The 83,681-nt window shown below is 64.2% G+C and carries 75 protein-coding genes and 1 tRNA gene; 47 read left to right on the top strand and 29 right to left on the bottom strand.

Annotation, left to right across the window (positions count from 1 at the left end; translation table 11 throughout):
• Positions 1-254: hypothetical protein (locus tag HMPREF3227_RS13290; protein ID WP_197429505.1), on the bottom strand; the 254-nt coding region annotated here is incomplete at its 3' end.
• An 11-nt stretch (positions 255-265) separates the two neighbouring features.
• On the bottom strand, positions 266-1,414 hold the full coding sequence (locus tag HMPREF3227_RS06815; RefSeq protein ID WP_066511567.1) for an AAA family ATPase: 1,149 nt from the start codon (positions 1,412-1,414) through the stop codon (positions 266-268).
• Positions 1,415-1,856: 442 nt separating this feature from the next.
• Between HMPREF3227_RS06815 and HMPREF3227_RS06820 the strand changes: the two genes are divergently transcribed.
• Positions 1,857-3,452 carry a sodium-dependent transporter gene (locus HMPREF3227_RS06820; protein ID WP_196131501.1) on the top strand — a complete coding sequence of 532 codons (1,596 nt, stop codon included), beginning with the start codon at positions 1,857-1,859 and terminating at the stop codon, positions 3,450-3,452.
• Between the two features lie 18 nt (positions 3,453-3,470).
• Positions 3,471-3,647 (top strand): methionine/alanine import NSS transporter subunit MetS, encoded by a 177-nt coding sequence (gene metS / locus HMPREF3227_RS12870; protein WP_068801485.1) that lies wholly within the window; start codon positions 3,471-3,473, stop codon positions 3,645-3,647.
• A gap of 60 nt (positions 3,648-3,707) precedes the next feature.
• On the opposite strand, the gene HMPREF3227_RS06825 is transcribed toward metS, so the two are convergent.
• The 4 genes from HMPREF3227_RS06825 to HMPREF3227_RS06840 all read right to left on the bottom strand — a co-directional run bounded on the left by HMPREF3227_RS06825 (position 3,708) and on the right by HMPREF3227_RS06840 (position 7,994).
• The gene (locus HMPREF3227_RS06825) at positions 3,708-4,847 is read right to left on the bottom strand and encodes an ATP-binding protein (protein WP_066511587.1); all 1,140 of its coding nucleotides are present in this window, start codon (positions 4,845-4,847) and stop codon (positions 3,708-3,710) included.
• Between the two features lie 151 nt (positions 4,848-4,998).
• Positions 4,999-5,736, bottom strand: coding sequence for a DsbA family oxidoreductase (locus HMPREF3227_RS06830; RefSeq protein ID WP_066511596.1), 738 nt, complete (start codon positions 5,734-5,736; stop codon positions 4,999-5,001).
• Positions 5,737-5,812: 76 nt separating this feature from the next.
• Entirely contained in the window at positions 5,813-7,291 is a 1,479-nt protein-coding gene (locus HMPREF3227_RS13875) for a 3-oxoacid CoA-transferase (protein ID WP_066511598.1), read from the bottom strand.
• A 127-nt stretch (positions 7,292-7,418) separates the two neighbouring features.
• Positions 7,419-7,994 (bottom strand): TetR/AcrR family transcriptional regulator, encoded by a 576-nt coding sequence (locus HMPREF3227_RS06840; RefSeq protein WP_066485294.1) that lies wholly within the window; start codon positions 7,992-7,994, stop codon positions 7,419-7,421.
• Between the two features lie 114 nt (positions 7,995-8,108).
• Here HMPREF3227_RS06840 and HMPREF3227_RS06845 point away from each other — a divergent pair, with 114 nt between their 5' ends.
• Complete coding sequence (locus HMPREF3227_RS06845; protein WP_066511608.1) at positions 8,109-9,284, top strand: acyl-CoA dehydrogenase family protein; 1,176 nt, start codon at positions 8,109-8,111, stop codon at positions 9,282-9,284.
• On the opposite strand, the gene HMPREF3227_RS06850 is transcribed toward HMPREF3227_RS06845, so the two are convergent.
• The 6 genes from HMPREF3227_RS06850 to HMPREF3227_RS06875 all read right to left on the bottom strand — a co-directional run bounded on the left by HMPREF3227_RS06850 (position 9,285) and on the right by HMPREF3227_RS06875 (position 17,233).
• Complete coding sequence (locus tag HMPREF3227_RS06850) at positions 9,285-9,902, bottom strand: cation efflux transmembrane domain-containing protein (protein ID WP_066511611.1); 618 nt, start codon at positions 9,900-9,902, stop codon at positions 9,285-9,287.
• 130 nt (positions 9,903-10,032) lie between these two features.
• The gene (locus tag HMPREF3227_RS06855) at positions 10,033-12,288 is read right to left on the bottom strand and encodes a 3-hydroxyacyl-CoA dehydrogenase/enoyl-CoA hydratase family protein (protein WP_066511614.1); all 2,256 of its coding nucleotides are present in this window, start codon (positions 12,286-12,288) and stop codon (positions 10,033-10,035) included.
• Positions 12,289-13,461: an acetyl-CoA C-acyltransferase gene (locus tag HMPREF3227_RS06860; protein WP_066511622.1), complete on the bottom strand. Its 1,173-nt coding sequence runs from the start codon at positions 13,459-13,461 to the stop codon at positions 12,289-12,291. It abuts the gene before it with no gap.
• 161 nt (positions 13,462-13,622) lie between these two features.
• Positions 13,623-15,017 (bottom strand): short-chain fatty acid transporter, encoded by a 1,395-nt coding sequence (locus tag HMPREF3227_RS06865; RefSeq protein WP_066485317.1) that lies wholly within the window; start codon positions 15,015-15,017, stop codon positions 13,623-13,625.
• A 217-nt stretch (positions 15,018-15,234) separates the two neighbouring features.
• Positions 15,235-16,188: an ornithine cyclodeaminase family protein gene (locus HMPREF3227_RS06870; RefSeq protein ID WP_066485319.1), complete on the bottom strand. Its 954-nt coding sequence runs from the start codon at positions 16,186-16,188 to the stop codon at positions 15,235-15,237.
• Positions 16,189-16,291: 103 nt separating this feature from the next.
• A complete protein-coding gene (locus HMPREF3227_RS06875; RefSeq protein ID WP_066511715.1) occupies positions 16,292-17,233 on the bottom strand; it encodes a ribokinase in 942 nt (313 codons plus the stop codon).
• Between the two features lie 55 nt (positions 17,234-17,288).
• Here HMPREF3227_RS06875 and HMPREF3227_RS06880 point away from each other — a divergent pair, with 55 nt between their 5' ends.
• Positions 17,289-17,936 (top strand): TIGR03089 family protein, encoded by a 648-nt coding sequence (locus HMPREF3227_RS06880; protein ID WP_066485322.1) that lies wholly within the window; start codon positions 17,289-17,291, stop codon positions 17,934-17,936.
• 600 nt (positions 17,937-18,536) lie between these two features.
• On the opposite strand, the gene HMPREF3227_RS06885 is transcribed toward HMPREF3227_RS06880, so the two are convergent.
• Positions 18,537-20,168: an LCP family protein gene (locus HMPREF3227_RS06885; RefSeq protein ID WP_369814869.1), complete on the bottom strand. Its 1,632-nt coding sequence runs from the start codon at positions 20,166-20,168 to the stop codon at positions 18,537-18,539.
• A gap of 137 nt (positions 20,169-20,305) precedes the next feature.
• On the opposite strand from HMPREF3227_RS06885, the gene HMPREF3227_RS06890 reads away from it, so the two are divergent.
• The 3 genes from HMPREF3227_RS06890 (at position 20,306) to HMPREF3227_RS06900 (ending at position 23,110) form a co-directional block, all read left to right on the top strand.
• Positions 20,306-21,205: a glycosyltransferase family 2 protein gene (locus HMPREF3227_RS06890; protein WP_369799407.1), complete on the top strand. Its 900-nt coding sequence runs from the start codon at positions 20,306-20,308 to the stop codon at positions 21,203-21,205.
• 45 nt (positions 21,206-21,250) lie between these two features.
• Entirely contained in the window at positions 21,251-22,327 is a 1,077-nt protein-coding gene (locus HMPREF3227_RS06895; RefSeq protein WP_066485325.1) for a mannose-1-phosphate guanylyltransferase, read from the top strand.
• Between the two features lie 483 nt (positions 22,328-22,810).
• Positions 22,811-23,110 carry a WhiB family transcriptional regulator gene (locus HMPREF3227_RS06900; RefSeq protein WP_066485327.1) on the top strand — a complete coding sequence of 100 codons (300 nt, stop codon included), beginning with the start codon at positions 22,811-22,813 and terminating at the stop codon, positions 23,108-23,110.
• 105 nt (positions 23,111-23,215) lie between these two features.
• On the opposite strand, the gene HMPREF3227_RS06905 is transcribed toward HMPREF3227_RS06900, so the two are convergent.
• A complete protein-coding gene (locus HMPREF3227_RS06905) occupies positions 23,216-23,686 on the bottom strand; it encodes a metallopeptidase family protein (protein WP_066485330.1) in 471 nt (156 codons plus the stop codon).
• 98 nt (positions 23,687-23,784) lie between these two features.
• Between HMPREF3227_RS06905 and HMPREF3227_RS06910 the strand changes: the two genes are divergently transcribed.
• Together HMPREF3227_RS06910 and HMPREF3227_RS06915 are read left to right on the top strand one after the other, a co-directional pair.
• Positions 23,785-24,273, top strand: a complete 489-nt coding sequence (locus HMPREF3227_RS06910; protein WP_066485336.1) for a DUF3499 domain-containing protein — start codon at positions 23,785-23,787, stop codon at positions 24,271-24,273.
• Between the two features lie 90 nt (positions 24,274-24,363).
• Complete coding sequence (locus HMPREF3227_RS06915; RefSeq protein ID WP_066511628.1) at positions 24,364-25,731, top strand: phosphomannomutase/phosphoglucomutase; 1,368 nt, start codon at positions 24,364-24,366, stop codon at positions 25,729-25,731.
• Positions 25,732-25,943: 212 nt separating this feature from the next.
• Here HMPREF3227_RS06915 and HMPREF3227_RS06920 read toward each other — a convergent pair whose 3' ends face one another.
• The gene (locus HMPREF3227_RS06920; protein ID WP_066485343.1) at positions 25,944-27,299 is read right to left on the bottom strand and encodes an FAD-dependent oxidoreductase; all 1,356 of its coding nucleotides are present in this window, start codon (positions 27,297-27,299) and stop codon (positions 25,944-25,946) included.
• Positions 27,300-27,678: 379 nt separating this feature from the next.
• On the opposite strand from HMPREF3227_RS06920, the gene HMPREF3227_RS06925 reads away from it, so the two are divergent.
• Genes HMPREF3227_RS06925 through HMPREF3227_RS06940 form a run of 4 tightly spaced genes read left to right on the top strand, consistent with a single transcriptional unit; the run spans position 27,679 to position 31,399 of the window.
• Positions 27,679-29,361: a nitrite/sulfite reductase gene (locus tag HMPREF3227_RS06925; protein ID WP_066511631.1), complete on the top strand. Its 1,683-nt coding sequence runs from the start codon at positions 27,679-27,681 to the stop codon at positions 29,359-29,361.
• Entirely contained in the window at positions 29,361-29,612 is a 252-nt protein-coding gene (locus HMPREF3227_RS06930) for a hypothetical protein (RefSeq protein WP_066485354.1), read from the top strand. Before HMPREF3227_RS06925 ends, HMPREF3227_RS06930 begins: the two co-directional genes overlap by 1 nt.
• Positions 29,613-29,625: 13 nt before the next feature.
• Positions 29,626-30,411 (top strand): sirohydrochlorin chelatase, encoded by a 786-nt coding sequence (locus tag HMPREF3227_RS06935; protein WP_066511646.1) that lies wholly within the window; start codon positions 29,626-29,628, stop codon positions 30,409-30,411.
• Between the two features lies 1 nt (position 30,412).
• On the top strand, positions 30,413-31,399 hold the full coding sequence (locus HMPREF3227_RS06940) for a sulfite exporter TauE/SafE family protein (RefSeq protein ID WP_082750294.1): 987 nt from the start codon (positions 30,413-30,415) through the stop codon (positions 31,397-31,399).
• Here HMPREF3227_RS06940 and cobA read toward each other — a convergent pair.
• On the bottom strand, positions 31,369-32,094 hold the full coding sequence (gene cobA, locus HMPREF3227_RS06945; protein WP_082750295.1) for a uroporphyrinogen-III C-methyltransferase: 726 nt from the start codon (positions 32,092-32,094) through the stop codon (positions 31,369-31,371). The genes HMPREF3227_RS06940 and cobA overlap by 31 nt on opposite strands.
• Positions 32,095-32,120: 26 nt before the next feature.
• Here cobA and HMPREF3227_RS06950 point away from each other — a divergent pair, with 26 nt between their 5' ends.
• Both HMPREF3227_RS06950 and manA read left to right on the top strand, forming a co-directional pair.
• Entirely contained in the window at positions 32,121-33,254 is a 1,134-nt protein-coding gene (locus HMPREF3227_RS06950) for a hypothetical protein (RefSeq protein WP_066511649.1), read from the top strand.
• 21 nt (positions 33,255-33,275) lie between these two features.
• On the top strand, positions 33,276-34,475 hold the full coding sequence (gene manA, locus HMPREF3227_RS06955; protein WP_066511652.1) for a mannose-6-phosphate isomerase, class I: 1,200 nt from the start codon (positions 33,276-33,278) through the stop codon (positions 34,473-34,475).
• 110 nt (positions 34,476-34,585) lie between these two features.
• On the opposite strand, the gene HMPREF3227_RS06960 is transcribed toward manA, so the two are convergent.
• Entirely contained in the window at positions 34,586-35,479 is an 894-nt protein-coding gene (locus tag HMPREF3227_RS06960) for a hypothetical protein (protein WP_066511655.1), read from the bottom strand.
• Between the two features lie 96 nt (positions 35,480-35,575).
• On the opposite strand from HMPREF3227_RS06960, the gene HMPREF3227_RS06965 reads away from it, so the two are divergent.
• The 8 genes from HMPREF3227_RS06965 to secA all read left to right on the top strand — a co-directional run bounded on the left by HMPREF3227_RS06965 (position 35,576) and on the right by secA (position 45,686).
• Complete coding sequence (locus HMPREF3227_RS06965) at positions 35,576-35,926, top strand: DUF4259 domain-containing protein (RefSeq protein ID WP_066511657.1); 351 nt, start codon at positions 35,576-35,578, stop codon at positions 35,924-35,926.
• A gap of 276 nt (positions 35,927-36,202) precedes the next feature.
• On the top strand, positions 36,203-36,841 hold the full coding sequence (locus HMPREF3227_RS06970) for a dTMP kinase (RefSeq protein ID WP_066485393.1): 639 nt from the start codon (positions 36,203-36,205) through the stop codon (positions 36,839-36,841).
• A 209-nt stretch (positions 36,842-37,050) separates the two neighbouring features.
• Positions 37,051-37,752: an MtrAB system response regulator MtrA gene (gene mtrA / locus HMPREF3227_RS06975; protein WP_066485394.1), complete on the top strand. Its 702-nt coding sequence runs from the start codon at positions 37,051-37,053 to the stop codon at positions 37,750-37,752.
• 81 nt (positions 37,753-37,833) lie between these two features.
• Positions 37,834-39,483: an MtrAB system histidine kinase MtrB gene (mtrB, locus tag HMPREF3227_RS06980; protein ID WP_082750297.1), complete on the top strand. Its 1,650-nt coding sequence runs from the start codon at positions 37,834-37,836 to the stop codon at positions 39,481-39,483.
• Positions 39,480-41,228, top strand: coding sequence for an MtrAB system accessory lipoprotein LpqB (gene lpqB, locus HMPREF3227_RS06985; protein ID WP_066511660.1), 1,749 nt, complete (start codon positions 39,480-39,482; stop codon positions 41,226-41,228). The genes mtrB and lpqB overlap by 4 nt, the downstream gene beginning before the upstream one ends.
• 288 nt (positions 41,229-41,516) lie before the next feature.
• On the top strand, positions 41,517-42,047 hold the full coding sequence (locus tag HMPREF3227_RS06990) for a ComF family protein (RefSeq protein ID WP_230384196.1): 531 nt from the start codon (positions 41,517-41,519) through the stop codon (positions 42,045-42,047).
• 205 nt (positions 42,048-42,252) lie between these two features.
• Positions 42,253-42,918: a ribosome hibernation-promoting factor, HPF/YfiA family gene (gene hpf, locus HMPREF3227_RS06995; RefSeq protein WP_066485415.1), complete on the top strand. Its 666-nt coding sequence runs from the start codon at positions 42,253-42,255 to the stop codon at positions 42,916-42,918.
• Between the two features lie 206 nt (positions 42,919-43,124).
• Entirely contained in the window at positions 43,125-45,686 is a 2,562-nt protein-coding gene (gene secA, locus HMPREF3227_RS07000) for a preprotein translocase subunit SecA (RefSeq protein ID WP_066511670.1), read from the top strand.
• 275 nt (positions 45,687-45,961) lie between these two features.
• Here the strand turns inward: secA and HMPREF3227_RS07005 are convergent, their stop codons facing one another.
• Positions 45,962-46,339 (bottom strand): hypothetical protein, encoded by a 378-nt coding sequence (locus tag HMPREF3227_RS07005; protein WP_066485427.1) that lies wholly within the window; start codon positions 46,337-46,339, stop codon positions 45,962-45,964.
• Between the two features lie 282 nt (positions 46,340-46,621).
• On the opposite strand from HMPREF3227_RS07005, the gene HMPREF3227_RS07010 reads away from it, so the two are divergent.
• The 4 genes from HMPREF3227_RS07010 (at position 46,622) to HMPREF3227_RS07025 (ending at position 48,937) form a co-directional block, all read left to right on the top strand.
• A complete protein-coding gene (locus tag HMPREF3227_RS07010; protein ID WP_066485435.1) occupies positions 46,622-47,032 on the top strand; it encodes an HAD family hydrolase in 411 nt (136 codons plus the stop codon).
• A gap of 44 nt (positions 47,033-47,076) precedes the next feature.
• Positions 47,077-47,553 carry a DUF6912 family protein gene (locus HMPREF3227_RS07015; RefSeq protein WP_066511723.1) on the top strand — a complete coding sequence of 159 codons (477 nt, stop codon included), beginning with the start codon at positions 47,077-47,079 and terminating at the stop codon, positions 47,551-47,553.
• 146 nt (positions 47,554-47,699) lie between these two features.
• A complete protein-coding gene (locus tag HMPREF3227_RS07020) occupies positions 47,700-48,176 on the top strand; it encodes a hypothetical protein (protein ID WP_066485444.1) in 477 nt (158 codons plus the stop codon).
• Between the two features lie 131 nt (positions 48,177-48,307).
• Entirely contained in the window at positions 48,308-48,937 is a 630-nt protein-coding gene (locus tag HMPREF3227_RS07025; RefSeq protein WP_066485448.1) for a hypothetical protein, read from the top strand.
• Between the two features lie 93 nt (positions 48,938-49,030).
• On the opposite strand, the gene rsgA is transcribed toward HMPREF3227_RS07025, so the two are convergent.
• Both rsgA and aroA read right to left on the bottom strand, forming a co-directional pair.
• Positions 49,031-50,068, bottom strand: coding sequence for a ribosome small subunit-dependent GTPase A (gene rsgA, locus HMPREF3227_RS07030; RefSeq protein WP_066485452.1), 1,038 nt, complete (start codon positions 50,066-50,068; stop codon positions 49,031-49,033).
• The gene (gene aroA, locus HMPREF3227_RS07035; RefSeq protein ID WP_066511671.1) at positions 50,061-51,368 is read right to left on the bottom strand and encodes a 3-phosphoshikimate 1-carboxyvinyltransferase; all 1,308 of its coding nucleotides are present in this window, start codon (positions 51,366-51,368) and stop codon (positions 50,061-50,063) included. The genes rsgA and aroA overlap by 8 nt, the downstream gene beginning before the upstream one ends.
• On the opposite strand from aroA, the gene HMPREF3227_RS07040 reads away from it, so the two are divergent.
• Positions 51,367-52,035: an SOS response-associated peptidase gene (locus tag HMPREF3227_RS07040; protein WP_066511673.1), complete on the top strand. Its 669-nt coding sequence runs from the start codon at positions 51,367-51,369 to the stop codon at positions 52,033-52,035. The two genes, aroA and HMPREF3227_RS07040, sit on opposite strands and share 2 nt — an antisense overlap.
• Before the next feature lie 35 nt (positions 52,036-52,070).
• Here HMPREF3227_RS07040 and ybaK read toward each other — a convergent pair whose 3' ends face one another.
• Positions 52,071-52,574, bottom strand: a complete 504-nt coding sequence (ybaK, locus tag HMPREF3227_RS07045) for a Cys-tRNA(Pro) deacylase (RefSeq protein ID WP_066511676.1) — start codon at positions 52,572-52,574, stop codon at positions 52,071-52,073.
• A gap of 54 nt (positions 52,575-52,628) precedes the next feature.
• On the opposite strand from ybaK, the gene HMPREF3227_RS07050 reads away from it, so the two are divergent.
• Genes HMPREF3227_RS07050 through HMPREF3227_RS07060 form a run of 3 tightly spaced genes read left to right on the top strand, consistent with a single transcriptional unit; the run spans position 52,629 to position 54,144 of the window.
• On the top strand, positions 52,629-53,216 hold the full coding sequence (locus HMPREF3227_RS07050) for a sigma-70 family RNA polymerase sigma factor (RefSeq protein WP_077210037.1): 588 nt from the start codon (positions 52,629-52,631) through the stop codon (positions 53,214-53,216).
• Entirely contained in the window at positions 53,216-53,491 is a 276-nt protein-coding gene (rsrA, locus tag HMPREF3227_RS07055) for a mycothiol system anti-sigma-R factor (RefSeq protein WP_066511679.1), read from the top strand. The genes HMPREF3227_RS07050 and rsrA overlap by 1 nt, the downstream gene beginning before the upstream one ends.
• Positions 53,479-54,144: a DNA alkylation repair protein gene (locus HMPREF3227_RS07060; RefSeq protein ID WP_068801499.1), complete on the top strand. Its 666-nt coding sequence runs from the start codon at positions 53,479-53,481 to the stop codon at positions 54,142-54,144. The genes rsrA and HMPREF3227_RS07060 overlap by 13 nt, the downstream gene beginning before the upstream one ends.
• A gap of 88 nt (positions 54,145-54,232) precedes the next feature.
• Here the strand turns inward: HMPREF3227_RS07060 and HMPREF3227_RS14000 are convergent, their stop codons facing one another.
• Both HMPREF3227_RS14000 and HMPREF3227_RS07065 read right to left on the bottom strand, forming a co-directional pair.
• Positions 54,233-54,307 (bottom strand): 50S ribosomal protein bL37, encoded by a 75-nt coding sequence (locus HMPREF3227_RS14000; protein ID WP_096030696.1) that lies wholly within the window; start codon positions 54,305-54,307, stop codon positions 54,233-54,235.
• 100 nt (positions 54,308-54,407) lie between these two features.
• Positions 54,408-54,668, bottom strand: coding sequence for a WhiB family transcriptional regulator (locus tag HMPREF3227_RS07065; protein ID WP_066485471.1), 261 nt, complete (start codon positions 54,666-54,668; stop codon positions 54,408-54,410).
• A 715-nt stretch (positions 54,669-55,383) separates the two neighbouring features.
• On the opposite strand from HMPREF3227_RS07065, the gene HMPREF3227_RS07070 reads away from it, so the two are divergent.
• A complete protein-coding gene (locus tag HMPREF3227_RS07070; RefSeq protein ID WP_066485472.1) occupies positions 55,384-55,839 on the top strand; it encodes a YbjO family protein in 456 nt (151 codons plus the stop codon).
• Between the two features lie 154 nt (positions 55,840-55,993).
• Here the strand turns inward: HMPREF3227_RS07070 and HMPREF3227_RS07075 are convergent, their stop codons facing one another.
• Together HMPREF3227_RS07075 and HMPREF3227_RS07080 are read right to left on the bottom strand one after the other, a co-directional pair.
• The gene (locus HMPREF3227_RS07075) at positions 55,994-57,229 is read right to left on the bottom strand and encodes an Rv3212 family protein (protein WP_066511682.1); all 1,236 of its coding nucleotides are present in this window, start codon (positions 57,227-57,229) and stop codon (positions 55,994-55,996) included.
• On the bottom strand, positions 57,226-58,602 hold the full coding sequence (locus tag HMPREF3227_RS07080) for a DEAD/DEAH box helicase (RefSeq protein ID WP_066511685.1): 1,377 nt from the start codon (positions 58,600-58,602) through the stop codon (positions 57,226-57,228). Before HMPREF3227_RS07080 ends, HMPREF3227_RS07075 begins: the two co-directional genes overlap by 4 nt.
• Positions 58,603-58,673: 71 nt before the next feature.
• Between HMPREF3227_RS07080 and HMPREF3227_RS07085 the strand changes: the two genes are divergently transcribed.
• The 10 genes from HMPREF3227_RS07085 to HMPREF3227_RS07130 all read left to right on the top strand — a co-directional run bounded on the left by HMPREF3227_RS07085 (position 58,674) and on the right by HMPREF3227_RS07130 (position 73,822).
• Positions 58,674-58,898 carry a DUF3107 domain-containing protein gene (locus HMPREF3227_RS07085; RefSeq protein ID WP_066485487.1) on the top strand — a complete coding sequence of 75 codons (225 nt, stop codon included), beginning with the start codon at positions 58,674-58,676 and terminating at the stop codon, positions 58,896-58,898.
• A 21-nt stretch (positions 58,899-58,919) separates the two neighbouring features.
• The gene (locus tag HMPREF3227_RS07090; RefSeq protein ID WP_066511692.1) at positions 58,920-59,858 is read left to right on the top strand and encodes a DUF3152 domain-containing protein; all 939 of its coding nucleotides are present in this window, start codon (positions 58,920-58,922) and stop codon (positions 59,856-59,858) included.
• Positions 59,859-59,889: 31 nt separating this feature from the next.
• On the top strand, positions 59,890-60,687 hold the full coding sequence (locus tag HMPREF3227_RS07095) for a hypothetical protein (protein ID WP_066511693.1): 798 nt from the start codon (positions 59,890-59,892) through the stop codon (positions 60,685-60,687).
• A gap of 57 nt (positions 60,688-60,744) precedes the next feature.
• Positions 60,745-63,957, top strand: coding sequence for an ATP-dependent helicase (locus tag HMPREF3227_RS07100; RefSeq protein ID WP_082750296.1), 3,213 nt, complete (start codon positions 60,745-60,747; stop codon positions 63,955-63,957).
• Complete coding sequence (locus HMPREF3227_RS07105) at positions 63,947-67,171, top strand: ATP-dependent helicase (RefSeq protein WP_066511694.1); 3,225 nt, start codon at positions 63,947-63,949, stop codon at positions 67,169-67,171. Before HMPREF3227_RS07100 ends, HMPREF3227_RS07105 begins: the two co-directional genes overlap by 11 nt.
• Before the next feature lie 144 nt (positions 67,172-67,315).
• Positions 67,316-68,425 (top strand): potassium channel family protein, encoded by a 1,110-nt coding sequence (locus HMPREF3227_RS07110; protein WP_066485499.1) that lies wholly within the window; start codon positions 67,316-67,318, stop codon positions 68,423-68,425.
• A 5-nt stretch (positions 68,426-68,430) separates the two neighbouring features.
• Positions 68,431-69,198, top strand: coding sequence for an NAD(+) diphosphatase (locus tag HMPREF3227_RS07115; protein ID WP_230384195.1), 768 nt, complete (start codon positions 68,431-68,433; stop codon positions 69,196-69,198).
• Positions 69,188-71,236, top strand: coding sequence for an ATP-dependent DNA helicase UvrD2 (locus HMPREF3227_RS07120; RefSeq protein WP_066485503.1), 2,049 nt, complete (start codon positions 69,188-69,190; stop codon positions 71,234-71,236). Before HMPREF3227_RS07115 ends, HMPREF3227_RS07120 begins: the two co-directional genes overlap by 11 nt.
• Positions 71,237-71,303: 67 nt before the next feature.
• Positions 71,304-72,176 (top strand): endonuclease domain-containing protein, encoded by an 873-nt coding sequence (locus HMPREF3227_RS13295; RefSeq protein ID WP_196131487.1) that lies wholly within the window; start codon positions 71,304-71,306, stop codon positions 72,174-72,176.
• Between the two features lie 245 nt (positions 72,177-72,421).
• Complete coding sequence (locus HMPREF3227_RS07130; protein ID WP_066511702.1) at positions 72,422-73,822, top strand: dicarboxylate/amino acid:cation symporter; 1,401 nt, start codon at positions 72,422-72,424, stop codon at positions 73,820-73,822.
• A gap of 47 nt (positions 73,823-73,869) precedes the next feature.
• Here the strand turns inward: HMPREF3227_RS07130 and HMPREF3227_RS07135 are convergent, their stop codons facing one another.
• The gene (locus HMPREF3227_RS07135; protein WP_066485519.1) at positions 73,870-74,703 is read right to left on the bottom strand and encodes a hypothetical protein; all 834 of its coding nucleotides are present in this window, start codon (positions 74,701-74,703) and stop codon (positions 73,870-73,872) included.
• 68 nt (positions 74,704-74,771) lie between these two features.
• Here HMPREF3227_RS07135 and HMPREF3227_RS07140 point away from each other — a divergent pair, with 68 nt between their 5' ends.
• Complete coding sequence (locus HMPREF3227_RS07140) at positions 74,772-75,290, top strand: M48 metallopeptidase family protein (RefSeq protein ID WP_066511705.1); 519 nt, start codon at positions 74,772-74,774, stop codon at positions 75,288-75,290.
• A gap of 36 nt (positions 75,291-75,326) precedes the next feature.
• Here HMPREF3227_RS07140 and HMPREF3227_RS07145 read toward each other — a convergent pair whose 3' ends face one another.
• The gene (locus HMPREF3227_RS07145; protein WP_066485531.1) at positions 75,327-76,703 is read right to left on the bottom strand and encodes a zinc-dependent metalloprotease; all 1,377 of its coding nucleotides are present in this window, start codon (positions 76,701-76,703) and stop codon (positions 75,327-75,329) included.
• A gap of 93 nt (positions 76,704-76,796) precedes the next feature.
• Between HMPREF3227_RS07145 and HMPREF3227_RS07150 the strand changes: the two genes are divergently transcribed.
• Positions 76,797-77,924 carry a YlbL family protein gene (locus HMPREF3227_RS07150; RefSeq protein WP_066485533.1) on the top strand — a complete coding sequence of 376 codons (1,128 nt, stop codon included), beginning with the start codon at positions 76,797-76,799 and terminating at the stop codon, positions 77,922-77,924.
• A 26-nt stretch (positions 77,925-77,950) separates the two neighbouring features.
• Here the strand turns inward: HMPREF3227_RS07150 and HMPREF3227_RS07155 are convergent, their stop codons facing one another.
• Positions 77,951-78,628 (bottom strand): hypothetical protein, encoded by a 678-nt coding sequence (locus tag HMPREF3227_RS07155; RefSeq protein ID WP_068801503.1) that lies wholly within the window; start codon positions 78,626-78,628, stop codon positions 77,951-77,953.
• Positions 78,629-78,689: 61 nt separating this feature from the next.
• Positions 78,690-79,247, bottom strand: coding sequence for a PPA1309 family protein (locus HMPREF3227_RS07160; RefSeq protein WP_066485535.1), 558 nt, complete (start codon positions 79,245-79,247; stop codon positions 78,690-78,692).
• A 124-nt stretch (positions 79,248-79,371) separates the two neighbouring features.
• Here HMPREF3227_RS07160 and HMPREF3227_RS07165 point away from each other — a divergent pair, with 124 nt between their 5' ends.
• The 3 genes from HMPREF3227_RS07165 to HMPREF3227_RS07175 all read left to right on the top strand — a co-directional run.
• The gene (locus HMPREF3227_RS07165) at positions 79,372-82,341 is read left to right on the top strand and encodes a UPF0182 family protein (protein ID WP_066511712.1); all 2,970 of its coding nucleotides are present in this window, start codon (positions 79,372-79,374) and stop codon (positions 82,339-82,341) included.
• A 152-nt stretch (positions 82,342-82,493) separates the two neighbouring features.
• Positions 82,494-82,570, top strand: a tRNA-Met gene (locus HMPREF3227_RS07170).
• A 492-nt stretch (positions 82,571-83,062) separates the two neighbouring features.
• A partial coding sequence (locus HMPREF3227_RS07175; RefSeq protein ID WP_197429506.1) for a site-specific DNA-methyltransferase occupies positions 83,063-83,681 on the top strand: 619 nt, incomplete at its 3' end.

Genomic DNA, 83,681 nt, shown 5'->3' on the forward strand with positions numbered 1-83,681 from the left:
CTACTCAAACGGAACAAAACCTGGGGCACTTCAGCTCGTAGCTCAACGGGACAAGCTCCATCGCTGTCGCGCAGCACTAACCAGCCTGTTGAGGGATCGAGCTCAGCTGCACGGGCATACCCCGGTGTATGTTTATCAAGCTGCGCGTATCCACGTTTGACGAAAGAGTATGCCGGTTGATGTCCTGTTGCTTTGAGAAGTGCTAGGACAGCGCCTTTATCGGAATTACCTTCAACGACATAGTTGATGAGCATGGTTGTCCATTTCAACTGGCGACGCTGATGAGCCCATCGAGGCCATGGGGATTGATGAGAGCGTCAACGACATCAGAGAGCGGAAGGCCAGCCGCCAGCTCGGCATGGACCGACTCGATTTCGGAGAGGAGGGTGCCTGTTGTTCCCTCGCGTCCGACACGCAGAGCGAGAACTTCTGCGGGGTCGACGCCTTCGTCATCGAGCAGATCAGGGGAGTGCGTCGACATTGCTATCTGCATCGACTTTCCGCGCTGGGCGCGCGCGAAGAGTGTGGGAAGCACACGCACGATTCCAGAGTTGAGCCACAGCTCAGGTTCCTCAAGCAAGAGCAAGCCGGACGACGAGGATTTAGAAATCACCGCCCACAGTAAACCGATGAGCCTGAGCGTTCCGTCCGAAAACTCCGTTTCTTGTTGATGCGCGGCCTCTTTGCGCCAGTGCCGGTACCCGGCTACGAGGTGCGGATTGCCGGATCTATCGACCTGTAGCTTGAGTGATTCGAATTCAGGAACGGCCGCAGTGAGCGCGGCCTGAATGCGGCCAAGCCACGCGTTTCGTGTTTGTTCCGGAACGGAATTGATCTCAGCCAAGAACCCGCGTCCAAAGGCGTCGCTGGTTGAAGCACCGTGAGCGGTCTCGCGCAAGGCTTGGGGAGAAAGATGAAAGTACTCGATTGAAGAAAAGAAGTCTGCCAGCTGTCTGAAAGACTTATTGGCGGCAATCTGTTCTAGGTGAGTCTGGGTGAGCAGCTCTGGATCGTCCATGTCGTCGGAATTAGGGCGAAGGAGAAGTTCGTTCTTATCTTTGTATACAGCCTCCTCAGCGACGAGTGGTCGGTGTAAACCGTTCTTTTCCTGGTGCAGGCTGAGTCGGTATATCCAGTCATGCGAGTCGTCTTGAAGGTGTAGCTCGAAGGTGACTTGGCCACGGTTGAAATTCCGTGCGTTGAGGTTGCGCACGTTTTTCATACCGCCTCGCGTGTCGAGGGCAGATGTCATGCCGCCGCCGCGGCGCGCGATTTCTCCAATAAAACGCAGCGCATCGAGAAAATTAGATTTTCCCGAGGCATTCGCGCCCACGACGAAAAGGCGGTTGTGAATGTCGACGTTGAGCTCTCGGAAATTCCGCCAATTCTTGAGGGAAACGCGTGTCAATTTCATGCTGGTAAGTCTATCGGAGACACATGGGCTGCACAGCGCAGCGAAGCAATAGGGTTCGTGCGGCTTCTGGCTTCGCAAAGGTGCAGAGTATTCCGTCATGGTGGTGTTGCCTGTGCGGACTCGACGGAGGCGCATGAGGATGGGTATTCGGCGAGCGTGTGCAGCGTGATCCTGTGCAAAGTTTGTTGCGTGACGTCTAGCTCTTCGCAGTACTGGGAACTAGCAGCTCATCCGTGGGCAAACATATGAAAACAAATTTCGCCGATCTTCTACCTATCGATCGCTAGGTAGATTATGATTCCTGTTCATACACGTTGCGCACTGCTTTCCCGCGGTTTGGGAGAGAAATGTTCATTGTGGGGTGCCGGGTGGGACTTGCTCAGCATCGTCTTTCTATCGGGTTTCCGGGGCATGACCCCCGGACAAAGACAAGGTGGCTTCTATGTCGGATGAAGTGAGGACTCGCTCTGAGCGAGACACATTTAATACGCGCCTGGTGTTCCTCATGGCCGCGATTGGTTCTGCCGTCGGCCTGGGTAATATCTGGCGCTTCCCCTACGTCGCATACGAAAACGGCGGTGGCGCGTTCCTTGTGCCGTACATCGTGGCGCTGCTGACCGCGGGTATCCCCATTCTGTGGTTTGACCTCGCCCTTGGTCACCGCTTCCGCGGTTCGACGCCGCTGGCCTTTCGCCGCATCTCGTCCAAGGCGGAGTGGATTGGCTGGTTCAAGGTGGGTGTGAACTTCTTCATTGCCATCTACTACGCTGCCATCGTCGCGTGGGCGGCCATCTACACTGTCAAGTCCTTCAACCAGGGCTGGGGCGATAAGCCGGATGAGTACTTCATGGGTGACTTCCTCCAGGCAGACACCTCGGTGAATTACTCGGCGCACTTCGTCTGGCCGATTCTGCTCGTTATGGCCCTCGTCTGGATCATCTGCATCGCGGCTCTTGCGACGGATATCAACAAGGGCATCGGCAAGCTCACGTCCATCTTCCTGCCGGTCCTGGCCGTCATGTTCATCGTGCTCGTGGTCCGCGCACTCTTCCTCGATGGGGCCGTGGACGGTCTCAATGCTTTCTTCACGCCGAACTGGTCGGTGCTCACTGACCCGTCCGTCTGGATTGCTGCTTACGGCCAGATTTTCTTCTCGCTGTCCATCGGTTTCGGCATCATGGTGACCTACGCGTCCTACCTCAAGCCGCGTACCAACATCACGAACACGGGCCTGGTCACGGCTTTCGCGAACTCCTCCTTCGAGGTCCTCGCTGGCATCGGCGTCTTCGCGACACTGGGCTTTATGGCCGCACAACAGGGCGTGGGCGTCGACGAGGTTGTCTCCTCCGGTATTGGCCTAGCGTTCATCGCCTTCCCGACGATTATCAACTCCATGCCGCTTGGTTGGCTTTTCGGCTTCCTCTTCTTCGGCTCGCTTTTCTTGGCTGGTGTCACCTCGATGATCTCGATCATGGAGGTCGTCTTCGCTGGCGTCGCTGATAAGTTCAGCATCTCGCGAAAGAAGGCTGCTCTCTACGCTGGCACCGTCATGGCCATCGTGTCGTGCCTGCTCTTCTCCACGCAGTCGGGCCTCGTCACCCTCGACGTCATGGATAAGTTCACCAACAATCTGGGCATTGTCTTCGGCTGCGTCTGCGCGCTCATCATGGTGGGCTGGGTACTCGGTCGCCGCAACGAGATTGCGCAGCACATTAACGCCGTGTCCGCGCTGCGCGTCGGGCTGGTGTGGGAGTTCCTTACCTTCGTGGCTACTCCGCTGCTGCTCGTCTACTTCCTCGTCACTGAGATCATGAGCCTCATCAAGGAGCCGTACGGCGATTATATGCAGTCCCAGATTGGTCTCTACGGCTGGGCGGTTATGGCGACCATCTTCGCGATCGCCATCGTGGGTCCGCTGCTCACGTTCCGCGGTTCCCAGCACCTCGACGGTCTCGAGACCTCGGATTACGGCGTTCCTGCCAAGGGTCGACCGAAGGGCACTCCCAATCCGCTGGCCAACCCGACCACCCAGAACTAATAGAAAGGACGCACCATCATGAACACGAGCGCCATCATCTTGATGATTCTCTTCATCGTCGTCATCTGGGGCGGGTTGCTGCTCTCTATCGTGTGGCTTAACCGCACGAAAGACGAGGAGACTGGCGAACTCGGCACTGCGCCGGGCACTGATGACGAGACGCTGTCGCACCGCACGCACGAGATTGCGGCTTAAACGCCGTCTCGCAGAGTGACAAGGGGGAAGTCCTGTGTGGGCTTCCCCTCCTTGAGCGTTTTAGCGATGCGTCTGCATGAGCAGATAGTCCTGGAAGTAGGGGAGTACAAAACGGAGCGCGCCATAGCGAGCGGGCGTGATGAGTTCTTTGTCGATGAGCCCGCGACGCACCATGGAGAGCGCCTTCGTGGTCTTTCCCAGTCGCTGAGCGATGGCGGCGATGGGGATTGCTCCGAGTTGGTCAGTGTCGCACTGGGCCATCGCGGAGAGGAACTCGTGCTCGCGGTCGGTAGTGGTTTTCAGCGCAATGGCGTGGACCTGATTGCCCATGTGCTGGACGATTTCAGGAGCGAGCTCGGTGACATGCTTGTCAGTCATGACCGTGGTGCCGGCGATGGATGCCTTGGTCCACGCTAGGGCGCCGACGAGCTGGATGAGGTAAGGGTACCCATGTACGAGCTCAACGGCGCGGGAAAGCGCTGATTCGGTGAAGCGCCTGCCTCCTGATTCTGCTGTTTCGGTGAGGACACGGGCGACTACCTCGTCGGTCAGTGGGGCCAGCTCGAGACGATGTGCGCGGCGCATGAACGTCGTGCCGGGGTGTTTCAATAAAGCATCGATACCAAAGGTGAGTCCGGCAGAGGCAAAGGCGATATCGGCATCATCGCGGACAAGATCCTGGACTGCCGTTGCGAGCTCGCTGAGCTGGTTAACATCGACAGCCTGAATCTCGTCGAGAGTCAGGAGGATACCGGCCTCATGCGCGTGTGCCGCACGTGCCAGGGCACGAAGGCGTGAGATGAGCGTGGGGAGCGGGGTATCCGCAGGCGGAGGTGCATCGACCTTGATGGAGCCGATGCCAGCGACCGAGACGCCGGAGATACGGCGACCGTCGCGCGGCGCGTAATCGAGTGCCGCGAGCGCTTCGGGGATAGCGGAGTCGCGGAGGTGCTCCACCATGTGGGCATCGGGATAGGCACGGAGGACTATCCATCCCATGGAACGGGCTGTGTCTTCGAACTCGTTGAGCAGAACAGTTTTCCCAATGCCGCGCGCGCCGCTGATGAGGACAACACGTTGCATGCTGCCTACGCCGCCATAGAGTCCATAGAGGAAGGAATTAACTTCGAAATCACGACCACCGAGCTTGAGGGGTGACGCCCCAAAGCTCGGTCGGAAGGGGTTGCTATCGGGGATCATCGCGGCGTGTTCTTTCTCGGTGGTAGAGGACGAGGTTCTTCATAGATTTTAGAACTTTTAGAAATTGGTCGCGCCTTTAGAATTTTTAGAACTCGCGATTCTCTTTAGAACTCACCGATCCTGTAGAGACAACTGTGATCCGGGGTGGCAGCTAGCAGCCGTCCGGGCCGCAGGCCGCTCCGGAGTCGATGCCGCCGATGACGTTGAGCGCCGCGGGCTGCTTGTGGGTCTCATCCCAGACCTGGTTGAGGGCCTGGACGAAGAGCTCGACCGGCTGGGCACCGCTGAATGCCCACTTGTTTTCAATAAGGAAGAAAGGCACGCCGGTGATGCTCAGCTGGTGGGCGTGGTCCTCGTCGGCGCGCACGGCGTCGGCGTAGGCGTCGGAGTCGAGGACCTCAGTGACGCGTTGCGCGGGCAGGCCGAGTTCCGTGGCGATGGCGTGGAGCACCTCCGGGTCGGAGATATCCAATCCGTCCGTGAAGTAGGCGGTGATGAAGGCCTCTTCGACGGCGGCGGGCGAGGGGGCGGGGGCATCGGCAGGCTGGGCAGCGAAGTAGTCCCACGCGGCGTGCATGAGGCGGTGTGCGGCGAAGGTATTGCCGGGCTTGGCGACCTCCCAGTTGAAGGTGAGGCCGACGGCCTCGGCGCGGCGAGCGATGTCGAGCTGGGCGGCCTCGGCCTGCTCGCGGGTGGAGCCGTATTTACTCGCCACCATGTCCACGACGTTGCAGCCGGAATATGGGGCGGCGTTCGGATCGAGCTCGAAGCTATGCCAATGGATGTCGACCTCGTCCGCGTGTTCAAAGCGCTCGAGTGCTAGCTCAAGGTGGCGCTTGCCAATGATGCAAAACGGGCAGATGATGTCGGACCAGATGTCGATGCGCATGAAGTTACTCTTTAATTTCGGTATTAAATGACACCTAGTCAGACGCCCCGGGCCCCGCGAGTATTTCCGCAGCAGGTTAGCTCACAGCGACGGGCAGCTGCGAGGTGTAATCCGCCTCGGTCGCTGCGGCGACGTCGGCCTCAGTGACGCCGGGGGCGAGCTCCGTGAGCACGAGGCCATCTGGAGTCACCTCGAAGACGCAGAGGTTGGTGACAATCTTGGTGAGCACGCCCTTGGCAGTGAGCGGCAGTTCGCAGACCTTGCGGATGCGGGACTCGCCGCCGGGCGCGGTGTGGTCCATAATCGCGATGACCTGCTGGGCGCCCTTGACCAAGTCCATGGCGCCGCCCATGCCCTTCATCTTCTTGCCTGGGATGCCCCAGTTTGCGATGTCGCCGGTCTGGGAGACCTCGAAGGCGCCGAGGACTGCGGTGTTTACATGGCCGCCGCGAATCATGGCGAAGCTGGTCGAGGAGTCGAAGACGGAGCCGCCCGGCAGGATGGTGACGCACTCCTTGCCGGCGTTGATGAGGTCCGCGTCAATGTCTTCTTCATACGGGTACGGACCAGTGTTGAGGATGCCGTTCTCGGACTGGAGAGTGACCTTGATGCCCTCCGGAATGTAATTGGAGACCGCCGTGGGCATGCCAATACCAAGGTTGACGTACTCACCATCGCTAAGCTCCTGCGCCGCGCGCTCCGCGATCTGGAGACGGGACCAGCCCTTCTCCGGGGTGTGTGGGTCCTCGGGGCGGCCGCCGCCCTCGCCACGCGTGCGGAAAGTCGGGCGCTCGATGTATTTGTCCTCGGCCTGCTGCGGGGTGAGTTCTAGAATGCGGTCGACGAAGATGCCGGGCACGTCGATCTCGTTGGGGTCGAGCTCCCCCGCCTCGACGAGGTTTTCCACCTCGACGACGGTGACGCGGCCGCACATCGCGGCGTCCGCATTGAAGTTGCCCGCCGTCTTACGAAAGACGAGGTTGCCCTCTGTGTCCGCCTTCCACGCGCGCAGGAGCGAGAAATCCGTGACGAGGGATTCCTCGAGCACGTAGGTCTTCGTGACGCCATTGCGGGTGAACTCGCGCGTTTCCATGGGCTCTGATTCCTTCACGAGCGTGCCGTCCGGCGCGTAGCGCACCGGCAGGCCGCCGTCCGCACGCGCCGTGTCGACACCCGTCGCGGTGTAAAACGCCGGAATTCCCGCGCCGCCCGCGCGCATCTTCTCCGCGAGGGTCCCCTGGGGGATGAGGTCGACCTCGAGCTCGCCAGCGAAGAACTGACGCTCGAATTCCTTGTTGAAGCCGATGAAGGAGCCACCAAACTTAGCTACCTGTTTGGCGTTAAAGAGCAGCGCCAGGCCCAGGTGCTTGTCGTCGATCTGCGTACCCGGGTTATTGGAGTAGACCTCGAGGTCGGTGACGCCGGTGTCGACGATGCCCTCCAAGAGGACAAGGGGGTTGCCGCAGATGCCGAAGCCTCCCACGGCCATGCTCATGCCGGATTCCAGGCCGTCGAGTGCCGAAGAGAGGTCGGATACAACTTTGTTGGTGGACATGGGGGATGCTCCTTGTGCTCTGAATTCAACCGCGAAATGCGAATGACTATTCGCGTGTTGCATGCCAAGGGTAGTGGTAGTCCGGTGTGGCGTCAAGCACAATTTTTTGAGAAAATGTGACCTGAATCTAGGGGGTTTCCAGCTGGCGCAGGGCAAACTGGGCGTACATCTCGCCCAGCTGCTCTGGTGAATACGCGCCTTCTGGCGAGTACCAATTGGCTACGCCGAGACCCATGTCGATGAGCGCCCAGCAAGCAATTTTTACGTCGGGTGCGCTGAAGATTCCCTCCGTCACGCCCTCGTTGACCACGGTCATCCAGCGCGCGACATAATCGCGCCGGGCTTGGAGAACGATGGAATGGCTCGGTTCTTCGAGGGATGAAATGTGCGCAGTGAGCACGCGCACGCGCATGGCCTGCGTGGTGTGATAAACGATGTGCGTGCGCATGGTTTCCGCGAGTCGCTCGCGCGGCCCCGTGATGCCGGCGAGGGCTGCGGCGTTGGCGCGCAGCATGTCTTCCATTGCGGTGATTGAGATGTCCGCGAGGACTTCCTGTTTGGAGTGGAAGTGGTTATACAGGCTCGAGGCGCGCATGCCCACCGCCTTCGCGATGTCTTCCATGCCGGTGGCGTGGTAGCCGCGCTCATCGAAGAGGGCGAGAGCTGCGGCGGAGATCTGGTCGCGGCGTTTCTGATTGGCCATGGCGCGGGCTGCCTTTCTGGATGGGGAAATGGGTCGAGTGCTTGACGGGACGTGTTATGCTCGTCACAATAGCAAACTAATAATCATTCGTACGCGAGCGTGCCGGGAGGCGTCATGTCACACAACCTGTTTGAGTCTACAACCGATTTCCTGGGCGTCTTCGACGGCATCACTGCTGCCGATGCCGCCACATGGTCCCGCGCCGCCTCCTTCCGCGACGCCTGCCTCCCCGTCATCAACGAGCACTGGCAGAAGGCGGAGTACCCGCTTGACCTCGTGCGCCTGCTGGGTGAGAAGGACGTCATGACGGACGGTCTCGAGGTCGACGGTCATGCGCATATGTCCTCGTTAGGAGCAGGTTTGGCGCTTATGGAAGTCACGCGCATCGACGCGTCGATGGGCACCGTCATCGCCGTCCAGGCGGGCCTGGCCATGCGCTCGATTGCGATGCTCGGCTCTGACGAGCAGAAGAAAAAGTACCTATCTGACATGGCTGACTGCTCGCTGCTCGGCTCCTTTGCGCTCACAGAACCGAATCACGGCTCGGATTCCATCGCCTTGGAGACGACCGCCGTACGCGACGGTGATGAGTTCATCCTCAACGGCGAGAAGAAGTGGATCGGCAACGGCGCCTCCGGCGGCATCACCATCGTCTACGCTCGCCTCGAGTCCGGCGACGTCTCCGGCTTCATCGTTCCGCAGGACACCTCGGGTTATTCCGCGACCGTCATCGAGAACAAGCTCTCGCTGCGCGCCATCCACCAGGCGCACATCACGCTCACGGACTGCCGCGTGCCGGCGGCGAATCAGCTGCCCAACGCAAAGAGCTTCAAAGACACCGCACGCGTGCTCATGGCGACGCGCATTGGCGTGGCATGGATGGCTCTGGGGTCGGCCGTCGCCTGCTACGAAATTGCACGCGAGTACGTTCTCGAGCGCCAGCAATTCGGCCGCGAGCTCGCCAAGGCACAGATTATCCAGCAGCGCCTGGCGAACATGGCGCTTGATCTCAGCCAGATGATGCTCATGTGCCGCGAGGCCTCCACTCGCGAGGAGGAGGGCACGCTCGCGCCGGAGCAGGCGTCCATGGCCAAGCTCCACAACACCCGCGCCGCGCGCCGCATTGCTGCCGATGCCCGCGACATGCTCGGCGGCGTGGGCATCCTGCTCGATAATCACATTGCTCGCCACTTCGCCGATATCGAGGCGATGCACACCTATGAGGGCACGGACACCGTCCAGTCGCTCATCATGGGCAAGAAGATCACGGGCTTCTCGGCGTACAAGTAGTTAGTCTTCTTCCAACTCGGGGTCTTCGGCGCGAGCCTGCTCGAAGACCTCATTCGCTGCGCGCAGGTTGATGATGCCGATGACAAGTCCCACCACGATGTCCGGCCACGCGCTGAACCAGAACATCGTGACGACGCCGGCGGCCAGAATGAGCAGGTTGGCCGCCACGTCATTGCGTGCGGCGAGCCACGCGCCGCGGGTGAGCGCGTTGCCCGCGTTACGCAGCTGCGCGAGCAGCAGCGCGCAGACAAGATTGATGATCATGGCGCCCACGGCCGTCGCCGACAGGGTGAGGGCTTCCGGCGGCTCGTGCGTCACCATCTTCCAGATGGCCATGCCGATCGCCGAGCATGCCGGAATAAGAATGAGTCCGGCCAGCACGTAGCTGGCCTTGCGGCGGCTCGCGAGCGACCATCCCAGCGCCGTGACGACGAGAATATTGATGAGGAAATCCTCGAGGAAGTCCGCCGCGTCCGCGAACAGCGAGGCCGAGCCAATGGCCGCGGCGATGCCCGCCTCGACGAGACAGCCCGCGAGGTTGAGCAGCGCCACCGTGAGGACGATGGTCCGGGCGCGTGATGAGAGCGTGGACGCAGAGATTTCGGGAGAGTCAGACACGCCGATAGTCTAACGAGTCGGCCCCACCGAAAATAGCCACAACGTCCGAATAAGACCGTGGATCTCAAAATTTTGAGGCCTTATTCGGGCGTTGTGGCTATCGGTGCCGCCGAGCAGGCGGACCCCGCCCTTAGTTGCGCAGCGGTGTGCGCGTGCGCGCCATGTGCGCGGAGCGTTCCACGTTGGCGGGCCAGAGCAGGACGGGGACATCGAGCTCGACCTCACGGTCGCTGGATTCTGAGTAGGAGAGCGCGGCCGCGCCGTTCGCGTCGCCGGCGGCCTCCTGCTCGTCGAGCGAGCCCGCGGTGTAGACCTTCGCGAGCTGGGCCACGATGGCGTGGTCATTGTCCGTCGTGTCCTCGAGTGGCCAGGCGGCGTCGAGCGGCGGCTGGCCGGAGTAGAGCGGTAGCGAGACGTCCGTGCGGGGCGTGTACCCCTCAGCCAATGCGGCGGCTTCCTCGATGGCGCGGGCAAGAACGTGGTCAGGGGACATGAGGATGACGTCGCTCTCGCGCACGGCGTCCACGTCACGGGCGAAATAGGCGTTCGGCGCGGGAGTCGCGGAGGCAATGAAGTCGAAGGCGCGCTGGTGCGCATCGGCGTGGCCAGCCTCCAGGTTGTGCTCGAGCATGGCGATGGAGCCGCCCCAGCCGGGGTAGAGACCCACGTTGCGTTCCGGGAAGCCAACCTTGGTATCGGCATGAATGACGAGGCGGTCGCAGGCCAGCGCCAGCTCGCAGCCGCCGCCCAAGGCCACGCCACGCACCGCGCCCACGATGGGCACGGGCGCGAAACGCAGGGCGCGCATGGTCTCGGAGCCGTCGCGGATGAGACCTCGTACGCGTTCGGCATCCCCGGATGCCGCGGCCTCGGCGATGGTAGGCAGATCAGCGCCGGCGCTGAACGCACGCGCCTCGTCGTTGCCGATCACGAGTGCGTCGATATCCTCTGCCTCGGCCGCGTGCTCCACGCAGGCGCGGAGGAATGCAAGCCCTGCCGTGGGCAGGGAGTTGAGTGGCGTGTGGAGGTCGATGATGCCGATCCCGCGTCCCTCGGCATCGACGTGGTGCAAGGTCCCGGCCTCGTGCTCGAGCACTGCCGTGGCGCCTGCCGCGCGGAGCCCCGCGAGCGTCACCACGCCGGGGCGCTCCGGCAGCTCGACGGGATTGCCCGTCGAGGAGAGCACCTGGCCTGCAGCTGGGTAGAAGCCTTCCGATGCCGCCTCCACCAGCGCGGGCACTCCGCCTTCCGACGCGGCGAGAGCCGCGACGAGCCACTCGTGACCGACGGCATCGGCCAGTTCGAAGATGCCCTTCTTCCAACCGAAGCCGAGCTTGAGGCCGTCGTCGATAAGCCCCACGTGGTCCGCGATATCCGGGGCAACCTCGCAGCAGTAGCGCAGCGTCGCGAGGAAGAGATCGCGCGCGAACCGGCCGCCGGGGGAGTCGGTGTCCATGACCTCGCGCGGGTCTTTGAGACCCACGACAGGATCGTCCGGCTGCAGGCGCGGGCCATATGAGTAGTCTTCGCGCACCGACTCGTCGCGACCGCGGTAGAAACCGCCCTCGCCGGTGCGTCCGGTGAGCCCGCGCTCGACGAGGCCTGCGATGAATTCGTCGCGGCCCAGCGGCACGTCGAAGATGCGGTCGCCCTGGGGGAGCGCAGCTTCGAGGCTGCCCCAGATGGGAGCGACGAGCTGGAGGCCGATGTAGTCGAGCAAGCCAAAGACTCCGGTGCGGGGGATGCCGAACGCGCGGCCAAAGGCGGCATCGGCAAGCTCGTAGCTCACGCCGTGCTCGCGGGCAGTGAACACGCCGGCGGCCAGCCAGTAGCAGCCCACGCGGTTGGCGATAAAGCCCGGGGTGTCGCGGCAGTCGAGGGCAACCTTGCCCAGCTGCTGCTCGATGGCCAGGCGCAGCGTCGCGGCCGTGTCGTCGTTATTGGCGACGAGCTCGACCAGCCGCATGATCTTGGGCGGATTAAAAAAGTGCGTGATCGCGAACGTGTTTTTCCGCGTGATGCCTTCGAGAAGTCGTGCCAGCGGCAGCGTCGAGGTATTTGACGTGAGCAGGGCGCCGTCTTTGAGGTGCGGCTCGACCTGCGCGTAGAGGTCGTGCTTGGCGTCTAAGTCTTCAAAGATGGCCTCGATGACCCAGTCCCGGTCCTCGAGGAGCTGGAGGTCCTCGCCCGTGACGGCTGGGCGAATATTCTCCACGTGCGACGGGTGATAAAAGCCCTTGCGTTTTACCTGGATGTCAATGCCCTTCTGTGCGCCCTCGCGCGTGATGTCGAAGAGTAGGACGTCGATTCCGGCGGAGGCCAACAGTGCGGCAATGCCTGCACCCATGGAGCCTGCGCCAAAGACGGCGGCTTTCTGGATAGTCATTTAGTTGACCTCCTTATTCTCGATGATGATGGCGATGCCCTGGCCGCCGCCGATGCACATGGTGACCAGGCCGTAGCGCTTGCCCTCGCGGCGCAGCGCGTAGAGCATCTTCGTGGTGAGGATGGCGCCCGTGGCGCCGACGGGGTGGCCGTGGGCGATGGCGCCGCCGTAGATATTCGTTTTGGCGGGGTCAAAACCCAGCTGGTCTTGGACCGCGAGCGCCTGGGCGGCAAAGGCCTCGTTGGACTCGATGAGATCAATGTCGTCGAGGCTGAGCCCTGCCTTCTCCAGGGCCTTCGGCACGGCCGCGACAGGGCCCAGCCCCATGCGCGTGGGATCGACGCCGCCGATGCCCCAGCTTACGAGCTTGCCCAAGGAGGTCAGGCCGCGCTTCTCGAGCTCCTCGCCCGTGGTGAGCACGACCGCGGCGGCGCCGTCGTTGATGCCCGAGGCGTTGCCGGCGGTGACGGTGCCGTCCTTTTGGAAGGCGGGTTTGAGCCCAGCGAGCGCCTCCGGGGTGGTCTCACGGATGTGCTCGTCGTGGTCGAAGGTGCCTTTCTTTGTCTCGATGGGCACGATTTCCTCGGTATGAAGTCCCGCGTCGCGCGCGGCGGCCGCACGGCGCTGCGACTCGGCCGCGAACTCGTCCTGGCGCTCGCGGGTGACGCCATGGTCAGAGGCGACGTTTTCGGCCGTGACGCCCATGTGTCCGGTGCCGAACGGGCAGCTGAGTGCTCCCGTGAGCCAGTCATAGAGCTTGCCTTCGCCCATGCGTTTGCCAAAGCGGGCGCCCTCGACGGAGTAGGGCGCGTTCGACATGGACTCGACGCCGCCCGCGAGTGCGACCGTGGCGTCCCCGTCGCGCAGCTGCTGCGCCGCGGAGATGATGGCTTGGACGCCGGAACCGCAGAGTCGATTGACGTTCATCGCAATCGAGGAGTCCTCCATGCCCGCGCCGAGCGCAATCTTGCGGGAGATGTACAAGTCGCGGGGGATGATGGGCAGGACGTTGGCGATGACGGAGGAATCGATTTCTGTGGCGGCAATCCCCGAACGCTCAATCGCAGCCTTTGCTGCCGTCACGCCGAGCTCTTCCAAGCTGAAACGCGCCAGCGAGCCGCCGAATTTGCCAATGGGTAAGCGTGCGGCGGAGACGAAATGGATGTCGGTCATGGTGGTCAATCCTCCCGTTTAGCGAATGGCTATTAGTTTTGTGGGGTAGCCTACGTCACAATGCGTGCGTGTGCAATGATTCGGCGGTGTAGGGCTGAAAATCCCGTTGGCTCCAACAGAAAAGCCCGTCCGGAGCCGGGCTGCGTGCTGTTGCGAGGAGATTATCCGACGAAGCCAACGAGGAGCATGGTGGCCGCGAGTGGGATACCTGCGGCGATGAGTGTGGCTGTGGTGTATCCGAGAATGTCGCGGATCTTCAGGCCGGCTACCGCAAGGATGGGCAGCGCCCAGAACGGTTGGATCATATTTGTCCATTGGTCGCCGTATGCGATGGCCATGATGACGACGGCGGGGTCGGCGCCCATGGACTGGGCGGCGTCGAGGAGGATGGGGCCTTGGACGGCGAGTTGGCCACCACCTGAGGGGACGAAGAAGTTGACAATGCCAGCGGAGAGGAAGCCGAGAACACCGATGGTCTCTGGATTTGCGACGGCGACAATGGAATCGGACAGCAGCGTGGCCAGGCCGGTGCCGGTCATAATGCCCATGATGCCGGCGTAGAGCGGAAACTGGATGAGGATTTCGCCAACATTCGAGGCGGCGTCAGCGGTGAGTTCTATGAGCTCGTGGACATTGCGCACGAATAGGAAGATGAGCGCTAGGAAGAGCCAGTTGACGATGTCGAGCGTTGTGCTGCCGCCGTGAGCGAAATGTACGACGAGGTATGCGACGAGGGCGAGTCCGGTGAGGAGGGTGGGGATGCGGCTGCTGTCGATGCGGTCCGCGAAGGTACGCCCGGGTGCTGCATGTCGATCGGCTTCGGCGAGGGCTTCGACGTGCGATTCATCAATGACGTGGGAAGGATCGATGCGGCGGGGCGCAATGATGAAGAGCATGGTAGCGACGCAGGCGACCGTTAATGCAATGCCGAGAAGATTCCACCATGAAAAGAGGGTCTCGCCGAGGGAGATCGTATGGTCGAGTTGCTGAGCGATGAAGGAGTCCTCCGTAGCGGCGGTAAGTTGCGCGGAGCCGGAGTAGCCCATATGCCAAATGACCATCGCCGAGTACGCGGAGGCGATGAGCATGGGGAAGCTGATGGCTGTTCCACGTCGATGAAATTCAACAGCAATGCGCTTGGCGAGGAGGGCTCCGAGGATGAGGCCCAGACCCCAGGAAAAGAGCATGGCGGCGACGCCAATAAAGAATACGAAGAGATACGCCTGCAGCGCGGTTTTGGGCACGGATGCGAGGCGTTTGAGTACTCGGCTCACGGCGTGTGTGCCTGCGAGAATTGACCCGAGGAGAAGGACGAGCGCCATTTGGGTCATGAAGGAGAGCAGCCCTGAGAGACCGTCGCCCCATGACTGGACGACGGTGGTCGGCCCAGAATCGGTGAAGATGAGAGCGAGGAGCGCGACGACGCCGGTGAGAATGATGGCAAACGTCAGGGACGACGGCGTGAATTCTTCAACGACGCGATTGATGGGTTTCATTGCCCGAGCGAAAGGGGCCTCTCGCTTCTCTGCTGCGTCGGGAGCTGTGATGGTAGCCATGGTCGTGACCTTTCATGCGAAGGGATAGTTAAGCGAATCGCAATTAGTTTGGCACGTAGTCTAGGTCACAATTGGGGATATGGCTAAGGAAGGGGAAACAAAAGTCTTTCGTGTGAAGTGTGTAAATGGCCGGCGCGGCACGAAGGAAGCGGCATCAGCGCGGTGTTGTGCGTGGATGAGCGGCGGGGCAGGCCTGCCGATGCAAAAGTTGTGAAAATTAGGCGGAGGGTGCGGGAATGGCGGCGGCGATGGTCTCGGCGACGGCGAGGTCTTCCCACGGCATGCCGGTGAACTTAAAAACGATGGGGGAGTCGCGGTGGAGCTCGACGTCGCCGCGGACGACCTCGGCGAAGGTATGGAACGCGGATGCGTCGGCGGCACCGTCTGCGATGGCGAGGATGACGTCGCCGCCCTCGCGCAGCGTGGCCTCGTGGTCTTCGACGATGACCTGTGCAGCGGCGATGAGTTCGCTGGGCAGCTCGCGGGCGTCCGGGGTATGAGAGCCGACGGCGACGATGAGGGCATCGGTGCGGACGTCGGCGGCATCGAGGATGGGCTCGGACGCGGTGGTCGTCGTGATGATGAGTTCAGCGCCGGCGGTGGCGGACTGGGCCTCGGCGGACCCGGCAGCGTGCCAGGTGCGTCCGTCACCGGGATCGGTGCGGCTGATAAAAGTCGTGCGGACGGGACGTACGCCCGCGAGGGTGTCACGCAGCGTGGCCGCATGAGCGTCGGCCTGCACGCCGGCGCCGAAAATGACGGCGTCAAGAGGCTGCGAGGAGGCGGTGAGCAGATCAAGAATGCAGGCGACAGACACGGCGGGCGTGCGCAAATTGGTGAGCGTAATCCCGTCGATGAACGCGGAGGGGCTCAACGTCTCGCCGTCGAAGAGCGCGTACGTGCCCTGAATGCGTGGCAGGTCGGGGTTGTAGCCTGCGGGGGCGACGGAAATGAGCTTGATGCCGAATGCCGTGGACGAGGTAGACGGCATGAGGAGAAACTCGCCGTTGGCCGTGGGCAACGCTGAGCGCGCGTGGTCGTTGGCCGGGTCGAATCCCTCGCGCAGGACACGGCGCAGCGTGTCGACGGCGTCGCGTGGGCGGACGTGGGCCGCGATGGTCTCGGCGTCGATGATGCGCGGCGTGGTTGGGGGCGTTGTCTGGGGAGTCACGGTCTCTCCTCTGATTGTGATGGGCGGTCGCGGAAATGTGGCCGCCACTGTACCTAAGGGCGCGTGTGTAGGAGGTGCGGTGGAGGGCGAGACTGGTGTGGGATTAGACGTGGGGCAGCTCCGCGTCGCGGTCCGGGTAGGAGGGCTGCGCGCCGTGCGTGAGCGTGGCCTGGGCGCCGACGCGGGAGGCATGGCGGGCGGCATCGGCAAGCTCGGCTCCGGTGAGGAGCTGGGCGCAGAGCGCGCCGGCGAAGGCATCGCCCGCGCCGGTCGTGTCGACGGGCGTAACGTGCGGCGTCGCGATGTCCGTGAGGCCCTCGGCGTCGGCGACGAGGGCGCCGCGGGCACCGAGAGTGAGCACGACGGAAGCAAAGCCAGCGTCGAGGAGAGCCTGCGCGAGGTCGTGGGGATCGTCGCTGGTGGCGGGGCTGCCGAGTTGCTCGAGGATAAGTCCTGCCTCGTGTTCGTTGGCGATGATGGGGTCGGCTTTGAGCAGCGCGTCGCGGTCGACCTCGACGACGGGGGCGAGGTTGACGATGACGCGGGCGTTGCTGACGGCGTCAATGGCGGCCTGGAAGCCGTCTGCGGGGATTTCGCCTTGAAGCAGCACGATATCGGCCTCGGTGATGGCCGCGGTGTGCTCGGCGACGTAAGTGGCGTCGACGTGAGCATTCGCGCCGGGAATGACGATGATGGTGTTTTCGCCGTCATCGGAGACGGTGCACACCGCTAGGCCGGTCGTCGTGTCCTTGAGCCGAACGACGTGGGTGAGATCGACGCCTGCGGATTCGAGGTAGCGCAGCGCGGGCTGCGTGTAGGCGTCGTCGCCTACCGCGCCGACGAACGTGACGTGCGCACCCTGGAGCGCAGCCGCGACGGCCTGATTGGCACCCTTGCCGCCGGCGAGAACCTCGCCGCCGGAGCCCAGGAGTGTCTCGCCCGGGTGCGGGTGGCGCGCGGTGTGGACGAAAAGATCGGCGTTGATAGAACCGACGACGGTGAGCGAACCTGTGCGGTGAGAAGCGGGGCTGGTCTGGGATATCATGACGCCGATTATGCCGGACAACTCGGCGCGCGACGGGCGGGTAGGATGGGCGGCCATGAAACTGCTGCACACTCTGTTGGAACGCGATCCATCTTCGCCGCGTCTTACGGTCTACAACGAGGCCACAGGCGCACGCATGGACTTCTCGGCCCAGACCCTCGACAACTGGGCGTGCAAGATCGCCAACATGCTCGAAGAGGAGCTCGAGCTGGCGCCCGGAGACACGATTGTCATCGATGTGCCGGTGAGCTGGCAGGCAGCCGTCATTGCGTTGGGAGCGGTTGCGGCGCGCGTGAACTACGAATTTACAGATGACACGGAGCTCAGCCCGGAGGTCACGTTTGCGTCGCTGGAGCGTGCGTCGGAGCATAGCGGTGACGTGGTAGTGGTCAACGATGATCCCTTTGGCCGTGGCGTCACGGAGACTGGCGGGGAGCTGCCCGCCGGCGCGCTCGACTTTGGGCCGACGGTGCGTTTCTACGGGGACCAGTACATGGGCGACGCCCCGGCGTTGGAAGAGGTCGTGCCGATCCCGCAGGAGCATCGTCTGCTGTCCACGGGGTGGGTGGATAACGCGACGTTTAGCGACGCTGTCCTCGCGCCGTTGGCAGGCGGCGGATCTGCCGTTGTCGTGGCGGGGCTGACCGAGGCCGAGCGGCTCGATGTCATTGCGGACAATGAGAAGGTGACCTCACGCCTGTAATGGGGGTGTAGCGCTCGGTGTGCGTGCTGTGCGAAGCGTGCGAAATCCCAGCTCAGCGTGCCAATGTCGCACTTTTGTGAGTGGTACGTTATTCTGTGTGTGCAAGGCAGTGCGGCGCCGGGCATTCCCCCCCCCCCGAGTTGCTCGGAAGCCCCACCTTGCATTTCGGTCCCCGTTGCCGCCCTCCCCCCGAGGCAGGCGACGGGGACCCTTTACTTTTCGTAGTGCCCTAACTGGGGCTTTCCGGGGACTTGAATATCGGCCGCGTTGCGGGGGAACTTCATGAAAATTGAGGCCCAGCAGCGCTGTGCCGGGTCCGCGGCTAGCTTCTGCAGAATGTTGACTGTTCTATCAGCGAATCGGAGACGAACATGAAGCCGCAGATCAGCTCGCGTCCAGAATCGAGAGTCATACTCTGCGGTATGCGTTCGCCTTTGCGGCGAGCGTATGACCCCAGTCCCGGGGTACGCGGCGTGAGACACCGCGCGGGTGGCGTTTGTCGTCGCCCGGAGGGGACACCTTGAGAGAGATAGAGACACCGAAGGCGCCGACCCCGTAAGGAGTTCGGCGCCTTCGGCGTTTTCTTTGTGCGCGATGCGGTTAGTTCACGCAGCGCGGGGAATCCCCGCCAGCGCTGATCTCCGGGGAGACCTCAGCGGTACCGAAGTCGGCGCCCGGGGTGCCAACCGGCTCCTCGGAGGTGCTGTCCTCCGCGGCGGAGGCATCCGTCTGTGCCTGGTCGGACGGACCGGTGTAGTCATTGCCGGTGACGACGATGAGCGTGTTCTCGTCGAGGTTGGCGTTGGCCGTGATGGGCAGGCCGCCGAGCTGCTCAGCGAACTTCTTTGCGGTCTCAGACTCGGGGTCAGCGGCGACAACCTGGGACTCGGAGTAGATACCCGGGTCGGCGTTGGCGGTGCGGGCGACGGTGTAGCCGACTTTTTCCAGCCAGGAACCCACGCCACCGGCCAGGCCACTGACGTCGCCTGCGTTGAGGACGTGGATCTCGAGGTTATCCGCGACGGGTTTTTCGCCCGTGTCGGTGGCCGAGGGGGTGGCGGATTCGCTTGTTTCTTCCGCAGTCTTTGCAAGATCGCTGAAGAAGCGGTGCACCTCGGCGACGTCGACGGTGACGATGGATTCGCCGTAGTCGCCTTGGCCGTCGATGGAGGTCACGGGGATGGTGTTGAACGTGACGTTGCCGCCGGCCAGGCCGGAGAGCTGGCTCGCTAGACTCATGATGTCCCAGTTGGAGTCGAAGCTCACGGATCGTTCGACGGCGGTGGAGAGCTTGGAGAGCTTGGACGGATTCGTGAGCGTGTCGGAGGACAGGAGCTTGGATACGAGGGAGGCGGTGAAGGCCTGCTGGCGGGCGATACGGTCGAGGTCGCCGCGGGGGAGCTCGTGGCGCTGGCGCACGAAGGCCAGGCCCTGGGCGCCGTTCAAGGTCTGCTGCCCGGCGGGGAAGTCCGCGCCGGAGAGCTCCTCCTTAACTGGTGCGTTGAGGCACACGTCGACGCCGCCCACGGCCTCGGTGAGCAGCACGAAGCCCACGAGGCCGATTTCGGCGTAGTGGTCGATCTCAATGCCGGTAAGGTCGCGGACCTGCTCGAGGAGCGCCGCGCGGCCGGCAGCCGTGCCCTCGGCGGCGATGTCCTTGTCGGTGTACTTGGGCTTCTCGCCGGCTTGCTCGGCTTCGAGGTTTTTGGCAGCCAGTTCATCCTTGCGTGCAGACTCGTGGGCGGAGAAGACGCCGTTGATCTTCATGTTGCCGTACTCCGGCCCGTTGTTGATGTAGGTGTCGCGCGGGATGGAGATGGCGCTGGCACGGGAACCATCGTTGGGGATACGGATGACCATGATGGTGTCCGTGTTGTGCTCGCCATCATCGACGCCCGCGTGCAGAGCATCGAGCTCGGACTGGCTGAGCGTATTGCCTTGGGCGTCAACGCGAGAGTCGGAGCCGACGAGGAGGATGTCCATGGCGCCGTCAGCGTTGTTGCCGTCCTTGAAGCCCTTGTCACCGTTGCCCAGCGACAGGTTGTCGATGGAGCCGAGTTCACCACCGAGGCGTCCCACGAGGGCATAGCCGGTGCCGGAGACGAGCATGACGAGCACGGCGACGACGGCCAGGACCACTTTGAGGGAGGTGGAACCGGCTTGGGTGAGGCTGCGAGCCCGAGTCGGCGCGGGTTTAATATCGCGCACGGGGCGTGGCATGTCAGGGCTCACGGAGGATCGCTTTCTATAGAAAAGGTAGACAAGGTGAACTGTGAAGCAGTGTAGGCGAGTGAGACCCGATCTTTTTAACGGACATGGCGATTGTCACGTATTAGATCGGTGCAGTGCAGTGTAGAGTTGTCCGCATTGTGAAACATGCACACGCGGGGTCGCAGCGGCCATTAGGAGTAGTCACGGTGACATTCTCACCGGGGGACTACCTTGCCGCATGCCTGGATTCACTGCCCGCTGCCACGGCTGCCGATGCCGTCGTGGTCCTCGCCGATAATGGCTCCACCGATGGCGTGCCTCAGGCCGCCGCGGCCCAGCGCCCCAACGTTGAGCTCCTCGACACGGGCGGAAACATCGGTTACGGCGGCGGCATGAACGCGGGCGCCGCGCGCCTGCGCGAGCTCGCTGCCGAGGGCGTTATTCGCGATGACTTCTTCCTCATTACCAACCCTGACGTCACCTTCGGGGACGGGGCGCTCGACGCGCTCATCGCCTGCGCGGAGGCCTGGCCGCGCGCGGCGGCGGTGGGGCCGCGCATCGTGGAGCCGGATGGCACGAATTACCCGTCCGCCCGCGCCATTCCTACGCTGGCCACCGGTATCGGCCATGCGCTCTTTGGTACCGTGTGGCCGTCCAATCCGTGGTCGAAGGCCTACCGCAATGACGCGGACATGACGCGCCAACGCATCACCGGCTGGCTGTCGGGTTCGTGCGTGCTCGTGCGCTGGGATGCGTTTGAGGCCATCGGCGGCTTCGACGAGCGCTACTTCATGTACCTCGAAGACGTTGACTTGGGCGACCGCTTTACGCGGGCGGGCTGGGAAAACGTCTTTTGTCCCGAGGCCATCATCACGCACGCCAAAGGGCACTCGACGCAGGCGCATGCGGGCGCCATGCTGCGTGCTCATCACGACTCGGCCTATCGCTTCCAGGCGGACCGTCATCCGGCATGGTGGCAGGCACCTGTGCGCTGGGCTCTCAAAATAGGGCTGCGTCTGCGGGCGTGCTACGCCGTTGCTACGGCGCGAAAGGGCTAAACTCTTTCGCGATAGACATCCCTGAAGACAAGGATTATTTATTTCATGGTTGCTCCTGCAGTAGACGCAGTCATCCTCGTGGGTGGCCGCGGTACGCGTCTGCGCCCCTTGACAATCAGTACGCCGAAGCCGATGTTGCCCACGGCGAACTACCCTTTCCTCCGGCACTTGCTGGCGCGCATCAAGTCCGCGGGCATCGAGCACGTCGTACTGTCCACGTCGTTTAAGGCAGAGGTCTTCGAGGAATACTTCGGCGACGGTTCGGAGCTCGGGCTCGACATTGAGTACGTCGTCGAGGAGACCGCTCTGGGCACCGGCGGCGGCATTCGCAACGTCTACGATAAGCTGCGCCATGACACCGTCATGGTCTTCAACGGCGATGTGCTCTCTGGCATGGACTTGAATGGCATCCTCGCTGCGCACGAGGAGAAGGATGCAGACCTCACCATGCACCTTCTTAATGTGTCCGATCCGCGCGCCTTTGGTTGCGTGCCCACGGATTCCAACGGCCAGGTCACGGCATTCCTGGAAAAGACCGAGGATCCGCCCACGAACCAGATCAACGCGGGCTGCTACGTGTTCAAGAAGGAACTCATCGAGTCCATCCCGGCCGACCGCGTGGTCTCCGTGGAGCGCGAGACCTTCCCGCAGCTGCTCGAGGCAGGCAAGCGCGTCTTCGGCCACGTGGACAACTCCTACTGGCGCGATATGGGCCGCCCGGATGATTTCGTGCGTGGCTCGTCCGACATCGTGCGTGGCATTGCGCCGTCGCCGCTCCTCGAGGGCCACACCGGCGAGTCCTTCGTCGATCCCTCGGCGGGCATCGCCGGTGGTGTGCTGTTGCTCTCGGGTACCGCGGTGGGTCGCGGCTCGGAGGTCGGTGCGGGCTGCCGTATCGACGGCACCGTTGTCTTTGACGGAGTGACCATCGAGCCGGGCGCCGTCATCACGAACTCCATCCTCGCCTCGGGCGTCCACGTGGGTGCGAACGCGCACATCGACAATTGCGTCATCGGCGAAGGCGCCACCATTGGTGCGCGCTGCGAGCTGCAAGGCGGCATGCGCGTCTTTCCGGGTGTGCAGATTCCGGACGCAGGCGTGCGCTTTAGCTCTGACGCCTAAAACGCCCAGCCCGGTGTGCGGGCGCGGCCATGCAAAGGTCCAATCCCTGTAGCTGCGGGTTGGGCCTTTTGTGCGTCGCGGGCTGCGTGTCGAAAGGGGGGGGGGAAAGTTTTTCGGCGCAGTGGTGCGACACGCCGAGGATTGTGCGAAATTGTGAGTGTCGATCCTTGCTGCCACTAGATGTAGTACCCCCGGCTTTTGCCCCCTGAATGGTTTTATTGTGATCAATGTGGCGGATGTTAAAAACGAGCTGCACGTTCGTGGTTCTCAGGTAAAAAACAGCTCCCGCAGGTTGACGATATTTAGTGGCGGCGGGTTAAATCACAAGTGTGTAAGAAAGCGTGGCGGGAGCAGTGACTCTCCATCGACATCACCGTCAGTGGGAGGATGGGCCCCGCCGCCCTTGGAATCAGAACAAGGTCCCCCGGGTGCGTTGTAGGCGCAGCCCGTGGCGGATACGACCAACGGAGAAAGGAAAACGGCGTGGACGACATGGCTAATAACGCCAATCTCCGTGGCGCTGCTGCGGCGGCGCTGTCGTTGGATGAACTCTTTGGCGCTGTTGAGCAAGAGTGGCAAGACCAGGCGCTGTGCGCGCAGACCGACCCGGAAGCTTTCTTTCCAGAGAAGGGCGGCTCGACGCGTGAGGCGAAGCGCATCTGCCAAGCCTGCGCAGTGCGCGATGAGTGCTTGGAATACGCACTCGAACACGACGAGCGCTTTGGAATTTGGGGCGGGCTCTCGGACCGCGAGCGTCGCCGCCTCAAGCGCCAAATAGGCTAAACGCCCGCGTACGCGGCGTATAAAAGCGCTCGCCACAAGGCGAGCGCGACGGTGAAGGTCCCCGAAAGGGGATTTTTCGGGTTTTCTGCAGCTAGAGCGTGACGCTTACCAGTTGAACCGAGAGTCGATATCCTGCGGCTCGACGTTGAGGTACGTCGCCACAAGCGCGGTGAGCACGGTGGACAGCAGCTCTGCGCGCTCGGCGTGGTTGGTGGTGCGCTCCTCAATGGGCATGCGGAAAACGACGAAGCGGGCGCGTGTGGGACGTCCCCGGACGTCGACGCCGGCGGGAAGCAGACGCCCCAGCGGCACTGGGCCGTCAGCGATGATTTCATCCGGCAGAACCGTCATATCGGCACGCAGGCGCATGCGTGGCACGGTGTCGACGGCGATGTCCACGCCGGAGAGCTCCCGGGCATAGGAATTCTGGAGGGGTGCGTAAGCCTCAAGCACGGCGGCATCGAAAAGCTCGGAGCGGCTGCGGAAGCGCGGGCTCTGCTGGGGGAGAAGGGGCCCGCGCGCGCCGCGTCCACGCCGGTCACGGAACGGGCGAATGTGGGGGCGCGCGGTGGTCATGGCCGTAGATTGTAGGCGGCGCACACACGTCGCGGAGGCAACCACGCCGTGCGCGGGCCTGCCCAACTTTGGGCCGGTGGGCACTAGACTAGGGGACCGTGACTCACCAACGACCCGCCGAACGACACTGCTCGCGTCCTGGCTGCGGCCGCCCTGCCGTAGCAACGCTCACGTATGCCTACGCGGAGCAAACCGCCGTCGTGGGTCCCCTGAGCGAGGAGAAAGATCCGCACAGCTGGGACCTGTGCGAACACCACTCCTCGCGGATTACTGCGCCGCATGGCTGGGAACTCGTACGCGTGGACCGCGTGGAGCTCGATGATGACGATGATCTCCTAGCGTTAGCCGAGGCCGTCGGCGCCGGCGGACGCGTCACGGATGAAGTAAACGATGAGGGCGCGCGCGATCCCATCGACTACGAGCCCACCTTTGATGGTGCGGATCCGGCGCGGTCTAATCACCCGGTCTTCCGCATGCGGCGCGTGGCTGACGTGCGGGCGGCGCGGCGCGCGCATCTCCACGTCGTCCCGGATGCGGACGACGCGGACGCGAGCGACGCTCGGGAGCCTGGACAGCCTGGGGAATAGCTGAAAGCTCGCCATAAAGACGCTGGCTAAGTGTGACGCCGGGCCGTCGCGTGTTCGGTTCGCCGAAAATGGGGGCTACACTTGGGGCTTATGCGAACTCGTGAACAGCTCAATGCAGTGATTAAGGCTTATGACGTGCGTGGCGTCGTGGGCGAGGATATCGACGAAGACCTCGTTCGGGACACGGGTGCGGCGTACGCGTCCATCCTGCGCGGCGAGGGTGAGACCACCGTCGCCATCGGCCACGACATGCGCCCGTCCTCGCCGGCGCTGTCCCAGGCTTTTGCGGAGGGCGTCGTCTCCCAAGGCCTCGACGTCATCAAGCTGAATCTCACGTCCACCGACGAGCTGTACTTCGCGGCAGGTTCCCTGAACCACGCGGGCGCGATGTTCACCGCCTCCCACAATCCGGCCAAGTACAACGGCATTAAGCTCTGCCGCGCTGGCGCCGTGCCGGTGGGCCAGGAGACCGGTCTGGAGACCATCAAGGACATGCTCGTCGAGGGCGTGCCCGCTTTCGACGGTGCGCCTGGCACCATCACCGAGCGCGAGGTCCTGCCGGACTACGCGGAGTTCCTGCGCGGCCTGGTGCCGCTCGAGGCGTCCCGTCCGCTCGTCATTGCTGCCGATGCCGCCAATGGCATGGGTGGCCACACCGTCCCCGAGGTATTCGAGGGCCTGCCCTTCGACCTGCGCCCGCTCTACTTCGAGCTCGACGGCACGTTCCCTAACCACGAGGCCAACCCACTGGATCCGAAGAATCTCGTCGACCTGCAGAAGTTCGTCGTCGAGCAAGGCGCCGATATCGGACTGGCCTTCGACGGTGACGCGGACCGCTGCTTCGTCGTGGACGAGAAGGGCCACCCGGTGAGCCCCTCGGCTATCTGCGCGCTCGTTGCAGAGCGCTACCTCAAGAAATTCCCGGGTGCGACGATCATCCACAACCTCATCACCTCGAAGACGGTGCCGGAGATGATCGCGGAGAACGGCGGCAAGGCCGTGCGCACGCGTGTGGGCCACTCCTTCATCAAGGCTCAGATGGCCAAGGAGAAGGCCGTCTTCGGTGGCGAGCACTCCGCGCACTACTACTTCCAGGAGTTCTGGAACGCGGACTCCGGCATGCTCGCCGCGATGCACGTCCTGGCGGCCCTGGGCGAGTCCGACAAGCCGCTCTCCGAGCTCATGGCGGACTACTCTCGCTACGAGGCCTCCGGTGAGATCAACTCCACCGTCGCCGACCAGAAGGCAGCGACGCAGGCCGTGCTCGACGCGCTGGCTGACAAGATCGAGTCCGTTGACGAGCTCGATGGCGTGACCGTGCAGCTCAAGGATACCGAGGCCTGGTTCAACGTGCGCGCCTCCAACACCGAGCCGCTCCTGCGCCTCAACGTCGAGGCCAAGACCGCCGAGGAAGTCCAAGCAATCGTTGACGAGGTCCTCGCCATCATTCGCGCGTAGCTCGCTTCGCGCCGCTCGCCGCCGTCCTGGTTTCCAGGCCGGCGGTTTTGTGTACTGTGAGTTTTATCATCTCAGGCCCTCGCTGCCGGCCTGAAGCCATACAACCCAAAGACGACCCCCGTGCACTCGACCGGGGTGCAGAAAATACCGCGCCGCCCCGCCGTCCGCACGAAGCGGACCGCGGGGCGGCGGTGGTGTCGGGGCTGGAAAGCCTAGATCTGGTAGTTGTGCGACTGGGAGACCATGTCTTCCCACTCGACGAACTTCTTGCGCTCGCGGCCTTCGGCCTCGCCTGCGGCGCGCTCGGCGGCATCGAGGTTCTTCCAGCCGTCCCAGGTGAGGTAGTCCACGCTCTTATCCTTGAGCAGCTCGGTGAAGTCCTCGCCGTGGGAGTGGGAGAGCTTGCCTGCCTCATAGTCGGCGACGAGCATGCCGATGGTCTCGGTGGCGTCGGACTTGGTGTTGCCGATAAGGCCCACGGGGCCGCGCTTGACCCAGCCGGTGGCGTAGAGGCCAGGGACGACCTCGCCGTCGAGGGAGGTGACGTGGCCGCCGTCGTTGTTGATGACGTGGCGGTCATCGTTGAACGGCACGGACTCGATCGGGTCCGAACGGTAGCCGACGGCGAGGTAGACGGCCTGGACCGGCCACTCGGTGAACTTTCCGGTGCCGGAGACGGAACCGTCGCCGTTGAGGGCGGTGCGCTCGGTCTTGATGCCGGTCACCTTGCCATTCTCGCCGAGGATTTCCACGGGCTGCTCGAAGAGATGAATCTGCAGCGTGTGCGGAGCCTCCTTAGGCTCGCGGATGGCGTACTGCTCGAGCACCTGGCACACGAGGTCCTGGGACTTGGAGTTAGAGCGAGCTTCCAGTGAGGCCTCGTCGTAGTCGATGTCTTCTGGGTCGACAACGACGTTGATAGTCGGGGAGTGGTCGAGCTCTTTGAGCTCCTGCGGGGTGAACTTTGCCTGGGCTGGGCCGCGGCGGCCGAAGACGCGGACAGTCTCTGCCTTGTTCTTCTTCAGGGACTCGTACACGTTGTCCGCGATCTCGGTGACGTGGAGCTCGTCGCCCGTCTTCGCGAGGATGCGGGCGACGTCGAGGCCAACGTTGCCCACGCCGACGACGGCGACCTCGGTAGCGGAGAGGTCCCAGTCACGCTTGAAGCGCGGGTTGCCGTCGTAGAAGCCCACGAACTCGCCGGCGCCGTGGACGCCTTCGAGGTCGACGCCTGGGATGTTGAGGTGGCGGTCGCCCACGGCGCCCGTCGCGAAGACGATAGCGTCGTAGTAGTCCTGGAGTTCCTCGACAGTCACGTCGCGGCCGACGTGGATATTGGTGAGCAGACGGATCTGCTCGGTTTCCATGACGCGGTGGAGGGACTTGATAATGCCCTTGATGCGCGGGTGGTCCGGAGCCACGCCGTAGCGGATGAGGCCGAAGGGGGCCGGCATCTGCTCGATGAGGTCAATCTGGACGTTGCCGGAGAGTTTCTTGACGAGGATGTCGGAGGCGTAAATTCCGGCAGGGCCAGCGCCAATGACGGCGACGCGCAGGGGTGAAGTCATGAAAGATCCCTTTCCACAGTGGTCTCGTGTCTAGTGCTTCGGTGCGCAACTAGACGTATCTGTTCATAAATATATCCATCATAGTGCCGAATGCCCAGGCTAGGGGCATACGGTATGCGCGTCCTATTGAACTCATCTTTGCGTGGGTGGGCAAGTCCCCCAATTTCATTCGTCCCAAAGTGGCAGGTAATACGGTATGAATTTTAAAGACCAAGCTGTCTATATTGTTTGAACCATGTTGTTTCACTAGCGTGGTTGCCAATCCAGTTGTGGTGTGGGCCATATATCCCGCGCCGCCGGAACGACAAAACACAGCACAACGCACGTGACCGCCACTCGCACACGGCGGCATCGATGAGCATTCAGGAGACAGCACCCCATGACGACCGCGACCCGCGAGCGCACGCCCCGCACAAGGAAAAAGAAGCCGGAAGGCCAGTGGAAGATTGACGGCACCGAGCCGCTGAACCAGGACGAGGTCATTAAGCAGGAGGACCCGGGTCTGTCCGCGCGCCAGCGCGTCATCGACATTTACTCCAAGGAGGGCTTTAGCTCCATCCCGGCCGAAGACCTGGCGCCGCGCTTTAAGTGGCTAGGCCTCTATACCCAGCGCAAGCAGAACCTAGGCGGCGAGCTCACTTCCACGCTGAGCAATACCGAGCTGCAGGACGAGTACTTCATGATGCGCGTGCGCTTCGACGGAGGCCGCGTCACCCCGGAGCAGCTGCGCACCGTGGGCGAGATTTCGCGCGACTACGCCCGCTCGACCGCGGACTTTACGGACCGCCAGAATATTCAGCTGCACTGGATCCAGATCGAGGACGTCCCCACTATCTGGGAGAAGCTGGAGAAGGTGGGCCTGTCCACGCTCATGGGCTGCGGTGACGTCCCGCGCGTCATCCTCGGCTCGCCCGTCGCCGGCGTCGCGGAAGACGAGATTATCGACGGCACCTGGGCTATCGACCAGATTACGGAGAAGTACCTGCTCTCCGACGACGTGCAGAACCTGCCCCGCAAGTTTAAGACCGCGATTTCCGGCAACGCCCGTCAGGACGTGACGCACGAGATTCAGGACATCGCCTTCGTCGGTCGCGAGCACCCCGAGCTCGGCAAGGGCTTCGACTGCTTCGTGGGCGGCGGCTTGTCCACCAACCCCATGCTCGCGCGCTCGCTCGGCGTCTTCGTCCCGCTTGAGCGCGTGCCGGAGGTCTGGCACGGTGTGGTGAGCATCTTCCGTGACTATGGCTTCCGCCGTCTGCGTAACCGCGCGCGCCTCAAGTTCCTCGTCGCCGAGTGGGGCATCGACAAGTTCCGCGAGGTGCTCGAAACCGAGTACCTTGACGCGCCGCTCGAGCGCGCGGAGCCGGTCGCCCCGCACCTGGGCAATCGCGACCACCTCGGTGTCCACAAGCAACAGGACGGCAACTACTACGTGGGTGTCAAGCCGACGGTCGGCCACGCGACGGGTGAGCAGCTCATCGCCATCGCGGACGTCGCGGAGCGCTTCGGCGTCGAGCGCATCCGCACCACGCCCATGAAGGAATTGCTCTTCCTCGATATCAAGGAAGAAGTCATCGAGCCGCTCAAGGCTGCGCTTAATGAGACCGGCCTGTACCCGGAACCCTCCGAGTTCCGCCGCGGCATCATCTCCTGCACCGGCCTGGAGTTCTGCAAGCTCGCGCACGCGACGACGAAGGCGCGCGCCATCCAGCTCGTCGATGAGCTCGAGGAGCGTGTGGGCGACCTCGACGTGCCGATTTCCATCTCGCTCAACGGCTGCCCTAACGCGTGCGCTCGCTCGCAGGTCTCCGATATCGGATTCAAGGGCCAGACCGTCACGGACGACGAGGGCAACCGCGTTGAGGGCTTCCAGGTGCACTTGGGCGGCGCGCTCGGCTTGGGCGAGGAGGCCTGGGGTCGCAAGCTGCGCGGCCACAAGGTCATCGCGGATGAGGTGGGCGAGTACGTCACCCGCGTCGTCACGAACTTCAAGGAGAACAGCGAGCCCGGCGAGCAGTTCCGTGACTGGGTCGTGCGCGCCGACGAGGAGCTGCTGAAGTAATGCGTTTCCGCCGCGAGCCCAACCCGAACCGCAACCACCCGGCGTACTGCCCGTACTGCGCGTCCGAGTCGCTCTTCCCGGATGAGGAAGGCGATTTCGCGTGGCGCTGCAGCGCGTGCCTGCGCGTCTTCTCCGTCATGTTCCACGGCCAAGACGACGCCCCCGTGGCGGCGTCCGCCACCCCGTCCGCTGCCCAAGCCCTGCAGGACTCCCTGCGCCGGCACGGACATTCCGCCCGTCCCCAGTCATAAAGGATTCCCCGTCATGGCGATCATCGTCTTATCCCACGGTTCGCGGCACCCTGCCGCGGCCGGTGCAGTAGAGGAGCTCGCCCGGGCTACCGAAGATCTCACCGGCGAGGTCACCCGCGCCGCGTACTTGGACTTCACCGCGCCCACGCTTGCCGATGCCGCCCTCACGCTCGCCTTGGCCGGCGAGACGCAGGCAACGGTCGTTCCCTTGCTCTTTACTGAGGGCTACCACGCCCGCGTGGACGTGCCCACGGTTGCGGCGGAAGCCTCTGAGCTCACCGGCGTGGACTTGCGCGTCGCGCCCGTGCTGGGCACGGGTTCCGATATCGCGGCGCTGCTTGCAGCTCGCGTGCACGATCCGAGCGCGCACCTCGTGATCTATTCCGTGGGTTCTTCGAATGCGCAGGCCAACGCCGCTGTCGAGCGGCTCGCGGTGCGCGTGGGGGATCTCACGGGGCAGTCGACCTCGTGCATCTTCGCCACGAAGGCGGCGGGCACCCCGTATGGCCTGGCCGGCGTGGATGCCCAGTGTGCGACGCATGGCAGCGCCGAGGTGCTCCCGCTCTTCGTCGCGCCGGGCCTGTTACTTGACCTGCTCGAGCCGCGCGGCGTGCATCGCATTGGAAAGACCTACGACGGCGGCGTTCCTGAGCCCCTCGGCGCGGCACTTGCGCCCATTGTCGCGGCCCGTGCGCGCGGTGGCGCCCCCAGGGTGGGCCATGCCCGTCACAGCGGACAAGTCGCCCCCGTGCGCTTCCCGTTGCGGGGCCACGCTACCTCTGTCACAGTAAGGAATTAATATGCGCACGCTTATTCTTATTGCACTGGCGGGCTTCGCCGCGCAACTGGTCGACGGTGGCATTGGCATGGGCTTTGGCGTCACGTCCACGACGGTGCTGTTGCTCGCGGGCCTTGGCCCTGCACAGGCGTCCGCCATCGTGCATGCGGCAGAGTTGGGCACCACGTTGGTCTCCGGTGCCTCCCATTGGCGCTTTGGCAACGTGCACTGGCCCACGGTGGTGCGCCTTGGCGTGCCCGGCGGCATTGCCGGATTCCTGGGAGCGACGGTCCTGTCGCGGATCTCCACGGATGCGGCGGCGCCGGTGACCGGGGCCATCCTCACTGCGATTGGCTGCAACCTCGTGTGGCGCTTCTCGCGCGGCCGCGTGCGCCGCGACCCTCAGGCCGGACGCATGCATTCGACGCCCTTCCTCATTGGGCTGGGCAGCGTGGGTGGCTTCGTCGACGCCACTGGTGGCGGCGGCTGGGGCCCGGTGTCCACGTCGACACTCATGGCGATCGGCCGCGAGCAGCCCTGTCGCATTGTGGGCACGGTGAGCGCCTCGGAGTTCCTCGTGACCTTGGGTGCGACGCTCGGTTTCGTGCTGGGACTGTGGGACGAGATCGTCGCGCACGCTGCGGCCGTCGCGGCTTTGCTCGTGGGTGGCGTTATCGCGGCGCCTATCGCAGCGTGGCTTATCTCGCGTATTAACCCGGTCGCGCTGGGCGGGGTGGTGGGCACGGCCATTGTCGTGCTCAACGTGCCCAAGGTCGTCGATGCGCCGGCGTGGGTCCTCGTGGCCCTCGGCGTGGTGGGTGTGACGCTCACCGTCCGCGGCACGCTGGCCTACCGGGCGGCGCGCAAGGAAGCGGATACCGTGGAGCCTGCGGCGGACGAGGGAGAAGATGACGCTGCGCGCGAGGGAGAAGACGACGCTGCGCGTGAGGGGGCATCGGCAAGCGCGCGGGAGTATGCCTACAGTCCGGCGACCTCGCCGATGACGTAAACGGCGGGCGGGGCGACGGCCTCGCCCTCCATGAGTGCGCCCAGCCCCTCGAGCGTGGTGCGGAAGGTGCGCTCACCCGACATGGTGCCCTCCTGAATGACGGCGACCGGGGTAGACCCGGGACGACCGCCAGCCAGGAGGGCCTCGGCGATTTTCCCGGCGTTCTTCACTCCCATGATGACGCTGAGCGTGGCGCCGGAGCGGGCGAGCGCCTCCCAGTCCACGAGGGACTTGGGATGGCCGGGGGCGAGGTGGCCGGAGACGACCGTGAAGGCGTGGACGACGCCGCGCTGGGTGACGGGCACGCCTGCGAGCGCCGGGACGGAAATCGCGGAGGTGACGCCGGGGACGACCTCGCAGGCAAGGCCTGCGTTCGTGAGCGCCTGCAGCTCCTCGAAGCCGCGGCCGAAGACATAAGGATCGCCGCCCTTGAGACGCACGACGCGCTTGCCGGCGCGAGCGTGCTCGATGAGCAGCTCGTTGATCTTCTCCTGCGAGATGGATTTCCTATAGGGGAGCTTGGAAACATCGATGATCTCTTTCTCGGAGGTATCGAGGAAATCCTCGAGCTGTGCGGCAGGCCCGAGGTGATCGGCGAGGATGACCTCTGCTTGCTCGAGCGCGCGCAGGCCACGGACGGTGATGAGGTCCCATGTGCCGGGGCCGCCGCCTACCAAAATCACAGGATATGTCATGGGAGATCAGTATAGGGTGGGGGACCATGAACACTTCGAACTGGGAGGACCGCCCCGAGCTGGGCGGTGACGGTTCTCACGAGGCTGCGGAGCCGGGATACTGGTCTGGTTCCAGCGACTATGACCCGGAAACCGTCCGCTTCTTCGACGTCGCGCACGAAGGCGCCCAGGTACGCGTCTTGTCGGGGGCAACCTCCGCCCTGGAATCCTTGCTCTTTGGTGCGACACCGCGCGCCGTCGTCCTGCTGCCCACGGACGCTGTGGCGCGCGCGTGCGCGCAATGTGTGGCGGACCAGCAGACCGGTGTTCCCGTTGTGGTGACGCAACAGCTGCCCGCCTTCGTGGGAGCACTCGACACAGTGGTCGTGCTGGGCGAGCGAGGCTCCTGTGACTGGGCCTCGCAGGCGCTGCTCACCGCCGCGCGGCGCGGTGCGCAGACCGTGTACTTGGGCCCTGCGCGCGGCCCGCTGGCCGAGGACGCTCGAGACGCAGAGGGCACGCTTATCATCGAGGCCCTGCCCACGGCCGAAGGAACCTCGCCCGCGCGCTATATCGCGGGACTGGAGGCTATCTTCCATGCCTTCCATCAGCCGGCGACGGTGACCACGGAGTACCTCGTGGGGCTGGCGGACGAGCTCGACCAGGAACTGGAGACGCTCTCCCCGGAGCGTGACGCGGCGGTCAACCCTGCGCGTGCGCTGCGCAACGCCGTGGAAGGAACGCACGTTATCCACACTGGCGGTGCCGTGGCGCAGGTCGCCGCGGCGCTGTGGGCGGCAGGCGGATTGGGCGGCACCTACGTCGAGCCGGAGCTGGTCCCGGCGGTGCTCGAGCGCCGCGCCGCGGAGAGCACGGGACAGGGCGCGGATCGCGCCGACCCGTTCTACGATCCCTTCCTTGACGGTCCGCCAATGGTACTGTCAAAGGTGCTTATCTGGGATGGCGCACCCGAGAGCCCGCAGGGCTTGGCGGGTGCCCCGAGTCAGGATTATCCTATGGCGTCGGTTGAAGAACCGGATTCCGCTGAATATTCCGGTTCCAGCGCGTCAACGACGCCGCCCACGTATATCGCAGTCACGGCTTCTACGGCCGCAGCACATCCCTTGCAGTTGCTTGTGCGCGCCCTAGCCGCGACAGCTTTTCATGCCTCCGAGCACTAGCTCGGATTGAGAGGAGACTTCATGGACAAGATTGTCCCTGCCGCACGCCGCTATTCCTGGGGCTCACGGACGCTCATCCCCGAGCTCGTGGGCTCTGAGCCTTCGGGCCAGCCCCTCGCCGAGCTGTGGTACGGCGCCCACCCTGGGGATCCCTCGACGCTCGCGGAGACGGGCGCGCGCCTTGACGAGGTCATCGACGCGGACCCGCGCAGCGTCGCACCGTGGGCCGGCGGCCTGCCGTTCCTCATGAAGATTTTGGCAGCAGACGACGTCTTGTCCTTGCAGGCGCACCCCTCACCGGAGCAGGCCGCGGAAGGCTTTGCCCGTGAGAATGCGTTGGGCATCGCGCTCGATGACGCGAAGCGCAACTACAAGGACGGCTCCCACAAGCCGGAGATCATCATTGCGCTCAGCCCCTTCTACGCCATGGCGGGCTTCCGCCCGCTGGCGCGCACGCGCGAGCTCTTCGCTGCTCTCGAGTGCCCGGAGCTCGACCGCTACCAGTCCATGCTTTCGCCGGAGGAGACCCCGGACGCGGAGGAAGGTAACCTGCGTGCGCTGTTTACGACGTGGATTACCATTCCCTCTGCCGCACGCCGCGAGCTCATCGACGCCATCGTCGCTGCGGCCCCGCGCGTGCCGGAAGGCTGGATGTCGCGCGTCATGGATACGGTCCTCCACATCAACGAGCAGTACCCGGGCGATATCGGCGTGCTGGGCGCGCTGTTGCTCAACCACATCGAGCTCGCGCCGGGCGAGGCTGTCTATCTCGACGCAGGCCAGCTCCACGCCTACGTCCACGGCCTCGGCGTGGAGGTCATGGCGAACTCGGATAACGTGCTGCGTGGCGGTTTGACGCCCAAGTACGTCGATGTGCCCGAGCTCGTCAAGGTCCTCAAATTCGCCGCGCTCGAGGAGCCGCGTGTGCACCCGCAACAGCTGGGCGATGGCCTTTCTGTGGCCGCCACGGTGGCCGAGGAATACATCACCCCGGCCGACGAGTTCACCGTCGACCGCTACGAGTTGCCGGCTGGTGCCACGGGCACGCTCAACCCCACCGGCCCGGCCATCGCGCTGTGCACGCACGGCACCGTGACGCTGGGTGAGACCTCTCTGGCTCCGGGCGAGGCCGCTTGGCTGCCCGTTACGGACGGTCCCGTCACGGTCACCGTTGACTCCGCTGCCGCCGCCCCGGCACAGCTCTTCGTCGCGCGCGCCTAGTTCGCGCCTCGTTCCGGTCGCGTACGGCGCCGCACACGCCCATGGCCCCGCTGCCTTTCCTTCGTTGACAACGAAGGAGACAGCGGGGCCGAATGCGTTCTTGGTGCGCGCTAGTTGGCCAGCTCCGTGGGCTCTTGCGGATCCGCCTGCGTGGTCGTGTGCACGCCGGTGGTCTCAGCGGTGGGGGAGTCAGCCGTGGGCTGTGGCGAGTCGGCGCTCGTGGGTTCGTTCGCCGGCGAGGTGTGGCCGTTCGTGGCGGTCGTCGGCGTGTCTTGCGTGCTTGTGGTCTCCGTGGGCTCGACCGGAGTGGTCTCGTCCGTCGAGGTAGCAGGCGTGTCCTCGTCACGCGTGGGGCCTTCTGTCGGCTTATCCGTGGGGATCTCAATGGTGGGCTGCGGCGTCGGCTGCTGTGACGTGGGCGCATGGGTGGGCGCCGGAGCCGGGTCATCAGACCTGGACGTGGAGTCGCGTGGGCTAGGCGCGGGGGCCGGCGCATTGGTGGGCAAGGTACCAATGGAAGTCGGCGCGCCCGGGTGCAGGTCGCCCGTCACCGCGGTGATGACAGTCGTGGGGGCCGCAGTCGCACCAGGCGCCATGGTGGCGGGAATCTGCGTCCGTGCCGAGGGGCCGCGGGTTGACGTGGGCAGGACGGTGCCGTCGCTGATATTGCCCGGGCGGTAATACGTGGTGGGGTTGGCATCCAGCTTCTTCGTGTTGAACACGGCGTTTGGTGCCAAGAAAGGGTCATCCGCCAGCGGTGCCACGTTGCGGCCAGACTTGCTGCTATCACCGGTTTCCGTGGCGTAGACGTGGTCGTGCACATCGTCACCCGCAGCTTGGGTGCTGCGTAGGTCTATGTCACCGGCGCCGACGGCCTCATTCATGGCAGGATCAGAGGAAGAGGACCCTGGGGTCCCGAGGCGCCACACAACTGCACCGATGCCGGCGGCAAGAAGCACACCGACAACGATGAAGATGAGCGCGCGGCGCGTATCGGCTTTCACCTGCGGTATTCCTCTCGTGACATGACTGTGGTAACAAGTTGGTAACGACAATACCATGGTCGCCGTCTGGCCTAGACCTTTGATAAAGGAGAGAATATGAGTACCTGGGATGAGCACATCCTCAGCTCTGACGTGAATACAGACTTCCTCGATGAGCTGGCCGACCTCGAAGATGAGGATATCGTGGAGGCCGTGCGTGACGCCGTTATGCTTGCTGCCAGCGGCGATGCCTCTGGTGACGAGGGAAGCAACGGCCTTGCTGCGGCGACGATCGCCGCCATTTGGGCCGGCGCGCCTTTTACGGCGGGGGAGATTATTACCGAATACCCGTTCATTCGTTCGCTCGCCGGTTCTGGCGACGAGGAACTACATGAAAAGGCTGCGGAGCTGCTGGAATCCGTTGAGGATGAGGTGGATCTCGAGCCCTTCACCGAGGCTTTGTCCTAGGGACCGCCGTGACACGGCGCGCGAGGGCGAATAGTCGCTCGGAGTGCGCCGGAGCGGGGATTACACCGTTGTATGCAGGGCAGAAGGCTGAACGCATGGGGGTGTCAACGTCTCTCGCGAGCTACCCCTCTGTGGCTCGAGGCTATCGCTGTACGCGGTGTCGTTGCGCCGTATAGTGCGGGGAGGATATCGCGCGCACGCTGAAAATGCCGCGCGCACGAATCCGCACGAAAGCTGTGCAGGAAAGCTGTGCAGGACAACAGGGAAAGGAACGCCATGATTGTCGCCATCGAGGGAATCGACGGAGCGGGCAAGAACACTCTCGTCGGTCGCCTACGTGAGGCACTCGACGTGCCGGTGCGCGTCATCGCCTTCCCGCGCTACGAGGTGTCCATTCATGCGCAGCTCGCACGTGAGGCGCTCTATGGGCGCATGGGGGATATGACACAGTCGCCGTACGCCATGGCGACGCTTTTTGCGCTCGACCGCTGTGGCGCGCGCGACGACATCGCGCCGCGCGACGGGGAGCTGGTCATACTCGACCGCTACGTCGCGTCGAACGCTGCGTACTCCTCCGCGCGCCTGGGCGGCGCCGAGGGCAACCCTGAAGTCGTGCAGTGGGTCTACGATCTGGAGTTCGGCCGCTTGAAGCTTCCGCACCCGGACCTGCAGATCTTCTTGGACACGGACGTGGCCCTCGCAGCCGAGCGTGCCGCGGGTCGCGCCGCACAGGACGCGACGCGCGCTAAGGACGAATACGAAAAAGACGACGCGCTGCAGGCGCATACGGCCGCAGCCTACCGGCGCCTGGCCGCCGCAGAGTGGGGCGGGCCGTGGCTTGTGACCAGCGATGCCGACCGCGTCATCGAGGCCGTGCGCGCGCTTTTCGGCGCTGGCAGCGAGGACGCGATCTAGGCGGCCCTGAAAGTCCCAGCATGGGGAAGGCACGCGCGCCGCTCATCGCGCGGGGCGCTCCGATCCGACATACTGGGTAGGAAACGCTGCATGCCCTCAGTGTGCGACCACGCCGGTTGGCGGGAGGTCGCGTGCCACTGTGGGTGGGCAGTGCGGGATAGAGGCGCTGTGCAGGCAGCGCCACATTTGAGAAGGAGACGAGGTTTACTGTGGCCCCTAAGATTTTGGTCGTCGACGATGATCCGGCAATCTCGGAAATGCTCACTATCGTCCTGGAATCGGAGGGGCTTGAGCCCATTGCCGTGACCGACGGCGCGCAAGCCGTACCGGCCTTTGAGGAGCACCAGCCGGACCTCATTTTGCTCGACCTTATGCTCCCCGGCATGAATGGCGTGGATATCTGCCGCGCCATCCGCCGCACCTCCTCAGTGCCGATCGTCATGCTTACCGCGAAGACGGACACCGTCGACGTCGTGCTGGGCCTTGAGTCCGGCGCGGATGACTACATCACCAAGCCCTTCAAGCCGAAGGAGCTCGTCGCCCGTATCCGCGCCCGCCTGCGCCGCACGGAGTCGACCTCCCAGGAGCTCATCGAGGTCGGCGACCTCATCATCGACGTCCCGGAGCACACCGTCCGCCGCGTCGATGGGGAGGAAATCTCGCTTACGCCGCTCGAGTTCGATCTGCTCCTTGAGATGGCCCGCAAGCCCGGCCAGGTTCACACCCGCGAGGAACTGCTCGAGTCCGTGTGGGGCTACCGCCATGCTTCGGACACGCGCCTTGTCAACGTCCACGTCCAGCGCCTGCGCGCCAAGATCGAGCACGATCCGGAAGACCCGCAGATCGTCCTCACCGTGCGCGGCGTGGGCTATAAGACCGGCAAGGTCGGTGCCGGTGCAGCTGGGGAGTAAATCATTCTCACTCGCTTAAGCCGGATCAAGGACCGGTTCCTCGACTCGTGGCGCTCCTCCCTGCAGGTGCGCTTCATTGGCATGATTTTGGCCGCCTCCTCGGTGGTCATGCTCATTCTTGCCTACGCGCTCATTTCCGTCCTCACACAGCGGCTCATCGACCAGAAGCTGTCCGCGGCAGAGCAGGAAATCGATCGCGCCCGCATCACGGTCGAGCAGCAGATCAGCGCCACCGGAACCGGCAATTCCGTGCAGGTGCGCATCAATTCGGCGCGCGCGTCGCTCACCCAGCTTGGCTCGGATGGCGAGTCCCACGCGGCCTTCGAGCCCGTCATCGTCGTCCAGAACTCGGACGGCACGCAGACCACCTCGCCCGAGGGGTACCGCATCCCAGATAACTTGCGCAGCCTCGTCGCCCAAGACCAGATCGCGTATCAATTCACGAATATCGATCAGACCAACGGTGGCAACTACAACGCGCTCGTCATGGGTACCCCGGCACACGCGGATATCCCCGGCACGCAGGTCTACATCGTGCTGTCCATGGAGTCCGAGGAATCCACGATGGCGCTCATGCGCGGCCTTCTGTCTGCCGCCGCCGTCGTGGTTGTCGTCCTCCTCGTCGGCATTGCCTGGCTGGCCACCCAGCAAGTCATCGCGCCGGTGCGCTCGGCCTCGCGCATTGCCCAGCGCCTTGCCGCCGGCCACCTGCGGGAGCGCATGGTCGTTGAGGGCGAGGACGAGATGGGCCGCCTTGCGTCGTCCTTCAACGACATGGCCGAGAAGCTGTCCAAACAAATTACGCAGCTTGAGGAGTACGGCAACCTGCAACGCCAGTTCACCTCGGACGTCTCGCACGAGCTGCGTACGCCGCTCACCACGGTGCGCATGGCCGCGGACCTCATTGCGGCGGACGCTGACTCGCTCGAGCCGCACACGCGCCGTGCGACGGAGCTGATGACCCGCGAGCTTGACCGCTTCGAGGCGCTGCTCGCGGACCTCCTGGAGATTTCCCGCCACGACGCTGGCGTCGCGGATCTGTCTAAGGCCCAGCTCGACGCCCGCAGCTGCGTCGACTCCGCCTGGCAGCAGACCTCGCATCTGGCCGAGGAACTCGGCGTCGAGGTGCGCTTCCACGTCCCAGACGACCCGGTCACGGTCGAGGGCGACTCGCGCCGCATCGAGCGCATCCTGCGCAACCTGCTCGCCAACGCCATCGACCACTCGGAGGGCAACCCCGTTGACGTCGATATCGCGGAGACCGAGGACGCCGTGGGCATCGCCGTCACGGACCACGGCGTGGGTCTCAAGGACGGCCAAGAAGAGCTCGTCTTCAATCGCTTCTGGCGTGCCGATGCCTCGCGCGTGCGCCACTCCGGCGGCACGGGCTTGGGCCTTGCCATCGCGCGCGAGGACGCCGTCCTCCATGGTGGCTCGCTCGATGCCACGGGCATCTTCGGCGTCGGCTCCCGCTTCCGCCTTATCCTGCCGCGTACCCCAAGCGCCGAGATTGACCATGATCCCATCGCCCTCGAGCTGCCGTCTGTGCAGGCCGAGCTTGCCGATGCCCCCTCCGACGGCTCGGCCGAGGGCTCCACGCTGCAGGCCACGGCGTCAGCCGCCTCAGCCAGCGCCGACCTCGACGACGAGGAGCCCGAGTCTCCCGGCCAGATGCGGAAGCCGGAAACGCTGGCGGAGAAGGCGACCCGATCCGAGGAGGAGAGCGAATGATAGTGTTCCCCAACCCGCGCCACCGCACGTCGCTTTACCGTCCGGCACGCACCGTGTTGGCAGTGGCTAGCGTCGTGGCCCTTGCTGGCTGCTCGACGCTGCCGTCGAATACCGCGCCGCAGGTGCTGCGTTCTTTTGCCCCTCAGCAAGAAGCCGTGCCCGTGGTTGGTCCGCAGCCGGACCAGGAGCCGGACCTGCTGCTTCGTGACTTCTATCGTGCCTCGGCCATCCCCAGTGGCGACTATGCCGCGGCACGCGCCTTCCTCACGGATGATGCCACGCAGTCCTGGGATCCCCGGGGCTCGGTGCTTCTCGTTGACGCCATCGACTTGAACTCCGCGTCTGCGGCAGCCGAAGCCGACACCGAGGAGCGCGCCTTCGCCGTGCGTGGCAACGTCATCGGGTCACTTGAGGACGGCGGCGCCTACCGCGCGGAAAATGGCGCCTATGAGGCGACGGTGAAGATGAAGATGGTGGATGGGCAATGGCGTATCTCCGATCTCCCCGCCGGCGTCGTCATCGAACGCAACGAGCTGCGCAATCAGTACCAACCCGAAAGCCTTTACTTCTTCGACCGCGACCAGCGCTCGCTCATCTCGGACCGCCGTTGGGTATTCTCCGGCAGCGACGCCTTGGACTCGCAGCTCATCACGCTGCTCATGCAAGGCCCGTCCGCTACGCTCGCGCCCGCCGTGACCACGCTCACGGGCAACGACGCGGCCTTCGCCGGCATCGAGGACGGTGCTTACCGCTTTACTGGCCTGAGCGGTCTCGATGAAGAAGAGCGCGTGCACTTTGCCGCGGAGCTCGTGTGGACGCTGTCTAACGCGGGCGTCGCGGGCCCGTACAAGGTCATCGCCGATGGCGCCGCCCTCGTCCCGGGCATGGACGAGATGACCACGGATGACTTTGCCGAGTACAACCCGCGCGCAGCGGCGACCGAGGCTAGCAACCTTTACGCCCTCAACGGCGGCAATATTTTGAGCGTTACCGGCACCATCGCCACTCCGGTGGGCGGCTTAATGGGGCGCAGCGGCCGACTCGAATCTGCGGAAATCTCGACGGAGGGCACCGTCGCGGCTGTCACGCAGCTCGGCGACGGTAAGTCGCAGCTGCTGATGGGCGATCTCGATGGCACGCCGCAGCGTTCCGTGGAAGCGGGCACCATCTCGCGGCCGTCCTTCGAAAACAGCGGCGAGGCCGCCTGGGCCGTCGTCGACGGCAAACGTGTCTCGCGCTTCGTGCAGTCCTCCGCTACGGGCCGCATCGTTGAAACCGAAGTCGATACATCGGCGCTCGACGATATCGACGGCGAAATCTCCGTGTTGCGTCTGTCTACCTCAGGTGCGCGCGTCGCGCTCATCATCGGCGGCAAGATCTACACCGGCGTGACCGTGCGCGAGGACGGCGGCGCCCACCGCATTGCGAACGTCACGGAAATCGCCAGCGAGTTGCGCGGCATGGCCCTGTCCCTCGACTGGCAGCCGGATGGCTCCCTCGTCGTGGGCACCTCGAGCCCCGACACTCCGGTGTGGCGCGTCGAGCAGGACGGCTCCGCTGTGTCCACGTTGCCCAGCGGCAATATCACGGCGCCGGTCGTCTCCGTCGCCGCGACGCAGACGACCATCTTCGCCACGGATGCACACGCCACGCTGCAGGTCTCCGCGGAAGATTCCACCTCCGCCTTCTGGCGCGAGGTCCCCGGCCTCCAAGGCATGCGCTCGGCGCCCATTGTCGCGAAGTAGCGCTTCGTCGCGCTCGGGCACCCCGAAACCCTGGCTGCGGCTCCCATGCGTTCAGCGCGCGCATGGTGGGCTTTTGGCCTAGTCTTGCGGGCAGCAGAAGAATTCATGGGGTGAAGGATCATGGGGTGATGATTGGTGCTGGGGAATTTTCTTTCGGGGCTGGGGGAGTTGGTCATCCCGCGCTCGTGCGCGGGCTGCGGTGCGGCGGGCGATGTGTTGTGCGGACCGTGTCGGGAGAAGCTGCGCGCCACGCCGCGGCTTATCAGTCACCGTCCTCGTACCCTAGGTATGCCGGTCTTCGCGTTGGGGCCGTACGACCGCATGCGCCGGTCACTCATCGTGGCGATGAAGGAATACAACAATCAGACGGTGCGTGCCTACGTGGGTGCCGTGCTGGCGGCCGCTCTTCGGTACCTTCACGCACGAGGTGAGATTCCCCACGAGCTCGTGCTCGTTCCCGCGCCCACACGCGTGCGCTCTGCACGCCAGCGCGGCGGCGACCCGGTGCTCCATATGTGCGAGCATGCTGCGCGTACGCTCGCCGAGGCGCCGGGTGCCGGGCTACGCGTGCAGGTGCTGGCGTGCCTGCGTATTCGCTCTTCGGCCGCGGATCAGTCCCGTCTTGACGCGGATGCGCGCTGGGAGAATATGGCCCATGCCATCGAGCTGCGTCCGAGCAGCCGCGCGCAGCTGCGCGGGGCGCACGTCGTGCTGGTCGACGATGTCGTGACAACGGGTGCGACGTTGGCGGCATCGGCAAGCGCTGTGCGTGGCGCGGGGGCCCTCGTTCGGGCAGGGCTGACGCTGGCAGACGCCTGAAAGCACCGAATGGTGGCACCCGATAGGGGGATCCGTGAAAGCCATGTTATGACCACTGCTACAATGAGGGGTGTCACAAAGAGTTCCACCTAAATGGCCGAGTCACAGAACTTGGTGCAGGAATTCCGGTACTCATCCGGGACGTTTGCCGCAGGTGGAGGTCTCGTGGTTCATAGTTTGTCCCCATCTACTAGGGAGGAAGTCAATGACCAACCCACAGGTCGAGTCCAATGCACAGGTCACCATCACTGGTCGTAACGTCGAGGTTCCTGAGCACTTCGCAGAACGCGTGAAGAGCAAGCTGGCCAAGATTGAGCGCCTCGATCCCACGCTGACCTTCTTCCATGTGGAGCTGCAGCACGAGCCGAACCCACGTCGCGACGCCGAGGCAGAGCGCCTGCAGATCACCGCGACTGGCAAGGGCCACTTGGCTCGCGCCGAGGCTAAGGAGGACTCGTTCTACGCTGCGCTGGAGACCGCTTTGGCAAAGATGGAGCGCTCCCTGCGTAAGGTCAAGGTCCGCCGCGAGAAGGTCAAGTCCGGCCACCGCGCTCAGAAGGGCACCGGCGAGCTCGCAGCTGAGTTCGTTGCCGAGCAGGAAGCTGCCGCTAAGGCTGCGCAGCAGGATCGCTACGTCGATCCGTACGCTGAGACCATTGAGGAGCAGCGTCCGGGCCAGATCGTTCGTACCAAGGTGCACGCCGCTGTTCCGATGAGCGTCGACGATGCCCTGTCCGAGATGGAGCTGGTTGGCCACGACTTCTACCTCTTCATCGACGAAGAGACCCAGCGTCCGTCCGTCGTCTACCGCCGCCACGCGTACGACTACGGCATCATCTCGCTGAGCGACGAGGTTGAGGCTGACAAGTAAGTCACCCTTCAATTCCTACCGCCCGTTTCCGGCACCACGCCGGGGCGGGCGGTAGTCTAGTTTTCGTTGTTTGCTGCGGCCCGTTCCGGTCGCCGCGATCCACGGCCCCGCGGCGTACCGTACCGCTCGCGCAGGGCCGGCACTCCATGCGCGTATAATCGCATGGAAGTTAACTATTTTTTGCCGCGACAAGAAGGACTTTTTACGTGTTTGGACTCTCCAAGCTGCTGCGCGCCGGTGAAGGACGCACCGTCAAGCGTCTCGACAAGATGGCACAGCAGGTCATGGACCTTGATGAGCAGTACTCCGCACTGACCGATGAAGAGCTCAAGGCAAAGACCGATGAGTTCAAGCAGAAGCTGGCGGACGGCGCGGAGCTCAACGATATCCTCCTCGACGCCTTCGCCACCGTGCGTGAGGCTGCCTGGCGCGTGCTCGACCAGAAGCATTACAAGGTGCAGATCATGGGCGGTGCCGCCCTGCACTTCGGCAACGTCGCCGAGATGCGCACCGGTGAGGGCAAGACCCTGACCTCGCTGCTGCCGGCTTACCTCAATGCACTTGAGGGTAAGGGTGTTCACATCGTCACGGTCAACGACTACCTGGCTAAGCGTGACGCGGAAATGATGGGCCGTGTCCACCGCTGGCTCGGTCTGTCCGTGGGTGTCATCCTCTCTGAGATGCGCCCGAATGAGCGCAAGGAAGCCTACGCTTGCGACATCACGTACGGTACGAACAACGAGCTGGGCTTCGACTACCTGCGCGACAACATGGTTCGCACGAAGAACGACATCGTTCAGCGCGGCCACAACTTCTGCATCGTCGATGAGGTGGACTCTATCCTGATCGATGAGGCGCGTACCCCGCTCATTATTTCTGGTCCGACGGATACGAACTCCCAGTTCTTTAACGTCTTCGCACAGCTTACGCCGCGTATGCGTGAAGGCATTCACTACGAGGTCGACCACAAGAAGCGCACCGTGGGTGTGCTCGAGGAAGGCGTCGAGTTCGTCGAGGATCAGCTCGGTATCGACAACCTCTACGCTCCGGAGCACTCGCAGCTCGTGTCCTACCTCAACAACGCGCTCAAGGCTAAGGAGCTCTTTGAGCGCGACAAGGACTACATCGTCCGCAACGGCGAGGTCCTCATTGTTGACTCCTTCACCGGCCGTGTCCTGGCTGGCCGTCGCTATAACGAGGGCATGCACCAGGCCATCGAGGCCAAGGAAGGCGTCGAGATTAAGAACGAGAACCAGACTCTCGCAACCGTCACGCTGCAGAACTACTTCCGTCTTTACGACAAGATCTCTGGCATGACCGGTACCGCTGAGACCGAGGCTGCCGAGCTGCATTCCACCTACGGTCTCGACGTTGTGCCGGTGCCGACCAACCGTCCGAACCAGCGTATTGACCACTCGGACCGCATCTACAAGACACAGGAAGCGAAGTTCGCAGCCGTCGTCGACGACATCGTCGAGCACGTCGAGGCCGGCCAGCCGGTCCTCGTCGGTACTACCTCCGTCGAGCGTTCCGAGTACCTGTCGCAACTGCTCAAGCGTCGCGGCATCGAGCACTCCGTTCTTAACGCAAAGCACCACGAAGAAGAAGGCAAGATCGTTGCCCGCGCTGGCCGCCCGGGCACCGTCACTGTCGCGACCAACATGGCCGGCCGTGGTACCGATATCGTGCTGGGTGGTAACCCGGAAGTTATCCTCGACGACAAGCTACGCGAGCGCGGCCTTGACCCGTTCGAGGATGAAGAGCGCTACCAGGAAGCGTGGGACGCCGAGATCGAGGAAGAGAAGGCTCGTTCCAAGCGCCTCGGCGACGAGGTGCGTGAGGCCGGCGGTCTCTACGTCCTGGGCACGGAGCGTCACGAGTCCCGCCGTATCGACAATCAGCTGCGTGGTCGTTGTGGCCGCCAGGGCGACCCGGGCGAGACCCGTTTCTACCTGTCCATGCGCGACGAGCTCATGGTCCGCTTCGTGGGTCAGTCCATGGAGAACATGATGAACCGTCTTAACGTCCCAGACGACGTTCCGATTGAGGCAAAGATGGTCTCCAACTCCATCAAGGGCGCACAGGCGCAGGTGGAGAACCAGAACTTCGAAATGCGTAAGAACGTCCTCAAGTACGACGAAGTGCTCAACGAGCAGCGCAAGGTTGTCTACGGTGAGCGTTACCGCATTCTCGACGCGGGCGACATCAAGGACAATATTCGCAAGATGATCGACGAGACCATCTCCGCGTACGTTGCAGGTGCCACCGCCACCGGCTACGTCGAGGACTGGAACCTTGAAGAGCTGTGGAACGCCCTTGAGTCCCTCTACGGCCCCTCCATGGATTACCAGTCGCTCATCGACGGCACCGAGTACGGCTCCGCCGGCGAGCTCACTGCTGAGCAGCTGCGCCAGGCTCTCGTGGACGACGCAAACGCCCAGTACGACCAGCTCGAAGAGGCTATCACCGCCATCGGCGGCGAGTCGCAGATGCGCAACACCGAGCGCATGATCATCCTGCCGATCATCGACCAGAAGTGGCGCGAGCACCTCTACGAGATGGATTACCTCAAGGAGGGCATTGGACTGCGTGCCATGGCCCAGCGTGATCCGCTCGTTGAGTACCAGAAGGAAGGCGGCGACATGTTCAATGCTATGAACGACGCCGTCAAGGAAGAGACCGTCCGCCAGCTGTTTATGCTGCGCAAGCAGTTCGCACAGCAGCAGGCCCAGGCCGCCGCTGAGGGCGACGGTACCGTTCAAGCCTAAGACGCATAGCTGGCGAGCGCCGCCAGTCACCCACAACACCCCGCACGGAGTTCCGAGAACATCCGTGCGGGGTGCTTCTTTACGCGCAGCACGCACGCCGATCCAGCGCACACACCCCAGGCCGTGTGGCCTGGGGTTTGGTGAGGGGCTTAATAATAAAAGGGGCTGAGGCCCTAGAACAGTTATGTCCATGAGGTTTTGGACTCCAAGTTCAAAACCTCATGGACATAACATCGCTGAGCTAGACTGCGGGCGCGCACGGCGGCATCGGCAGCTTAAATGAGCCGGAATGATGTGAGGGCCTCACCGTCGTAGCGACCCGTAAACGCATGCCGATTGCCGCCCATCGAGGCCGAGCCGAAGTACTCGCCGCTGGGTTGGCAGTGGAGCGAGAGTAGCTGGCAGCCGATGGCGCGCTGCGAGCGGCCGCGGGACCAGGCGCGGATGTGGAGCATCACGGCGGCGCTGAAGCGGTCATTGTTGAGATGCGTGAGTGGGCGAAGGCCAGCGGCAGCCTCGAGGACTATGTGAACCAATTCGAGGGTGCGCCGACGCGTCCGGTCCTCATCGGGAGGAGCCGCGCGGTTATAGTGCACGGGGTCGGGGGGCACGTAGACGCGCAGGTGTGTGAACCCGGGGATGGGGGCGTACATGTCGTTCTCCAGGGATATCCGGGGAGGAAATCGGTGGGAAAGGAAGAGACGAGTACATGCGTGATGGTTAACCGACATCATGCCATGAAACTGCCGTCCACGCAGTAGCTGTATATTTGCTGGCTGTTTCCTGTGAGGGGTGGCGGCGCGCAGGGGATTTGTCCGTTATACTGCGTGTGGTCAAGTGCTCCGATTGCGGCGAGCTAAGTCCGTGCCACGGTATGGGCTGGTCGCGGCGGCGTGTAGCACCGTTTACATCTCTTGGGAGGAATACTCACAACTATGCGCGGACTCATCGTTGATTTCGTGGGCGTCCTGGACGGCGCTGAGGAAGAAGTAAAGCGCTGGCGCACCCTGCTCGCCGCTGCTAAGTCGAACGGTGTTGCCACCGCCATCTTGTCCAACGACCCGGGTGGAGCCGGTGCCGAGCACATCCGCGAGTGGGAATACCGCGGCTTCGTGGATGCCGTTGTTCTCTCCGGCGAGGTCGGCGCAGATAAGCCGGAGCGCGGTGCGTTCCAGGCTGCGGCGGACGCCATCGCTCTTCCGCTCAACGACTGCGTCATGGTGGACGACTCCATCCTCAACGTCCGCGCCGCCGTGGACTTCGGCATGGTGGGCATGCTCTACACGGTTTTTGACCGCACCTCGGTGGAAATCCAGGCCGTCTTCGACATTGAGGGCGAATTCTAGTGGCAGCGAAGACCGAGCGCGTCTACGTTCCTGCGACGTTTGGAATGCTTACGGAGCTCAAAGAGAATGGCAAGCTCGCCGCGCGCAGCGGCTGGGGCTTCGCCGTGACGCCGGCGCTCCAGGAGTTCTACACGGAGGGCGACGAGGAAGAGATCGCCTACTCCGCGTACCAGGAAGCGGCGATGAGCTCGCTGCGCCTGCTGGCCATCGGTGATGAGACGGACTTCCCGCACCGCCGCGTGGTCATCTCCCTCGACGTTCCCGTCGAGTGCGTGCACCCGCAGCCCGATATGGGCGAGGCCGTGGTCAAGCTCGAGCCCGCCATCTTTACCCCGGAGCAGCTCGCCGCGATCCACGTCGATATTGAGGAGTCCGAAGAGGCCACCAAGAAGGCAGTGGAGCTTATCGATGCCGCCGATCTCGGCGACGAGGATGCCGAGCTCGTCGTCGGCGATGCCCTGGACAACTTCATGGCGTTCTACGACCCATCGGAGCTGCCTTTCCTCGTGGAACTGCTCTAATCGAGTCGCGCTGACGCGAAGATTTATTTACCTCGCGGACCTGCACCTGCAGGTCCGCGTTCTTGATCTGGTGTGATGCGGGGGATAGTCTGGCTCCAGATTTCATTCCCTCGTGGGTCATTTTTATCTCCGGAAGGTTAGATATCATGCGTTCCTCTTTGCGTTTGTCCACCGCCCTCGTTGCTGCGGCGAGCTGCTCTCTGCTGGCCGTTGCTCCGGCCTTGGCCGAGGACGTCACTACCGAATCAGAGACCACGGCGACGGCTCCCGCCACTACCGGTGGCGACTCAACCGAGGCTGGGGGCGACGAATCCCAAGACTCCGAGAACTCGAAGAACAGAGAGGACTCCCAGAGCGAAGGCTCGCAGGATGAGGGTTCTGAGGATGATGACTCCGACGGCGCGGATGATTCCAAGGACAACGGTGGCTCCTCTGAGGGAGATATGACTGAGGATAAGAACACGACGCCGTGGCTGCGTATCCTCGACGCGTCCTCGAAGTCGAAGGCTGCGCCGATCCTCGGCGTTATCCTGGCTGTTGTAAGCCTGCTCCTTGCGGCATACAACACGTTCGGCTCAAAAATTCCGGCGCTGCAGAACCTCATCAAGGGCATCAAGTTCTAGCCGTCTGTTCTCGTTCGTTGTGTGCCCCGCACACAGTGGCACCGTGGCCCCAACAGATGTGGGGAGTCCCCGCGGAGGGAGAGGGGTCCTTGATAGGGTGAAAGTGACTACCGCCCGAAAGGAAACCTCTCATGTATCGTTCTCGCATTGTTGCGTCTCTCGCTTCCGTCGCTGTGGCCGCGACTTTGTTCGTCGCCCCGGCCACCGCACTGGACACCTCCGTGTCCCAGAAGACGTGTAAGTTCAACCTCAACTTCTCCGAACAGGAGGAGTGGGACGCTGCGGTCGAGCAGAAGAATAACGTCAACGAGGAATCGGTCATGCCGTTCTCCGTCGACATCAAGGATGCGAAGAAGACGAAGTCGAGCTTTGACGAAAAGCTCAACGGCGCTCAGGGCCTTGTGTACCTCATGCAGGACCAGCAGGATGCTTTGGATGCGCAGACTGTCGCTGAGGATGACATTCCGCTCTACAAGGGCAACGTTGCCGTCATCAAGCAGATCCAGAAGCACGAGAAGGCGTACAAGAATGCCCTCGACGCCTGCGCGAACGGCAAACCGTACGATTCGTCCAAAGATGACAGCGTCGAGACCAAGCCGGACACCGGCAACTCCAAGGACGCAGCCAACACCTCGTCCCAGATGCCGGATGAGTTGCTCTACACCTTGTTGGGGCTCTTGGGCACGGCGGCATTCACTGGCGTTGCGTACGTTGTCTCGCACGGTGGAATCAACCTGGGCAACGTGAAGCTTCCCTTCTAAGAACCGGCTCTCGCTGAACGCATACGGACCGATTAGCTTAGCACGAGTCACTCGGTCCGTTCTTGCTTTCGCGGCAGGGAGGCTGCCGCCTGGCTACATCTCCCACTCGACGTTGGTGCGCAGCGCGGCGAGCAGTTTGCGTACGGCGTCGCGGCGGCGGGCCGTGGCGGTTTCGGGCGGGACGAGCTCCGGATCGTCGAGTCCGCATTCGGGGTCTGCTGGGGGACCGGCGTGCGTGCAACCACGCGGGCACTGCTCGGTCGCGGCGGCGAGATCCTCGAAGACGTTGATAACGGTATCCGCGTCGACGTGGGCAAGGCCGAAGGAGCGAATGCCCGGGGTATCGATGATCCAGCCAGAAGGCCCAGGCGCGCCGGGCAGACGCAGCGCGACAGACTGCGTGGAGGTGTGGCGGCCTTTGCCCACGGCGGAGACCTCGCCGGTCTCGCGGTTGGCGTCGGGAACGATGCGATTGACGAGCGTGGACTTGCCCACGCCAGAATGTCCGATGAGTGCGGTGATGTGGTTATCGATGGCGGATTCGACCGCCTCGAGGCCGTCCTCGACGCCGGCGTAGACGACGGGCACGTTAAGGTCCGCGAATTCCTCTGCGAACGGGGTGGGGTCCGTGAGGTCCGTCTTCGTGAGGCAAAGAATGGGTGAGACGTTGCCCACGAATGCCGCGATGAGGGCGCGCTCGACGAAGCCGGAGCGCGGCGGCGGGTCGGCCACGGCGGTGACGATGAGCATCTGGTCCGCGTTCGCGACGACGATGCGCTCATACGGGTCTGTGTCGTCCGCCGTGCGGCGCAGGACCGAGGTGCGCTCCGCGAGCTTTACGATGCGCGCGAGGGTGTCCTTGCGGCCCGTGGTGTCGCCCACGACGCCGACGCGGTCGCCGACCTCGACGGGCGTGCGACCGAGCTCGCGAGCGCGCATGGAGACCACCACGGGGCCGTCATCGAGGGCCACGCCCCACCGGCCGCGATCCTTGGTGATGACCATGCCGAACTTCGCGTCCTTGTGCTTGGGGCGATCTTTCGTGCGCGGGCGCGATCCCTTGCCCGGGCGGATGTGGACGTCGGACTCGTCGTAGTCGCGGGCGGAGCGTCCGCGGGCGTTTCTACCCATGGAGCATGTCCTCCCACATGTGCTCGAATCCCGGCAGCGTCTTTGAGGTCGTCGCGATGTTTTCCACCTCGACGCCCGGCACGCGCAGCCCGAGGATCGCGCCTGCCGTCGCCATGCGGTGGTCCGCGTAGGAATGCCATTCACCGCCGTGCAGCGGCGCCGGTTCGATGGCGAGACCATCGGACAGCTCGGTCACGCGGCCGCCCAGGTTGTTGATTTCCGTCGCGAGAGCCTTGAGACGGTCCGTCTCGTGGCCGCGCAGGTGCGCGATGCCCGTGAGCCGCGACGGCGTGTTCGCGAGCGCGCATAGCGCCGCGACAGTGGGCGTGAGCTCGCCGATGTCGCCCATATCGCGCTCGATGCCGCGCAGACGCCCGCCCGCGGGGCCCGTGACAGCGAGTACGCCGTCAGACAACGCGACGTCGGCGCCCATCTCGGCGAGGATGCCGCGGATGGCGTCGCCTGGCTGCGTCGTCGCGGACGGCCAGCCGGGGATGCGCACCGTGCCGCCGGCGACGGCCGCCGCGGCGAGGAACGGAGTGGCGTTGGAAAGATCCGGTTCGATCTCCCACGTGCGCGCGGCGATGGGGCCGGGGTGAACGGTCCAGGATGGACGCGGTTCGTCAGCGTGTTCCTCGACGGTGATGCCTGCCTCGCGGAGCATGGCGCACGTCATCTCGATGTGGGGCAGCGACGGTAGCGTGCCGCCCTCGTGGACGACCGTGATGCCTTGCGCATAGCGCGGCGCGGAGAGCAGCAGGCCGGAGACGAACTGCGAGGAGCCCGAGGCGTCCACAGTGACGGTGCCGCCTTCCGGAATGCCGTGCGAGGTTACCGTAAATGGCAGCGCGTCGCCCTCGACCTCGACGCCGAGGTCGCGCAGCGCCTGGAGAATGGTGCCCATGGGGCGCAGGCGCGCTTGGGGATCACCGTCGACGGTGACGGGGGCACTGGCAAGCGCGGCCAGCGGCGGCAGGAAGCGCATGACCGTGCCGGCCAGGCCGCAGTCGATGGTGGCACCGTGGAGCGGGCCTGGGGTGAGGCGCACCTCGGGGACGCCGTCTGCGCCGGTGGCCTGCTCGACGCCCACGCCCATGGCGCGCAACGCCGCGGACATGAGGTCCGTGTCGCGCGAGACGAGCGGGGCGCGCAGGACCGAGGGGCCGTCTGCGAGCGCCGCGAGGATGAACGCGCGGTTCGTGATGGACTTCGAACCCGGCACGCGCACGGTGGCATCGAGCGGGCTGGGGGCGACTGGGGCTGTCCATAAATCTGGCATGCAGTCCATAATAGAGGGCATGTGCGGACGCTTTGTCTTATTCCAACCCGAGTCCCTTCTCGACGCCGTGGGGCAGTGGCCCGGCGTGAGCGAAGTCCACGCGCCGCAGAGCCTGCCGCCGGCGCGCTACAACATTGCGCCCACGCAGACCATCCCCATCATTCGCGTGAAGGAGACGCTCGCCGCCATCGAGCCTGCACGCTGGGGCTTGCTGCCGCACTGGAAGAAGGATGAGCAGGGCCCGCCGCTGTTCAACGCGCGGGCGGAGACCGTGGCGACCAAGCCGTCTTTCCGCGACGCGTACAAGAAGAACCGCTGCATCATCCCGCTCGACGGCTACTACGAGTGGCACACGGGCGAAGACGGAAAGAAGCAGCCGTATCACGTCACCGCACCCGAAGGTCAGCTGTGGGCGGCCGGACTCTGGGCCACCGGTCTGGATAAGCTGTCGGCGACGATGGTGACGACGGCGGCGACGGAGGAGATGGAGTGGCTCCACGGCCGCCTGCCCAAGTTCCTCCTGCCCGAGGAGATTCGCCCGTGGCTCGAGGGCGATACGAGCGAGGACTTGCTCCAGCCCAGCGGGCTACGCGGATTCCACACACGTCCGGCGGACCCGGCGGTGGGCAATGTGCGCAATGACTACGCGGAGCTCATCGAGGGGCCCGCGGAGAAGAAATTGTTCTAGCGGCGGCGCTGGCGCGCCGCCGGATTCCAAGAGCGCTATTCGGCCTCGAGGTCGACGAACTGCAGGTCGAGGATTTTCAGCAGGTCTTCGGCGTTCATCTCGATGTCCAGTCCCCGCTTGCCGCCGGAGAAGAAGACGGTGTCGAAGAGCAGCGCCGTCTCGTCCATGGCCGTGGGCAGCACATGCTTCTGGCCGAGCGGGGAGATACCGCCGGGGATATACCCAGAGGATTTGGAGGCATCGGCAGGCTGGGCCATGGTGGCCTTGGAGACGCCAAAGGCGGCTGCGGCCTTTTTGAGGGAGAGCTGGTGGCTCACCGGCAGCACGCACACGGCGAGCTCGCGCTTGGGGCCTTTGCCCGCGGTGAGGTCGATGACGAGGGTTTTGAAGATGCGGTCGGGGTCGATGCCCAGCGCTTCGGCCGCGGTATCACCGAAATGATCGGTGCCGCCCTCAAACGTCGAAACGGAGTGCGCGACGCCCGCGTCTTCGAGGATTTTCAGTGCCGGGGTAGCCGCATGCGGCTTCTTCTTAGCCATAACAGTAGGGTAGAGGTTCAACAGCGTAAGTAGAAAAAGGAGGACTGCTACTTCGTGGCTACACAAGAAAAGAGCCCGAGCTTCGAGGAACAGGCCATGCCGTTGCTCGACCAGCTCTATGGCGGCGCGCTGCGCATGACGCGCAACCCGCAGGACGCGGAGGATTTGGTCCAGGAGACCTATCTCAAGGCGTATAACTCCTTTGACTCGTACACGCGGGGCACCAACCTCAAGGCGTGGATGTACCGCATTATGACGAATACGTACATCAACTCCTACCGCAAGGCGAAGCGACGTCCGCACGAGTCCTCCGCGGATGAGCTCACGGATTCGCAGCTCTACACCACGTCTGGACACGACTCGTCTGGACTGGAATCCGCTGAGGTCGAGGCCCTGCGCGGCATGCCGGATGGTGCGATTTCGGATGCGATGAATGACCTTCCGGAGGACTACCGCATGGTGGTCTACTACGCGGATGTCGTGGGGTTGGCGTACAAGGAAATCGCGGAAGTGATGGGCACTCCGCTGGGAACTGTCATGTCGCGCCTCCATCGTGGAAGAAAATTACTGCGCGGCGCGTTGAAGGACGTAGCCCGCGAACAAGGCATTGGATTGCACCACCCGGATATGGAGGATAAGTAATGGAACACGCACAAGGACATAACTGCGGCGCGTGTACCTCCCCGGAGGTTCAGGCTCTCTTTTGTGAGCTCCTCGATGAGAACACGAGCCGGGCCCGCGCCCTGGAAATCCGTGAGCACATCGCGCAGTGCCAGGAATGCTCTGAGCGCCTCGCGGCCGAGGAGATCGTGCGTGCCATGGTCCGCAAGTGTTGCGGCGGCGCCCAAGCCCCTGAGCAATTACGCCAGAAGATCACCATTGAGATCTCCCGCACGGAGGTCCGGTGGACTCAGTAACGTTCGCCGCACTCTCTGCGGCGTTGGCATTGCTTGCCGATGCCACCCGTGCCCCTGCCATGTCCTCCTACATGCGGGGGCGCTTCGCCTTCTTGGGCATTCCGCGCCCGGCGCTGCGCGCGGCCGCGAAGCCGGTATTCACAGAACTGCGCGCTCAATCTGGCGTGGACTGGGACTTCGTGGACGCCTGCTGGGACGCGGACGAGCGCGAGTATCAGTACGTCGCGTTGGATTACCTCGTGGCGGTCCGCGGGCGCTTGTCCGCTGCTGACGTGCCGCGTCTGCGCGCGTTGGCACAGTCCAAGGCCTGGTGGGATTCCATCGACGTGCTCGACAAAGTAGCGGGGGACATCGCGCTGCGTGATCCTTCCGTCAATGACGTGCTGCGGGCCTGGGCGCGCGATGAGGACTTCTGGCTGCGGCGCATTGCCATCGACCACCAGCGTGGCCGAAAGACGCACACGGACACCGAGCTGCTCGCTGAGATCATCGAAGCCAACTTCGGTTCGAGCGAGTTCTTCATCAATAAGGCGATTGGCTGGGCCTTGCGCGATTACTCGAAGACGAATCCCGACTGGGTGGGTGCTTTCGTCGACGCGCACCGCGCCGAGATGGCGCCGCTGTCCGTGCGTGAGGCGTCAAAGTATCTCTAGGTGTGAGGAGGAAATCGCCTCAGTCACATGGCTTGACATACAGCAAGGGCCCGACCAAAAGGTCGGGCCCTTGTTTTACATGCTGTGCTTATGCGCTAGGACGCTTGCCGTGGTTTGCACTCTTCTTACGGCGGTCCTTACGCTTACGACCACGCTTCGACATGTGCGGCCTCCTTGTTTAATTTGGTGAGCGGATAATTACTTACCCACAGACTTTAGTGTTTGGACGTGCCGGTGGGGAAATCGCGGCGGGTTAAGAGATTTTAGACGGTGACGCGAGCGCGGCCACGGCCGCGGTTACGGCGGCGCTTGAGAGCGCGGCGCTCCTCCTCAGACATGCCGCCCCAGACGCCGGCATCCTGGCCGGACTCGAGCGCCCACTTGAGGCACTGGGAAGCAACCGGGCAACGGTTGCAGACCAGCTTGGCCTTTGCGATTTGGGTAAGGGCAGGGCCGGAGTTACCGACCGGGAAGAACAGCTCGGGGTCTTCGTCGCGGCAAACAGCTTCGTGGCGCCAATCCATGATTGAAATCTCCTAACAAATTTTGACAGCGGTGTGATGAAGGTGCGAGACGCGGACGCGCCAACGAACCTCGGGTTGTAGTGGATAAGGTGCGAATGGCCGGTCTGCGAGCAGTGGGGCCTGCAAGCCGCGGAGAAATCCGAGGCCCAGGCCGCGTCGACGCCGCCATGGCAACATTCGCGGTGAAGACTAACTTCCTCTCGGAGGTTAATCTGCAGTTAAGGGGCGGTTAACCGTTCCCTGTTTTGCGGTACTTGAAGATAATCGCACGAAAACTCAGGCTTGGCTAGGGTTAGGGGGTAAATTGTGGTAAACGTCACTGGATTTACCCCCTATGCATTTGTTGGCAAAAGCATATTTGAGACGAATTAGGCTGACCTAAAATCGTGTGACCTTGGGTTTTTGTTGTGGTGGGGTGAGTGGGATGAGTGCTCTGAGGTCAAATCTGTCATTTAACCGTTGCCCCCGTTGCGTCCTAGGTTGAGGATGTGATGTGCGTTTGGGATAGGTAAACGGTGGCTTGCGTATGAATTACATTCGTCCCAGCTGGGCAAACTCGTGGACGCGTACACGAAACGAGGAAAGTGGAGACGCGTTCATACATGCGTGGGTGTGTCGGTGCGTGCGGGCGCAGGTACGCAGGCGTGCAACCAGTAAGGCAAGGACGGTCGGTCGGTGGGCGGCGCACGCCGTTGCGGTGGCTAAGATAGTCCGCGTGAATGAGAAGAAGCGTCCCGTCCCAAGCCCTGCCGCGCCGGAAAAAGAACGTGCGCCGCAACCTGTGCTCATCGGCGCCGGCATCGCCGTGGTGCAGGCCATCGCCGTGATCATCTTTGGCATTGTGCTCATCATCCGTGACGTCACGGGTGCGAAGAATGAGTCGATGGTCTCCGATGCCGCGGCCAGCGGCTGGGTCGGCACCGGAACGGCGATATTCTTGTTCATCGTATTCGGCTTCGTTATCTTCGGCGCCGTGGCCATGGTGAAGGGTAAGCGCTGGGGGCGCGGCGCGATTGTGCTCGTACAATTCATCCTCGCGGCGAGCTCGTTCCAGATGATGAGTGGCGGTGCCATTGCGCTGGGCGTGCTCGTGCTTCTCTCGGCCGCGGTGGCGCTGTGGTTGCTCATGCTCGTGCCTGCCTCGACGCAGTGGGCGGCTTCGCACTACTAAAGCGCGCCTCGCATTACTAGAGCGCTCCGAGGTCTCTATTGAGAGCTACGCGCTGAGCAGAATCCACAATTCCCCACCAGGATGAACTGCTCCCCATAATCCGGACTGAGAAATCAGAAACCAGATTGTGGGGAGTTTTCTGTATGTAGGAGAGTTAAGAGGCGGCGAGGACGACGGTCTGTGCGCCGCGGGACTCGACGATGGTGGTGCCGGCCATGGCGAGGTAGACAGGGCCGGAGTAGCCGCCGCGGTCGACGGGGATGGTGCGTTCGGTCTCGCCGGTGGTCCAGTCGACGACGGCGATGCCCTTGTTGGTGGGCATGAGCATGCGCTCGCCCACGGCGACGGGCGTGCCGATGGCGTCCTCGAAGACGCGGTCGACCTTGAGCTCCGTTGGCGTAAACAGATACAGGCGAGTGCCGTCGAACCAGGTCATGTGGTGCGGAAGATCCGCAGTGGCCGGGGCGAAGGGCGTGGTGCCTTCAGTCACTGCGGGCGATTCGGCTACGGTGCGGGTGGCGGTTTCCGTGCCGGTCTTGTCGAAGGAGCGCAGGGCGGGCGTGGGGCCAGGCACGTAGGCGGTGGCGGCTTCCTGGCCGATGGCGACGAGACGCGCGCCGTCCTCGGGTAGCTGCACGTTGGTGGTGACCTCCGGCTTGCGGGAGTCTTCCGGGGTGCCCTTCATCAGGCGCATCCAGGTGCCAGACTCGTTGGGGCAGGACTCGGTGAGTGCCACGTTTTCGGTGCGCGTGAGCGCGGAGCTGATCGTGCAGTCCGCGTTGGGCTGCATGTCGGGCTCTTGGGGTGCCTCCACGTCGCCGTATTCGACGGTGCGCACAAGATCCGAGCGCCAGAGGTCAATGCGATCGGTGGACACGGTGCCGATGCGGTCATTGGACGTCACGGAGACGACGTCTTCGGAGTTGATGGCGCTGCGCGTGTTGGCGTACTGACCGGTAGCGGCATCGATGGAGACAACGTCGCCGCAGCCCACACCGGTGCGGTAGGTGACGACGACCTTGTTCCAGGCGGTGCCGAGCGAGCAGATGTCGTCGTTCTTGCGCGAGTAGGACCACGCCTCAGAGCCATCCTGATTGGTGGCATGGACCGTGCGCGCGTCGTTGGTGATGACGAGCCCGGCGGTGACGAGCGGCTTGTGCTCGCCGGGGACACCGGCGTTATCGAGCGTGTAGGCTTCCGCGAGCTTATTGGGGGCCTCGGCGAGGACCTGGACCTCCACGTCGCCAGGGGTGTTTTCCGTGGTGAGCGCGGCGCTGCGGATATCAGACGTGAAATACGCGCCGCCCACCGCGAGAGCGCACACGGCCGTGATGACGCCGGTGGCGATCCAGTCCTTGCGGCTGGCGGACAGGATGGGGGTGCGGCTCATCGGCGGCGGCTCCTCGAGCTTCGAGAACGGGTAGTGCGGGTGCGCGTGCGTGAGCCGGAGCGGCGAGCGCAGTCGCGGGCGGAACCGCGGCCGCCGTCACGCTGAGAGCGGCTACGCGGTGCCCCGATAACCTTAGTGGCAGGGCCGACGGTCTCAGAAACGTCCTCGGGGATAGCGAGGGCCTCGGCGAGCTCGGGGGAGGTGCTAAACCACTGCGGCGGGGTAGGCAGACCCAGATCGAATTCGTCGTTGATGATCTGCCACTTGGGTAGCTCGTCGTAGCCCACGAGGGTCACGGCCGTGCCGGAGTGACCCGCGCGGCCGGTGCGGCCGATGCGGTGGATAAAGGTCATCGGGTCATCCGGGACCTGGTAGTTGAAGACGTGTGTGACGTCGTCGATGTCGATGCCGCGGGCGGCGACGTCCGTGGCGACGAGGATGTCGACCTCGCCGTCGCGGAAGGCCTGGAGGGAGCGCTCGCGGGCCTTCTGGTCGAGGTCGCCGTGGACGGCGCCGACGGTAAAGCCGCGCTGGGCGAGATCGTGGGAGACCTCCGCGGCGGTGCGCTTGGTGCGGGTGAAGATGATGGTCTTGCCGCGGCCCTCGGCCTGGAGGGCCTTGGCGAGGACGGCACCTTTGTCCATCTTGTGGGCCTGGAAGGTGACCTTCTTAATCTGCTCGTGCGTGAAGGATTCCTCGGCACCCTCGGCGCGGATATGCACCGGCTTGGTGAGGAACGTGCGCGCAAGCGTCACAATGGGCCCGGGCATGGTCGCGGAGAAGAGCATGGTCTGGTGCGGATTGCCGTGGAGCGCCTCGAGCAGCTTTTCGATATCCGGCAGGAAGCCGAGATCGAGCATCTCATCTGCCTCGTCGAGCACCAAGATGGCCACGTGGTCGAGGTGTAGCGCCTTCTGAGAGTGCAGGTCGAGCAGGCGGCCCGGGGTGCCCACGACGACGTCGACTCCGGATTTGAGCAGTTCCTTCTGAGCCTCGTACGGGCGGCCGCCGTAGATGGTGGCGACGGTGATAGGCAGGTCCTCAGCGGCCTGTGTGAGGTCCTCGCCCACTTGGACGGCGAGCTCGCGCGTGGGCACGACGACGAGCGCCCGCGGAGTGCCGTCAAGCTCCTCGATGTCCGCGTCGTCGAAGACGCGGTCGAGGAGTGGGACGCCGAAACCCAACGTCTTGCCCATGCCGGTGCGGGCTTGACCGATGAGATCGTGTCCGCTGAGCGCGATCGGCAACGTGAGCTCCTGGATGGCAAACGTGTGCGTGATTCCGCGGCTGGCCAGGGCATCGACGATCTCTGCGGCGACACCGAGCTCCGCGAACGTGGGCGTGGTGGAGGCTTGAGGCTGCTTTTCAGACACACCTCGATAGTAGCGGGTGGGGCTATAGTGGGGCCATCAAACCTCATGATGAACATATAAGGAGAATTGGTATGGATATCCGCATTGGATTCGCTGACACCGCACGCGAGCTCGTGATTCGCTCCGAGGGTACGCAGGAAGAGCTGAGCCAGCAGATTAACGGTGCGCTCGCGGATAACTCCGTGCTGGAGCTCGCGGACGACAAGGGCCGCAAGTACATCATCCGCACCGATCGCGTCGTCTACGCGGAGATCGGCGTGACGAAGCCGACCACCGTCGGTTTTGCGGGCGCATAAGCCCGTCTAAAGTATGTGTTCATGACGAACACACACCGGCCGCAGGCACGTGAGGCGCGCGGTACCCATCCCATCGTGCGCTTCGCCCAGGACTACGGCTGGTGGCGCGTAGTGGCCATCCCTGTGATGGCCATTATTACTGTCTGGGTCCTCGTGGACGTGTTCCGTCCCGACGCGGAGCCCACGGCGTCCATCGCCGAGGGGACCTACGCGCCGGCGACTGAGGGGGCATCGGAAAGCCCAGCCGAGGGCCCAGACCCCGCGCACTCCGCGGCGGTCCAGCAGGCCAAGGACGAGCTGCCTGCCGGCGGCGCGTTTACGGAAACAGGGAAGAAGACCTACCACGAGGTAGGAACGCCGGGTCTGGAATTCGGCGAGGGCACGGAGCGCACGGTGCGCTACGCCATCGAGGTCGAAGACGGTATCGACTCTGCGCCTTACGGCGGGGATGACGCGTTTGCTGCGATGGTCGACGCCACCTTGTCTGACCCGCGCTCGTGGTCGAATGACAAGGCGTTCAAGTTCATCCACGTCGCCGCGGATGATAATCCGGACACGATCATCCGTCTCACCTCGCTCACCACGACCGCGGAGCTGTGCGGCGCGCAGCTGGAGACCGAGACCTCGTGCCACACGACGATCACGGGGCCGTCGACCGTCATTATCAACGAGGCTCGCTGGGTCCGCGGTGCCCTGCCTTACGAGGGTGACCTGGGCAATTACCGCCAGTACCTCATCAACCATGAGTTCGGCCACGCCATCGGATACGCCGCCCACCAGCCCTGCGGTGCGGATGGGGCACTCGCGCCGATCATGATGCAGCAGACCATCAGCCTGAAGAACTCGGATCTCTTCGCTAAGGAACCGGGTGAGGTCTACCCGGACAACCCGGATACCTGCCATCCCAACCCGTGGCCGTACCCCAATCCGTCCAACCTCGACGTCCACGCCCCCGCGTAAAACTTCAGTCTCAACTTCTAAGGATTCCCGCATGGCTCAGCCCGATGACCTCGTTCTCTATGCTTTCCGCGCGCCTGTGAAGGACGCCGCGCGCCCAGAGCACATGGGCTATGCCTGGGATAACGGCTGGCGCTACGGCGATGTTGTCTACTCACAGGCCGGGCCCTATGCTAGCTGGTCCGCGAAGGTCCGTGAGCGTCTCGCCGTGGCTGGCGCCCGCGTGGCCCGGCCTGTGCTCGCCACGAATGGCCGCCACACGGTGGGTGGCTGGAAGGCCACGAAATTCGTCGAGGGCCAGCTCGCGCGCCGCGTGGACGAGACCGCGCAGCTGGGACTGCGCGTCGAGGAGGCCCTCGCCACGGCGATGGTGCAGTTCAGCGGGCTCATTCTGCCGGCCCAGCGCGACGATGTTTTCGCGCGCGCCGAGCTCGCCGCGTGGGAGGAGACTGGTGAGGCCTACTCCGCCACCGAGGCCGAGCTTGCTGATGCCCCCGTGCTCGGCGTCGGCCACGCCGACCTGCTCGCCACGACCATCTTCGCTGGCGCCAATCCGCCCACCATCGTCGACATCGTGCCCACCGCGGCGCCGCGCCCGCGGGGCTATACGACGGCGCTCGTGTGCGTGGACGGGCTCATCAACGACGCGGTGGATCCGGGCATTTGCGATCGCTTCGCGTATATCGCGGGCTTCGACCATCTCCTCCTGCGTGCGGCGGCCTACCGTCGGCACGTGAATAACCTGCACCCCGCCGCGAGCGCGAACACGCGTGCGAAGATCTCGGAGGTGGAGGATCTCCTCGTGTCGCGGGTGAGTGGCACACTGGCTTAAGTTCAGATTGTCAGCCGCCACGCGGAGCGTCCGCAGGGCGGGAAAGGTGGGACCCGTATGAACGCGTATGACCCAACCGGCGCGGTGCGCACTGGCGTGCTGCTGCCGCCCTCGCCGGAGGTGCGGCTCATCCCCGCTGCCGTGGGATCCACGGCGGACCGCGAATGGGGCTTTGACCTGCCGGAGCGCGGCGCGTGGCGTGTGACGGGAGCCGCGGGCACGGGGGTGTCGAGCCTGCTCATCGATACCGTCATCGCGCGCATCGAGGCCGGTGCAGATCCGTCGGGCATCCTCGTCGTCGCACCCTCCAAGGAATCGGGCGCGCTGCTGCGCCGCGAGATCGCGCGCCGGCTCGAGGATTATGCGGCGGCGTCGACCATGGTCCGCTCCGTCCACTCGCTCGCCTTCGCACTGCTGCGCGGCGGCATGGACGATGAGCTGCGGCTTATCACCGGTGCAGAGCAGGACGCCGTCATCCGCGAGCTGCTCGCTGGCCACGTCGACGCGGGGGGCGTGGACTGGCCGGAGAGCGTGCGCCCGGCGCTCGGCATGGTGGGGTTTGCCCGTCAGCTGCGTGACTTCATGCTCCGCGCGCACGAGCGTGGGCTCTCGCCGGCGCGCCTGGAAGAACTGGGCACGCAGTGGCGGCGCCCCATGTGGGCGGCCGCTGGCCGGTTCATGCGCGAATATGAAGAGGTCATGGCGCTCTCGGGCCGCAAGTCGCTTTCCGCCGCGGAGCTTGTCGCGATCGTCGCGGAGCAGCCGCAACTCACGGCGGAGCACCGCTGGCACACCGTCATCGTTGACGACGCGCAGCTGCTCGATCCCCTCTCCGGCGCCATGGTCACGGAGCTCGCGCGCTCGGCCGAGCTCGCCGTCGTGGGCGGCGACCCGGACCAGGCGGTCTTTGCCTTCCGTGGCGCGAATGAGGAATTCCTCGATGACTTTGCCACGGCGCTTCCCACCGTCCACGAGCTCGTGTTGGACGAGCCGCGCCGGCGTCCCGCGCCCGCGTGCATCGCGATCGCGGACTCGCGCGCGACGCAGCGCGACGTCGTCGCGGACGCCGTGCGCCGCCGCCACCTTGAAGACGGCGTGGCGTGGGGGGACATCGCCGTCATCGTGCGTGGCGGCGGAGAGATCGGCCAGGTACGCCGCACGCTGCTCGCCGCGGGCGTGCCCGTTCACATCAGCCCCACGGACGTCGTGCTCTCAGAGCAGCGCCTCGTCTCCGCGGTGCTGCAGGCTGTCCGGGCGCTCACGGATCCGCTCGACAACGTGGGACTCGAGGAACTCATCACCGGCCCTGTGGGTGGCGCGGATCCCGTGACGCTGCGCCGCCTCATTCGCGGCCTGCGCCGCTGGCGCCCCACGGTCCGCGGCATCGATTCGCTCCGCGAGGTCTTGGACGGCGAGCTGCCGGACTTCGGTGGTCTGCTCACCGGCCGCGAGCAGGCCATCCTCGAGCGCGTACGCGGCGTGCTCGACGCCGGACGCGCGGCACTGGACGGCAGCATCGAGGACGTGCTGTGGGCTGTATGGTCCGCGACGGGACTCTCGGACCGTCTCCAGGCCGCAGCGCTGCGCGGTGGTGCGACGGGTTCCCAGGCGGACCGCGACCTGGATGCCATGATGGCGCTCTTCGACGCGGCAGGCGACTACGCGGAGCGTTACCCGCACGCGCCACTCGAGTCCTTCCTTATCAGCATCGAGGAACAAGAGCTGCCCACCGGCGTGCGCGACCGCCGTTCCGCCACGCCACAGGCCGTGGAGGTCCTCTCCGCTCACGGCGCTGTGGGGCGCGAGTGGGATACCGTCGTGGTCGTCGGCGCCCAGGAAGGAACGTGGCCGTCGCTGGGGGAGACCGGCTCCCTCTTCGGGCAGGAAGACCTCATCGACTACCTCGACGAGGGCATTGAGCCGGACGTCCCGGTGAGCCACCTCGCCGCGCGCCTGCAGGAGGAGCGTCGCCTCTTTCACGTCGCGACGTCGCGACACCGCGCGCGCCTGCTCATCGCCGCCATCGATGCTCCCGAGGGTGACGAGGTCTTCGAGCCCTCCCGCTTTATTGCGGAGTTCGCCGGTCAGGGACTCGACCTGCCCGGCCGCCTTGCGCGTCGGGAGGCGAACGAGCGCCTGCGCCGCACGGCCGTGGCGCGCGAGCTGGGGCTCAACGTGCCAGACGCGCCGGGCGCTGGAATGGCGGTCGGCGTGGATCTGCCGCGCCTCGTCCTCAAAGGTGGCGCGGGCGAGGAACCGGGCGAGCTCAATCCGCTCGTCACCTCTGTGCTGTCCGTGCCGTCCTTTGTTTCGCACCTGCGCCGGATCGTCTGTGACCCCGAGGCCGAAGAGACCCAGCGCGAGCAGGCCACCCGCCAGCTCGCGCGCTTGGCCCACGCTGGCGTGCCAGGTGCTGACCCGGCGCAGTGGTGGGGCGCCCGTGCGGTGGCATCGGAAGGCGAGCTGCGCATTCCGCCCACCGTCTCGCCCTCGCGCGTGGAATCTCTGCTGGCGTGTCCGCTCAACGCGGTGCTGGGCAACGTCGGCGAGGAGGAAGGCACGCCCATGGCGCTGCTGCGTGGTTCCATGGCGCACGCCTTCCTCGAGGCCCTCGGCCGCGGCGTTAACGCAGCGGAGGCCGCTGAGCTTACGCGCGGTGCGTTCGCGGAAATCCTCGATGTACCCGCGTGGAAGCGCGACTTTGAGCTCGCCCAGTTCGACCGGCTTCTCGAACGCACCCGCGCCTGGGTGGCGCAGACGCGTGGCGCCTTCGAACTCGTGGGCGTTGAGGTGCCCGTCCACGTCACCGTCGCCGAAGGCGTGACCATTCACGGCTATATCGACCGGTTGGAACGCGATCACGCGGACAACCCGGCGTATTACGTGGCGGATCTCAAGACCGGCAAGCACGCCGTGACGGGCCCCGAAGCCCAGGACCACGCGCAGCTGGCGACGTATCAGCTGGCCCTGGCCCACGGCACGCTCACGGAACGCAACGGCGAGGTCCGCGTGGCTGACGGCAAGGGACTCGAGCGTGGCGGCGGCGTGCTCTTCTACCCGGCGAGCGAGGCCAAGGACGTCACCGTGCGGGAGCAAGCCGCATGGGCGCCGGAGGAGCTGCAGGCCTTCGCGGATTACTTGCCGGGCCTCGTCCAGGAAATGCGCGGGCCACAGGTTACCGCGCGGATTAACCCCACGTGCGATAGCTGCCAGGTGCGCACCTTATGCCCGGTGCGCCCGGAAGGAAGGATGGTCACCGATGTCGACTAACTCCGAGATCCAGTTTGATCCCATCGAACTCGCGCGCGGCCTGGGCAAGAAGTTCCCGCCCACCGCGGAGCAGGCCAAGGTTATCGAGGGGCCGCTCGGCCCCAAGCTCGTCGTCGCCGGCGCGGGTGCGGGCAAGACGGAAACGATGGCCTCGCGCGTTATCTACCTCGTGGCCAACGGCCTGGTGCGCCCCGAACAGGTTCTGGGCCTCACGTTTACGCGCAAGGCGGCGCAGCAGCTCGAGCAGCGCATCCGCCGCCAGCTGCTCACGCTGCGTGGCTCAGGGCTCCTCGTGCCGGGCAGCCCGGCTTATGAGGCCGTGGAGAATGTGGCCGTGAATGTCTCCACGTACGACTCGTACGCGGGCGACCTTGTGTGCGAGTACGGCCTGCTCGTGCCGGTCGAGCCCACCGCGCGGATCATCACGGACGCGGAGCATTACGCGATTGCCCACGAAGTGGTCACCAACTGGGATGGGGAGCTCATCGCTCATGAGACGGTCTCCACGGTGGTCGCGACGCTGCTCGCGCTGTCCAACTCCATGGACTCGGCGCTGTCAAACCCTGCGGACATCGAGGAACACGAGCGCGCCTTCCGTCTGGAGCTCGCGAGCCTGGACAAGTCCCCGCGCTCGAAGAATGAGTACAGCCAGAACCTGGAGAAGTATCTTCACAAGCAGCGCCTGCGCGTGCAATACCTGCCGCTGCTGCGCCAGCTCAAGGAGCGTCAGGCCGAGCTGCGCGTGACCACCTTTAGCGAGCAGATGGCTGCCGCGGCCAAGCTCGCCACGGAGCACCCCGCGGTGGGCGCGCAGCAGCGTGCCCGCTACCGCGTGGTCCTCCTCGACGAGTACCAGGACACCTCGCATGCCCAGCGCGTGCTCCTGCGCGGCCTCTACGGCGGCGGCTATCACGAGGGCCTGTCGGTGACTGCCGTGGGCGACCCCATGCAGGCCATCTACGGCTGGCGTGGTGCCACGAGCGAGAACCTCGCCGCCTTCGTGGAGGACTTCCCGCAGGCGGATGGCTCGCCCGCGCCCAAGGACCAGCTCACCACGTCGTGGCGCAACCCCTCGCGGGTGCTTGATCTGGCCAATGACGTGGCGACCGGCGTCTTCGGCTCCGGCCCACGCCCGGTGGATCCGCTTTCCGCGCGCCCGGGCGCCGAGCCCGGCGAGATTCAGCTGGGCTACTTCGCGACGGAGGAAGAAGAGATCGCATTCGTCGCGGACCACCTGCGCACAAAGTACAAGGAAGCTGACGGCGGCGAGTTCCGCGCAGCCGTGCTTGTGCGTGCCAACGCGCATTCGGCCGCCATCGCGCAGGCGCTCGATGCGCGCGGCGTGCCCAACGAGATTGTGGGCTTGGGCGGACTTCTCTGGGAGCCGGAGATCCAGGACCTCGTGGCGCTGGCAACCATGCTTGTGCGACCGCAGGATACGGCGGCGGCGCTGCGCATCCTCGCCGGCCCTCTCGTGGGGCTGGGGCTGGAGGATCTATTGGCGCTCGAAGGCCGTGCGCGCAATCTCGCTGACCTGCAGTCCGAGCGCGTGCGCTGGTCCGCGGATTCGGACCCCGTGGAGCACCTGCGCGCGGAGCTCGCTGAACTCATCGAGGAGGGCCCCGACCAGGTGCCGGGCCTGGGCGACGCGGTGGCCGACCTCGCCGAGCGCGAGCGCTACACCCCGGCGGGCCTGGCTCGCATTGAGGAGCTCGCCGCGAAGCTGCGTCACCTGCGCACGTACTCGCTGGGCAAGACCTTGGGCGATATCTTCGCCGACATCGAGGCGCTTTTCAATATCCGTACTGAGGTCCTTGCGCGCGGCAAGGCGGGCGGCACGACGCACCTGGACAGCTTTGCAGACGTCGTCGCTGGTTACACGGGCGCGAGCCTTACCGGCCTGCTCGACTACCTGGCGCTTGCGCGCGAGCACGAAAAGGGCTTGAAGCCTGGCGAGGTCCCCGTGCGCCACGACCGTGTGCAGATCATGACCGCGCACAAGGCCAAGGGCCTCGAGTTCCAGCACGTGTGCGTCCTGCATGCGGATTCGACGACGTATAAAGCGCAGGCCTCGACGTTCCTTACCGTCATGGAGAAGGTCCCGGGCGACGATGATGTCATCGACGCCGGGGACGCGACGCACCGCGGCGAATTCGAAAAGGCATGCAAGGCCTTCATCGAGGCCGACCGTCAGGGCCAGGCCGAGGAGGCCGCGCGTTTGTTCTACGTCGCGATGACGCGCACGGAGGAGACGCTCACCATCACCGGTTCCGGTACCAACCGCGCGAGGGGCAAGGCGAAGAAGGGCCCGTACGAGTACCTTGAGAGACTCCACGCGGCGCACCCGGATCTCGTCGTGCACTGGGAGGTGCCGGTGGATCCGGTTGAGCCTGCCGTCGACGACAGCGTGGCTGAAGGACGTTTCCCCGCGCTCGCCCCGCGGGCGGAGGTTCTCGCTGGCGCCGAGCGCGTTGCCGCAGCCATGGACGCCGCTGCGGACGGGGAGCTTCCGCCAGCGCGTGCCGGTGAGCTCTATGAGCAATGGGAGTCCGAGGCTTCTGCGCTCATCGAGGAATACGCCGCGCTGCAGGAGCCCGTCGTGGAGGTCGAGGTCCCCACGGAGCTAACAGCCTCGGACCTCGTGGCGATTTCGAAGGACCAGCTCATGTTTGCGCGCCGCCAGCGTCGCCCCGTGCCGTTTAAGCCGAATGCGTATGCCAAGCGCGGCACGGCGTTCCACGCGTGGCTCGAGGACCGCTTTGGCGGCGGTGAGCTCATCGGTGAAGAGGAGCTGCCGGGCATCGGCGAGCCGGTGCCGGAAGAAACACTGGAGGAGCTCAAGGACGCGTTCCTCGAGTCTGCGTGGGCGGACCGGACGCCGAACTACGTGGAGCAGGCCTTTGAAATCACCGTGGGCCACGCCGTGGTGCGCGGGCGCATGGACGCCGTCTTTGCGCAGCCGGACGGCAGCTGGCTCATCGTGGACTGGAAGACCGGCCGGCGTCCCACCGGCCGGGACCTGCACGACGCGGAGATCCAGCTTGCGGTCTACGCCGAGGCGTGGCGTCGCCTCGCTCGCGATGGCAAGCCCGTCGCGGCGGCGTTCCACTACGTCGCGGACAACGACACGTTCCAGCCGGAGGACCTGCCGCAAGGGGCGGAGCTCGCCGCGCTGCTTGAGGTTCGGCGTCCGCAGCGTGGCCGTCGCGCGTAATGAGCCGTGTTGAATAAGGAGTGAGAAGGTTGGTGAATCGTTGCGGCGCGACTAGGGTAGGGTAGCTGGTTTACTGTCTCTTATAGGTTTTCTGTCTTCGTGCAAGGAAGGTGTCTCGGCGTGGCTAACGGAAGAACCCGGCGCATGGGCCGGCGTCTCTCGCGACGCATCAAGGCGCAGGTTGAGCTCAACCACCTTCCGGATCACGGCCTGCTTGACGTCATCACCGTTCCGCACGCGCATACTGACAGCCCGTGGAAGTTGCTGGCGCGACGTTTGTGGTGGGCGTTATTACTGCTCATCTTTGTCACGCTCGTGGTCTACTTCGACCGCGACGGCTACTCTGAAAACCTGTCCATGCTCGACGCGGCGTATTACTCGTCCGTTTCGCTCACCACAGTGGGTTACGGCGATATCGTCCCGGTCTCGGCCGGAGCGCGCCTGGTTAACCTCATCATCATCACCCCTGCCCGCCTTATCTTCCTTGTTTTATTGGTCGGTACCGCGTTGTCGGTACTGACGGAAAAGACCCGCAAGACCGTTGAAATCCAGCGCTGGAGGAAAAACTTGAAGAACCACACCGTCGTCATCGGCTATGGCACCAAGGGCGCCGGCGCGGTCGCCGCACTGCTGGCGGACGGCGTGCCATCCAACCAGATCGTGGTCATCGACAATAACCGTGCGGCACTCGCCAACGCGGAGCACCACGGCCTGGTCACCATCTACGGCTCGGGTACCAAGCAAGATGTGCTGAAGATCGCCGGCGTCGAGCACGCGGGCTCCATCGTCGTGACACCGTCCACGGACGATACCGCGGTGCTGTGCACGCTCTCCGTGCGCGAGCTTGCGCCGCGGGCCAATGTCGTGGCGTCTGTCCGTGAGTCGGAGAACCGCCACCTGCTGCTGCAGTCGGGCGCGAACAACGTGGTGACCTCTGCGGAGACCGCCGGCCGCCTCCTTGGCCTGGCCACCGTCACGCCAAACGTGGTGGAGATGATGGAGGACCTGCTCTCCCCGAACGAGGGCTTCTCCGTTGCCGAGCGTCCCGTCCGCGACTTCGAGGTGGGCTCCAACCCGCGCCACCTCGCCGATATCGTGCTCGCCGTCCTGCGTAATAACGAGGTCCACCGCGTCGACACTAACGATGCCGCCGCGCTCAAGCCCGGCGACCGCTTGCTCTACATCAAGCATGACCTGCCGAGCGTCAACGATCCGCTCACGGACGATGACGAAGACGACGAGGATGATGATTAAAACCCATGACTAGCCAGGGGGAAGGCATGTTTCTGCTCGTCACCGCGCGCGGCCTCGTGGTCGCCCAACCGGACGGTGAAGCCGTCTGGCTACCCGAGCTGCCGGCCCTGCCTGGTGGTGGCGCAGCCACCGTCGGCCCGGCCGTGAAGATTGTGCCTGGCTACCACGTCGTCGAGGTCACCGGGGAATTCCTCGAGGCCCACCCCGGTTACGAAACGCTGCGTCCGGTGGACTTCGCCCACGACCGCGTCGTCACTCGCGGCGTAGCGCTGTGGCGCAACCGCAAGCTCAATAACTTCCACCCGTCCACGGGCGAGGAGCTCACCTATACCTCCGGCAATATCGTGGGCCGCACGCCCGCGGGCCTTGAGGTCTTCCCGCGTCTCGATCCCGCCGTCATCGGCGTCGTTACCCACCGCGAGTATCTGCTTCTCGGTCGCAACGCGCAACGCAGCGGCTTCTTCTCTCTGCCTGCCGGCTACGTCGATGTGGGGGAAACCCTCGAGGAAGCCTTTATACGCGAGGTGCTCGAAGAAACGGGGCGGCGCGTGCACGACGTCCGGTATTGGGGCTCGCAGCCGTGGGCGGCATCGGGAAGCATCATGCTCGGCTTCTGGGGCCAGACGAATGACCTTGAGCCCGTCGCTGAGACCGACGGGGAGCTTACGGAGATCCGCTGGGTGACCCGCGCAGAGCTGCCGCGCGTCCCGCTTGCGGCGCCCGGTTCGATCGCACACAGAATGATCATGGAGTGGTACAACAGTGGCGCTTGATTTGTCTGTCCTCGACGAGGACCAGCTAAAAGCGGCCCTCGCGCCGCGTGGCCCGGTGTGCATCCTAGCTGGTGCGGGCACTGGTAAGACCCGCACGATTACCTATCGCATCGCGCACCTCTGCGACGAAGGTATGGTGAGCCCCCAGCGCGTGCTCGCCGTGACCTTTACCAATCGCGCGGCGGGCGAGATGCGCGACCGTCTGCGCCAGCTGGGGGTGGGCGGCGTGCAGGCGCGTACCTTCCACGCGGCGGCCATGCGCCAGCTCAAGTACTTCTGGCCGCAGATTGTGGGCGACCTGCCGTGGAAGCTGTTGAGTAACAAGTTCCCGATGGTCGCGCGTGCCGTGCGCTCGGCGGGGCTGGAGCCGTCCACGGAAATGATCCGCGACATCATCGGCGAGATTGACTGGGCGAAGTCCTTCCTCGTCTCGGCCGACGCGTACCCGGCTGCCGCCGCGAAGTACCAGCGCAAGACTCCCTCGGACCCGGCGAAGGTCGCGCAGGCCTATCGCCGCTACGAGGAGATGAAGACGCAGCCGGAAGGCATGCTCTTGGATTTCTCGGACGTGCTCATCCATACCGCGGGCGCGATTGAGAACTCGCAAGGTGTTGCCGAGCAGTTCCGCGAGCAGTACCGCACCTTCGTCGTGGACGAGTATCAGGACGTCACGCCGCTCCAACAGCGCGTGTTGAATGCTTGGCTGGGGGAGCGCGACGACCTCACCGTGGTCGGTGACGCCAACCAGACGATTTACTCGTTCACCGGCGCAACTCCGGGCTTCCTGCTCGACTTCTCGCGCACATATGAAAACGCCACGGTGGTCAAGCTCCAGCGCGACTACCGCTCGACGCCGCAGATCACGGATCTCGCGAATGAGGTCATCGCTAAGGCACATGGCCGCATTGCGGGCACGCGTCTCCAACTCACCGGTATGCGTCCGGCGGGTCCGGAGCCGCAGTACCACGCCTACGAGTCCGAGCCGGCCGAGGCCCGTGAGGTCACCGGCCAGATTCTTACCCTGCTCAACGAGGGGGTGAAGGCCTCGGAAATCGCGATTCTCTACCGCACCAATGCACAGTCCGTCGCCTTTGAAGAAGCGCTTGCGGATGCAGGCGTGGTCTACCAGGTTCGCGGTGGCGAGGGCTTCTTCGAGCGCTCCGAGGTCCGCGAGGCCGTGGGCGAGCTCATCCGCGCTACCCGCCGCACGGACCTGCCCAATGACCCCGTGGCAATCGCGCGCGCGGCCTTTGCTCCGCTGGGCCTATCCGCTGCGGAACCGGACGGCGCTCAGGCACGCGAGCGCTGGCAGTCCTTGCGCGCGCTCGTGGGACTTGTGGAGCAGATCGTCCACGACGCCCCGGGCATCGACTTGCCAGGCGTATGCGTGGAGCTTCAGCAGCGCCAGGCCAATAAGCAGCCGCCCACCGTCGAGGGTGTCACGCTGTCCTCCATCCACGCCGCCAAGGGCTTGGAGTGGGACGCCGTGTTCCTCGTCGGTCTGCAGGAAGGCTCCATGCCCATTCGCCACGCCATCCGCGCGGGCGACGAGCAAGTAGAAGAAGAGCGCCGCCTCTTCTACGTTGGCGTGACCCGTGCCCGCATTCACTTGCAGTGTTCCTGGTCCCTGGCGAAGAACCCGGATTCCGCGCCCACGCGCAATCGCACGCGCTTCCTCGACGGCATCGTGCCGGAGCTGGAAGAGTCCCGCGGCAACCGTCGGACTTCCCGCGCCAAGCGCTGCCGCGTATGCCGCCTTGCCTTGGACACCCCGCACGAGAAGGCCTTGGGCCGCCACGAGCACTGCGACGGTGGAATGAGTGAGGACGTCTTCTCTTCGTTGCGCGCCTGGCGCTCAGACCGAGCCCGCCAGGACAAGGTGCCGCCGTACATCATCTTCAGCGACGCGACGCTTATGAATATCGCCGAAGCCATGCCCTCTGATTTCCCGGGGCTGCTCAGCGTGTCCGGTGTGGGCGCGACGAAGCTGGATAACTACGGCGCCGAGGTGCTGCAGATCCTGTCGAACTTCCGCTAGCGCGCGTTGGCGCGCTTCCCGGGTTAGGATGAACGGCACAACGCTCAATGCACAACTCGGGGGAGATATGAAGATCGTTTCTGGTCTCACGTGCCATCAGCTGAGCACACACCTTGCTGCAGGCACAATCACCGCCATCACGCGTGGTTTTCACGTGTGGGGTACGCCGACGCCTGTAGAACTCTTGCACGAGTTGCAGCGCCGCCATCCGGGCCTTGTCGCGACTGGGACGAGCGCGGCGCATCTCTATCTCGGACAGGAGCTCGAATTCCCTTTGAGCGTTGCATACGGGCAGAAATTGGGGCCGTCAGCTTTCTACACAGTCAAACGACGCTCACAGCGCACCCATGTGGTCGCGGGTGACTTACGCGTGCATCATCCGCTGCTGGCTTTTGACACTGATACTCCTCGAGACCTCGCACTCGCAGCGCTGGAGCACCACTATGCCCACGCGCGCGGCCGGCGCCTGCTCGAACGCCACCGCAGTGGCTTCGAGCGACTTCCGCGTCATACCCACGGGTTGCTCACGCAGGCTGCCTTGTTCACGGACTCTGGGGCTGAAGCTAAGGTCGCGCGTGCACTGAAGGCTCGGGGAATGCGAGTGGACACCAATTTCTTTATCGGTGATTATCTATGGGATATCGTTCTCCCCGACATGCAGGTAGCGGTCGAAATTAACGGTTTCGAGTTTCACTCCAAGCCCGACGCCGTCGTGCGCGACCATTGGAAGAACAATGATGCTGTCCTTCGCGGTTGGACCACGTTGCGCTACACAGGCACGTGCGTCGCGCACCATCTTGGCGATGTCGTGGAACAAATCGCCACGGCGAAGTCTCCCAATCTAGCCGGCCGGCTTCACCGCATGGTGACGCGATGGCACCACTATTTCACCCGTCAGTACGACGACCCTTGGGGCGCTCGCATCGGTCCGACCGGCTAGCGGAGTATGAGATCTACGTCCAGCACATATAGAGGCGCTTTCGCCGGTGTGGCGAGGGGCTTATATGTGCTGGAGGGATTTTTGGGGGAAGCTGCCGTGCGAGCGACTGTGACGAACATCGCTCCGCATTGGTGGAATGCGCACGAGGGGTTAGGCTGTTGTACCGAAAGTAAATAAACCGATCGGTCTAAAATTTATAGCCGAGACGGTTCAATAATGTACAAAGCTGTTTAAAGGAACTCCTCATGAGTAACACCACCACTGCGAACGCGCAGCCGCAGGAGACCAAGCGCGGACTGCCGGGCTGGGCCACCGGCTTCGGCGCGCAGGTCATCGCGGGCCTTATCATCGGCCTGATTGTGGGCTTCATCGCGTCCGGCATGGACGCCGGCCGCGCCGAGGACGACGCCAGCTGGCTGACGACGACGCTCACAGGCATCGGCTCGGCGTACGTCCAGCTGCTCAAGGCAATGGTCCCGCCGCTCATCTTTGCCGCGGTCGTTACCTCCGTGGCGAACCTGCGCAAGGTCACCAACGCGGCCTCGCTCGCCATTTCCACGCTCGTGTGGTTCGCCATCACGGCGTTCTTCTCCGTACTCGTCGGCATCCTGGTCGCCGTCGTTCTCAAACCAGGTGTGGGCACCTCCGTCGATGCAGCTACCGCCGCCGACCCGTCGCACGTCGGCTCGTGGACCGCATTCCTGCAGTCCATGCTGCCCAGCAACTTCATCGGCTTGGGTGCATCCTTTAGCGATGGCGAGGTCTCCCTGAGCTTTGGCGCGCTGCAGCTGCTCGTTATCTCCCTGGCCATCGGCATCGCTGCTGTGAAGGCTGGCAAGGCCGCGGACCCGTTCTTGCGCTTTACCGAGTCCTTCCTCAAGGTCATCCAGGTCATCCTGTGGTGGATCATCCGCCTGGCGCCGATTGGCACCGCGGCTCTTATCGGCAAGGCCGTCGCAACCTACGGCTGGGACGCCCTTGGCTCCCTGGGCAAGTTCGTGCTCGCTATGTACATCGGCCTGGCACTCGTCCTCGGCGTCGTCTACCCGGCGGTGCTCAAGCTCAACGGCCTGTCCGTTTTTGGTTTCTACAAGCGCGTGTGGCCGGTCTTCTCGCTGGGCTTCGTGACCCGTTCCTCCATGGGGGTCATGCCCGTGACGGAGCGCGTCACCGAGCGCGCCATGGGTGTGCCCAGCGAGTACGCTTCCTTCGCCATCCCGCTGGGTGCGACGACCAAGATGGACGGCTGCGCCTCCGTCTATCCGGCCATCGCCTCCATCTTCGTGGCACAGTTCTACGGCATTGACCTGACGCTCACGCAGTACCTGCTCATCATCTTCGTCTCCGTCATTGGCTCGGCTGCTACGGCTGGCACGACGGGCGCGACCGTCATGCTCACCCTGACGCTGTCCACCTTGGGCCTGCCGCTCGCCGGCGTCGGCCTGCTGCTCGCCATCGAGCCCATCATCGACATGGGCCGCACCGCGGTCAACGTCACCGGCCAGTCGCTCGCCGCCACCATCGTGGCCAAGCGTGCCGGCATCTGGGACAAGGACACCTGGGACGCTGCCGAAGATGGCATTGCGGGCATCCTCGACCCGGAGTCCGCAGAGGATGCAGAGGACGCGGCTCTCGTCCGTTCCTAATACATCGCGCACCGCCCCGGCCGCACAAGGCCGGGGTTTTGTGCGTTTTAGGCTTCCGCCTGGAAGCACGCCGGGCAGCGCGCATGCGGCTCAAGGAACTGCTGGTGCGTGCGGCCAAAGACGTCAATCTCGCGTACCTCGCCGGGCATCCAGCGCACCGGTGTCGCGCCGGGCAGGCCTGGCCTTCCCACGAGGTGGCGCGCGGCGGCCACGATGTGCGCGACACCGGCCAGCGCCACGAGGGAGTCAAGCGAGTCCGTGGGATGCCGCTGGTCCGTCACCGTGACCCAGTGCGGGTCCGCGTCCGTGCGGTGCAGGCTAAAGCACAGCGGGCAAGGCCCCTTGCCGTGCGTGTGGAAGGGACCCAGCAACACGCGGGTATCGAAGGTCGTGACCGGCAGCCACGTGCTGGGCATCGAGCGGATAATCCGCGCGAGCATGGCCATGTGGCGGTCCTCGTCGATGCACAGGACGGGCACGTCCGGGTCGATGCGCTGCACGTAGTGTGCGGTGAGCTCGCCTAATCGTGGCCGACGCACGCGGAAGCCATCCGCGCGCAGCGCATCGCAGACCTGTAGAGCAAGCGGAGACATACCCAGCACGTAGATGGCGTCCGGCGGACGTAGCGGCTGCCACAGACCAAAGGACACGAGCTCGTCCACGAGGCTTGGAGCGCCGTCGCCCACGCCTGCCGCGCGCAGCTGATAAACGAAGCGCTCGCGCGAGACCGAACCATCGAGCTGGCGCAGCGCACGGGCCACGGCGGCGGCATCGGCGACTTCGATAAGCCCCGCGCGCGTCGCGTCGAAACCGAACTGGATGGCGCCGGGATCGCGCACAATAATGCGGACCCCGGGCGTGCGGCGATACAGAACCCCCATGACACTTCCCCCTAGCGTTTAAACAGTGCGACTGCGAGTCTAGCTGAGCCAGCGGTAGACTGCCCGCTATGGAAGAAAGCGCACGTCCGCCGGTCAAAGTCATTCGCTCCGCCCGGCGCCGCCGCACCATCGAGGCGCGGTTTAAAGGCAGCGTGCTGGAGGTCCGCATCCCCGCGCGCCTGTCCAAGGCCGAGGAGGAGCGCGCCGTGGAGGACATGCTGGCGCGCGCCATGAAGAAGCGCAAGGCCGCCCCTCTTTCCGATGCCGCCCTGAGTGACCGCGCCGCACGTCTCAACGCCGAAATCCTCGAGGGCCACGCGCAGTGGACGTCTATCCGATGGGTGGGGAATATGACCACGCGCTGGGCGAGCTGCACAACGTCCACGGGCGCGATTCGTGTGAGCGATCGGCTTCAGCACGTGCCCGATTATGTGCTGGATGCGGTGCTCGTCCACGAACTCACGCATACCTTTGTGCCCAACCACAGCCGCGAGTTCTGGGAGTGGGCGGACCGCGCGCCGCGTGCCGAGCGTGCGAAAGGCTTTCTCGAGGCCTACCAACGCTTCGGGCCGGGCGGCGAGCGCTAGCTCAGCCATCCGGCCCGGGGCAGGGGAGAGGTACGACTACTCGTCGTCCTCGGGGTCCTTGTCCTTCTCTTCGGCGCCACCCTCACCGCGGAGCATCTCCTCGAGCTTCGCGAACTCGGCCTCGAAGTCATCTGCCGGGGCGTCATCGAGCAGCGTATCGATGAACTCGGCCGGGTTCTCGATGTTTTCTGCAGTCGGCAGGAAGTCCGGGTGGTCCCAGGCCGTATCGCGCTTGGTGGAGCCCACCGCGATGGTGGAGCGGCGCCACAGCTCGGCGGCCTTGGCAATCTGCGGGGCACCGATCTCGATGCCCACGACCTTGCTCAGCGCGTGCTCGGCCGAGCCGCCGGAGGCGATGCGGCGCGCCCACGCGGAATTCATGGTCGCCACGGACGGAATGCGCTCCGTGAGCGCCTCGGTGACGACGACGTCGACCCAGCCCTCGACGAGCGCGAGGAGGGTTTCCAGGCGCGTGGTGGCGGACGCGTTGCGCGAGGTGATGCGTGGCGTGAGGTCCATTCCCTGCAGCTTGGCCATCGCGTCCTGGATGGCCTGCGGGTCGCCGGACTCGAGGTTGAGCTCACGCGTGGCTTCCTCGATGTGCGAGGTGTCGATGACCAGGCCCACGGCGTATTCCTCCACGGCGGAGACGACACGCTCGACAAGCCACGGCACGTGGGTGAACAAGCGCTGGCGGGCGGCCTCGCGGGCCGCGATGTAGACGAGGATTTCCTGCGCCGGGACCGTGAGATCGCGCGAGATGGCCTCGATATTCTTCGGCAGTAGCGCCGTCACACCAGCCGGGGAGACCGGCAGGCCGAAGTCTGCGCCCGTGATGGCGGACTTGGCGAGCTCGGCCAGCGAGCCACCCAGCTGCATGCCGGTGTTCATGCCGGACATCTGGCGCATCATATTCGCCATCGGGCCCATCATCTCGCGGGCTTCCTCCGGCATGGATTCGAGCTGTGCCTCATTCATATGCTCCGCAACCGGCGTCACGAGACGCTGCCAGATGGGCATGGTGTTCTCGAGCCAGTCCTCCGAGCTCCATGCGGCGACGCGCCCTCCTGCGGTGGGCAGCGCGGTGGCATCGTCAAGCCAGAGCTCCGCCAAGCGCACGGCCTCCTCGACGGCGCGGACATCCGCGTCCGAGGGCTTGGCCGTGGTGCCGAGCTGCTGGCGCGCGATGCGCTGCGCCATCTCGAAGTTCACGGGGCCGGAATTCTCCGGGTTATTCATGGACGAGCCCATGCCGGAGAGCATCTGGCCGAACTGGTTGAGCATGTCGCCCAAGCCACCGGCGCCAGGGCCGCCGAATCCAAACGCACCAAACGGGTTGTCGCCGCGGCGGTTGTTGTCATCGTCGTCGTCGCCATTGTTGTTGGGGAAGGAAAAACCGAATCCATTGCTCATGCCTTCCCAATGTACCGGCCCAGGCGCGGCAGATGGGTCGCATGCAGTCTCGAAATACAACGCTTTGAGCGATCACGGGTAGGCTGTTCATTCGTGAATTCAGCATCGAAGCGCCGCCTGCGGACTGTGACCTGGGGAGCCATCCCTGTTCTCGTGCTCGCTGCGGCCGTGAGCCTCGACCACGTTCCCGGCACGGATATCTCGCTCACCGTGCCTTATGCTGCCGAGGGCCCCGGTCCCACCGTGGATACGCTCGGCGAGGTTGAGGGCGTCCAGGTCGTCGACGTCGAGTCGACGGAAGGCAAGACTGAGGTCGAGCAGCCCAAGGGCCAGCTCAATATGACGACGGTCTCGGTGCGCACCAACATGTCGCTCGCGCAGGTCATCGCGCGCTGGGCCTCGACGGATGACACCATCGTCCCCGTCGAGCAGATCATCCCGCAGGATATGACGCAGGAAGAAGTCACTGAGGCCAACGAGGCCCAGTTCACCCAGTCCGAGTCTGCCGCGACCGTCGCCGCGATGGACTACCTGGGCAAACCCGTGGAAATTGTCGTTGCCAAGGTTATGGATGACGCCGCGGCCGCAGGAGCCCTCGAAGCCGGCGATATCCTCACCTCCGTCGACGGGCAGGCCGTCTCCAAGCCGGAGGAAGCGCAGAAGCTCATCCAGGCCAAGGCGCCGGGCGACGAGGTAAAACTCGGCTTCAAGCGCGCGGCGGATGAGTCCGCGCAGCCGGATGACAAGGCCGACGCTGCCAAGGACGCCAAGGAGCAGACTGCGACCGTGACGCTCGGCGAGAACCCGAATGACAAGAAGAAGGCCCTGCTTGGCATCCTCATGTCCTCCCAGCCGGTCACCGACGTCGAGGTCACCTACAACCTGCAAGACATTGGCGGTCCTTCGGCCGGCATGATGTTCTCGCTCGCCGTCATCGACAAGCTTTCGCCCGGCGACCTCACCGGCGGTCACTTCGTGGCAGGCACCGGCACCATCGCCGAAGACGGCACGGTGGGCCCCATCGGCGGCATCGTGCACAAGGTGCGCGCGGCGCGCGACGCGGGCGCGGAACTCTTCCTTGCCCCCAGCAGCAATTGCGCGGAAGCCATGAGCCGCGATACCGGCGACATGGTCATTGCGTCAGTGGACACCATCGCGGATTCCGTCGCAGCTATGGACGCCTTCGCCCACGGCGGCGAGGTAAAGACCTGTCAGCCTTAACCTGTCGACTTTCATGGCGCGGTCGGTTATTCTTCCGCGGCGTCGCCGCCGTCGAGGAGGCCGAGCTCGCGGATCTTGTCCTTGGGATCCTGCTCGTCGGTGCTCGTCATCTGCTGCATGACGAGGCCCTCGTCATTGTCGACGACCGTGATGATGGCGGTGGAGCCGAACATCGTCCAACCCACGAGGCGCACGTCATCGTTGTAGAGCAGGCGCGAGGACTTGAGCTCCTCGAGCAGCTGCGTCGTCTGCGCGGCCTTAGTCTCGGACTTAGAGAACTGGAACTGGCCGACCTCGGGGCCTGAGCAGTTGTAGGAATCCTTGAGTCCCGCGCTGTCGCATTCCTCTAGCTCGTTGAAGAACGAGCGGGGCGCTAGCGTGCCAAAGATGTCCGCGACATCTTCCACGGAGTCCGCGCGCGAGGAGCGCGACGCCGAGGACGTCGTGGTGGCGCTGGAAGAAGACGGCTCTAAGGACTCAGATGCCGAAGACGTCGCGGAAGTCGACGCGGAGGTCGTCGCCGCGGGCGACGAGGTGCTCGACGCCGACGTGGAGGTCACAGTGGGGGACGCAGGAGCGGCGGGGGCGGGGGTCTCCGGCGGGGTGTCGGCGGTGTCATCGGAGCCGCAACCAACGAGGAGGGCAGGGATGAGCGCGACCGTGGCGAGACGGGCGAGCGAGTGGGCGGCGGAAACGTGGCGCACGAGAGCCTCCTGAGACGAGTTGTCCTGTGAGTGAAGTCTTCTATCAGTCTAGAGGACGCGGCTAGTAAAGCTCCTCGGGATCCTGCTCCAATCCGTAGCGCAGCGCCGCGATGACGCCGGGGGCGACCTGAGGACCGCCGCGCAGCTGGATCTCGTCCTGGGCGAAGGGGCCTGCGGCCTCGAGCTCTTCCTCGGTGGGGCGCAGCTGCAGCAAGGTCTGTTCAATTCCTTCCTCACGCAGGACGCCGGAGTAGAGGCGCGCCGGGCGTGGGGCGTCGGTTGGCGCCGACGCGACACTAGCCGACGCGTCGTGAGACGCGGTGTCGCGGAAGAGGATCTCCTGGGCGAGGATGACGCCGGCGACCTCGGCTGGCCAGGCCAGGCGCGAGACATAATCCGCGAGCTGCTCCGAGCCGGCCTCGATATTGTCCGGCAGATCGTTTTGCACGACGAGGGTCAGCGGCGAGTCATCGAGGGAGTCGAGCGCGTCGACGAGCAGCTCGGAGGGCACGAGGGCGAAGAGGGTAGGGGCGGCGTCCCAGCCCTCCGCGTGGACGAATTCGACGGCCTCGCGCATGGCCTTATTGAGCGCCTGCTGATTGGGGGAGAGGGAACTCATTGATGACCTCATTCGTTAATGCTGTGTTACTTCCTTAAGCTGGAAGACTATACCGTTTGCTCATCTCTTCGATAACTGATTGGAGTTGGCGTTGTCCACCGGACTCACACGACCCAATGCCCCCATGCGACGGCCATCCCGGCTGTTGGCCTGGACCGTCACCATTCTTGGTCTCCTCTTCTTTGTAGGCCCGCTGCTCGTGGGCTTCTACACGGACTGGAAGTGGTTCGGTGCGATTGATTATCGCGGCGTCTTCACCACGACGGTGCTCGCACGCCTCGCGATCTTCTTCGTCACCGCGATCATCGCGGGACTCATCACGTGGGCCGCGGCGTGGTTCGTGTGGCGCGGACGTCCGGACGACCTCGACCTGGGTGATCTCAACTCGCCGGTCTACGCCTACCGCCAGTCCATTGAGAAGTCCATGGGCGCGTTCCTGCGCGTGCTGCCTCTCCTCGTCGGCATCGTCGCCGGTTTCCTGGCCCAGTCCAACTGGCGTGCGGTCATGCTGTTTATCAACCGACAGTCCTTCGGTGTGGACGATCCGCAGTTCCACATGGATCTGGGCTTCTACGCCTTCCAGCTGCCGGTCTACCAGTTTGTGATCTCCACGCTCTCGCTGCTCACCATGCTCGCGTTCCTCATCGCGCTCGTGGGCCACTACGTGCTGGGCGGCATCCGCATTGGCTCCCGCCCGGCGGGCGTGCGCGGCTCCGTCTCACCGGCGGCGCGCAAGCAGCTGGCGATTACCGGCGGCATCTGGATGCTCCTCGAGGTCGCTGGCTACTGGTTTGAGCGCTACGAGCTGCTGTACAGGGACAACTCCATCTTCACTGGTGCCTCCTACACCGATATCAATGCGTACCTGCCGGCGAAGATCATCCTCATGGTCATCGGCGTCTTCGTGGCCATCGCGTTCTTCATGGCCATCGTGATCAAGGACCTGCGCATTCCGGGCCTAGCCGTCGTGCTTATGCTCGTCTCCTCCGTCGTCATCGGCAACGTGTGGCCGGTGCTCATGCAGCGCTTCTCCGTCGACCCGAACCGTCAGGCGAAGGAAGCGGAATCGATTACGCGCAATATCGAGTCCACGAAGTATGCCTACGGCATTGGCGATGACAACGTGACCTACGAGAACAACTGGGGCGCGAAAGGCGCGTCGGACGAGGCCGTGGCTTCGGACGAGGCGACGATCAATAACCTGCGTCTGCTCGACCCGGACATCCTGGGCGAGACCTTTACCCAGATGCAGCAGCTGCGCAACTTCTACGGCTTCCCGGACACGCTCGAGATGGACCGCTACGAGATCGACGGCGAGATGCGCGACTTCGTGGTCGCCGCCCGCGAGCTTGACCCCAACGCGCTGAGTGAAAACCAGCTCAACTGGATTAACCGCCACACCGTCTACACCCACGGCAACGGCTTCATTGCGGCCGAGGCCAACAAGGTCGACGAGGTCGCCCGTGACGCCGGCTCCACCCGTGGTGGCTACCCGGTCTTTACCGTCTCTGACCTCCAGACCAAGGCCGGCAAGGAGGCCGAGGGTGAGGGTGAGACCAAGGACGCCGAGTCCTCCTTGGGCATCAACGTCGAGGAGCCGCGCATCTACTTCGGCCCCGTCATCGCCTCGGCGCGCGACGGCCGTGACTACGCCATCGTGGGCAAGACAGGTAACGAGTCCGTCGAATACGATACGGACCAGTCCACCTACACCTATGAGGGCTCCGGCGGCGTCGGCATCGGCAATATCGTCGACCGCACGGCGTACGCCCTCAAGTACGGCGAGATGAACTTCCTGCTCTCTGATCGCGTCGGTGCGGAGTCCAAGATTCTCTACGAGCGCGACCCGCGTCAGCGCGTCGAGGAAGTCGCCCCGTGGCTCACCACCGACTCGAAGACCTACCCGGCCGTCATCGACGGCCGCATCAAGTGGATCGTTGACGGCTACACCACGCTGTCCAACCTGCCGTACTCCCAGCGCACCTCGCTCGCGGATGAGACGCAGGACGCGCTCAGCCCCGACGGCACGACGCAGCGCCTCATCAACGACCAGGTGGGCTACATTCGCAACTCCGTGAAGGCCACCGTCGACGCGTATGACGGCTCGGTCTCCCTCTACGAGTTCGATACCGAAGACCCCGTCCTCAAGGCTTGGGAGGGCGTCTTCCCGGGCGTTGTGAAGCCGAACTCTGAGATCTCTGAGGAGCTGCGCGACCACCTGCGCTACCCGGAGGACATGTTCAAGGTCCAGCGCAACCTGCTGGCCCGCTACCACGTCTCCGATCCGGGCGTCTTCTTCAACAACGACGCGTTCTGGTCCGTCCCGCAGGATCCCAATGCCGCCGAGGGCACCAACGCGCTGTCTCAGCCGCCGTACTACGTCATGGCCGCTGATCCGGAGACGAAGAAGCCGAGCTTCCAGCTCATCACCACCTTCCGTGGCTTGAAGCGTGAGTTCCTCTCCGCCCACATGTCCGCGTCCTCGGACCCGGACAATTACGGCAAGATCACCGTCCGCGTCCTGCCCACGGACACGCAGACGCTTGGCCCCAAGCAGGCCCAGGACGCCATGATGTCCTCGGACCAGGTCGCCCGCGACCGCTCGCTATGGGAGTCCACGAACCAGCTGCAGAACGGCAACCTGCTTGCCCTCCCCGTCGGCGACGGCGAGCTGCTCTATCTCGAGCCCATCTACTCCAAGCGTAAGAACCAGGAATCCGCGTTCCCCAAGCTCCTGCGCGTGCTCGTGTCCTACAAGGGCTCCATTGGTTACGCGCCCACCATCTCTGAGGCGCTCAGCCAGGTGGGCATCGACCCGAAGGCTGCTCAGGACATCGAGGAGATCGACGGCGACACCGGTTCCACCGACGCTCAGCCTTCCGATGCCCCCACCTCCGGCGATGCCGACAAGGCAACCACCCCCTCGGCTCCGGCGTCCGCGCCGGCGAGCTCCAACGAGGGTGAGGCCATCAACGCCATCAACGACGCGCTCAAGGGCATCGAGGACGCCCGCGACGGCTCCCACGAGGAGTACGGCAAGGCCCTCGACAAACTCGACAAGGCGGTCAAGGAGTACCAGAACCTCAACAAGTAAGCGCTACCCCGCGTGAAACCATCGCCAGGGTTCCCTTTTATACGGGATGCCCTGGCGATTTTGTCTAGTCGGAGACGGTATGTATAGTTACAGGGGTCGCCACGGAGGGCGCAAGCCTTCCAGTCGATAGTGAAACTCTTTGTTTCATGCGTCGCGGGGTGGAGCAGCTCGGTAGCTCGCTGGGCTCATAACCCAGAGGTCGTAGGTTCGAATCCTGCCCCCGCTACCAACTTCCTGCCCCTACCAGTGGAAACGCTGGTAGGGGCTTTCTTTATTTTCGGTAAAATACGCCATTTGGTGCACTAGATGGTGCACTAGGGTCTGAATCCTGCACTAGATGAGACTGCAACACTCCAACAAAGCGGCGCTGTCTCCAGAGCTGTTGGTGGCCTAAACGACAGGATGTGTTGGTGAGGGGCTACGGCAACGAGGAACGCCATGGGAGCCGGCAGTTCGGGGGGAGATCTGCCTGTGTGTATCGGGGGTGACACTGCTCAACCGTGGCGTTCCGAGAAAAGTATGGCACGGCTTTTGTTGTTCCGCATGTCGAGCGGTGAAAAGAAACTCTCTGCTGTACGTTATCGTTAATTTGTGAGTTGTGTTACACTTGATCTTACGTATAGCGCTTTCGTACACCTTCATCCTGCTGCTATGCCCTCATGGCGGCGCTGCAATCAGGTGGTACGGATCGACCGAATGTGAATACGAAGGATGTTGACGCATGCGATTCTTGCAAGAACTTGAAGAGGCCCTAAAGGGTGACGCCCGGTTCGTGTCCCAAGACGGCCGACTTCTCAAGCCCGTCATCCGAGATGCGGCGCACCGTTTAGATTCAGCGCTGCTCGAAACATTGCTGAGTTCCCCTCGGCTGGGTACCCACTTGTTCAAGGAGGTCGGTGGCTATACAGTCTTCGACTTGGAGAAGTTCATGTGGGTGGTTAATTCGAAGGAGTTCTTGCCCGACAGTTACACGAGCTTCCGTAACAAAATTGGGCTCTCCGCTGCGGACGGGGCGTTGGTGAGTTCCTTGAATGACGTTAGCCTCGTTTGGCCTTACAAAGACTGTGTTCTTGAGGGTGGGCAGGACAAAGAGGACGAGAAGCGAGACGAGGTCTTTTATAACGAGACACTCGCCTCGGACGAGGTTGCTCGTTTGCTTGCGCCGAAAGCTTTTGTCAACGCGGTGCGGTACGACTCTGATGGCTCTAGCGCTGTGACGGAATTAAACGAGGATGACAACCTCATCATCAAAGGGAACAATCTCCTTGTCCTTAGCTCGCTAGTCGAGCGCTTTGAAGGCAAAGTCTGTTATGTCCATGAGGTTTTTGGACTGGGAGTCC

Source organism: Corynebacterium sp. CMW7794, assembly GCF_001563605.1.
In the GTDB taxonomy this organism is placed as follows: Bacteria; Actinomycetota; Actinomycetes; order Mycobacteriales; family Mycobacteriaceae; genus Corynebacterium; species Corynebacterium phoceense.

Excerpts from the sequence above, each read along its gene's own strand:
- HMPREF3227_RS13875 (WP_066511598.1), bottom strand. The coding sequence starts at position 7,291 with ATGTCCACCAACAAAGTTGTATCCGACCTCTCTTCGGCACTCGACGGC.
- manA (WP_066511652.1), top strand. The coding sequence starts at position 33,276 with ATGGACAAGATTGTCCCTGCCGCACGCCGCTATTCCTGGGGCTCACGG.
- HMPREF3227_RS06930 (WP_066485354.1), top strand. The coding sequence starts at position 29,361 with ATGCGTTTCCGCCGCGAGCCCAACCCGAACCGCAACCACCCGGCGTAC.
- HMPREF3227_RS06920 (WP_066485343.1), bottom strand. The coding sequence starts at position 27,299 with ATGACTTCACCCCTGCGCGTCGCCGTCATTGGCGCTGGCCCTGCCGGA.
- HMPREF3227_RS06860 (WP_066511622.1), bottom strand. The coding sequence starts at position 13,461 with ATGACCGACATCCATTTCGTCTCCGCCGCACGCTTACCCATTGGCAAA.
- lpqB (WP_066511660.1), top strand. The coding sequence starts at position 39,480 with ATGATAGTGTTCCCCAACCCGCGCCACCGCACGTCGCTTTACCGTCCG.
- HMPREF3227_RS06990 (WP_230384196.1), top strand. The coding sequence starts at position 41,517 with ATGCCGGTCTTCGCGTTGGGGCCGTACGACCGCATGCGCCGGTCACTC.
- HMPREF3227_RS06815 (WP_066511567.1), bottom strand. The coding sequence starts at position 1,414 with ATGAAATTGACACGCGTTTCCCTCAAGAATTGGCGGAATTTCCGAGAG.
- HMPREF3227_RS06840 (WP_066485294.1), bottom strand. The coding sequence starts at position 7,994 with ATGGCCAATCAGAAACGCCGCGACCAGATCTCCGCCGCAGCTCTCGCC.
- HMPREF3227_RS07015 (WP_066511723.1), top strand. The coding sequence starts at position 47,077 with ATGCTTACGGAGCTCAAAGAGAATGGCAAGCTCGCCGCGCGCAGCGGC.
- metS (WP_068801485.1), top strand. The coding sequence starts at position 3,471 with ATGAACACGAGCGCCATCATCTTGATGATTCTCTTCATCGTCGTCATC.
- HMPREF3227_RS07085 (WP_066485487.1), top strand. The coding sequence starts at position 58,674 with ATGGATATCCGCATTGGATTCGCTGACACCGCACGCGAGCTCGTGATT.
- HMPREF3227_RS07140 (WP_066511705.1), top strand. The coding sequence starts at position 74,772 with ATGGAAGAAAGCGCACGTCCGCCGGTCAAAGTCATTCGCTCCGCCCGG.
- mtrB (WP_082750297.1), top strand. The coding sequence starts at position 37,834 with ATGATTTTGGCCGCCTCCTCGGTGGTCATGCTCATTCTTGCCTACGCG.
- HMPREF3227_RS06855 (WP_066511614.1), bottom strand. The coding sequence starts at position 12,288 with ATGACTATCCAGAAAGCCGCCGTCTTTGGCGCAGGCTCCATGGGTGCA.
- HMPREF3227_RS06895 (WP_066485325.1), top strand. The coding sequence starts at position 21,251 with ATGGTTGCTCCTGCAGTAGACGCAGTCATCCTCGTGGGTGGCCGCGGT.
- HMPREF3227_RS07025 (WP_066485448.1), top strand. The coding sequence starts at position 48,308 with ATGTATCGTTCTCGCATTGTTGCGTCTCTCGCTTCCGTCGCTGTGGCC.
- HMPREF3227_RS06880 (WP_066485322.1), top strand. The coding sequence starts at position 17,289 with ATGAAACTGCTGCACACTCTGTTGGAACGCGATCCATCTTCGCCGCGT.
- HMPREF3227_RS07040 (WP_066511673.1), top strand. The coding sequence starts at position 51,367 with ATGTGCGGACGCTTTGTCTTATTCCAACCCGAGTCCCTTCTCGACGCC.
- HMPREF3227_RS07090 (WP_066511692.1), top strand. The coding sequence starts at position 58,920 with ATGACGAACACACACCGGCCGCAGGCACGTGAGGCGCGCGGTACCCAT.
- HMPREF3227_RS06940 (WP_082750294.1), top strand. The coding sequence starts at position 30,413 with ATGCGCACGCTTATTCTTATTGCACTGGCGGGCTTCGCCGCGCAACTG.
- HMPREF3227_RS07145 (WP_066485531.1), bottom strand. The coding sequence starts at position 76,703 with ATGAGCAATGGATTCGGTTTTTCCTTCCCCAACAACAATGGCGACGAC.
- HMPREF3227_RS07160 (WP_066485535.1), bottom strand. The coding sequence starts at position 79,247 with ATGAGTTCCCTCTCCCCCAATCAGCAGGCGCTCAATAAGGCCATGCGC.
- HMPREF3227_RS06830 (WP_066511596.1), bottom strand. The coding sequence starts at position 5,736 with ATGCGCATCGACATCTGGTCCGACATCATCTGCCCGTTTTGCATCATT.
- aroA (WP_066511671.1), bottom strand. The coding sequence starts at position 51,368 with ATGCCCTCTATTATGGACTGCATGCCAGATTTATGGACAGCCCCAGTC.
- HMPREF3227_RS06925 (WP_066511631.1), top strand. The coding sequence starts at position 27,679 with ATGACGACCGCGACCCGCGAGCGCACGCCCCGCACAAGGAAAAAGAAG.
- hpf (WP_066485415.1), top strand. The coding sequence starts at position 42,253 with ATGACCAACCCACAGGTCGAGTCCAATGCACAGGTCACCATCACTGGT.
- HMPREF3227_RS07130 (WP_066511702.1), top strand. The coding sequence starts at position 72,422 with ATGAGTAACACCACCACTGCGAACGCGCAGCCGCAGGAGACCAAGCGC.
- HMPREF3227_RS07100 (WP_082750296.1), top strand. The coding sequence starts at position 60,745 with ATGAACGCGTATGACCCAACCGGCGCGGTGCGCACTGGCGTGCTGCTG.
- rsgA (WP_066485452.1), bottom strand. The coding sequence starts at position 50,068 with ATGGGTAGAAACGCCCGCGGACGCTCCGCCCGCGACTACGACGAGTCC.
- HMPREF3227_RS06970 (WP_066485393.1), top strand. The coding sequence starts at position 36,203 with ATGATTGTCGCCATCGAGGGAATCGACGGAGCGGGCAAGAACACTCTC.
- HMPREF3227_RS06875 (WP_066511715.1), bottom strand. The coding sequence starts at position 17,233 with ATGATATCCCAGACCAGCCCCGCTTCTCACCGCACAGGTTCGCTCACC.
- HMPREF3227_RS07010 (WP_066485435.1), top strand. The coding sequence starts at position 46,622 with ATGCGCGGACTCATCGTTGATTTCGTGGGCGTCCTGGACGGCGCTGAG.
- HMPREF3227_RS06915 (WP_066511628.1), top strand. The coding sequence starts at position 24,364 with ATGCGAACTCGTGAACAGCTCAATGCAGTGATTAAGGCTTATGACGTG.
- HMPREF3227_RS13295 (WP_196131487.1), top strand. The coding sequence starts at position 71,304 with ATGAAGATCGTTTCTGGTCTCACGTGCCATCAGCTGAGCACACACCTT.
- HMPREF3227_RS07135 (WP_066485519.1), bottom strand. The coding sequence starts at position 74,703 with ATGGGGGTTCTGTATCGCCGCACGCCCGGGGTCCGCATTATTGTGCGC.
- HMPREF3227_RS06825 (WP_066511587.1), bottom strand. The coding sequence starts at position 4,847 with ATGATCCCCGATAGCAACCCCTTCCGACCGAGCTTTGGGGCGTCACCC.
- HMPREF3227_RS06865 (WP_066485317.1), bottom strand. The coding sequence starts at position 15,017 with ATGGCTACCATCACAGCTCCCGACGCAGCAGAGAAGCGAGAGGCCCCT.
- HMPREF3227_RS06845 (WP_066511608.1), top strand. The coding sequence starts at position 8,109 with ATGTCACACAACCTGTTTGAGTCTACAACCGATTTCCTGGGCGTCTTC.
- HMPREF3227_RS07020 (WP_066485444.1), top strand. The coding sequence starts at position 47,700 with ATGCGTTCCTCTTTGCGTTTGTCCACCGCCCTCGTTGCTGCGGCGAGC.
- HMPREF3227_RS07115 (WP_230384195.1), top strand. The coding sequence starts at position 68,431 with ATGACTAGCCAGGGGGAAGGCATGTTTCTGCTCGTCACCGCGCGCGGC.
- HMPREF3227_RS07095 (WP_066511693.1), top strand. The coding sequence starts at position 59,890 with ATGGCTCAGCCCGATGACCTCGTTCTCTATGCTTTCCGCGCGCCTGTG.
- HMPREF3227_RS06965 (WP_066511657.1), top strand. The coding sequence starts at position 35,576 with ATGAGTACCTGGGATGAGCACATCCTCAGCTCTGACGTGAATACAGAC.
- HMPREF3227_RS06950 (WP_066511649.1), top strand. The coding sequence starts at position 32,121 with ATGAACACTTCGAACTGGGAGGACCGCCCCGAGCTGGGCGGTGACGGT.
- HMPREF3227_RS06820 (WP_196131501.1), top strand. The coding sequence starts at position 1,857 with ATGTCGGATGAAGTGAGGACTCGCTCTGAGCGAGACACATTTAATACG.
- HMPREF3227_RS06935 (WP_066511646.1), top strand. The coding sequence starts at position 29,626 with ATGGCGATCATCGTCTTATCCCACGGTTCGCGGCACCCTGCCGCGGCC.
- ybaK (WP_066511676.1), bottom strand. The coding sequence starts at position 52,574 with ATGGCTAAGAAGAAGCCGCATGCGGCTACCCCGGCACTGAAAATCCTC.
- HMPREF3227_RS07075 (WP_066511682.1), bottom strand. The coding sequence starts at position 57,229 with ATGAGCCGCACCCCCATCCTGTCCGCCAGCCGCAAGGACTGGATCGCC.
- rsrA (WP_066511679.1), top strand. The coding sequence starts at position 53,216 with ATGGAACACGCACAAGGACATAACTGCGGCGCGTGTACCTCCCCGGAG.
- HMPREF3227_RS07110 (WP_066485499.1), top strand. The coding sequence starts at position 67,316 with ATGGGCCGGCGTCTCTCGCGACGCATCAAGGCGCAGGTTGAGCTCAAC.
- HMPREF3227_RS07005 (WP_066485427.1), bottom strand. The coding sequence starts at position 46,339 with ATGTACGCCCCCATCCCCGGGTTCACACACCTGCGCGTCTACGTGCCC.
- HMPREF3227_RS07105 (WP_066511694.1), top strand. The coding sequence starts at position 63,947 with ATGTCGACTAACTCCGAGATCCAGTTTGATCCCATCGAACTCGCGCGC.
- HMPREF3227_RS07065 (WP_066485471.1), bottom strand. The coding sequence starts at position 54,668 with ATGGATTGGCGCCACGAAGCTGTTTGCCGCGACGAAGACCCCGAGCTG.
- cobA (WP_082750295.1), bottom strand. The coding sequence starts at position 32,094 with ATGACATATCCTGTGATTTTGGTAGGCGGCGGCCCCGGCACATGGGAC.
- HMPREF3227_RS06905 (WP_066485330.1), bottom strand. The coding sequence starts at position 23,686 with ATGACCACCGCGCGCCCCCACATTCGCCCGTTCCGTGACCGGCGTGGA.
- HMPREF3227_RS07165 (WP_066511712.1), top strand. The coding sequence starts at position 79,372 with ATGCGACGGCCATCCCGGCTGTTGGCCTGGACCGTCACCATTCTTGGT.